This is a genomic window from Leucobacter sp. wl10 (assembly GCF_003569785.1).
In the GTDB taxonomy this organism is placed as follows: Bacteria; Actinomycetota; Actinomycetes; order Actinomycetales; family Microbacteriaceae; genus Leucobacter.
In genome coordinates, this window is record NZ_KZ984000.1 from 1 (window position 1) to 88,304 (window position 88,304).

Consider the following 88,304-nt stretch of genomic DNA (forward strand, 5'->3'; position numbering starts at 1 on the left):
TCCGCCTCGCGCAGGAGGGCGCCGACATCATCGCGCTCGACGCCTGCGAGCAGCAGCCCAACGTGCCGACCGAGCCGGCCACCGAGGCCGATCTTGCGGAGACCGTCTCGCAGGTGGAGGCGCTCGACCGCAGGATCGTCGCCCGCAAGGCCGACGTGCGCAACCAGGAGCAGATCGACGCGGTGGTGGCCGAGGGGGTGGCCCAGTTCGGCCGCCTCGACGTCGTCTCGGCGAACGCGGGGATCGCGATGTACCCGAATCTCGCGCACGAGATGAGCGACGAGGAGTTCGTCGACATGCAGCAGGTCAACCTCGTCGGCGTCTGGCGCACCGCGAAGGCCGCGATCCCGCACATGATCGCGGCCGGGAACGGCGGCTGCATCGTGCTGACGAGCTCGGAGGCCGGGCTGAAGCCATACGCGAACGCCGCCTCGTACGTCTCGGCGAAGCACGGCGTCGTGGGGCTCATGCGCACCCTCGCGGTGGAGCTGGCGCCGCACATGATCCGGGTCAACAGCATCCACCCCACTCAGGTGAACACCCCGATGATCATGAACGAGATCACGATGAAGCTCTTCCGTCCGGATATCGAGCACCCGACGGTGGAGGACTTCGCGGTCGCGTCGCAGGCGACCAACCTGCTGCCGATCCCGTGGGTCGAGGCGGTCGACATCTCGAACGCCCTGCTGTTCCTCGCCTCGGAGGAGGCGCGCTACATCACCGGTGTTCCGCTTCCCGTCGACGCCGGCTGCTTCCTCAAGTAGCCGTCGTCGACCGGGATGAGCATCGATGTTCGGAGGGATGACTGCGACTGGAAGGTTGGAAGGCAAGGTCGCCTTCATCACGGGCGCCGCGCGCCGCCGGTTCGAACCGCTCGACGACGAAGCTTCGACAGGACGAAAGGAATCTCACCATGGGAATGCTCGCAGGCAAAACAGCACTCATCACCGGCGGTGCGCGCGGTCAGGGCCGAGCGCACGCCGTCACGTGCGCTCGTGAGGGCGCAGACGTCGTCATCATCGACACGCTGGAGCAGATCGGGACGGTGTCGTATCCGATGGCGCAGCAGGCCGATATCGACGAGACGGTGCGGCAGGTCGAAGCGCTCGACCGCCGCATCGTCGCGGTCGACGGGGACGTGCGCAAGCAGGCGGATCTGGACAGGGCCGTCGAGGCCGGGCTCGCCGAGTTCGACCGCGTCGACATCCTGATCGCGAACGCGGGCATCTTCTCGCTCTCGCCCGCGCACGAGCTCACCGAGGAGGCCTGGGACGACATGATCGGGGTCAACCTCACCGGCGTCTGGAAATCGGCGAAGGCGGTTCTGCCGCACATGATGGAGAACGGCGGCGGGTCGATCGTCATCACCTCATCGATCAACGGCATCGAGCCCGGAGAGAACTACGCGCACTACTGCTCGGCGAAGTTCGGCGTCGTGGGGCTGATGAAGACGCTCGCGCTCGAATACGCGAAGCACGGTATCCGCGTGAACTCCGTGCACCCGGGCGCGATCCTGACGCCCATGACGAACTGGCAGGGGGCCTGGGACATGATGTCTGGCAAGCCGGAGGGAGAGGGCACCGAGGCCGACCTGCTCGAGGCCGGGTACTCCTTCCACGCGTTGAAGGGCGTCGGGTTCATGGAGCCGCAGCGGATCGCCGACGCCGCGCTCTGGTTGAACTCCGATCTGGCAGCGAGGGTGACGGGCATCATGGTGCCCGTGGATGCCGGCCACCTGCTGCAGCCCGGCTACAACCCGGCGCCGGTCAGGGACTAGGGCGGCCGAGACGGCAGTCCGGAGAGGAAGCAGGCGACGTTGCTGACCGAACCCCAGAAGCACACCGGTGCCGAGAACCTCGGCGAGAGCAGGAGCCGGATCGCCGCGCGCGTCATCGGCCGCGAGCGCGAGCTCGAACTCGCGCTCGCGGCGGTGGCGGCGGGCAGGGACATCCTGCTCGAGGGTCCTCCCGGCACGAGCAAGACCACCATCCTGAAGGCCATCACCGAGGAGTGGGGGATCCCGCTCTTTCTCGTCGAGGGCAATGCCGACCTGACGCCCGCCAAGCTCGTCGGCCACCACAACCCGGCCCGCGTGCTGCGCGAGGACTACTCGTCCGAGAACTTCGTGCCGGGACCGCTCGTCGAGGCCATGCAGGAGGGCGGCTTCCTCTACATCGAGGAGCTCAACCGGGCCCCCGAGGACACGATGAACACGCTGCTCATGGCGATGGGCGACCGGGCCGTCTCCGTGCCGCGAGTGGGGCGGGTCGAGGCGGGGCCCACGTTCCGCGTGGTCGCGTCGATGAACCCCTTCGACAACGTGGGCACGGCGCGCCTCTCGCAGAGCGTGCACGATCGGCTGAACCGAGTGGTGATCGGCTACCAGGGTACTGACGAGGAGGAGCGGATCGTGCGGCTTCGCGCGGGGCTCGGGGCATCCGGGGCGGCGGGAGCCGACGACCCGCTCGGCGAGCGCATCGTGGGCGACGCCGTGGCCGTCACCCGCGGCACCCGCACCCATCCGGACGTGCGCCAGGGATCGAGCGTGCGCGGCGCGATCGACACGGCGATGATCGCGGCCCAGCTGGCCGCTCTGCGGGGCCTCACGGATCCAGTGGCCGAGGGCTACCCCGAGCTCTTCCACGATGCGATGACGGTCGGGCTCTCGGGACGCATCCACGTGGACGAGGCCGCGGAGACCACGCCGGAGCGCGTACTGCGCGAGATCTGGGAGGACCGGTTCGTTCTCGAGCCGCACGCGGCGGCGCCCGGATGAAGAGCCGTCGAGGCCGAGTCGCCGATCACGCGTGAGCGGCGGGATCGCGACGGCTCGCGCGGAAAGCCGCTGCGGCGCAAGCCCAAACGGCTCGACGACGCACCGGCGCTGCACGACGCGCGGTCGAAGCCCGGCAGGAGCGGGCGGGTGCTGCACGGCGGCGGATCCCGCGACCGCCCGGCCCCGCCGCTGCCGGGTGTCGTCGCGCCCGGCGAGACCGACGAGCCGGCCGCACTCGTCGGCGAGCCCGGGCAGGAGGCCGCTGGAGACCCGCGGGTGCGCGCGATGGCGCGGCAGATCGCCTCGCGGCTCTCGGTGCGCAGGCCTCGGCGCGACGCCTCGGCGCTGAGAGGCCTCGGCAGGCTCGAGACCGTGCCCTACCGGGGCGCCTCCGACGAGGTGGATCTCGACGCGACCATCGAGGTGCTGGCCGAGCTCCCCGTGCCCGAGGACGAGGACATCCTCGTGCGCGAGCGGTTGCGCACGAAGCGCTCGGTGGTGCTGCTCGTCGATGTCTCGGGCTCGATGAAGGGCGAGCGGATCGCGACCGCCGCGGCGACCGTGGGAGCCCTGGCGGGCGAACTCGCGCACGACGCGCTCGCCGTGATCGCGTTCTGGTCGGACGCGGCCCTGCTGCTCGAGCTGGGCGACCCGGTGAGGCCGGAGGACCTGCTCGATCGGATCCTTCGGATCCCGGCGCGCGGACTCACTAACGTCGCCTTCCCGCTCGAGGTCGCGGGCCGGCAGCTCGCGCGCGTCCCCGCGCGCGAGGCCAGGGCGATCCTGCTCTCCGACTGCGTGCACAACGCGGGGCCGGATCCCCGCCCCTTCGCCGCGAAGCTGCCGCGACTCGACGTGCTGCTCGATGCGAGCGGGGAGAAGGACATCGATCTCGGCCGGGAGCTGGCCTCTCGCGGCCGCGGCACGTGTCACGTGATCCGCTCGCACCGGGACGCGGCGCCGGCGCTCAGCGAGATCTTCGCCCGTTGAGCGGAGCCGTCACGCGGCGTCACGCGACTGCGGGGAATAGGCGATCGCCGGAGAATGTTGGGTGACAGCGCAACCGTCCATCGACGAGGAAGGGGCAGCACCCGCCATGACCCGCACGACCTTCTCACGCATCCGCATCGGCGACTCCGATATCGAGATCGCGCCGCTCTCGCTCGGCGGCAACGTGTTCGGCTGGACGGCGGATCGAGACGCCTCCCTCGAGGTGCTCGACGCCTTCCTGGAAGGCGGCGGAGATGCCGTCGACACCGCCGACGGCTACGCGCACTGGGCGCCGGGCAACGCGGGCGGCGAGTCTGAGACGATCATCGGCGAGTGGCTGGCGGCGCGCGGCAACCGCGACGACGTGGTCATCGCCACGAAGGTGTCCACGCACCCCGAGTTCAAGGGGCTCGCCCCGCAGAACATCCGGGCGGCCTCCGAGGCCTCCCTGCGCCGCCTGCAGACGGATCGCATCGACCTCTACTACGCGCACTACGACGACCCGCAGACCCCGCTCGCCGAGACCGTCGCGACGTTCTCCTCCCTCGTGGACGAGGGCAAGGTGCGCGCCATCGGCCTCTCGAACTACACGGCGGACCGCATCGACGAGTGGTTCCGGATCGCGCGCGAGGGCGGCTACCACCTGCCCGTGGCGCTCCAGCCCCACTACAGTCTCGTGGAGCGCGACTTCGAGACGAACGGGCTGCGCGGCGTCGCGGAGCGCGAGGGGCTCGCGGTGTTTCCCTACTACTCGCTCGCGAGCGGGTTCCTCGCGGGCAAGTACCGCGATGCGGGCGCCGCTTCGGCGCAGGGGGCGAGTCCCCGGGCCGAGGGCGCTGCGCGGTACCTCGACGAGCGGGGCCGGGCCGTGCTGGCCGCGCTCGACGAGGTGGCCGCCGCCCACGGTGCGCCGCTCGCGACCGTGTCGCTCGCGTGGCTGCGCGCGCAGCCGACGGTGGCTGGCCCGATCGCGAGCGCGCGCAACACGGAGCAGCTGCGGGCGCTGCTCGCGTCGCTGGAGCTCGAGCTCGCTCCTGAGGAGGTCGCGAGCCTGAGCGCCGCGTCGGCGGCGTAGAGGATCCGGATTCGGTCGCCGCTCTGGAGGCGGTCCGAGACCGCCTTCGACGCTGCCCTCTCCAGATAGCGGCCCGGCTACTCCGGGAACACTCTGCGGCTGATGGCCTGCACGTCGCGGTCGAGGTGTGCGATCTGCGTGCGCAGCGACTCGAACTGCGCAGCGGTCTCCGTCTGCACCGAGTCGAACCGCGCTGCCGTCTCTGTGCGCGCCGAGTCCAACCGCGTCGCGGTCTCCGTCCGCATCGAGTCGAACCGTGCCGCCGTCTCCGTCCGCATCGAGGCGAACTCGGCTCTCATCTCATCGCGCAGCGAGTCGATCCGGGATGTCAGGGCCCGCCACATGGCCTGTGTGGTGAAGGTGATCATGCCGGCGAGGGCGGCGGCGAACACGCCGATGAGCGTCCACACCTGAGGCTCGGTCATCTCGATCACGGCTCCATTCTGCTCGATGTGCCACGAGTCTGCCAGCCGCGTCGAGTCGGTGGGGCTGAGAATGCGCAAATGGGAGTAACTCGTCGGGATCCGGCCCAGAAGAGCGGGCTGTGAGCGAAACGAGCCGCCCGCCCGCGCTGCACCGGCCCGCTCAGCCGCGAAGGGGGAGGCGCGCCAGCGCGCAGGCGTGCGCCGCGGCCTCGGCGAGCAGCCGCGGGGTCTGCGCCCGTAGTTCGTCGAGGCTCGCGGGCCCCGGCGCCACCGAGAGGGCGGCCGTGATCCCGGCGCTTCGGCACTCGGCAGCCGAGAGTGCGACGGATCCCGCGATCACCACGACCGGCACTCGCGGAGAGGCCTCCTCGACCACCCGCGAGACCACCTTCCCGCTGAGCGACTGCGCGTCGAGCCGCCCCTCGCCCGTGATCACGAGATCGGCGTCCGCGAGCGCGTCGCCGAGCCCGGCGGCCTCGGCGACGAGCGTGGCGCCCGGCACCAGCTCGGCCTCGAAGAGCGCCACCGGACCGATCGCGAGCCCGCCGGCGGCCCCCGTGCCGGGGCGCCGCGCGAGCGACGCGGGGTCGACGCCGAGTTGCGCCGCGAGCAGGCCGCTCAGCCGCTCGAGACCCGCGTCGATGGCGCGGATGTCGGCGGGCGCCGCGCCCTTCTGCGGGCCGAAGACGGCCGCCGCCCCATTCGGGCCCGTGAGCGGGTGCTCCACGTCGCAGGCGATGCGCCACCGCGCGGCTCGCGCGGCCGGCAGCAGGCCGGAGAGGTCCAGGCTCGCGAGTCCGCCGAGGCCGCGCGCGCCGGCCGCGATCGGGCTCCCCTCGGCGTCGAGCAGCCGGGCGCCGAGCGCTCGCAGCATGCCCGCGCCGCCGTCGTTGGTCGCCGACCCTCCGACGCAGAGCAGGATCTCCTCGGCCCCCGCCTCGAGGGCGGCCCGCAGCAGCGTCCCGACGCCCGCCGTGTCGGCGTCGAGCGGCCGCAGCCGGCGGTCGGAGACGTGCGGGAGGCCGTTGGCCTCGGCCGCCTCGACGATGGCGGTGCGCCCGTCCGGGCTGATCCCGATGCGCCCCGAGCGATCGCGGCCGAGCGCATCCCCGGTGCGAACGCCGAGGATCCTGCCGCCCCACGCGGCCGCCAGCGCGTCGAGGGTGCCCTCGCCCCCGTCGGCCAGGGGGACCTCGATCACGCGGGCCCCGTCGCCGAGCGCCGCCCGCGCCCCCTCGGCGAGCGCCGCGGCCGCCTGCGGGGAGGTGCAGCTCCCCTTGAGCGAGTCGGGGGCGATGACGACGACGGGCGGGGGTGAGCTCATGCGCCCAGCATAGGCCGCGCCCGGGGCCGCGCACCGCGGTGTCGCCGGCAACGAGACGGTGCACGGCGAAGCGCCGTCATCGGGCCGAATCCGCGCCGCTCGTCGGACGAGATCGCCTGCCTGAAAAGCGGAGGACACCCGGAGGACACCTCCGATCCACCTTGCAGTGCTATGAACAACGTATGAGTATCCCGGCTTCTCCCCCGATCGGCGGAACGCGCGCCCTGCTGCAGTCGCACGCCCCCTCCCTGGTGCCCAGCGAGCGACGGGTGGCGCAGGTCTGCATCGACGAGCCGGACCGCGTGGTCGACATGTCGGTGGCCGACCTCGCGCGCCGCGCCGGGGTCTCGCCCGCCACCGTCGTGCGAGCCTGCAAACGGATGGGCTTCGCCGGGTTTCAGCGTCTGCGCGAGCTGCTGATCCGGGATCAGGCCGCCCCCGCGGCCGCGGGCGCCGCCGGCGCCGCGCCGGAGCATCCCGTGGAGCGCATCTTCGAGCGGGCCGTCGCGGGAATCAACGGTGCGCTCGGGGCGCTCGACTTCGACGCGTTCGACGCGGCGGCCCTCGGCATCAGGGACTGCTCGCGCTTGCTCGTGGTCGGCAACGGCGCCTCGCTCGCGGCGGCGCAGTCGGTCGCCCTGCGCTTCCTCACCAGCGGCAAGGTGTGCGAGAGTCCGGTCGATATCGTCACGCAGCACATAGCCGCCAAGCTGCTGCGGCCGGGAGACGTCTGCCTTGCGGTGAGCGACAGCGGCATGAACCACTTCACGCTCCGCTCGGCGCGACTCGCCGCGGAGAGCGGGGCGATGGTGATCGCCATCACCAGCTACGGGAGGTCCGAGCTCGCGGAGATCGCCGATTACGCGCTGGTCGCCGGCGCCGGCTTCCACAGCTGGAACGACAACACCGTTACGGGCAACATCGTGCAGATGCTGCTGCTCTCCGCCCTCCACGCGGCCGCGCTCGGCACCGCGCCCGCCGCCATCGCGGCGCGCGCCGAGGTGTTCGACGAGGTGCGCACCATGATGCGACAGGGCGCGTAGGCGGGCGAGGGCGCCCTCCGATTCGCGTCGTTCACCCTCCGCCCCGGAAGTTCCCGAGTTCGGCGACCGACGTTCGCGAGCCCGTTCCGCGCTGTTCACCCGCCGCGCCCAGTCTGGAATCAATCGTTTCCTGAGGACCGAGATTCAGGAAACCCGATTCCCTGGAGGCGTCCGGTGGCCAGACTCGTACTCGACCAGATCACCCGTGAGTTCGGCGACTTCGTCGCGACCGATCGCATCTCGCTCGACATCGAGGACGGCGAGTTCCTCGTGCTGCTCGGCCCATCGGGCTGCGGCAAGACCACGCTGCTGCGCATGATCGCGGGGCTGCTCGAACCCACGAGCGGCAGCATCCGGATCGATGGCGAGGACATCACGGCGCTCCCCGCCCGCAAGCGCGACCTCGCGATGGTGTTCCAGAGCTACGCGCTCTACCCGCACCTCTCCGTCGCGAAGAACCTCGCCTTCCCGCTCAGGGTGCGGGGGATGCCGAGGACCGAGATCGCGGAGCGGGTGCGGGCCGCGGCCGAGGCCGTCGAGATCCACCACCTCCTCGATCGCAAGCCCAAGGAGCTCTCCGGCGGCCAGCGCCAGCGCGTGGCCGTGGCGCGAGCACTCGTGCGCGAGCCGAAGGCGTTCCTCATGGACGAGCCGCTCTCGAACCTCGACGCCAAGCTGCGCACCGCGACCCGTCGCGAACTCGCGGCGCTCCATCGCAAGCTCGGCGCCACCTTCGTCTACGTCACCCACGATCAGATCGAGGCGATGACCATGGCCACGAGGATCGCGCTGCTCAACCGCGGGCGCATCGAGCAGTACGGCACGCCCGAGGATCTCTACGACGCCCCCGGCTCCGTGTTCGCGGCCGGTTTCATCGGCTCGCCCGCCATGAACCTGCTGGATGCCACCCTCACCACGACCGACGGGAAGATCTCGGTCTTCGCCCCGGGCGTCGAGGCGGTGCTGTGGGAGGGCGCGACTCCGGAGCGCGACGTCGTGCTCGGGGTGCGGCCGGAGCACCTCGCCGTCTACGCCGGCGGCGCTCCCGAGGCGGTGCCGACCGCCGGCGTCGCGCTGCGCGGCACGGTCGATCTCGTCGAGAACCTCGGCCGGGAACAGCTGGTGCACTGCATCGTCGGCGAGGAGCGCGTGACCGTCTCCTGCGGCCGCGAAGAAGACTGGCGCCCCGACCAGCTCGTCGTGCTGGCCGCGCCCGTGTCGCACGTGCATCTCTTCGACCGCGGCAGCGGCCGCCGCCTCGAGTGGCGGCCCGATCCGGCCGCGCAGAGCGTCGCGGACGCCGCGCTCGCCGCCGACGCCGCCCAGGTGGGCCTCTGACCGCTCCCGACCGACCGGCTCAATCACCTCGATCACCCTTCCGAAAGGATCCCACCGCCATGCGACTCAGACGTTTCCTCGCCACGGGCGCGATGGCCGCCGTCGCCGCCATGACCCTCGCGTCCTGCTCCTCCGGGGCTGCCCCTGCCGACTCGGCGGCATCCGTCGTACCCGAGCTGGCCGACGATCAGCAGGTCGAGATCGTCTTCGAGAGCTACAACCTCACGCAGCCCGGCCCCTGGACGGACACCGTGAACCAGCTGCTCGAGGAGTTCGGCCAGAAATACCCCAACATCAAGGTGACCGCTCAGCCGCCGCAGGGCGGTTCCGTCGACGATGTCGTCAGCAGCGTGCAGACGCAGCTGCTCGCGGGCAGCCCTCCGGACGTCGTGCAGCTCGGCTTCAACTCGCTCGATTTCGCAGCGACTCAGCTGGGGGCGAAAGCGATGAACGACATCGTCGGCGACGAGGCGGTCCAGAAGCAGTTCGGCGGCGAGAACCCCTACCATCCGCGTGCCAAGGTGCTCGGCGACTGGGAGGGCAAGACCTACGGCATGCCCTACGTCTTCTCGACCCCCATGCTCTTCATGAACAAGACCGTGCTGGCCGAGGCAGGCGTCCCGGCCGACGCGGATCTCTCGACCTGGGACAAGGTCCAGGAGGCGGGCGCGAAGGTGACCGCGATGACCGGCAAGCCCTCGGTCGATGTCGCCTGCTTCACCCCGAGCGGCGAGTGGTGCCTCCAGGCGCTGACGCTCTCGAACGGCGGCGACGTGCTGTCCGAGGATCGCAAGACGATCGAGTTCGGGAAGCCCGAAGCCGTCGGAGCGGTCGAGCGCTTCTCCCGGATGTACGAGGCCGGCGTGCTCCGGAACGCCGATGCGGCAGCTCAGAACGAGGGGCTCGCGAAGGGCGACGTCGCGTTCCTGCTGCAGAGCGCGGCGGTGCAGGGTTCGCTGCTGCAGGCTTCTCAGGCCGGAGGGTGGGAGCTCGGGGCCGCCGGCCTGCCGGCGATCGACGGCGAGAGCGAATCGGTCCCCGTGAACTCGGGTTCGGCGCTCTTCATCCTCAGCGATGATCAGGCGAAGCAGCGCGCGGCGTGGGAGCTGGTCTCCTTCCTCACCAGCGATCGCGCCTTCGAGCTCATCACGAGCCAGATCGGCTACCTGCCGCTGCGAACCTCGTTGACGAAGGAGGGCGGAGCCCTCTACGACTGGGCCGCGCAGAACAGCCGGCTGGTCGGTCCCAACCTCGCCCAACTCGACCGCCTCGAACCGTGGCGATCGTTCCCCGGCAACAGCTATTCCCAGATCAGCGAGCTCTACACCGGCGCGGCGGAGGAGGTCGTGTTCTACGGCAAGCCGGCGGACAAGACGATGGGCGACGCGGCCAAGCGCTCGCAAGAACTGATCGGCGGGTGAGGAGGACGAGCATGATCTCCGCCACCGAGCCCCGCTTCGGCGCTCCTATCACGATCGAGGGCACCTACAACTTCCGCAGCACGGGGGGCTACCCCGCGCGCGGCGGAGTGACGAGGGCGACCGGACTGTTCCGCTCGGACGCTCTGCACGGGCTGAGCCCGTTGGGCATCGAGCAGTTCGCCGCCCAGGGCGTCGTGCGGATCATCGACCTGCGCGACGGGGAGGAGCTCCGGCAGGCGCCGAGTGCGCTCGACCCCGCCGTCGAGACCGTGCACGTTCCGATCCTCGAGGGAGCCGCCATTCCGTCGGATCGACCGGCGCCCCGGCTGCGCGACGTGTATCGCAGCATCGCGACCGACCGGGTCGGCGCCCTCGTGGGCGCGGTGCGGCTGATCGCGGACGCCCCCGACGGCGGGGTGCTCGTGCACTGCACGGCGGGCAAGGACCGCACGGGCATGGTCGTTGCCGTCGCGCTCACCGCGGTCGGCGTGTCGCGCGAGCACGTCCTCGCCGACTACGCGGCCAGCGCCGAGAACCTCGCGGGGGAGTGGGTCGATCGAATGATCGCCGAGGCGACGGCGCGGTTCGCCGGCCCGATCGACGACACGCTGCGCGAGCTCATCGCCTCGAGCCCCTCCGACGCCCTCGCAGACGCCCTCGAGCTGATCGACCGACGCTACGGGGGCGCCGAGCAGATGCTGATCGCGGGCGGCTTCGACGACGACGCGCTGAGCCGCCTGCAGCGAAGGCTCGTCGCCTGACGGCCGCTTCCGACGAGGCGCGGTCGGCGTCCCGGCAGCGCTCGACAGCAGGCCCGCACTCAGACCCGACATCCGAATTCGACGAGTCCCCTCAGAAGAAAAGGAATCCCAATGTTCGCCGGCACCCAGCACCCCGATCTCGAGCACTTCATCCTGCACATCAGCGACACCCACTTCGTCGGCGGCGCCGACCTGCTGCACGGTAAGGTCGACAGCGACGCCAACCTCAAACGCCTGTTCCGCGACTTCGCCGAGACGAAGGCCCGCCCCGAGGCGATCGTGTTCACCGGCGACCTCGCCGACACGGGCGACGCCGACGCCTACCGGCGTCTGCGAGCGCTGGTCGAGCCCGCCGCGGAGGCGATCGGGGCCCGGGTCATCTGGGTCATGGGCAATCACGACATCCGCACCCCGTTCCGCAGGCACCTGCTCGACTCCGACGCGGGCGAGCAGAGCGTCGATCTGGTCCACGAGATCAACGGTCTGCGGATCATCGCCCTCGACTCGACGGTTCCCGGCCATCACCACGGCGTCATCACAGGGGCTCAGCTCTCCTGGCTCGGCGACGTGCTCGCGACCCCCGCGCCGCACGGCACGCTGATCGCTCTGCACCACCCGCCGGTGCCGGGGTCGGGACTGTTCGACCTGAACGACCAGGAGGCTCTCGCCGGGGTGCTCCGCGACACCGACGTGCGTGCGATCCTCGGCGGACACCTGCATTTCAACACCTTCGGCACGTTCGGAGACACCGGCATCCCGGTGTCGGTCGCCTCGGCCACCTGCTACTCGCTCGACAACGCCGCACCCGCGGGCATCATGCGAGGTCGCGATGGCGCGCAGGGGTTCAACCTCGTGCACGTCTTCGGAGATCGCGTCATGCACTCCGCGGTGCCGATCGGCGAGTTCTCGTCGGTGTACGAGGTCACGGAGGAGCAGATGCGCCTGCTCGCCACCGATCTGGCCGCGACCGGTGCTCCGGAGCCGCCCGCGCTCCCGGAGCCCGCAGCGATCTCGCCGTCTGCGCAGGGCTCCCGATTGCGACTCGGATCGTGACGGGCAGATCCGAGACCTTCCTCGGCGTCCACCAGCCGGCACCCTGAAGAAACGGATCGAAGCTTGTTCACCGAGGTACCCCCGCAGCCGACCGACCTCCGGCCTCCCGTCGCCGGGGGCGCACCCGAGGGGTCGGCTTCGCACGCCCCGCCCGCCTCTGCGCCCGGCGGCGGAAGGCGCAAACGCGGTCTCCAGCTCTCACCCTATCTGTATGTCCTGCCCGCGCTCGCGCTGCTGATCACCTGGACGTACGCGCCGCTCGCGCGCACCTTCGAGCTCTCCTTCTCTGATTGGAACCTGATCCCGACCCAGCCGAAGACCCCGGTGGGTCTCGGGAACTACGCGTCTGTGCTCTCGCTTCCCGAACTGCGTCAGGCGCTCTGGAACACGCTGCTCTACACCGGTGCGTTCCTGGTCATCTCGGTCGCGCTTCCGGTGGTCTTCGCGCTGCTGTCGCGGCGGGTCTCGGGCAGGGCCAAGACGGTCTTCCAGGCGCTGATCTTCGTCCCGTTCCTCGTGACCCCGGTGGCCACGGGCGCCATCTGGCGCTGGTTGTTCGCCCCCGAGGGCGGCGCCATCCCCGCGGTTGCGAGGACGCTCTTCGGCATCGAGATGGACAACGTGTTCCGCGATCCGTCCGCCTCGATGATCGCGGTGATCGTGATCGTCGGATGGCAGATGCTCGGATTCGGGGTGCTCGTCATCGCGGCGGGCCTGTCGGGAATCAGCCCGGACTACGCGCACGCCGCATCCACCGACGGCGCGTCCGGGAGGCAGATCACCTGGCGCGTCACCCTTCCGCTGCTCTCCCCCTCCATCGTGTTTCTCGCGCTCATGACCATCCTGCTCTCGGCTCAGTGGACCTTCCCGGTCATCGACCTCGTCACGCAGGGCGGCCCGAGCGGCTCATCGACGAACATCTACTACCTGCTCTACGAGTTCGCGTTCCGCAACTTCGACGCGGGCATCGCGGCCGCGGCCGGCGTGCTCTTCTTCATCGCGTTCGGACTGATCGCCTTCGTCTTCGTCGAATTGTCAGAACGACTGAGCTTCCACGACAACTAAGGAAACCGGAACATGGCTTTCACGCTCGTCGCCCCGCAGTATCCGGAGGTCGCCGCGCCGGCGTCGGACGCAGCCCTCGACGCCGGCGCCGCGCTGGCGAGGTCGCGCATCCGGCGCCGCCTCGGAATGATCCCGGCGTTCACGATCCTCACCGTGCTCGCGGTGACCTCCATCTTCCCCATCTACTGGATGTTCGTCACCGCCTTCCGGCCGGCGGACCGGGTGCTCTCGAACAATCCTCTCCCCGGCCCCTTCAGCCTCGAGAACTTCCGGTACGTGTGGGAGACGCTGCCGTTCGGCAGCATGCTTCTCAACACCTTCGGCATGGCGCTCGGGATCGCGGCCGGCCAGCTGCTCGTCGCGATTCTCGCGGCGTACGGCTTCTCGCGCTGGTCGTTCCGGGGCCAGAAGATCCTGTTCCTGCTGTTCGTCGGCTCCTGGCTCGTGCCCTTCCAGGTGACGATGATCCCGAACTATCTGCTCATCGCCCAACTCGGGCTGCTCAACACCGTGCTCGGCGTCGTGGTGCCGCAGTTGGCCGGAGCCTTCGCCGTGATGCTGCTCAAGCAGCACCTGGACTCGTTCCCGCGCGAGCTGCTCGACGCCGCCGACATGGACGGCCGCAACTCCTGGCGCACGCTGTGGGAGGTGGTCGTTCCGAATCTGAGGCCTGCTCTCGCCGCACTCGGCATCATGCTGTTCATCAGCGCCTGGAACGAGTACCTGTGGCCCTCGCTCATCATGCAGCAGGGCGGCCAGATCCTGCAGGTGGGGATCCGCGGCTTTCTGGGAGCGGAGGGCAACAACTGGGGGGCCGTCATGGCCGCCAGCGCGATCGCATGTCTGCCGATCTTCCTGGTCTACCTGTTCCTGCAGCGCTACGTGGTCGACGCATTCGTGCGCTCGGGCCTCAAGTAGGGCCCGCCGGGCGTGCGAGGGGGCCCTTTCGCGGGAGAGCGGCCCCCTCGCGCGGTCAGGCTGCGGGCGCCTCCACGCCCATTGCGGCGAGCGCGCTCAGCAGCGGATCGATCTGCAGCAGGTCGTTCTCGACGAGGTCGACGGGAGCGCGGAAGAAGGGCCGCACCGCACCGTCGTCGATGACGTACTCGACGACGCCCAGCTGCACGAGGCCGGGGCCGGTCAGATCGGCCCCGGCCGAGGAGCGGGCGAGGAACGCGGTCGAGGGCGCGGAGACGACGGGGGCGCCCTCGCGCTCGATCAGCGCGTAGTGGTGCAGGTGCCCGCTCCCGTATCCTCTGAGGTCGAGCCTCGCGAGGAGTTCCTCGAGTCGGGGCAGCGCCTCGGCCCCGACCGACACCGCCGGTCGCTGCAGCTCGGGGCGCGGGGCTCGCACGGGTTTGTGCGTGAAGAGCAGCGCAGGTCGATCCCCGACCATCTCGGGCAGCCGCTCGATCCAGGCCCACTGCTCGTCCTCCTCGGGCAGGCCCGACTCGAAGATCTCGCTGTTGAGGCCGATGACCGCCCAGTCGCCAACGATCTCGACGAAGCGGTCGTCGCCGAAATGCGCGCGGAACGCGGCCAGGCGATCGCTGCTCACGGGGCGGTTGCCGGTGAAGCGGGTACCGACTTCGCCGACGTCGTGGTTGCCCGGCAGCACGCGCAGCGGCGCCTCGATGCCCGCGAGGAGTCGCTTCGCGGCGACGCGATCGCGGTCCTCGTCGGGATCGAGGATCGCGACATCGCCGGAGTGCACGACGAAGTCGGGCGCGAGCTCGTTGATGAAGCTCACGGCACGCGCGGCGTTCTCGTTGGTGACACCTCCGCGATGAGAGATGTGGGTGTCTGAGATCTGGATGATCTTCACGGTCCGGACGTCCTTTCTCGATGTGCAGGAAATCCTGTTCCCTGTTTCGTTCAGGCTAGGAAAACCGGGTTGCGCGAGCGCGACTGCTCGGAGAAGCTCCGATGAACAGTGCCGGCCCGCAGCCTCTCGACGTTTCCCGGTCACGCCGAACGTAGAATGGTTTCGTGAGCGACAAACTGCTGCATCTGGTGCGCCACGGCGAGGTGCACAACCCCGGCCGCGTGCTGTACGGCCGCCTGCCGGGGTTCCGCCTCTCCGAGCTCGGCCACCGCATGGCCGAGGCGGCGGCGCTCGAACTCGCGGGCAGCGACCGCGTCGTCTCCAGGCTCCTCGCCTCGCCGCTCGAGCGCACGCAGCAGTCCGCCCGGCCCATCGCGAGCGCACTCGGCCTCGAGACGGGGATCGAGGATCGCGTCATCGAGCCCACCAACGCCTTCGAGGGCGAGGTCGGCTCGGGGCCCGACGCGGTCTTCAAGAGGCCGCGCTACTGGTATCGGTACTGGAACCCGTTCCGTCCCAGCTGGGGCGAGCCGTACCGGCAGATCGCGGCGCGGATGCGCGAGGCGATGGATGAGGCGTGGGAGTCGACCCGCGACGGCGACATCGTCATGGTGTCGCACCAGGCCCCCATCTGGATCGCCCATCTGGACGTCGCGGGCAGGCCGCTGTTCCACAACCCGGCCGCCCGCCGCTGTGAGCTCTCGAGCATCACCAGCTTCGAGAAGCGAGGGGAGCGGTGGTTCGAGGTCGACTACCGCACCCCGTCGGCCGGTCTGATCGGCGACGCCGTGGACGTGGGCGCCGTGTGATGCACCGTCGCGTCGGTGCTGCGCCTTCGCGGGCCGGGTGCCGCGGTCGGCGGCGCGGTTCCGACCCCGACCGCAGGAGGCGTCAGAAGCGCCAGACGGCGGTCTGGAAGCCGGCCGGGGGCGCGGGGGTCCAGTTCTCGACCTTGGTCACGAGGCCGGAGCCGGCGGGGCTGTTCGACTGGATGATGGAGAAGGTGCCGTCGGTGTTCGCCTCGGTGATGAGCACGGTGTGCACGCCGGTGACCCACGAGGTGGGCGACTCGATGTACTCGTACTGGATGATGTCGCCGGGCTCGGCCGCCGAGAGCGCGACGCGCGTCGCGTCGGCGTAGTTCGAGACGGGATCGCCGCCGCCGGTCCAGTCGCCGCCGCCGGCGACGACCCAGCGCTGCGCCGACACGAGGCATTCGCCGGGCTGGCTCCAGCCGGTCGGGCGGCTCGTGCCGACCTCGCTCTCGGCGAGCTTGATGGCCGCCTCCACATCGAAGCCGTGAGGCACGTCGCCGGCCTCGTCGGCCGCGAGCACGGACTCGATGGGTGCGCCGGCCGACGCATCCTCCGTGTCGAGGGTCTGCGAGATCGTGGCCGCGGGCTGAGCGGTCGCGAAGGAGAAGTCCTCGACGGGTGCGGTTGCCACGGCGGGTGCCGCGCCGAGGGCGAAGGTGACGGATGAGACCAGGCCGACCGCAAGCGCCTTGGCAGATACTCTCACGCGAAATTCTCCGGGTCGTCCAGCAAGAGGCGCCGGACTTCGGCCCGGGCGCCTCACTCAGTATGCGTTACGGTTCCGTTACTTTCAAGTGGCGGGGTGAAATCTGCGTGCACGGGCGATGAACCCCGGCCGCGACAAGGACCGCCGCCGGCGGCGGTGCCCCGGTTCGGATCCCCCGTCAGAACCCGCTAGACTGGACCGCGCTGGCTCTCGGGCCGGTGGGGAGGATTCGCCTAGCGGCCTATGGCGCACGCCTGGAACGCGTGTTGGGTTCACGCCCTCGGGGGTTCAAATCCCCCATCCTCCGCGTTTGGGCCCGTGGCCTGCAACATCGCAGGTCACGGGCTCGTCTTTCTCTCGCGGATCAGGGCTCTCGCGAGTTCGCCCCCTCGTCCTGCCGCGCTCCAGCGTCTGTCCCGCCCGCGTCCAGGGGTCGCGCTGCGGCGCCGTTCCGCCTCCGCGCAGGAAGCGTGCACGCCGCGACCCCCGCGATGACGGCGGGCACAGCGAGCAGCGCGATGGAGGCGCTTTGCGCCTGACGGACGTTTGCGCACGCCTGCCCCCTGGCGATGTCGTTGCCCGCGAGCAGCGGCTCGGTGAGGTCGGGTTGCGGGCCGCCGCCGAGCGGCGCATCGCGATCATTCGAGGCGTCGCCCGCGAGCATCCCTGCGAGGGGCGCGCAGCTCAGCTGCACGCTCGTGGTGCCGTAGCGTCCGCCGGGATACCGATCACTTGGCGCGTCGAGTTGCTCGACGATCGTCACCCGGGCTGTGCCGCCGAGGATGAACAGGAGCAGTGTCCCGCAGAAGAGGCCGACTGCGACGCATGCCAGTGCCACTTTGAGGGCCATGGAGTCAAGGTAACACACCGGAGTCAGGCCGGGTGAGTGCTTGGGGGCGGGACCGGCTGCCGTGAGGGATGCCCGTCGGCGGTGACGGTGATCGGGCGGGAGCGGTGGGGGTTCCTCGCGCGCGCCGTCCTGTGGCACAATCTAAATTGTTGATCTGAATTTAACGGCTGGAGTGGTGGTGAGCGCATGGCGCCGAACCGGGTGAATGAGACGCGCAAGCGGCAGCAGCGGGGCGTCGACACGCAGATCGCCCTGCTGGAGGCGGCCGGTCGGGTGTTCTCGCGCATGGAGTACGACAAGGCGAAGCTGAAGGACATCTCCGATGACGCGGGGATCAGTCTGGGCTCGCTCTACTTCCACTTCGGCAACAAGGACGACGTCGCGGCCGCGGTGCNCTCCGATGACGCGGGGATCAGTCTGGGCTCGCTCTACTTCCACTTCGGCAACAAGGACGACATCGCGGCCGCGGTGCTCGATACGCAGCAGGAGCGGATGACCGAGGTGCTCTCGGAGGTCCTGGAGACCGAGGCAACGGCGCTCGATCGCCTGCTGGATCTGCTGGACGGCGTGGCTGGGCTGATCGCCTCGGACACGCTGGTGCAGGCGGGTATCCGGCTCGTGGGATCGCTGCCCGATGAGCTCAAGGATCGCGGCTACGGGTACTACGACGAGTGGCAGCGCGTCACCGCGACCCTGATCCGCGAGGGCGCGGGGGACGGTTCGGTGACCTCGCCGTCCAGCGCCGACGAGTTGGCGGAGATCGTCAACGAGGTGTTCGTGGGCGCGCAGGTGCTGTCCGGGATGATGGACGGCTGGCAGTCGCTGCCCGCGCGCATCGAACGCGCCCGTCCCCGGCTCGAGGCGATCCTCGCCCCCTGAGCCGAGCGCGGTCGCCGCTCCCCGCGGGGGCGCTATGCGGCGGGCGCGGCGATGCGCACCGAAGCCAGCTGCTCGGCCCGTGTGGGCGCCGCGTGCACCGTGATGAGCTCGTCGACGTCGGCGAAGCGGGCGAAGGCCTCCAGCTCGTCGTGTACGCGGTCTCGCCCGCCGATCGCGGTGTACCGCAGCATGCCGCGGATCTCCAGACCTGCCGGACTGTCGAGCAGAGCGGAGGCCTCGTCGACCGTGAGATCCCGCTCCCGCCCGCGCGAGAGGAACCGTCGCACTCGATCGACCTCGGTGCGCGCGAACATCTCCTCCGCTGCGGCGTCGCTCTCGGCGGCGACCACATTCACTCCGGCGCTGACGTGAGGCTCGGGGTGCGCCTCGCTCGGCACGTAGCCGGCCCGGTAGTGCTGCACGGCGGCCGCGAGCTGCTGCGGGGCGAAGTGCGAGGCGAACGAGTAGGGCAGCCCGAGCTGGGCCGCGAGGCTTGCGCCGAAGAGGCTGGACCCGAGGATGGTGAGCGGCACCCGCGTGCCGCGACCGGGGTACGCGTTGACGGCGCTGCGGGGCAGCTCGTCCGAGAGATAGCGCTGCAGCTCGAGCACGTCGCTCGGAAAGCTCTCGGCGGCCTGGTGCGTGCGCCTCAGTGCCCGGAACGTTGCGCCGTCGGTGCCGGGCGCCCGTCCGAGGCCGAGGTCGATGCGGCCCGGGTGCAGTTCGGCGAGCGTGCCGAACTGCTCGGCGATCACGAGCGGGGAGTGATTCGGCAGCATCACTCCGCCGGCTCCGAGTCGGATGCTCGAGGTGCTGGCGGCGATGTGGGCGATCAGCACCGCCGTCGCGCTCGACGCGATGGACGACATGTTGTGGTGCTCGGCGTACCAGACGCGGCGATACCCGGTGCGCTCCGCGAGCCGGGCCACCTCGACCGAGTGGTCGAACGCGTCGGCGATGCTGCCGTCGGCCTCCACTGCGGCGAGATCGAGGATCGAGAGCGGTGTGGTCGGGGCCATACCGATGCCAACGCGCACACCCGCGGCGATATTCCTCCGCCGCTACGCCACGTCCCGCCGCCAGCGCAGCGCCCAGCCCGCCGCCACCGCGACGACCGCATAGGCGATCAGCACCAGCAGGCCGCCCCAGATCCCGAGCGCCCCGCTGTCCTCGGCAGCCGAGGGGTCGAGCGATGACATGCCGGTCATCACGCTCGCCCCGACGAAGGCGTCGGTCGCCGCGCCCGGCAGAAACTTGGCGACCTGCGCGCTCCACTCCCAGAACTGGGCCCCGGTGCGCAGCACGGGTTCGAGGAACTGCGTGAACACGAGCGCCAGCACGATGGCGAAGGCCTGGTTGCGCACGAGAACACCGACCCCGAACCCGATGATCGCCCACAGTCCGATCGCGGCGAGCACCCGCAGCACGAGCAGCCAGGTCTCGCCCGAACCGAGCATCGGGTCGCCGTCGGTCGCGGCCAGCACCGCTCCGCCCGCCCCCACCGCTCCGGCCAGCCCGGCGACTCCGAGCACGACCCCGAAACCGAGCAGCACGATCGTCTTGCTCAGCAGCACGACTCCGCGGCGGGGTTCGAGGGTGAAGGTGAGCCCGAGCGTGCGGTGGCGCAGCTCGCCCGTGGCCATGAGCGCGCCGAGCAGCAACGGGATCACGTAGCCGAAGGTGGAGACGGACGCGTAGATCATATTCGCGACGTCCTGCGCCGGCAGCGCGGCCCCGCCCATCTGGTCGCTCATCGCGCCGAAGATGAAGGCGAACATCGCGGCCATCATCGCGGAGTATCCGCTGAGCACGATCGCGAGGATCCACCAGAGCTTCGTCGAACGCACCTTGCGAGACTCGGCCGAGAGGCTGCGGGCCAGGCGGCTCATGGGCACCCCCTTCCGCGGGCGTCGACGATTCCGGTCCCGCGTCCTCCACCAGCGCCAGGAAGCTCTGCTCGAGCTCGCTCTCCTCGACGCTCAGGTGCGAGAGCGGGATCGCCGCCTCGAGCGCCACCAGCCCGATCGCCGACGGATCCAGGCCCGTCACTCGCATCGTGTCGCCCCGCGTGCCGTGCACCTGGCCTCCCACGGCCTGCAGCGCGTGCGCGAGCGAGGGCTGGTCGGCGGCCGAGACGAGCACCGTGCGCTCGCCCGTGCCCCGCTGCAGTTCGGCCAGCGTGCCCGCGAACGCGAGCTCGCCGCGGCGGATCACCACGACGTCGTCGACCGTCTGCTGCACCTCGCCGAGCACGTGCGACGACAGCAGCACGGTCTTGCCCTCGCTCGCGAGATGCTTGAGCAGCAGGCGGATCCAGCGGATGCCCTCGGGGTCGAGGCCGTTGATCGGCTCGTCGAGCAGAATCACGCCGGGGTCGCCGAGCAGAGCCGCGGCCAGCGCGAGCCGCTGCCGCATGCCGAGCGAGTAGCCGCCGGTCTTGCGGTCGGCGGCGTCGGCGAGGCCCACGAGGTCGAGCTTCTCGTCGACGGCGCCCCGGGGCACGCCGATGGCGCGGCGCACGATGTCGAGGTGCGCGCGGCCGGTGTGGGCGGGGTGGAAGTCGGCCGAGAGCGAGGCGCCGACGGAGAGGGCGGGGCGCTCGAGCGCCGCGTAGGGCTCGCCGCCGATCGTGGCCCTGCCCGCGTCGGGGCGCACGAGGCCGAGCACCATGGAGAGCGTGGTGGTCTTGCCCGAGCCGTTCGGGCCGAGAAAGCCCGTGACCCGGCCGGGCTCGGCGGTGAAGCTCAGCGAGTCGACGGCCTGCACGCGGCCGAAGCGCTTGGAGAGGCCCGCGACCTCGACCGGTGTCGCCTGCTGCGCCATGTGCCCCCCTCGCCGGCCGACTCGTCCCGATAACTCTATCCTAGATAGAACTATTGGCGCGCGGGGGCGGGCGGCGCGGGCGAGTCAGTTCGTGAAGATGCCGGACACCTCGGGAAGGCTGCCCACCAGGTGCGCTTTGAGCAGGCGTTGCGCCGCCGGGAGGTCGAAGGTCTCTATCGCATTCGCGATCTCGAGGTGATGCTCGATCGCGGTGCAGCGCCTGGGCGGCACGGCCTGGAACATCGCGATGCCGATGCGCAGCTGGCGGTCGTGGAGCCTGTTGTAGAGCTGCGCGAACTCCGTGTTGCCCGTCGCCTTGATGAGCGTCCAGTGGAACTCCTTGTCGACCGTGACCATGTCGACGATGCGCTCCGGGTCGTCGTCGTAGATGCTGCGCTGCTCGTCGACCAGCTGGTGCAGCCGCTCCGCCACCGGCACCCGGTGCGTGCATACCCAGTCGACGCCGTATCCCTCGAGTACGACGCGGGTGACGGCCTGCTCCTGGATGGCCCGGAGCGTGATGGCGGGGACCATTGCGCCGCGCTGCGGGATGAGGTCGAGCAGCTGCTCGGATTGCAGGCGGAGGAACGCCTCGCGCACGGGTGTGCGCGACACGTCCGCTGCGAGCGCCACCTCCGTCTCGGTGACGATCGTCTGCGGTGGCAGCTGCAGGGTGACGATGAGGTTCTTCAGATACAGATAGGCGTGCTCCGTCGCCTTGAGGCCGGGCACGCGCGGCCCCGGTGGCAGCTGGACGTTGGTGGCCCAGCTGCCGAACCGGGATCGGGCGACATCCGGAAGAGACTGCATAGACTGATTGTACGGGCAGGATTCTCAGGCGCTCGGCGCCACCGTGAACCGTCGATTGGCCAGGCTGGGGTTCGCCTTGCGCACGGTTTCCAGTCGCTCCTTGCGGATCCGGGCGGTGGCGATGCCGCCCGCCGATTCTCCGGCGGAGGCGACGATCACGCCCATGGGGTCGACGATCATGCTCTGGCCCGTGCAACTCGGCCCGGTCTGCCCGCAGGCGGCGAAGTAGACCGTGTTCTCGATGGCGCGCGCTCGCGCGAGCATCTCCCAGTGCAGCTCCTTCATGGGGCCGACGGCCCAGGCGGCGGGCAGCACGATCACGTCTGCCCCGTGGTCGACGAGCCAGCGGCCCATCTCGGGGAAGCGCAGGTCGTAGCACGTCGCCGCACCGATCCTGAGACCCTTCAGCTCGAACACCAGCGGCGAGGTGATGTCGGCCGGCCGCACGGTGTCGGACTCGCGGTGGCCGAACGCGTCGTAGAGGTGCACCTTGCGGTACACCCCGGCGAGTTCGCCCTGCGCGTCGATGTGGACGAGAGTGTTGAAGCTCCGTTCGTCGTCGCTCGTCTCGGTGAACCCCGAGACGACGTCGGCCTCCGCCTGCTGCGCGGCCTCGCGCAACGCCGTGACGAATGGGCCGTCGAGCGTCTCCGAGTAGTTCTCCTCTGGCCGCTCCCTCGTGGGGTCCGAGTACATCGCGTTCTCGGGAAGCACGACGAGATCGGCGTCGGCGCCCGCACGGGCGATGAGCTCGAGCGCGGTGCTGCGATTGAGCTCGACGTTGCGCGTGGCGCCGAACTGGGCGAGGGAGAGGATCAACTCGCTCATCGCGCCTCCTCCGCCATCTCGAAGAAGCGAGCGGCGCCGCTCCACTCCGAGAGCCTCTCTCCGGCGGTGATCTCGGTCTTCTTGGCAGGCTCCGCGGCCTCCTTCGCGCGGAGGTCGGCGACGATCTCGTCGATCTCGTCCTCGGCGACGACGGCGATGCCGTCGGAGTCCGCGAAGACCGCGTCGCCGGGGGTGACGACGACGCCGCCGACGGTGACGGGCACGTTGATGGCGCCCTCGATGCCCAGGATGCGGGTGGTGCGAGCGGAGACGCCGCGGGAGTAGACGGGCAGCCCGAGCTCGAGCACCTCGTCGAAGTCGTTCATGGCGCCCGCGAGGATCACCCCCTCCGCGCCTCGCGTCTTCGCGGTGAAGGCGACCATGCCTCCGAAGCTGGAACGCTCGTCGCCGGACTGCTCGACCACCAGCACGTCGCCGGGACGCAGGTGGTCGGCGGCGACGTGCAGCGCCGTGGAGTCCATGTGGGGAAGGCGCACGGTGATGGCTGTGCCGGCGAATCTGAGCGGCCGCATGTTCGGCGTGAGGCCGCGTACGAATCCATAGTCGCGGAGATGCCCCAGGGTGGACGTCTGAACGGTGAGGAGCGACCTGCGCCGCTCCTCACCGATCTGCCGGGGCATGGACTGAAAAACGAACATCGATGTTCCTCTCTGTGAGGGCGGATCCGGCAGCCCGGATCCGTCGGGGCGCCGCGGCGGGCGCGACGTGCGGGTAAACGGACCAGGTTTGCCGCACGGGTGTTGCGTACATGTTGCATACACGCGCCATGCACAGTAGCAGAGATGAGCCGGAGGGGGAAGCCGCCTGCGCGAAAAAACTCGGCGCCGAGGTTTCTCCGGCTGTTCGGATGGCACTTGCGCGATCGTCTTCGTCCACGTAGGTTCGATCTCGACCAGGTTTGTCGACACGGGCGATCCGACGCGGACGAAGCCGTCTGCTACTTCAAAGGAGAAGCCCATGTCACACAGGAAGACCGTTTTCGGCGCCGGCATAGCCGCCGCCCTGCTCGCCATGACCGCCTGCAGCGGCGGGAGCGGCGGAGACGGGGGAGGCGGGGGAGCCGGGCCCGTCGAGGTCAATGTGCTCGGTTACGCGGCGCTGTTCGAGGATCAGTACACGGCAGCCGTCATCGACAAGTTCAACGCCTCTCAGAACGACGTCGTGGTGAACTTCGTGCCTTCGCAGAACAGCGCCGAGATGCTCGGCAAGCTGCGCAGCGAGGCCTCGGCGCCCACGGTCGACGTCGTCATCATGGACGCATCCGTCGCCTACACGGGCAACCAGGAGGGCCTCTTCGACAAGATCGACGAGCAGGCGGTGCCGAATCTCGCGAATGTCGTCGGACTCGGGCAGAACGCCGACGGATACGGCCCGGCGGTCACCTTCGACAACCTCGTCGTGCTCTACAACGCCGACCGCGTGAAGAATCCGCCCAGAGGCATCGCCGACCTGTGGGACGCGCCCGAGAACTCGGTGTCCATCCCCGCCCCGCCCGATATCCAGGGCATCACGCTCACCGCGCTCACCGCGAACAACCTCGGCATCGACTACAAGGACGACGTCGGGCCGGCCATCGAGGAGATCTCGAAGCTCGCACCGCTCGTCAACACGTGGGAACCGGTGCCGGACGTGTACCAGCCCGTGATCTCGGGCACCTCGCAGTACGGCATCGGCTGGAACGCGCGTGCGCAGTACTTCGCCGAAGAGTCCGGGGGCACCATGGCCGTCGTGCAACCGGACGACGGCATCGGTTTCCAGATCAACACCATCAATCTGGTCAAGGGCTCCGAGAAGGCAGAGGCCGCGCTCCAGTTCATCGACTACGCGCTCTCCAAGGAGGCTCAGGAGTCGTTCGCAAAGGCGCTCTACTACGCTCCAGTGGTCTCGAACGCCGAGCTGTCGCAGGAGCTGACGGACCGAGTGGCCAGCCCCGCTGATCCCAACATCGTCGACATCGACTGGACCTGGCTGGCCGACCGTCGCGACGCATGGACCGAGATGTGGCGCCGGGACGTCATCGGGGGTTGATGATGGAACGGTCCGACACCGCTTACCTGTCCATCCGCGGCCTGCGGAAGATCTACCCCAAGACATCCGCCCCCGCGGTGAACGACGTCAACCTGGACGTGCCGCAGGGCGACCTGGTCGCGCTGCTCGGCCCCTCCGGCTGCGGGAAGACGACCACGCTGCGCATGGTTGCGGGTCTGCTCGAGCCCTCGGCGGGACAGATCATCGTGAACGGGAGAGACGTGGTGTCGAGGCCCGTCAACAAGCGGGGCATGGGGATGGTGTTCCAGTCCTACGCCCTCTTCCCGCACATGACGGTCGAAGAGAACATCGCCTTCGGGCTCCAGATGCAACGGGCCTCGCGCCCGGAGATCGCGAGGCGCACCGCCGAGGCGCTCGAGATGGTGCAGCTGGGCCACCTCAAGGGTCGGCGGCCGGCCGAGCTCTCGGGCGGGCAGCAGCAACGCGTGGCCCTCGCGCGGGCGCTCGTGATCCACCCCACCCTGCTGCTCCTCGATGAGCCCCTGTCGAACCTCGACGCCAAGCTGCGCGAGGCGATGCGGCGGGAGATCCGGGGCATTCAGCAGCAGTCCGCCACCACCACCCTGTTCGTCACGCACGATCAGGACGAGGCGCTCGACATGGCCGACCGCATCGCGATCCTCAACAACGGTGTGATCGAGCAGTACGGCACGCCGGCGGTCATCTACGAGAACCCGGCCACGAGGTTCGTGGCGAACTTCGTGGGCAAGGCCAATTTCCTCCCGGTCGACGAGGTCTCGCTGGGATCGCGGGGTGAGTACGCGGTGCGCTCCGAGGTCTTCGGGCGGCTCACGGTGGCCGGCACGCCCGGGAGCGCGGGAACGGGTGCGCTCGTGGTGCGACCCCATCGGGTCACCGTCGCCGATGTGAACAGCGAGCACGCGGGCAGCCTTCCCACCGCGCGCGGCAGAGTGATCGGCTCGAGCTACACGGGCGACGTGCGCGGCTACGATCTCCGGCTCGAGAACGGGCAGAGCATGCGGGCGGATCAGCTCAGCACTGTCGGGGCCGGGCTCGCGATCGGCGACGAGGTGCTGGTCTCCTTCGAGCCCGGCGACGCCTACCTCGTCTCGGAAGGGTGAGGTGATCCGTCATGACCGTTGCGCACACCAACACCGAGACGATCAGCACCCGGGCGAGCCGGGGAGGTTCCCAGAAGCGCAAGAACCTCTCCGTGCTCGGCCTCGTGGCGCCCGGCGTCATCGGGCTATTCGTCAGCTTCCTGCTGCCGCTCGCCGTGATGATCCGCATGTCCCTCAACACGAACGGCGAGGGGGGCCGGCTCATACAGACGCTCAGCGCGGGGGCCTATGCGGATGCGCTCGCCGATCCCTTCTACTGGAAGGTGATCGGCAACACGCTCCTGCTCGGCCTCGTCTGCGGCGTCGCCGCCGTGGCACTGTCCTACCCCATCGCGCTCTTCCTCACCCGCACCACCTCACGGTGGAAGGGCGTGCTCATGGCGCTGGCGATCGCTCCGCTTCTGACGTCGGCCGTGGCCCGCACCTTCGGGTGGATGTCGCTCCTCGGCGACCAGGGCGTCGTCAACGCGGCGCTCATGAACTCCGGGCTGATCAGCGCGCCGCTTCGGTTGAGCAACAATATGCTCGGCGTGGCGATCGCTCTGGTGGAGATCCTGATGCCCTACGCGATCCTCGCGATGATCTCCGGCTTCGGGCGCATCAGCATCTCGCTCGAGGAGGCGGCGGGCTCGCTCGGAGCGTCGAAGCTGCAGGTGTTCGCTCGGGTGACACTGCCGCTGTCGCTGCCGGGGGTGTTCACGGGCTTCCTGCTGGTCTTCGTGCTCGCGGTGAGTTCGTTCGTCACGCCGAAGCTCCTGGGCGGCGGGCGCGTGTTCATCCTCGCAACCGAGGTCTACAACGAGGCCACGCAGACCCTCAACTGGCCGCTCGCCTCGGCGCTCTCCGTCATCCTGCTCGTCGTGTTCGGTGCGCTCGTCGCGGTGTACCAGCGCCTGATCAAGCGGTTCGAGGAGTGATCGCTCATGGGTAGAATTCTGAACCGGATCGTCGTCACGGTCGTGTACCTCTTCCTGTTGGCGCCGATCATCGCGGTGGTCCTCATCTCCTTCAACCGGACGAACAGTCTGGCGATCGAGATCGGCTCTCCATCGCTGCAGTGGTACGAGAGCATTCTGGGCAACGCGCAGTTGCTCGCCGGCGCTCGCGTCAGCCTCATCACCGCCGTCGTGACCGCGCTCATCGTGCTGCTGCTCGGCGTGCCGGTGGCGCTCGCCATCGCTCGCTACGATTTCCGCGGCAAAGCTGCTCTCTCGGCGTTCTTCCTCTCCCCGCTGCTCGTGCCGGGCGTGGTCCTCGGTCTCGGGCTGCTGCTGGTGCTCCAGCCGGTCGGCCTCATCGGCACCTATCCGGGCATCGTGCTCGCGCACTTCGGGGTGACCGTGCCCTACGTGATCCGCACCACGCTGTCCAGCCTCGTGACGAGCGACATGCGCTGCGAGGAGGCGGCTCGAGTGCACGGGGCGAACGCCCTCACCACGTTCCGGCGGGTGACCCTGCCGATCATCTCGCCCGGTATCCTCGCGGGCGGGGTGATGGCGTTCATCATCTCCTTCGACGAGGCGGTCATCTCGCTCTTCGTCGCGGGGTCGGGGCGCACGACGCTGCCGGTGGAGATGTTCCGCTACCTGCAGTACCGATCCGACCCCGGCCTAGCGGCGCTGTCGGTGATCCTCATCGCCATCTCGGTACTCATCGTGGTGGTCATCGAGCGGGCGGTCGGGCTGCGCAGGGTGGTGAACTCTTAACGGCCGGAGCCGCTGCGGTGGCTGAGGGGCCGCGATCCTCTCCCCGGGATCGCGGCTCCTTCGCGTCACGAGTATTCGACCGGCGTGCGATAAGCCCCGCATCTCGAATATCACGCCCGCTTATAGTCAGTGCGGCACACTGTGGCCAAAGTTATGCTCGGGATCAGCCGGATCGTCTACCCCCGACGGTTCCAGCTCGACGGTCTCGGTGCGACTGTTGCAGCTCCGATCTCATCGGCGGCGGTCCCGCGTCATGACCCGCGAACGCGCATCAAAGGAAGAACGAACATATGGGACATTTCAGAACACACCGACTCGGCGAGCTCAGCTGGACGGAGGCGCGAGACGCCGCAGCGCAGAGCCCCATCGTGCTGATCCCGTCCGGGGCGATCGAACAGCACGGTGCCCACCTGCCGCTCAACGAGGACGCGATCACGGCCGAGTGGGTTGCCGAGTACATCGCCGAGCACCTCGAGACGCCCGTGCTGGTGGCGCCGACGCTCAGTTACGGGCACTCGCCGATCTTCGCCGGCTTCGCCGGCACGCTGAACCTCTCGTTCGAGACGCTGCAAGCGGTGCTCTTCGAAGTGATGGACAGTCTCGTGCAGCACGGCTTCCGGCGCATCGTCATCGTGAACAACAACGGCGGGAACCAGGCCCCCGCGGAGCACGCCGCGGATCGCCTCCGCAGGAAGCACGGCGTGCTGGTGGGCAGCGTGTACCCGTGGGGTATCGGGTACCGGGTCATGCGTGATCTCTATGATGATCCGGCCATAGCGTACGGCCACGGTTCCGAGCCCGAGCACAGTGCCATGCTCGCGATGTTCCCCGAACTCGTGCAGTCGCAGTTCGTCGCCGATGGCGGGCTGGTGCCCTTCGAAGGGTGGACGCCGACGAATTACTCGGAAGGGGCGATTCCCGGTACTGCCGAGTCGGGCACGCTCTACTGGGACTTCTCGGACGTCAGCCCGTCTGGGGTCACCGGTGACCCGCGTCTCGGCTCGGCCGAGATCGGCGCCGACTGGATCAAGCGCGTCGCGCACGACGTCTGCCTCGGCTTCGTCCGGGAGTTCGAGCGCAACACGGTCGGCGCCGATTGGGCGAAGGCGTGAGCGCGGTGCCTGCCGGGCTGCAGATCAGTGTCGGCCAGTTCCCGGCGGTCGAGGACAAGTCGGCGAACCTCGTCGCGGTCAGAACACTCGCGGAGCGAGCCGCGGCCGCGGGATCGCGCGTGCTTCTCCTCCCCGAGATGGCGATGTACCACCGGGTCGCCGCCACGGCCGCGGAAGGGGTCGCGGCGGCCGAGGACCACTCGGGGCCGTTCGCCACCGAGATCCTGCGGCTGTCGCGGGAGTACGGTCTCTTCATCGCTGCGGGCATGTCGAAGCGGCTGCCGGGTGAGCCGAACCCCGGGCGCGCGCTCAACGTGCTGCTGCTCGTCGACGGCGGCGAGATCGTCGCCGAGTACGAGAAAATCCACCTCTACGACGCCTTCGCCGTGAAAGAGTCCGACTCCATCACCCCGGGCGACGCACTACCGCCGGTGCTCGAGATCGACGGGGTGCGGGTCGGCTTCGCGATCTGCTACGATCTGCGCTTCCCCGAACTCTTCCGCCTGCTCGTCGACCAAGGTGCCGAGGTGCTGGCGATCAGCGCGGCGTGGGCGCGGGGCATCGTCAAGGAGGACCACTGGCTCACCCTGCTGCGCGCTCGCGCCATCGAGAACACCGCGTACGTCTTCGCCTCCGACGAGGTGAGCGTGAAATCGGTGGGGCGCAGTGCGATATTCGACCCGCTCGGGCTCCAGCTCGGCGACGCCGGCGAGCAGGACCTGGCGCTCGTCACCGCGATGGTGAGCTTGGAGCGCCTCTCGGCGGTGCGCGCGATGCTCCCGTCGCTCGCGAACCGCCGGGTTGCGGTTGAGGCCCGCGTGCACCCGTTACCGCCCGCGGCCCGATCCCTCCGCTGACCTGGCCCCCGATTCAGGGCAACACGTGTGAAACCGGTGGCGATTTGTATCGACAGCGCACTAAAATCACCGCATTTTTATGCTCTGATCTGCGATTCTCAGTAGTATAAGTTCAGCGTTACTCTCGCTACCGAATTCTTACTTGCAGCCTATGTTGGCTGCTCCTAAGTTGGGCAGTGAACACCTCACCTGTTCACCCAGCACCCTCGACCGGCATGCCGGCAGAGCTCTCAGCGTCGAGACTCCTCACGATGCAGAGACCATCGGCCGCGCCGCGGGGTGGGTTCCACCCAACGAAGGGAATACCCGATGTCCTTGTCACGCCCGCAGCGCTTGAAGTCCTGGCTTTCGGTGCTCTCACTCGTCGTCGTCGCGTCACTCGCGCTCACCGGCTGCAGCGGATCCTCACCCGCCGACTCCGGCAGCGGTGGCTCTGCGAAGCAAGTACTCACCTTCGGCCTCTCGGCCGACCCTGCGCAGCCCATCACCGGCGCCTCCCAGGGCACCGCAGTTAACCAGCTCCTCACCATGGTGCACCGCGGCCTCACCAGCTTCGACGCCAGCGGCCAGGCCGTGCCTGCGCTCGCCAAGTCGATCGAGACTCCCGACGACACCACCTACGTCTTCACGCTCTACGACGGCCTCACCTTCAGCGACGGCAGCGAACTGAATGCGGACAACGTCAAAAACACGCTCGAGTACTACCGAGACCCGGCGAACGGCTCGCAGCTCGCAGCGTTCCTCGCCGACATCGAATCGATCGAGAGCGACGGAGCCTCGCAGGTCACCGTGAAGCTGTCGCAGCCGAACAACGCGTTCCTCCAGTACCTCGCGCTGCCGTACGCCGGCATCGTGCCGGATGCTTCGCTCAACCCTGATACTGCGAACTGGGTCGGTGCCGGCCCCTGGAAGATGACGAACCTCGACCAGGGCATCGGCCTCACCATGAAGAAGAACGAGAACTACTACGATGCCGAGAACATCGCACTCGACCAGATCGACGTGAAGTTCTACGCCGACGGAGAGGCTCGCACCAACGCGCTGCTCTCGGGCGACGTCGACCTCATCGACTACGTCACCTGGGAGAACTTCGACCGCGTCGCCAACGCCGGTTTCACCGTCGACCAGGTCAACGGCCCGTTCCAGTATGTGCAGTTCAACGTCGAGGACGGGCCCTTCGCCGACCCAAAGGTGCGCCAGGCTGTCGCCTACGCGCTCAACCGCGACAACTCGGTGCTCGCCGCGTTCCAGAGCAATGGTAAACCGCTGAACGGTCTCGCGATCCCCGAGAGCGACCCCGCCTACAACGAGAACCTCGCGAACCTCTGGAGCTACGATCCCGAGAAGGCGAAGTCGCTGCTCGCCGAAGCCGGCTACGCCGACGGTTTCTCCGCGAGGCTCCTCTCGACGTCGCAGTACACCTTCTTGCAGGACAACGCGCTGTCGGTGCAGGAGGACCTCAAGGCCATCGGCATCGACGTCACACTCGACGCACCCGACTGGTCGACCCGCGTCTCGCAGGGCAACGAGGGAGACTACGACATCGCGGTCTCCGGCGACAGCGGCGCGGTCGCGGATCCGTCGTACCTCCTCAACTGGGTGACCGACGACCGCACGTACAACGTGAGCTGGGGCTACAAGAACGATGAGATCGCCGACCTCATCGGCCAGGGCCTGCAGGCTACCGACGACACGGCGAAGCAGGGCATCTACCAGCAGATCGGCAAGCTCTGGGCGGAGGATGTGCCGTTCGCCTCGCTCAACACCCGCGCCCAGGCCTACGGCTACAGCGACAGCGTCAAGGGCTTCTCGAACCTGCCCGGCACGCTCACGTTCTACAGCGGATACATGCTGGCGAACACCTCGATGCAGTAGCCACTCGGAACAGGAAGACATCGCATCGTGCTGGTATTCATTGCGAAGCGCCTGGCGATGGGCGTGGGTCTCGTGCTCCTCGTACTCACGCTCATCTTCTCCGCGCTGCATTTCGTGCCGGGCGACCCGGCAGTGCTGCTTCTCAGCGTCGGCGAGGGGGGTGCCCCCACGCCCGAAGCCGTCGACCGGGTGCGCGAACAGCTCGGCCTCAACCAGCCGCTGATCGTGCAGTATCTCAATTTCCTCGGCGGGGTATTCACCGGGGACCTCGGCAACTCGTTCAAGACCTCCCAGCCGGTGCTCGAGGCGATAGGGGCGCGCCTGCCCCGCACGCTCCTCCTCGTGGGCTTCGCAACGCTCCTCTCGGTGATCTTCGGCATCCCCCTCGGTGCCTTGGGAGCCCGCAAGGGCGGTTGGGTCGACACCTTGCTGACCGCGCTCAGCTCCATCGGCGTCGCCCTCCCGGTGTTCGTCTTCGGCGCCGTGCTGATCCTGCTGTTCTCGATCACGCTGAAGTGGTTCCCCGCCGGCGGCTACGTTGACTTCGGCAGGGACCCGCTCGGCGCCATCTGGTCGCTGACGCTCCCCGCGGTATCGCTCGCGGTAGGCTTCTCCGCTCAGATCGCGCGTATGACACGGTCGGCGGTGCTCGAAGTGCAGGGCGAGGACTGGGTGCGCACCGCGAAGTCGATCGGCCTCGCCCCGTTCAGGGTGTTCCGCAAGCACGTGCTGCGCAACTCCCTGACCCCGGTGGTGACGGTGATCGGTATCGGCTTCGGCACGCTGCTCGGTTCGACCGTCCTCGTCGAGCGAGTCTTCAACTACCCCGGCATGTCGAGCCTGCTCGTCGACGGCGTGACCAACCGCGACTACCCGGTCGTACAGGGCATCGTTATCGTCATCGCGCTCATGTTCATCCTGATCAACATCGTGGTCGATGTGATCTACGGCATCCTCGATCCCAGGGTGAGGCGATCATGAAACTCAGTCCTCGGGTGCGCCAGGCCGTCACCCCCCTGCGCGCCATCATGGCCATCTACATCGTCGCCATGCTCGTCATGATGTTCCTCGCGCCGGTGCTGGCACCGTACGACCCGATCGCGCAGAACGTCGCGCTGCGGCTGAAGCCGCCGCTCTCGGAGGGTCACCTGCTCGGCACCGACGAGCTCGGTCGCGACATCCTGTCGCGCATCATGTACGGTGCGCAGATCGAACTCTTCATCGCTCTGGGTGCCACGCTCCTCGCGACGGTGCTCGGCACCCTGCTCGGCCTTTTCGGCGCTTACTTCAACGGCGTCGCTGAGTTCGTCACGATGCGCCTCGTCGTCGACGTGGTGCTCGCCTTCCCGCCGATCATCCTCGCGCTCCTCGCGGTGACGCTCTACGGACCGGGATCCGTCACACTGATCATCGCGATCGGCGTACTGTTCGCGCCGATCTTCGCGCGCATCACCTACGGACAAGTACTGTCGGTCAAGCGCGAGGAGTATGTGGACGCGGCGAAGACCTTCGGAGCCCCGACGATCCTCATCATGTTCCGCACGGTGCTGCCGAACGTCTCGGCCCCCATCATCGTGCAGTTCTCGCTCACGATGGCAGCGGCGATCCTCCTCGAATCAGGCCTGAGCTATCTCGGCCTCGGCGTCGTACCGCCCGCGCCCTCCTGGGGCTCCATGGTCGCGCAGGGCCAGCGGTACCTGACCTCGAACCCGCACGCGCTGCTCGTACCGGGCATCGTCGTCGTGCTCACCATCCTCGCGTTCGGCATCCTCGGCGACGCCCTCCGCGATCTCCTCGATCCGAAAGCGAAGAAGCGATCATGAGTAGTCCACTCCTCAGGATTGACCGTCTCTCCGTCGAGTTCCAGACGCCCGACGGCTGGCGGACCGTGACACACGAGGTCTCCTTCGAGCTCGAAAAGAGCAAGACCCTCGCGCTCGTCGGGGAATCGGGATCGGGCAAGTCGGTAACGGCCATGTCGATCCTCGACCTGCTCCCTCCGAATACGCGACGCACCGGCTCCATCTGGTTCGACGGCGTCGACGTGATGACGCTCACGGACAAGGCGCTGCGGAAGCTGCGCGGATCGCGCATCGCGACGATCTTCCAGGAACCGATGACGGCGATGAACCCTGTGTACACCATCGGTGAGCAGCTCATCGCGGCGCTGACGAGCCATCGGGAGCTCAGCAGGGACGCGGCGCGAGCTCGCGCGATCCAGCTGCTGTGTGACGTGCACATGCCGAACCCGGCGCAGAAAGTCGACGACTACCCGCACCAGCTGTCGGGCGGTCAGCGGCAGCGCGCGATGATCGCGATGGCGATCTCGAGCGAGCCCGAGCTGCTCATCGCCGACGAGCCGACGACGGCGCTCGATGTGACCGTGCAGGCTGAGATCCTCGATCTCATCGCCGAGTTGCAGGAGCGCCTCGGCATGGGCGTGCTCATCATCACGCACGACATGGGAGTTGTTGCCGACGTCGCCGATGACGTGGTCGTGATGAAGGAGGGTGCGGTCGTCGAGGCGGCGCCGTCGAGCGACCTGTTCGCCTCCCCGCAGGAGCCGTACACGCAGCAGCTGCTCGCGGCCGTTCCGCACCTCGGCAAGGCGAAGGACTTCTTGGACTCCTCGAACGACAAGCTGCACATCGACGGGGTGACGGCGCTGACGGCGCTGCCCCAGGTGGTGCTCGAGCTCGACCAGGCGGTCATTCGCTACCCGGGGCGCTGGCGGCGCCCGGGCTTCCAGGCGGTCAACGGCATCGATCTGCAGGTCGCCAAGGGCGAGATCGTCGGGCTCGTGGGTGAGTCAGGCTCGGGCAAATCGACGATCGGCAAGGCGGCGATCGGCCTCCTTCCCGTCTCCGGGGGCACGCTCGAGGTCGAGGGCCAGCGGATCGCGGGCTCGGGCGGCAAAGCGATGAAGCAGCTGCGCAAGCATGTCACGATGGTGTTTCAGGATCCGGCCTCGTCCCTCAATCCCCGGCGCACCATTGGACAGGCGATCTCCGACCCGCTGCTCTGGCAGGGCCTTGTGCGCGACGGGCGGAAGCGAAGGGCGAGAGCGCAGGAGCTGCTCGAGCAGGTGCAGCTCAACCCCGAGTGGGTCGACCGGTACCCGCACGAGCTTTCGGGCGGACAGCGGCAGCGCATCGGCGTCGCGCGTGCCATCGCCACGAACCCGGTGCTCATGATCGCCGACGAGCCGACCTCGGCCCTCGACGTGTCGGTGCAGGCCCAGGTGCTCGACCTCTTCCTCGGTCTGCAGCGCGAACTCGGCTTCTCGTGCCTGTTCATCAGCCACGACCTGTCCGTCGTGGAGACGCTGTCAAATCGCGTGGTGGTGCTGCGGCACGGCGATGTGGTCGAGCACGGCCCGACCGAGCAAGTGTTGCATCATCCACAGGATGACTACACCAAGCGGTTGATCGCAGCGGCTCCCGTGCCCGATCCCCGGGTGCAGCGCGAACGGCGCGCGATCCGTCTGGCAGCGAAGCAGGCCTGATCATGGAGACCCGACGCCTGGAGGCCTTCGTCGCGCTGGTCGACGCGGGTGGATTTCGGCAGGCCGCGGAGGAGCTCTTCATCACGCAGCCCGCGCTCTCGCAGCAGATCGCGCGGCTGGAGAAGGACGTGGGGCTCCAACTGATCGATCGCACCACGCGGCCGATCACGACGACGGAGGCGGGACGCGAGTTCTACTTCCGATGCCGCAGCGTGCTCGACGCGATGCGGGAGATTTCGCAACTACTCGAAGACGCCAAGGAGGCGCAGTTCGGCCGCGTGCGCATCGGCGTGGTGCCGGCGATGCTTTTCGCGTCGCCGGCCCGCGCGATCCGCTCCTTCCAATCGCGTTTCCCCGAAGCCGAGGTGAGCGTGCGGAGCATCGCGACCAGCAGGCTCATCGAGGAACTCGAGCAGGGCAGCGTCGACGTCGCCGTGCTGCTCACCCGCCCCGACCTGAAAGAGGTGTCGGTCGTCGATCTCTTCAGCGAGGACTACATGGTCTGCCTGCCGAGCGGCCACCCGCTCGAGGCATTCGAGGAGGTGAGCTTTGCTCAATTGCGCGAGGAGCGCCTCATCCAGGGGCTGCGCGCCGCGAACCCGATGGGCTTCGACTCGGTCGTCTCCGCGTGTATGAACGCCGGATTCTCGCCGAACAGCGTGAGCGCCTTCGGCTCGTACCTCGACCACGCGGGGCTCGTCTCCGCGGGTATGGGCGTCTCGTTCGCGCCGGAGTCGTTCGCGCATCTGCAGCCGAACGGCGTCGTCTACCGCAAGCTCGTGAAGCCGCGCGCGAGCATGACGGCCACGGTCTCGTGGTATCCGCGCCGCCTCGACTCCGTCGGCCGCGCCTTCGTCGACCACTGCATCGCCGAGTGCACGACGGGCGGGTAACGAGCACCCGGCCACGTGATCCTGCCCCACCCACACCGCTCTGCATGCTCGCGAACCCCGCGGAGCAGGGCCGAGCCAAGCCGAAAACGGCACGCGAATGCCACGAGACCCCTCAACCCTCACGAGACCACCCCGGAAGGACCCCCATGAAACTCTCCATCTGCCAGATCGTCTCGACGGAAGACGTTGCGGCGAACCTCGCCGAGATCGGCCGCGTCGCCGAGATCGCGGCGGCCGACGGCGCCGACCTCGCGGTGTTCCCCGAGTTCGCGATGATCGGCGTCACCGCGCTCACCCCGGAGGTGCTCGTTCAGGCACAGCCGCTCGACGGACCGTTCGTGACCGGGCTCGCACAGATCGCCGAGCGCGTCGGCATCGTGATCGTCGCCGGCGTTCTCGAGGAGATTCCGGGCGAGGCCCGCGCGTACAACTCGCTTGTCGTGCTGACTCCTGAGAGCGGGCTCGTCGCGGTATATCACAAGGCTCACCTGTACGACGCCTTCGGCTTCAAGGAGTCCGATAGCATCCGCCCCGGCTCGCTCGACGGCGCGATCACCTTCGACGTCGCCGGGGTGAAGGTCGGCGTGCTCACCTGCTACGACCTGCGCTTCCCCGAGGCCGCGCGGCAGCACGCCGACGTCGGCGTCGACGTGCTCGTCTATCCGGCCGCGTGGGTGCCCGGTCCGCGCAAGGAAGACCACTGGCAGACGCTCGCCCGCGCCCGCGCGATCGAGAACACGTTCTACGTCGCCGCGGTCACGCAGGGCCCGTCACTCGGCACCGGCGGCAGCCTCATCGTCGACCCCATGGGCATCGTGCTCGGAGAGATCGGCGAGCGCAGCGGGGTCACCACGGCCGCGATCCTCCCCGGGCGCATCTCCGAGGTGCGTCAGACCAACCCGTCCCTCGCCAATCGCCGGTTCACCATCGCCGCCTGATCTCCCGCGCGCTGACCGGCGCGCATCGACCTCGTCCAGAAAGGAACCCACACATATGTCCGGACAACTCAAGCAGGGCGCCTGGCTCTCCGACTCGAGCGTCGCGATCGGCGAGATCGTCGCGAGCCTCGGCTACGACTTCGTCGTCCTCGACATCGAGCACGGAGCCTTCGACCTGTCGATCCTCGAGCGCTTCGTCCCCGTGCTCAAGGGACTCGGCCTCGAGGTGCTCTCGAAAGTGCTCGTGCCCGAGCGGGGCGCGATCCAGCAGGCCCTCGACTTCGGGTCCGACGGCGTCATCATCCCCCACATCGAGGGGCTCGAGCATGCGAAGAAGGTCACCGACTTCGCGAAGTTCCCACCGCTCGGCACCCGCAGCCTCGCGGGCGGGCGTACGATGAACTACGGCGGCTACGACGACGACTGGGTGGCGGCGCAGGATCGCGACATCAAGGTATTCCCGATGGTGGAGGACCCGGGGGCCCTGCGCGACATTGAAGCGATCGCCGCCCTGCCGACCGTTGATGGCATCTTCATCGGTCCCGGCGACCTTTCGCTCATGCGCGGCCGTGGTGTCTACCGCCAGACCGAGGCCGACTTCGACGACTTCCGCAAGGTCATCGCCGCGGTGCGGGCGAACAACAAACCGTGGGTGCTGCCCGCGTGGACCACGGTCGAGAAGGAGTTCGCCGTCGCCGAGCGCGCCGACTACGTGCTGCTCACGATGCAGCACGCCGCGATCGTCGAGGGCTACGGCAGCGCGCGCACGCTGATGGACGGGCTGGTCGCGGCAGCGAAATAGCGGTTGTTCTTTGCCGACAGGCGGGCGCTCAGCCGGTGCCCGCCCGCTCGGTTTCAGCGCGGCCGCCGGTCGCGCCTCACGGTATTGTTGAACGGAGGATCCGCATGACCGCTGCACCCGCACCCCGCCCAGGCATCCGCCGGTACTCGCCGGACGGCATCGCCCCGCCCGTCGGCGCCTACTCGCACCTCGCTGCGGTGTCGGGCCCGGCCGAGTGGGTGTTCATCTCGGGGCAGGTGGGGGCGGACCGCGACGGCGTCGTCCCCGACGACGTCGCCGCGCAGACGCGCAACGCCCTCCGCAACATCGAGGCGCTCATCACCGCGGCGGGCGGCACGCCGCAGTCGATCGTACGGTGCATGACCTTCCTCGTCGGCGCCGAGCACATGCCCGAGTACGCGGCGGCCCGCAACGCGATCTTCGCGGAATGGTTCCCCGCGGGCGACCTCCCGGGCCACTCGCTCGCGATCGTCGCCGGTCTCGCGCGGCCCCAGCTGCTGGTCGAGATCGAGGGCTGGATCGCGCTGCCGGCTCGGGGCTAAGCGTCCCGGCCGCCTAGTGACCGCCGCCGGTGTACGGGCCGAGCTCCGCGAGCGCCCTCATGCGCTCGGGGAGCGCGAAGCGCGGATCCGCCGTGGTCCCCTCGCCCGCGACCAACTGCGCCGCCCACTCGCCCAGCTGCGGCGAGAACTTGAAGCCGTGGCCGGAGAGACCCGCGATCGTGACGACGCGGCCGCTCGCGCTGCGGTCGACCACCGGCAGGCGGTCGGGCGTGTACGCGCAGTGGTGCACGCTCTGGCGCACGGGCTCCGGGTTGACGCCCTCGAAGAGCTCGGCGGCGCGCTGGCCGATCTTGATGAGCTCCTCGCGGGTGTGCGAGGCCGGCACGTCGGCCGGGTCGCGGTACACCGGCCACTCGGGGTTCGTGCAGGCCTTGAACGCGTAGCCGTCGAAGCTGGGGGCGCCGAAGAAGTGCACGGATCCGACGTCGCGCAGGAACGCGGGGAACCTCTCGGGCGCGAACGCCGCGGGGTCGCGGGGCATGAACCAGGTGAGGCCGAGCACCTGCAGGCGCAGCAGGTCGTTCAGCTCGGGGGAGAGCCTGGTCGACCAGGATCCCGAGGCCACCACAGCGGTGTCGGCCAGCCAGGCGCCCTGCGTCGTGCGCACGACGACGCCGTTCGGGCGCTCCTCGATGTCGAGCACCGGCGTGTTGAAGAAGAGCCTCGCGCCGTTCGCCTCGGCGAGGTCGAGCGCGCTCATCACGGCGACCTCGGGGCGCAGACCGCCGCCGTGCTCGTCGAGCAGGGCCACGTCGCCGTCGTTGATCCGGTGCTGCGGGTACTCCTTGCGCAGTTCCTCGGTGCTGAGCAGGCGGTGGGGGATGCCGAACTCGCGCACCGTGCCGATGGCGGTCTCGAGATCCGGGAAGCCCTCGGGCGCGATGCTCAGACAGCCGACCTCGGCGTAGATGTCGCGACCCGACTCCCGCTCCAGCTGGCGCCACAGATCGCGCGAGCGCTGGATCATGCGCACGTAGGTGCCGCCCTCGTGCACCGCAGTGCGGAACACGCGCGATTCGCCGGCGTACGATCCGTGCGAGTGCACGCGACCGTACTGCTCGATGCCGACCACGTCGAGGCCCTCGCGCCTGCTCAGCTGCCACAGGGCCATCGACCCCACGGTTCCGGCGCCGATGACGACGACGTCGGTCTTCTGCAGGTCCATTCGATCCTCTTCTCTCGTCTTCCCGCGGTCTCGATGGTGCGGGATCAGGCCAGGGCCGGCTCGTCCCAGAGCTTGAGCCTCGTGCCGATACCGTCGCTCACGGCGTTGCGGTACACCTTCGTCGCCCAGGCGACGTCCTCGACGGGCATGCCGCCGACCGAGTAGACGAAGATCTCGTCATCGTTCTGCCGGCCTGGGGCGAGGCCCTGGATGATCTCGCCGACGTCCTCGAACTGCTCGGGCCGCATGCGTCCGTCGTGCACGCGATCGACGAGGTGCATGCCCCAGATGCCCACGGTCTCGTGCGCGGGGGCGGGGATCTCCTCGGCCCACGCCTGGTAGATCTTGCGGGCGTCGGCGACGTGGCGGGAGCGCAGCACGAGGCTCTCCTCGACGGCGAGGTGCGCCGAGCAGCAGATGAAGGCGCCGGGCTTCACCCACTCGTCGGCCACGTAGGGGTAGTGCTCGGAGCCGGAGGGGCTCGGCACGGCGATGCTGACGATGTCGGCGCCGCGCACCGCCGCCTCCATGTCGGAGACCTGCGCGATCGTGGTGAGCTGGGGGAACCGCTCCTTCGCCCAGGCGATGAACGCGTCGATGCCGGCCTGGCCGCGCCCGGAGACCTTGACCGTGTCGATGCCGGGGCGCACGGCCATGAACGACTCGAGCGAGGTGCGGTTCATGGGTCCCGGGCCGACGATGCCGACGACCCTCGCGTCCTCGCGGGCGAGGTAGCGGGCCCCGACTCCCGGGATGGCTCCGGTGCGGTAGGCGCTGAGCAGGTTGGCGCTCATGATGGCGAGGGGCGCGCCGGTGTCCTTGTCGCTGAGGGTGAACATGAGGATCGAGCGGGGCAGGCCGCGCCGCTTGTTCTCCACGTTGGATCCGTACCACTTGCAGCCGGCCATCTGGTAGTCGCCGCCGAGGTAGGCGGGCATGGCCATGAAGCGGCGATCCGGGCCGTCGACGGGCATGCCGGGGAAGGTCTCCTCCGCGGGGAAGAAGATCTGCGCGCCGTGCGAGTTGTTCTCGCTGCCGGCCATGCGGTAGTCGCCCTTCGAGAAGAGCGCGAGCATGTCGCTCATCGTGTTGACGCAGTCGGCCATGTCGGTGACGCCGGCGCGGATCATGTCGGGCTCGTTGAGGTAGAGGAATTCGATCGTGGTGTCCGGCACGGCGGTGTCCCTTCGTCCTTGCCCCGAGCGGTTCCGCTCTGCAGAGGGGTCGAGTCTTGTTCGCTCGGTAGCGCAAGCCTAAAACTATCCATATGGATAGTCAAGGGGGGTTCAGAATCGGGCGGCGTTCCGCCTCCGCACCCTCGAGCGTACGCCTCCTGTGCGAGTACGCGCCCTGCGAACGGTTTCCGGTGCACACCCGCGCCGACGACGTGCGCTCGCGCGACGAACCACGGACGAAGGACGCCGATCGGGATCGGTTACCCGGCGGGCGGGCGGTGCCTAGCGCGCCGCGGCCTCGATGAGCGCGCGGATGCGCCTCAGCGCCGGCGCGACGTCCTCGGGCAGCACGAGCTGCTTGAACACGATCCCGTCGAGGGCGAACCAGATCAGCTCGGCCAGCTCGGCGTCGTCGACGCCGAGTCGGCGCAGCTGGCGCCCGATCGCCTCGCGATAGGCGCGGTAGTGCTGTTCGGCGAGCGGTTGAAGTTCGGGGCGCCGGCGCGACTCGAGCAGCAGCTCGTACTGGAACGACTGGAGGCCCGCCTCGCGAACGGCGAGCGACTCGATGCCCGCCGCGAACTCGGCGGCCGTGAGCGCGCTGCTGAGCATGTTCGAGCCCTGCAGGCTCTCGTCGATCGCGAACTCCATGGCCTCCGCGATGAGCTGATCCCGCGACCCGAAGTGGTGGCGCACCAGCCCGTGCGAGACGCCGGCTTCAGAGGCGACGGCGCGGTAGGTGAGCGCGCGCAGGCCGCCGGCGGCCACGACGACGATGGTGGCGCGCAGCAGCGCCGTGCGGCTGGAGACGTGGTTCATGCCTTCGAGCGTAGCGAGTGCCGCCCGCCCGCACCGCCGTGTCCGATTTCCGCGTGCGCGGGAGGCCCGCGCACGGAACAATGGATCCGTGACCGGCCAGATCCCGACCCTCGACTTCGACGCGTGCTATCGCGCGGCGTCGGGCCGCGACGCCCGATGGGACGGCCGGGTGTATCTGGGGGTGACGAGCACGGGCATCTACTGCCGCCCGTCCTGCCCGGCGCGCAAGCCCCGGCCGGAGAACTGCCGCTTCTTCCCGAGCGCGGCGGCCTGCGTCGCGGCGGGGTTCCGGGCCTGCAAGCGCTGCCGCCCCGACGCGCTGCCCGGCACGCGCGACTGGGACGTGCGCGGCGACCTCGTCGCCCGTGCCGTGCGCCGCATCAGGGACGGCGCCGTCGACGCGGTCGGCGTGGCGGGGCTCGCGGCCGAGCTCGCGGTGAGCGAGCGCCACCTGCGCCGCATGATGATCGAGGAGATCGGGGCAGGCCCGCTGCAGCTCGCCCGCACGCGCCGGGCGCACGCGGCGCGTGCGCTGATCGAGCAGACGGACCTGCCGCTCATCGACGTCGCCTTCGCGGCGGGCTTCGGGAGCGTGCGGCAGTTCGGCGACACGATGCGCGAGGAGTTCGGGATCGCGCCCTCGAGCGTGCCGCGCCGACGCGCAGGCGCGGCGGCACCCGATTCGGATGCCGGCGGCCCGGCCTCGGACGAGCGGCCGGCACTCGCGCTGCGCCTGCGCACCCGGGCGCCGTTCGACGCGGCGGCGATCCGGACCCACCTCGAGGCGCACGCCGTGGCCGGGCGCGATGTCGTCGAGACCGGCGGCGCGACCGCGCACGCCGTCGACGTGCCCGGCGGCACGGCGGTCGCTCGTCTCGACTGGCCCGAGGTGCCGTCGGTCGCGGCCCAGCTGCGCGGCGGTGCCTCGACGCTGGGGATTCCGCTCACGCTGACGCTGCCGCGGCTCTCGGACGCGATGCCCGCTATTCAGGTCGTGCGCCGCCTGCTCGACCTCGACGCCGACCCCGTGCAGGTCGGCGACGCTCTCGCGGTCGATCCGCTGCTCGCCGGGCTGCTCTCCCGCAGGCCCGGTCTGCGGCTCCCGGCCGCCCGGCAACCGGGGGAGTTCGCGCTCGGCACCGTGCTCGGGCAGCAGGTCTCGATCGCCGCCGCGCGCACCCTGCAGGCTCGGCTCGCGGCGGCGTTCGCCTCACCAGCCGCTCCCGCCGTGCCCGGATTCCTGGCCGCGCCGGATCCCGGGCTCGTCGCGGCGTGCGGCGCCGATGAGCTGCGGGAACGGCTCGGCCTCACGCGCGCACGCGCCGAGACGCTGCGGTCGCTCGCGGCGGCGCTCGACTCCGGGCTCGACCTCGGCCCCGGAGCGGAGCGGGCCCGCGCGCGAGCCGAGCTGCTCGCGATGCGGGGGATCGGCCCCTGGAGCACCGAGATCATCGCGCTGCGAGCGCTCGGCGATCCCGACGCGTACCCCGCCGGCGACCTGATCCTGCGCCGCGCCCTCGGGGCGGGCACCGCCCGGGAGGCCGAGCGCCTCGCCGAGACCTGGCGGCCCTTCCGCGGCTACGCCGCCCAGCACCTGTGGGCCGACTTCCTCGAGGCGGTCGCGCCCGGCCCCGCCCGACGAAAGGAACCGACATGACCCGCCAACCGCTCTCGCACACCGTCGTCGACATCGTCGACCGCCCGTTCCGCGCGATCTGGACACCGGAGGACGGGGCGATCCGGGCAGCGGGGTTCGCAACCGACGCGGACCCCGAGGGGTCGTCACTCATGGATCGCCTCGTCAGACTCGACGCCTCGCTCTCGGCACGGGGACTCGCGGCCTCCCCCAGCGACGACGGGCCAATCCCGGACGCGCTGCGCGCCTACGCCCGAGGGGACCTCGCGTCGATCGATGCGCTCCCGGTGGCGCAGCCGGAGACGTCGTTTCGGGGAGCGGTGTGGCGCGCGCTGCGCGGGGTCCCAGCGGGCCGCGCCGTGACGTACACGGAGCTCGCGTCTCTCGCCGGCCGCCCGGCCGCGGTGCGGGCCGCCGCTTCGGGCTGCGCCAACAACCTCGTGGCGCTCGTCGTGCCCTGCCACCGCATCGTGCGCACCGACGGAGGGCTCGGCGGCTACCTCTTCGGCGTCGACATCAAGGAGCGCCTCCTGCGCCACGAGGGCGCGATCCTCTAGAGGGAAGAGCTGCCTCTCGCCGCGCCGGGCGGGCCGCGGAGGCGAGTCGAGCAGCGAGGGCGGGCGTCTGCTCGACGGCGAGCACGTGGCCGGCACTCCCGTGGGGGAGGGGGCAGCACGCTCGAACTTCATATGAAGAATGCGAGTTCGCCGGTGTGCCCGAGGAGCCGCGACGTGATCGCGGGCAGATGACCGAGGCTCGAGGACCCGCTCGCCGTGTCGCCGGCAGCGGCTGCGGACGACCGGGGGCCGGTGCGCACCGGTGCATCCTCCGGTGTCGCCCCGCGCGGCGAGGTCACGCGGGGCCGCGGAAGGGCTTGAACCGATGGGTGTTTCTGTACAGAGGGACCGACGGGAATCGAACCCGCGTTCTCAGCTTGGGAAGCTGATGTCTTGCCATTAGACGACGATCCCAGGGCGACAGCGCCGCACCAACTATAGCAGGGCTGCGCGACCGCGATTCGCTCCCGGCCCGGCGACCGGCTACTGGCAGACGGCCAGCTTGCCGAGGGCGGCGACCTGCTCGTCGGCGCTCCACGGCAGCTGGGGTCCGGCCCCGGCGTCGGCCGAGACCGAGGCGAGCTGGAGGGCGAGCGCCTTCACGAAACCGGCACCGGCCGAGGAATTGTTCAGCGCCACCACCACGGAATATCCGGATTGAGGATCGTGGTAGGCGGCGGTGAGCGTGCCGGTGATCGCCCCGCTGCGCCCGTAGAGCGGCCCCACCTTCTCCACGCCGAAGCTCCACTGCGGGTCGGTCGCCGGGTCCACCTCCTCCGTGGGCTTGCCCGCCTCGTCGCGCGCCGGGTTCTTCGTGGGGAAGGAGTCGGTCACGATCGACGCCGCGTCACCGCCGAAGGTGCCGCCGAGGTAGCTCTCATAGAACCTCTTGAGGTCGGTCACGGTGGTGACCGTCGCCCCCGCCCCGGCGAGCATCGACGCGGACACCTCGGGAACCTCGACCGGCCCGGCCTCGCACACGGCCGCGCCCCCCTGCGACGGATAGCTGAGACCGGTGAGGGTCGATCCGGAGACCGTGGTGCTCGAGAGGGCCGGGTAGTAGCTCGAGCTCATACCGGCCTTGTCGAACACGTACTGCTTGAGCAGATCCGGCACTTCCCGGCCGGTCTTGACCCTCAGCACGCGCGCCAGCAGCACGGCGTTCGTGTCGGATTGGTTCATGTTGAGGCCCGGCCACTCGAGGGGCGAGTCGGCGAGCCCCTGCGCGACGAGCTCCTGCTCGGGCCAGAAGCGGGTCGGGTTGTTCGCGAAGAGGTCGGTGTACTCCTGCTTGAAGTCAGCGAGGCCGGATCGCATGTCGCATAGCTGGCGATAGGTGATCCCCTCGATGCCCGACTGCCTGGTCAGATCCTTCGAGATCTGCCGATCGAGATCGACCTGCCTGGCGTCGACCAGTTCGAGAAGCAGCGCGCACATGACGGGCTGCGTGGCCTGCGAGCCGCGGATCCTGGTCCCGCCGTCGACCTGCTTGCCGCCGTAGCCGCGCACGTAGGCCTGCTCGCCCGACCAGACGCCCACGACGGCCTCGGTGGAGCCGCTCAGCTTCATCGCATTCGCGACGGCGTCGTCGATGCCGGAGCCGAGGGACTTGTCCACGGTGTTGACGTCGCCCTGGGAGGAGAGGAGATCGCCGCCGGTGCACGCCGTCAGTCCGAGCGCCGCGGTCGCGAGCAGAGCGGTTGCGACGATGCGAGTGCGATGTGCAAGCCTCGGGAACAAACTCGACCGCCAATCTGATCGACGTCAATGATGGGACACAGAACACCGCAGAGTCTACTGTGCGCGGCTGGGAGGCACGGTTCGGGGCGCGAAGTGAGGCTGCCCTTACTAGACTGGAGCGGTGACGACCTTTACAGACGACGTGATCGCAGGCGTGACCGGACACATGAATGCTGACCATGCGGCGGATAATCTCCTGATCGCACGCGCGTTCGGGTGTCCCGGCGCAACGGAGAGCCGCATGGTGGGCGCGACCGGCGAGGCGGGGGTGTGGCTGGTCGTCGACGCCGCGGGTGAGCGCGAGCTCTCCGTCGCCTGGCCCGGAGGGGCCATCACGGAGCGCTCCGAGATCCGTCGCGAGGTCGTCGCGCTGTACCGGGCGGCCTGCGAGAAGCTCGGGGTTCCGGCGCGCGAGGAGCACGCACCGGAAGCCGGATCCCGCGCCCATCGCGGGGCGCGGTCCGATCACGGACGCCACGCCGCCGACCCGGTCGCCGAGGCCGCCGAAGAGAGGCCGTTCTCCGTCGTGGTGCGCGAGAGCTCGTGGTCGGATCACTCCGACAGCGAGGGATCCTCCTTCATGGAGGACATCATGCGGGGTCGCGGCACCCTGCAGGACTACGCCGATCTCGTCGCCCAGCACTACTACGTGTACGAGGCGCTCGAGGAGGCAGCCGCGAGATTCGTCGGCGACCCGGCGTTCGCCCCGTTCCACCGGGACGCACTCGCGCGCATGCCCGCCCTCGAGGCCGACCTGGCGCAGCTTCTCGGAGACGGCTGGCGCGATCGCATCGCGGCCGTCCCCGCGACCGAGGCGTATGCGGCGCGCATCCGCGAGGTCGCGGAGGAGGGGTGGCTCGCGGGCCTCGTCGCTCACCACTACACCCGGTACCTCGGAGACCTGTCGGGCGGGCAGATGATCGCGAGGAGGGTGGCGAAGCAGCACGGGCTCGATCGCGACGGCGTCGCGTTCTACGACTTCTCGGACCTGGGCTCGCTCACCGACTTCAAGAACGAGTACCGCGCCGCCCTCGATCTTCTCGGGGCGAGCCTCGACGACGCCGAGAAGGCCCGCATGCTCGAGGAGGTGCGCGCGGCCTACGGCTTCAACACGGCCGTCTTCGCGGATCTCGGACGGGCCGAGGCCGCCGCATAGCCGGGCCTGGCCGGGATCGGGCCTGCGGCGCCTTGCCGCCAGGTTTTCCGGAGGGAAGGGGCGCGAGAGCGGAGTTCCGGGGGTGAATCCGCGAGAACGCACCCGAAACTCTCCTTTCGCGGGGACCGACGGCCGCTCGTCAGATCAGCCGGTCGTCGGGCTGCCCGCTGCCGCGCTCATCGATGAAGCGCACCACATTGGGGTCGACGATCACGTCGCGGGGCTGCAGCGGGCGCTGCAGGTAGAGCCCGTCGAGTGAGCGCACTCGGCTGAGCGCGACGTAGGTCTGCCCGGCGCTGAAGGCGCGCGGTCCCAGGTCGACCACGGCGGCGTCGTAGGTGTGGCCCTGCGACTTGTGCACGGTCACGGCCCAGGCGAGGCGCAGCGGGAACTGCTCGAACTCGGCCACGACCTCCTTCTCGAGCTTCTTCGTCTCGGCGTCGTAGCGGTAGCGGTAGCGCTCCCACACGGTCGGCTCGACCTCGAAGTCCTCGCGATCCACCTCCACCCACACGGTGCCCTCGACGCGCGACACCGTGCCGATCGTGCCGTTGACCCAGCGCCCGTCCGAGTCGTTGCGCAGAAACATCACCTGGGCGCCCGGCTTCAGCTCGAGCACCTCGTCGGCGGGGTAGGAGTTCTCGCGGAACTCGCCGTTGATCTCGGCGACCGCGCGCAGCGAGGATCCGCGGATCTCGGCGAGTCGCTGCGCGTTGATGCGGTTGACGGTCGCGTTGGTGGTGGCGAGGGTGATCACGTCGCGGGGCGCGGGGCGGGCGCCGGCGGCGTTCAACTCCTGCGCCTGATCCTCGGTGACGACCCCGTGTCGAACCGCGCCCAGGATCTGCTTGAAGCGGTCGTCGCGCTGGCGGTGCACCTCGCTCAGTTCGATCACCGACATGGGGGTCGTGGCCCACACCTTCGCGTCGAAGAACCACAGCGAGCGATAGGTGTCGGCGAAGTAGGCGCGCTCGTGAGGATCGCGCGGCGGCACCGGCGGCAGCTGGAAGGGGTCGCCGAACATGATGATCTGAGCGCCGCCGAAGGGGTCGTGCCGCTTGCCGCGGGCCTGCCGCAGCGAGCGGTCGACGGCGTCCATGAGGTCGGCCGACACCATGGAGATCTCGTCGATGACGAGGGTGTCGATCGAGGCGAGCATCTTCTTCAACTCGGCGGGCTGGTCGAGCTCGTGGTCGGCGATGATGCCGGTGGGCAGGCGCAGCAGCGAGTGGATCGTCTGCCCGCCGACGTTGAGGGCCGCGACGCCGGTGGGGGCGCAGACCGCGATGATCTTGCTGGTGCTCCAGGCGAGGTGGTTCAGGATCGTCGACTTGCCCGTGCCCGCCCGGCCGGTGACGAAGACGTGTTCGCGGGTGTGCTCGATGCGCTCGTAGACGGCGAGCTGCTCGGCGGAGAGGTCGGGGCGTGGCACCACCCCAGGTTACCCCGCGGTGGTGCGGGCTGCGGCCCCGCGATCAGGCGCCCGGGAGCAGCACCTGGGTCGTCGCCCCGCCGGTCGCCACGATGTAGCCCGACTCGACCCTGACGGCGTCTGACGGCACCGGCCAGTCGAACACCTTCGCGCCTGCGGCGTCGACGATCACGAGCCCGTCCTCGTCGTTCCGGAACAGCAGCAGCGATCCGTCGGCGCTCACGGCCTGCAGCATGATGATGCTGTCCGGAAGCTTTTCGATCCGCCCGGCCTGCGTGTAGTCCCGCTGCCGCTCGTCCTGGAACAGTGCCGGCACGCCGTCGGCGCTCACGCCGACCACCCTGCCCGCCTTGACGTGATCCGAGATCGGGAAGGTGACGCCGTCCTCGGGCGAGGGGGCGAAGCGGTACTGGGATTCGCCGACGGTCCGATCGACCTCCTTGCCGCGCAGGTCGAAGAACGCGTACTCCGGATCGGACTCGTTCACCTTCACGACGAAGCCGTCGCTCGCCCAGGTCAACCACCCCGCCTCGGGCGCCGATTGCCCGAGCACCTCCTCGCCGGTGCGGCCGTCGATGATCGACATGCGGCCCTCGGGCCTGTTCTCCACGCCGATGTACCCGTCGGCGAGCACGGTCGTATCGCTTCCGGCCCCCAGCCGGGCCGTCCAGCGCACGCCTCCGTCGTCGACCGCGACGAGCCCGTTGTCGTCGAGCGCGAGGATCAGCAGGCCGTCCACCTCGGTCAGCGGTGTCGGCCGCGAGACGGTGCGGTCGAGCGGCAGGTCGCGGTCGAGCGGCAGGTCGCGGTCGACCGCACCGCTCGCGACGTCGATGAGCCGCCACGCCTCGGAGCCATCGCCTTCAACGCCCACCACCGCTGATCCGTCGAGCACCGCCCCGGTGGAGCACCGCGCGTCGTCGAGCTCCCAGACGACGAAGCCGTCGGGAAGCCGGCGAGCCAGGACCCGGCTCGCCAGTCCGGGCCCCTGCTGCCGCTCGACCACGACGTCGCCGGCGATGCCGCAGACCTCGTTCGACGTCGCATACGTCGATGCGACCCCCGATGCGTAGCCGGCGTCGAACCAGCGGCCTGGATCGCCGGTGGGACGCAGCTGAGCCGCGCCCGCATCGGGGACGTCCCCACCGGTGTCCGCGGCGGTGCAGCCCGTGGACGCCGCGACCGCGATGATCGCGGCCGCGGCGAGGAGCGGTCCCACGCGTCTCACACCGGGGCCTGCTTCGATGACCGGCGCACCGGGATGAGCAGGAGGAGTCCGACGAGGAGCACCAGGACGATGCCCAGGACACCGGAGAGCGTGGTGCCGCCGATCCTCACCGCGACGGTGAACGCGGCGGGGGCGAGGAAGGAGACCGCGCGGCCCGTCGTGGCGTAGAGGCCGAAGATCTCTCCCTCGCGCCCCGGCGGGATGAGCCTGGCCAGGTAGCTGCGGCTCGCCGCCTGCACGGGGCCGACGAAGGCGGCTCCGGCGAGGCCGAAGGCCCAGAACACCCAGGGGCCGAGCGGCGCGAGGGCGAACACGAGGAGCATGCAGATGACGATCGATGCGAGGGAGGCGAGTATGACGCCCTTCGCGCTGAAGCGGTCCTCGACCATCCCGCCCAGTATCGTCGCGGTTCCCGAGATCACGTTGGCCGCGATCGCGAAGAGGATCACGGTCTGCGGCTCGAATCCGAAGGATCGCGCGGCGATGATGCCCGCGAAGGTGAAGACGCCGGAGAGGCCGTCGCGGAAGACCGCGCTCGCGATGAGGAAGAAGAGGGTCTGCTTCGAGTCGCGCCACAGGCCGGCGACGCTGCGGAACAGCTCGCGGTAGCCGGAGGCGAGGCCGTGGACCGGGCTCGAGTCGTCGGCGGGCACCCCCGGCACGGCGATGAAGACGGGGATCGCGAAGACCGCGAACCAGAACGCGCAGAGCACCATGGCGATGCGCACGTTCCAGCCCTCGTCGCTCGTCGCTCCGAACCAGCCGGTGTCGGGCAGGATGAAGCCGACGAGCACGAGCGTGAGCAGCACGATGCCGCCGATGTAGCCCATGCCCCAGCCGAAGCCGGAGACTCGGCCGAGCGTGCGCGGCGTCGCGAGCTGGGTGATCATGGAGTTGTAGCTGACGCTCGCGAACTCGAAGGCGACGTTGCCGATCGCGAGCAGCACGAGACCCAGGATCAGGTATTGCTCGCCGGGGGCGACGAGTACGAGCAGGACCATGCTGGCGATAACTACCGCGGTGTTGATCCCGAGCCACTGCTTGCGGCGACCGCCCGCGTCGGTGAGCCGGCCGAGCACGGGCGCCAGCAGCGCGATGGCGACGCCCGCGATGGTGAGCGCCGTGCCCAGCTTGGCCGAGACGTCGGCCTCCTCGCCGAACGCGCCGGAGGTGAGGTAGACGGTGAACACGAACGTGGTCACGACCGCCTGGAAGGAGGCGGATCCCCAGTCCCAGAGCGCCCAGGCGAGGATCGTGCGTCTTCGGGCGGGGGCGGGTGCTGCGGGCGGCGCGGAGCCCGCAGCCGTGTTCTCGCTCATAGTGCTCACCCTAATGGATGCGAGTCGTGCTGGGGAGTGCGGGGCGACGGCGTTACCCGCGGGAAGCTGAGAGTTGAGTGCGATTGACTCAACTTTTGGTTCGGAGCTTGACGCGCGCCCCCGCGGCGATAAACTTGAGTGCATCAGGCTCAAGGTCGCTCGAGGCAATCGCGGCGGCCCGCGGCGACCAGACCCGGGCGCGCAGCGCCCCGATCCCGAATCATCGAAGGAGAACACATGTCACGCGCAGTAGGCATCGACCTCGGCACCACCAACTCGGTCGTCGCCGTGCTCGAGGGCGGCGAGCCCGCCGTCATCGCGAACGCCGAGGGGTTCCGCACGACCCCGTCGATCGTCGCGTTCACCAAGGACGGCGAGGTGCTCGTCGGCGAGACCGCGAAGCGCCAGGCGGTGACCAACGTCGACCGCACCATCGCCTCGGTCAAGCGTCACATGGGCACCGGCTGGAAGAGCGACGAGATCGACGGCAAGCGCTACACCGCGCAGGAGATCAGCGCCCGCACCCTCATGAAGCTGAAGCGCGATGCCGAGACCTACCTGGGCGACAAGGTGACCGACGCGGTCATCACCGTGCCCGCCTACTTCAACGATGCCGAGCGCCAGGCCACCAAGGAGGCCGGCGAGATCGCGGGCCTCAACGTGCTCCGCATCATCAACGAGCCCACCGCTGCGGCGCTCGCCTACGGCCTCGACAAGGGCAAGGAGGACGAGCTCATCCTCGTCTTCGACCTCGGCGGCGGCACCTTCGACGTGTCCCTGCTCGAGGTGGGCAAGGACGACGACTTCTCGACCATCCAGGTGCGCGCGACCGCGGGCGACAACCGCCTCGGCGGCGACGACTGGGATCAGCGCGTCGTGAACTGGCTCATCACCCAGTTCAAGAACTCGACCGGCGTTGACGTCGCGAACGACAAGATCGCGCTGCAGCGCCTCAAGGAGGCCGCGGAGCAGGCGAAGAAGGAGCTCTCGAACTCGATGAGCACCCAGATCCAGCTGCCCTACCTCTCGCTCACCGAGAACGGCCCGGCCAACCTCGATGAGACGCTCACCCGTGCCAAGTTCGAGGAGCTCACCAAGGATCTGCTCGAGCGCACCCGCAAGCCGTTCCAGGACGTCATCTCCGAGGCGGGCATCAAGGTCTCCGACATCGCCCACGTCGTGCTGGTCGGCGGTTCGACGCGCATGCCCGCCGTCACCGGTCTCGTGAAGCAGCTCACCGGCGGCAAGGAGCCCAACAAGGGCGTCAACCCCGATGAGGTCGTGGCCGTGGGTGCCGCGCTGCAGGCCGGCGTGCTGAAGGGCGAGCGCAAGGACGTGCTGCTGATCGACGTCACCCCGCTGTCGCTGGGCATCGAGACCAAGGGCGGCATCATGACGAAGCTCATCGAGCGCAACACCGCGATCCCGACCAAGCGCAGCGAGACCTTCACGACGGCCGAGGACAACCAGCCGTCGGTGGCCATCCAGGTGTTCCAGGGCGAGCGCGAGTTCACCCGGGATAACAAGAACCTGGGCACCTTCGAGCTGACCGGCATCGCCCCCGCGCCGCGCGGGGTGCCTCAGATCGAGGTCACCTTCGACATCGACGCCAACGGCATCGTGCAGGTCTCGGCCAAGGACAAGGGCACCGGCAAGGAGCAGACCATCACCATCTCCGGCGGTTCGACGCTCTCGAAGGAGGACATCGAACGCATGGTGCGCGAGGCCGAGGAGCACGCGGCCGAGGACAAGAAACGCCGCGAGAGCGCCGAGCAGCGCAACAACGCGGAGCAGCTCGCCTACTCGGTGGAGAAGCTCATCTCGGAGAACGGGGACAAGCTGCCCGAGGACGTCAAGACCGAGGTGCAGGGCGACCTCGATGCGCTCAAGCAGGCGCTCGCCGGTGACGACGACGAGGCCGTGAAGTCGGCGGCCGACAAGCTCGGACAGAGCCAGACCAAGCTCGGCGAGGCGATCTACGCCGCGGCCCAGGCCGAGGCGCCCGCGGCCGACGCCGCCGGCGAGCAGTCGGACGACGACGACGTGGTGGATGCCGAGGTCGTCGAGGACGACGAGGAGAAGAAGTAGCGATGGCGGGCGAGGAGCAGCGTACGCCGGGCGAGGATCCGGATCGCAACGAGGTTCCTGCGGATCGGGCGGATCGGTCGGAGGAGGCGCAGGGCGTCTCCCCGACCGAGCCGCCCGGCTCGCCGGCCGAGCAGGGGGACGAGTTGACGGTCGAGGACATCCTGGGCGCCGAGCAGAGCGCCGACGCCGCCTCGCAGGAGGCGTCGGGTGAGGGCGCCGGGGAGCCGGGATCGGGCGAGGAGAACCCGTACCTCGAGGATCTGCGCCGCCTCACCGCGGAGTACGCGAACTACCGCAAGCGCACCGAGGCGAACGCCGAGCTCGAGAAGCAGCGCGCCGTCGCGGCGGCCGTGACGCCGCTGCTCGGGGTGCTCGACGACCTCGAACGCGCCGAGCAGCACGGGGATCTCGTCGAGGGGTCGGCGTTCGCGACGATCGCGCAGAAGATCCGCGGCACGATGGAGCGATTCGGCCTGGAAAGCTTCGGCGAGAAGGGCGATCCCTTCGACCCGCAGCTGCACGAGGCCATCGCGCGAGTGCCGGTGCCCGGCACCGAGCAGCACACGGTGCTTGACGTGATCGAGCGGGGGTACCGCATCGGCGATGTCGAACTGCGCCCCGCCAAGGTAGCGGTGGCGGTGGGGGCCGATGGCTAGTCAGGATTGGCTCGAGAAGGACTTCTACCAGATCCTCGGCGTCTCGAAAGACGCGAGCGATGCCGAGCTGAAGAAGACCTACCGCAGGCTCGCCCGCAAGTACCACCCCGACTCCAAGCCGGGCGACACCGTCGCCGAGGCGAAGTTCAAGGAGATCAGCGAGGCGTACTCCGTGCTCTCCGACAAGGAGCAGCGCGCGGAGTACGACCAGATCCGCGCGATGGGCGCGGGCGGGGCTCGCTTCACCGCCGGCGGCGGGGGAGCGCAGGGCTTCGAGGACGTCTTCGGCGGCATGTTCGGCGGCGGCCGGGGCGGGCCCCACTTCAGCTACCAGCAGACCGGCGGTCAGGGCTTCGAGGACATCTTCGGCGGCATGTTCGGCGGGGCTTCGCGCGGGCCGCAGCCGGGACGCGACATCAACGCGTCGACCACGCTCGACTTCGAGACGGCCGTGCGCGGCGACACCGTGACCCTGCAGGCGCCGAACGGGCCGGTGAAGGTGAAGATCCCGGCCGGAGTCTCCGACGGTCAGAAGATCAAGGTGCGCGGCAAGGGCGAGCCGAGCCCGAACGGAGGCCCCGCGGGCGACATCATCCTGACGGTGAACGTGCGCAAGCACCCGGTGTTCGAGCGCGACGGCCAGAATCTGCGCCTCAGGCTGCCGGTCACCTTCTCCGAGGCCGCGCTGGGCGGAACGGTGGAGGTGCCGACGCTCGGCGGGTCGCCCGTCAGGCTGAGAGTGCAGCCCGGCACCCCGAGCGGTCGCGTGCTGCGGGTCAAGGGCCGCGGGGTGAAGAGCTCCAAGGGCACGGGCGACCTGCTGGCCGAGGTGCAGGTGGTCGTCCCGTCGCACCTCTCGGACTCGGCGCGCGAGGCGCTCGAGGCGTTCCGCGCGGTCGAACCTCAGGAGAACCCGCGCGAGGATCTCCTGGCGAGGGCCAGGGGCTGACGCAGGAGCCGCATCATGCCAGCGCCTCAGATGGATCGTTTCACGCCCGTCTTCGCGATCGCTGCGGCGGCGGAGCTCGCGGAGATGCACCCGCAGACGCTGCGGCAGTACGACCGCATCGGGCTCGTCTCGCCGCAGCGCACGCGCGGCAACACGAGGCGGTACTCGCTGCATGATGTGGCTCAGCTGCGCGAGGTGGCCCGGCTCTCGGCCGAGGGGCTGAGCCTCGAGGGGATCCGCCGGGTGCTGCAGCTCGAGGATCGCGTGCGCGAGCTCGAGAGCCGGGTGCGCGAGCTCGAGCGCTCGCTCGCTCAGGAGCAGCTGCAGCGGCCGGAGCGCCGCGTTTTCGCGGCCGGATCGACGGCGGGCGAGGTGGTGACGCTGCGGCGCGGCACGCGCGTGCGGCGCAGCGCCGAGGTCGTCGTGTGGAAGCCCTGAGCGGTCGCGGCGCCGGCGTCGAGGAGATGAGCGATCCCGCGGGCATCGATCTCTCCGGGCTGTTCGCGAAGCTTTCGCGGGAGCCCGACTTCGACGCCCCAGAGCTGCGGGCGCACGACGCGGCCGACGAGCTGATCCTCGCCGCCGCCACCACCGCCGACGGCGACGCGGGCGGCCTGGGCGACGGAGAACTCGCCGTGATCGGCGACCGGCACGGTGCGCTCACGCTCGGTGCGGCATCGGTGCTCGGCGCGCGCGGAATCCGCACCCACCAGGATCCGCTGCTCGGCGAGCGGGCGCTCGCCCGCAACGCGGAGCGCCTCGGTCTGGCCGGCGCCTACTCCTCTCGCCCGCTCGGCGCTTCGCTGCTGGAGGGCGCGCGGCTCGTGCTGCTGCAGCTGCCGCGCGGCCTCGACGCGCTCGACGAGATCGCCTGGTCGATCGCGCGGTGGGCGGCTCCCGACGCTCGGGTCTACGCCGGCGGGCGGGTCAAGCACATGACTCGCGCCCAGAACGACGTGCTCGGCAGGTACTTCGGCGAGGTCGTCGCGGGCCTCGGGCGGCGCAAGGCGCGAGTGCTCCTCGCGCGCGACCCGCGCGCTGCTCGGGATCTCGGTCCGGCCCCGTTCCCGCGCTGGGGATCCGATCCCTCGCTCCCGTTCCGCGTGGCCGCCCATGGCGCGACCTTCGGGGGCGCGGCCCTCGACCGCGGCACCCGCCTGCTGCTCGAGGGCCTCGGCGACGCGGCTCCCGCGGCGCAACGCATCGTGGACCTGGGCTGCGGCAACGGCGTGCTCGCCGTGTCCGCGGCGCTGGCCCGGGCCGAGGCGCGCGTCGTCGCGACGGACCAGTCGGAGGCCGCCGTTTCCGCGACCCGGCTCACCGCGGAGGCCGCCGGGGTCGCAGGCCGGGTCGAGACGCACCGCGCCGACGCGCTCGAGGCGGTGCCCGACGGCTGGGCCGAGCTGATCCTGCTCAACCCGCCGTTCCACACAGGCTCGACCGTGCACGCCGGGGTGGCGCACCGCCTCATCCGAGCCTGCCGCCGCGCGCTCGCCCCCGGTGGCGAGCTGCGCCTCGTCTTCAACTCGCACCTGCGCTACCGCTCGCTGGTGGAGCGGGAGATCGGCCCCGTCCGCCAGGTTGCCCGCGACCGCACCTTCACGGTGCTGTCGGCGGAGCGGAGCGAGCGCCCGGCCGGAGCCGCGGCAGCCGGGCGCTGCCACCCCTGAGCACTGATTCACCCCGGAGCACCCGGATCCGCGACGATCGAGGTGCTCCGGGGTGAATCAGTGCAGTTGCACGCGTGGTCGCAGAGCTCTGCGCCGCTCGAGCCGCTGAATGCGAGAGAGGTCGAGCGGCCTCGCGCTCACCCCTCGCGGCGCTGCGCGCCCTGTTCGGCGCGGGCGCGGATGAGATCACGGGCCGAGAGCTGGTGCAGGCGCCGCCCGTAGTCGTCGGAGGTCAGGCCGCTGATGAAGCTGCCGGGGTCGACCTCGAGCGCGGTTGCGAGACGGATCAGGGTCTCGGCGGTGGGGCTCGACGCCCCGCGCTCGATCTTGCCGATGCTCGTCCAGCTGATCTCCGACAGTTCTCCCAGATCCTCGAGCGAGATGCCGAGCCGCTGCCGCACGGCGCGCACGCGTTGGCCGATCTTGAGTGCGGCGGCGGAGTGGATCTTGGGCACCGCACTAGCGTGCTCGCCTCGGAGGAGAAGCGCCAGAGAGCGTACGCACTGGTCATTTTCTCCCAGTGCGTCAGGGCTTCGCCTCAGTGCTGCGGGTCGTCCTTCTCGGCGACCGGGAGGTCATCCGGACGCTCGGTCTCCTCGGATCGCTTCTCCGCGGCGATCGCGTCGTCCTCGGCGATGTCGTCGGCGGTGCGGTCGCGATTCCTCCACTCGTAGATGCTCTCCGAGGCCACGTCGCGCGGCTTCGAGAGCAGGAGCAGCGACAACGAGATGCTGATCAGCGCCGCGAGGGCGGCGGCGACGAACGCCGAGAGCATGGGCGAGAATCGCAGCGAGAGTCCGAGCAGGTAGACCAGCGCGAACGGCACCGCGAAGAAGAGCAGGCGCAGCACGGTGTAGACGATCCAGGCGGAGCGGGGGTTCTTCACCCACCAGAGTCTACCGGCGGCTCCTGGAACGATCCTGCCCGTGCGAGCGGACGGGCAGACGGCCGCTGTGCGAACAGGGGGTGAACAGGCTTGACCGGTACCATGGATGCATGGTGCGATTCGTGATGATCGGAGTCGTCATCGCCGTAGCGTTCACGCTGTACGCGCTGGTGGATGCGGCGATGACGGACGCGTCACGCGCACGTGGGGTGAGCAAGCCCGTCTGGGTGGTGCTCGTGGTGGTGCTGCCGGTGATCGGCGGCGTGCTGTGGTTCATGATCGGCAAGGGCGCGAAGGCCGCGGACGCGCCTCCCCGGGCTCCGGACGACGACCCGCGGTTCACCGGGACGCGGCTGTCGGGCGAGGATCTCGACGCGCACATGCGCGACCTCGAGGAGCGGCTGCGCGAGCTCGACAACGAGACGTTCCCCGGGGAGAGCGACGGGGACCGGCCGGCGGCCGGCGAACCGCGCGCACCGGGGCCGCAGGATCCGTCTCCCCCTCGCGACGGGGGCGAGGATGCGCCCGAGAACGGAGACGGGCATCCCAACGGCAGCGACACGCGCCCCGACGGCGACGCGGCGCAGAAGTGAGCGGGCGCCCGGCGCCCGCTCCATCCTCGATGTTCGCGGTCGAGCTTCTCGCCGAGCTGATCCGCCGCGGGGTGCGGCACGCGGTGGTGTGCTCGGGATCGCGCTCGCAGGCGCTCGCGCTCGCCGCGGCCGCCGCGGAGCGAGCCGGGGCGATCCGTCTGCACGTGCGGCTCGACGAGCGGTCGGCCGCGTTCTTCGCGCTGGGGATCGCGCGGGAGACGGGTGTTCCGGCCCCCGTCATCGTGACGAGCGGCACCGCCGTGGCGAATCTGGCACCGGCTGCGCTCGAAGCGCACGAGGGGCGCGTGCCGCTGCTGCTGCTCACAGCCGACCGCCCGACTGAGCTGCGCGGCATCCGCAGCAATCAGACCACTCGCCAGGTCGGGCTGTTCGAGGCCGTATCCCGGCTTTCGCTCGACGTTCCGGCGCCCGAGTCCGGGCCGGACGGGGAGCTGATCCGGGGCGAGGACCGGGATCCGAGCGCGATCGCCGCTGCTGCCCTCGCTGCGTCCACGGGCCTCCTCGGGGAGCGGCCTCCGGGACCGGTGCACCTCAACCTCGCGTTCCGAGAGCCGCTCTCGGGCACGGCCGGTTTCGACGGGATGATCGCGGGCGGATTCGAGGCCGCTGGGGCCGAAGCCGAGCGGCTGGGCGAATCCGGCGCGCGGGCCCCGATCGGCACGCCGATCGGGGCGAGTCCGCGAGGATTCCATGCTCGTCTCGGCTTCGGCGACGACGAGACCTATATCCACCGCGGCGACGCCCTCGCGGTGGTGGTCGCGGGCGAGGGCGCCGGCCCGGAGGCCGAGGCGTTCGCGCACGCCGCCGGGATCCCGCTGCTCGCCGAGGCGGTGAGCGGTTCCCGCTACGGCCGCGAGGCCGTCGTCGCCTACGCGACCCTGATCGACGACCCGGCGATCGGCGGCCTCGTCGAGCGGGCGATCGTCTTCGGGCACCCCACGCTGACACGGCAGGTGCCGGCGCTGCTGCGGCGCGACGACGTCGAGGCGGTCGTGGTCGATCCGTACGCCGACGCCGAGCACTACGATCCGAGCGGGAGCGCTCGCGTCGTGCGCGCCGCGCGCGTGGCCGAGGATCACGACCCGCGCGCGCTGCGGCGCTGGCTCGGCGCGTGGGTGGTCGCCGACCGGGAGCTGCAGCGGGAGCGCAGCACGGTGCACGAACCGGATCTCGAGGCAGCCCTCGCCACGGGGTACAAGGAGCGCAGCGCCTACGCCCGCGCCGAGGTGGCGGCGATGCGCGAGCCGATCACGCGCGCGCTGCTGGTCGAGAGCGTGTGGCGCGCCACCTGGCCGCACGACCGGCTCGTGCTCGCCGCGTCGCGCCTGGTGCGGGTGCTCGACGGGCTGGCCCCGGCGCGCAGGCTCGAGGCGCGGTCGAACCGCGGGCTCGCGGGCATCGACGGCACGGTCGCGACCGCGCTCGGCGTCGCGGCGGCGAGCCAGGCCGCGGACGAGCCGACGCGGGCCGCCGGCACGACCCGCGCGCTCGTCGGCGACCTCGCGCTGCTGCACGACGCGGGATCGCTGCTGCTTCCGGAGGGCGAGGGCCGCCCCCGCATCCAGCTCTTCGTGGGCAACGACGGCGGCGGCACGATCTTCGACGGCCTCGAGGTCGCGGGCTCGGCGGATCCGGCGGCCCTCGAACGCGTCATGTACACGCCGCAGCGCGTCGAGATCGCGGCGCTCGCCCGCGCCTATGGATGGACGCACCGCCGCGTCGCCGCGCGGGGCGAGCTCGAGAACCTGCTCACGGAGCCCGTGACGGGACCGGAGATCGTCGAGGTGCCGCTCGCGCGGTGACCGCCCGCCCCGCTGATCGATCTTCGTGCGCCGTCTTCGCCCGTGATCCGTGTGCGCCTTTCGGGGCCCCACCGTCGAGCGAGCCACCGAAAGGCGCACATCGATCCGGGAGCGGGCGAGGCGGGACCAGCCGATCCGCGAGCCGGCGCGCCGGGAGACGCCGCGGGCCTCGAGCCGGCTCGGGCCGTACAGTGGGAAGCACCCGAGCGGAGGAGACGGCGTGGCGCAAGAGTTCTGGACGGACGACGTGACGAAGCTGCTGCGCGCGGGCCCCGACTTCCTGCTGCGAGACGTGGATCCCGGGGCGAAACCGGGCACCGACGGTGAGAAGCGCGAGGGGGTCGCCGAGTTCGCGCGCGCCGCGCAGGAGCTGCGCGGGCTCCAGGAGAAGCTCTTCGCGCAGAGCCGGCTCGGCGCGAGGGACCGCCTGCTCGTGGTGCTGCAGGCCATGGACGCCGCGGGCAAGGGCGGGATCGTCAACCACGTGTTCGCTCAACTGGAGCCGTACGGTCTCGCCCTCACCGCTTTCAAACCGCCCACGGAGGAGGAGCGCGCCCACGACTTCCTGTGGCGCGTCGAGCCGCGGGTGCCGGGCCCCGGCCTCATCGGCCTCTTCGATCGCTCCCACTACGAGGACGTGCTGATCCAGCGGGTCCGCGGTCTCGCCCCGCCGGAGGAGATCGAGCGCCGCTACGGCGCGATCGTCGACTTCGAGCGCCGCATCTCCGACGACGGCGTGCGCATCGTGAAGATCATGCTGCACATCTCGCCCGAGGAGCAGGCCGAGCGCCTGCTCGCTCGACTCGACGATCCCGAGAAGTACTGGAAGTACAATCCCGGCGACGTCGGCGAGCGGCTGTACTGGGCCGCCTACATGGGGGCGTTCCAGACGGCCATCGAGCGCACGGCGGCCGAGCACGCGCCGTGGTACGTCGTTCCCGCCAACGCCAAGTGGTACGCGCGGGTCGCGGTGCAGCGCATCGTCATCGCGGAGCTGAAGCGCATGCGCCCCGAGTGGCCGGATCCCGATTTCGACGTCGCGGAGGAGCGCGCCAAGGTCGAACGCTCGCTCGGCCTGCGCTGGCCGGAGTGACGGCCCCGAGGGTCGCGCCGCATCTCGGACGTGGCCGGGGTGCGGCGGATCCGGGCCATCGCCGCGTCGGGGACGACGGCTGCGCGGGAGCCGATCGCGCACTTGTCGAGACGCGCGGCGAGCTGCGAGACTGGAACGGTGACTGAGAACCAGGCCTTTCCAGAGCACGTCTTCGATGCGCTGGGCGTCGAGCCGTCCGTGCAGTCCGAGCCGATCGGCGGCGCGATCCGCGTGGTCGAGAAGCGGCCGGCCGACGGCCCGATCACGGTGATGACGTCCGGAGCGTCGCGGCTGCCGACCGACTCCGGTGAGCGCGTCGAACTGGCCGTCGAGGTGCTGGAGGGCCAGCAGGGCGCGGCACGGATCGCGCTGGAGATCGTCTGCGATGACATGGCGTCGAACCGGCGGGTGCCCCCGGTGGGGACGCCGTGGCGCAACGGCGAGCCGTTCCTCAGCGGCACCCGGATCTCGGCGATCATGGTGACGCCGTCGCGCTGGGGCCCGTCCTTCGACGAGGTGCGATCTGTCGACGGGGAACTGCTCGGGCATGTGCGGACCCTTCGTCTGCTCACGGACGCGGAGGCGGCTTTCGCGTCGGCGAACGGCTGGGAGACGCTCGTCGAGGAGGCCGGATCCGTCGATGCGCTGCTGGATGTCACCCGGGACGACGCCGTCGCCGGCGGGGGCGCGGCGGGGAACGCGCCGGTCTTCCTGTCGAAGCTGCACGCCGAGCACCCGCCGCGCTGGGTGACCTTCACGGGCACGGATCTGCAGTCGGTCACCGGTCTGGAATCCGATGAGTACATGGACGACGCCGCCAATCACGAGGTGTGGTCGGTCGAGACGTTCGTCGCCCGTTTCCCGTGGGTCGCGGGTTTCGTGCGAGAGGCCCGGCCGGGGCAGACGGCGCTGTTCACCGACGCGTCCGGAACCTACGAGCTGGAGGACGACTGACCCGGGTCGCCGCGCGACTGCGAGGAGCCCAGGGTTCCCGCTCCCTCCGACGGCCGGAGCCGGAACCCGCCGCGGCTACTCCGCGAAGGCCTCGGTGATGGGGCGCAGCTTCGAGACGGTCTCGCCGAGTTCGTGCTCGGGATCCGAATCGGCCATGATCCCGCCGCCCGCGCTCGCCACCACGGAGCGCTCCCCGGTTTCGGGATCGGCCGCACCGACCTGCGCGCAGCGCAGCGCGATGACCCACTCGCCGTCGCCCGCGGCGTCGATCCAGCCCACGGCGCCCGCGTAGCGCCCGCGGTCGAAGGGCTCGAGCTCGGCGATGGCGTCGACGGCCGCCGCGGTGGGCGTGCCGGCGACCGCGGCCGTGGGATGCAGTGCCCCGACCAGCTCGAGGGAGGAGCTGCGCTCGCCCAGGCACGCGCCGAGGTCGGTGGCGAGGTGCCAGACGTTGGGCAGCCGCAGCGTGAAGGGTTCCTCGCTGGTGCGCAGCTCGCGCACGTGCGGGGAGAGCGCGGTGACGACGCTCTGCACGGCGAAGGCGTGCTCGTGCTGCTCCTTGGCGCTGGTCAGCAGCTCGTCGCGGGCCTGCGCGTCCCGGCCGGCGCTCTCGGGGTGGCGGCCGCGGGTGCCGGCGAGCACGCGGGCCGAGACCGCGCCGCCGGTCGAGCGGATGAGGGTCTCCGGGCTCGCCCCCAGCATGCCGTCGACCGCGAAGGTCCAGCAGTCGAGGTACCGCTCCGCGAGCCGTCGCAGGGGGACGCGCAGGTCGTCGTCGGCGGCGATCCCGCCCGACACCTGGCGCGCGAGCACGATCTTCTCCGCGTCGCCCTGCGAGATGCGGTGCATCGCCTGGCGCACGCCGCTGAGATAGGCGTCGACGGCGGCGGAGTCGGGCGCCGTCCGATCCACGGGTTCGCCGGCCCGGGATCCCGCGCGCGGCGCGGCGAACGCGGTGCCCGCCCATGAGCCGGGCGGCTGCGGAGCGGGGAGCTCGAGGGCGTCGGGGGACGGCGGCGGGTCGTCGGATGAGAGGACCGCGACCTCGGTGATCCACCACCGGTCGCGGTGCCGCGCGACGAGCGTGCGCGGCACGACGAGCACGCTCTCAGCCGCGCTGCGGTTCGCGAAGGTGAAGGACCCGAGCGCCACGAGGCCCGTGCCGGGCATGCGCACGGGGTCGTCGATCTCGGCGGCCGCCGCGATCTCGCGCCAGCGCTCGGCCGCCTCCGCGAAGCGCGCCGGACCGCTGAACGTCAGCCGCAGCGCCTCGCCCACACCCACGCAGGCGCGATCCCCCCGATACCAGAGCAGCGGGTGCCGTGGGTCGGCGAGCGAAAGGAGGTCGGGAGTCGCCGCAAGGGTTCGCGTGATCGCGCGCAGCCTGGGCACATCGCGATCGCTCGTCACCCTGCCAATCTACCCGTTCGGACTGAGCGCGCTGCGGGGAGGCGCCTCAGGCAGCGACGGAGCGGGACGGGATACGATGGCAGGGTGACCCGACCCGACACCGCGACCAAGCGCGCAGCAGACGTCTCCGCCATGTTCGACCAGGTCTCTCCTCGCTACGACCTGATCAACGACGTGCTCACCGCGGGCAACGACCGCCTGTGGCGCATCGCCACCACGCGCGCCGTCATGCCGCGCAGCGGAATGCGCATCCTCGATCTCGCCGCGGGTACGGGCACCTCGTCGGCCGCGCTCGCCGCGCACGGTGCGCAGGTGGTCGCCGCGGACTTCTCCGAGGGCATGCTCGAGGAGGGGCGCAGGCGCCACGCGGGCAACGACCTCGTCGAGTTCGTGCGTGCGGATGCGACCGCCCTTCCGTTCGAGGACGACGGCTTCGATGCGGCCACCATCTCGTACGGGCTGCGCAACATCGACGACCCCCGGAGGGCGCTCGCCGAGATGCGGCGCGTCGTGAAGCCGGGCGGGCTCGTGGTGATCGCCGAATTCTCGACGCCGCCGTCGGCGCTGGTGCGCGGGCCCTACGCGTTCTACGGCCGGCACGTGCTGCCCCGCATCGCGGGACTCATCAACCGCGAGGCCGCCGGCGCCTACCGCTACCTCACCGAGTCGATCGAGGCCTGGCCGGCCCAGGAGGAGCTCGCGGCGTGGCTGCGCGAGGCGGGCTTGGAGTGCGTCGCCTACCGCAACCTCACCTTCGGCATCGTGGCGCTGCACCGCGGCTTCGTGCCGCGCGAGCCGAAGCCCGCGGCGAAGAAGCCCGCCTCCGCGAAGAAGCCCGCCGCGGCGAAGCCGAGCGCTGGAGGACCTCGGTGAGCCGTCGGAGCGCCGAGGACACGGCGACGCAGGCGCTGCCCATGCGCCTGTTCCGCGGCGCGCAGGATCGCCGCCAGGCGAAGGAGCTGCAGGATCAGCTCGAACTGATCGAGTCCGGGCTCATGGAGCACCTCCGCTTCGCCTCGCCGGTCGCCGACGCGCCCGCCCGCTACCTGATGGACGCCGGCGGCAAGCGGATCCGGCCCATGCTGACGCTGCTCACGAGCGAGTTGGGCGACGGCCCGAACGAGCTGGTGCGCCGCGCAGCGCAGGCGGTCGAGATGACCCACCTCGCCTCGCTCTACCACGACGACGTGATGGACGACGCGAAGCTGCGCCGAGGCGTGCCCGCCGCTCAGACGGTGTGGTCGAACTCGGTCGCGATCCTGGCCGGCGACCTGCTCTTCGCGCGCGCCTCGTCGCTCGTCTCGGGCATGGGCGAGGAGGCGATCCTGCTGCAGGCCCGCACCTTCGAGCGTCTCTGCCTGGGCCAGCTGCACGAGACCGTCGGTCCGCAGGAGGGCGATGAGCCGATCGCGCACTACGTCCAGGTGCTCGCCGACAAGACGGGCGCGCTGATCGCCGCCGCTGCGCGCATGGGCGCGATGTTCGGGCGCGCCCCGTCCGAGTACGCGGATCCGGTGATGGAGTACGGCGAGCGCATCGGCGTCGCATTCCAGCTGATCGACGACGTGATCGACCTCTCTCCCAAGAAGGAGCAGACGGGCAAGCGGGCCGGCACCGACCTGCGTGCGGGCGTCGCCACGCTGCCGTATCTGCTGCTGCAGCGGCGGGCGGGTGCGAGCGCCTCGGACGCGGGGCTGCTGGCGCGCATCGACGCCGGTGCCGCGGCGATCGCCGACGGGGCGGATCCCGGCCTCCTCGACCCCGAGGTCGAGGCGCTGCGGGCGCACGAGGTGACCCGGGAGACCGAGACCACGGCCAAGCGCTGGGCCGAGGAGGCGAAGCAGTCGCTCGAACCGCTGCCCAAGTCGTCGGTGAAGCGCGCGCTCGAGCGCATGGCCGACTCCATCGTGAACCGGGAAGGATAGGAATGCGCAGCATGCGACTGGCGATCGTCGGAGCGGGCCCGGCGGGGATCTACGCGGCGGATCTGCTGCTGAAGGCCGAGCGCGACTTCGAGGTCGAGATCGATCTGTTCGAGCAGCTGCCGGCCCCGTACGGCCTGGTGCGCTACGGCGTCTCGCCGGATCACCCCCGCATCAAGGGCATCATCACAGCGCTGCGCGAGGTGCTCGACAGCGGCTCCATCCGCTACTTCGGCAACGTGCGCTACGGCCAGGACATCACGCTCGCCGACCTCAAGCGGCACTACCACGCGGTGATCTTCGCCACGGGCGCGATTCGCGACGCGTCCCTCGAGATCACCGGTATCGGTGCGGAGGGCTCCTACGGCGCGGCCGACTTCGTGAGCTGGTTCGACGGTCACCCCGACGTGCCCCGCACCTGGCCCCTCGAGGCGCGCGAGGTCGGGGTGATCGGCAACGGCAACGTGGCCCTCGACATCTCGCGCATGCTCATCAAGCACGCCGACGACCTGCTGCCTACCGAGATCCCGCGCAACGTCTACGAGGGGCTCAAGGCCAACCCCATCGAGGAGCTGCACCTCTTCGGCCGCCGCGGCCCGAAGTACGTGAAGTTCACGCCGCTCGAGCTGCGCGAACTGGGCGAGGTGCGCGATGTCGACATGGTGCTCGACGAGCGCGACTTCGACGTCGAAGACGCGTACGCCGACGAGGTGCTCGCCAAGAACAAGCAGATCACCGTCATCACCCGCATCATGGACAAGTGGCGCTCGGAACAGGTGGAGCGGGACGCTGGGCGCCTCGAGCCCTCCTCGCGCCGCCTGCGCCTGCACTTCTGGTCGAAGCCGGTCGAGGTGGTCGTCGAGCGCGGCCGCGTGGCGGGCCTCAAGGTCGAGCGCACAGCGCCAGACGGCGAGGGCGGCGTGGTCGACACGGGCGAGTTCGAGGTGATCCCGATGCAGTCGCTCTACCGCGCCGTCGGCTACTTCGGATCGCCGCTCGACGAGATCCCGTTCGACGACTCGAAGGGCGTGATCCCGAACATCCAGGGCCGCGTGCGCGATCTCGAGGGAGAGCGGATCCCGGGCGTGTACGCGACCGGCTGGATCAAGCGCGGGCCGGTCGGCCTCATCGGCCACACCAAGTCCGACGCAATGGAGACGCTCGAGTGCCTGCTCGAGGACCGCGAGACCTGGTGGCGCCCCGAGCGCCCGGAGGCCGAGGCGATCCCGGCGCTGCTGCACGAGCGCGAGGTGCCCTACACCACGATCGAGGGCTGGCGCCGCCTCGACGAGCACGAGCTCGCCCTGGGCGAGGGGGAGGGCCGCACCCGCATCAAGGTGGTGCCCCGCGACGAGATGACCCGGGTCTCCCGGGGCGAGTAGGGGCGGGCCCGGGCGCCCTTCCGCGACCGTCGCTCGGGTCAGGATCGAGACTCGGACCGAACCCGAGGTTCTGCGCCGGGCGACGATCCCGATCCGAGGGATGTGCGCCGCTCTCCGCTGCGCAGCTGCAGCCAGGCGACGAGCAGGCTGTCGGCATCGAGCAGCGAGACGCCGTAGTGCTCCTCCGCGCGCCTCAGGCGGTACCGCACGGTGTTCTCATGGACGCCGAGCCGGCGCGCGGTGCGCGCCACGTTGCCGAAGCAACCGCACCAGGCGGCCAGCGTCTCGGCCACGGCGACATCCTCGTGCGCCATCCGGGCGAGGGCGGGCGAACGCAGCACGGGCTCGTCGGCGAAGAGTGCGGCCGCCCGTTCGAACACGAGCGCTGGGCGGAGCGCCTCGACGGTGAACAATCGGTCCGCCCCTGCGGCCCGCCCGGTGTCGGCGCTCGTGATGTCGAAGAGGCGCTCGGAGAGCGCCCGCAGCGGTGCGACGTCGACCGGATGACGGGCGACGCCCGGCAGCGCCACGCGCACGCCCGGCCCGACGAGCCGGTCGACGACCGGCAGCAGCGGCTCGACGAGCTCGGTCGCCGACCGCGCGGTTTGCTGCTCGACGAGCGCATAGACAAGCCCGCTGCGCACCGCGGTGACGGTCTCGGGGCGGTGCAGCGCGAGGTGGCGGTGCACCGTCGACCGCAGTTGCGCCAGCACTGGAGACCGGCCGTCGTGCTCGAACGCGAACGCGAGGAGCGCGGCTCCGCGCTCCTCCGAGAGGCCGAGCTCGGCGAACTCCGAACCGACGATGTCGTGCCCGTCGAGCATCGTGCGCAAACGATCCTCGCGCGGCTGCTGCGTGGCCCGCCGCACGCGCAGGTCGTCGAGCATGGACGAGGCCGCGAGTGCTGCTGCGGCGCGCATCCGCGCGTCCTGCTCCGGCGTGAGCGGCCCGGTGCCCGAGGCGTCGATGGCCCAGATGCTGCCCAGCGGGAGCGTGCCCGCGTGGATCGCGAACGCCACGCGGGGCTCCTCGTCGTCGAGGCGGGGGTATTTGACGGGGGTCCTCGAGCGCAGCACGGTGCGGTACTGGTCGTCGTTGAAGGGAGAGTCCGGAACGCGCCGCGTGAGGATGCCCTGCGTGCGGAGCCGATCGATCACCTGGCCGGGCACGGAGGAGTAGGCGATGATCCTGCGCCCCAGGTCCTCGATCGCGACCGATCCACCGAAGAACTCCGCGAGTTCGTTGGCGAGCGCGAAGAGCGGCTCGGCGCCGCGGTCGCGGTGCGTGTCCTCGCTGTGGCGCTGCTCGCCGAGCAGCTGCGCGAGCATCGCGTCGAAGAGGTGCCAGCTCACCCGCTCGCCCACGCGGAGGAACGGGGTTCCGGTGTCCGCGGAGAGCGCGGCGAGGCGCTCGGCATCGCGTTCGCGGCACTTCACGGCGATCCCCGCGTAGTCGAGGGCCGCCGCCCGCTCGGCGAGCCGCGCGAGTCCGGCGTCCGGAGCGTGCACCGCGGAGGGCGCGAGCAGAAGAGTGCCCGGCTGCTCAGGGAGCTCCTCGAGCGCCTCGTGGAACTCCGTTGCCCGGACGACGGTCGAGGAGGGCGGTCCGAGCCGGGTCGCCGTCTGCGGGCCGAGCTCTTCGAGCAGTTCGTCGAGTGGCAGGCCGATGTCATCCAAACTTGGAGAAAACACTCGATCCATCTCTCAAAGATATACGAGAACCACAAGGCACGCGCGCTCGAAGGCGCATATGGTGGTGACGCACCGATTGAGGATGGAGGACCGCTTTGGCTCACGATCAGACGTTCGGACAACCCGCTCCGGAGGGCACCAGGCTCGGCGAGATGTGGGACTTCCTGCCCGAGGAGTCATCCCGCGTGAAGGGCCCGACCGGCGGCGAGCTCGCCATCGGCGGCGTCGGCGTCAGCGCCCTCGCCGAGCGGTACGGCACCCCGCTGCACGTCATGGACGAGGCGGGGCTGCGGCGGCAGATCCGCCGCTTCGTCGAGGGGCTGCGCGAGCGCTGGCCGAACTCCGAGGTGCTGTTCGCCTCCAAGTCGCTGCCCGCGGTCGGCATGTACCGCGTCGCGCAGGAGGAGGGGCTCTCGGTCGACATCGCGGGCGGCGGAGAGCTCAGGCTCGCGCTCGCCGCGGGGGTCGATCCCGACCGCCTGCACTTCCACGGCAACGCGAAGACCGACGCCGAGCTGCGCATGGCCCTCGACGCCGGGATCGGCACCATCATCGTCGACAACGAGGACGAGCTCGACCGCCTCGAGCGCATGCTCGAGCGGCCCCAGAGGCTGCTGCTGCGCGTCATCCCCGGCGTCGAGGCCGAGACGCACGCGTCGCAGGCCACGGGCGGCGAGAGGTCGAAGTTCGGGCTGCCCGTCGAGCAGGCGAAGCGCGCGATCGAGCGCATGCGGGCCCACCCGCTCATGGAGTTCGAGGGCGTGCACCTGCACATCGGCTCCCAGATCCTGAACACGCACCAGTTCGCGCAGGCGGTCGAGAACATCTCGTCCGTCGGCACCTTCCCGGTCTACGACGTGGGCGGCGGGCTGGGCGTTCAGTACACCTACGCCGAGGCGGCCCCGTCGGTGGAGGAGTACCTCGACGCGATCGTCGCCGCGGCCCGCGCGCACCTGCCCGCCGACGCCAAGCTCGTGATCGAGCCCGGTCGATCGGTCGTGGCGCGGGCCGGCGTGACCCTCTACCGGGTGGTCTCTGTGAAGCGCACGGGCGACGTCTTCGTGGCGGTCGACGGCGGCCTCGCCGATCAGATGGACATCGCGCTCACCGACCAGCGCTACGAGGCGCTGCTCGCCGACCGCATCGACGAGCCCTGGACCGAGAGCGTGCAGCTGGTCGGGCGGCAGTGCGAGTCGGGCGACCTGTTCATCGACGGCGCCCCGATGCCCGAGGCGCGGGTCGGCGACCTCGTCGTCATGCCGGCGACGGGGGCCTACGCCTACACGCTCTCGAACAACTACAACGGGGCGCTCAAGCCCGCGATCGTGTTCGTGAGGGACGGCGAGGCACGGCTCGTGACCCGGCGCGAGACCTACGACGACCTGCTCGCGACGCACCTCCCGGCGATCGAGGCCGCCGGCTGATCCGGCCTCACCGCCCCCGCCACATCCTCCAACGACGAAGGAGCACCATGAAGAAGACACCGCTCACTCTGCTGGCGTCCGCCGCCGCACTCGCCCTCTTGCTCACCGGATGCTCGGGCGGGAGCGGCGAGACCGGCTCGGGCGGCGAGACCGGCGGGGCGAACCTGCCGACCGGGGACGAGGTGGGCACCGCCGTCGACCCCGAGCTCACCAAGCTGCTGCCCGGGGACATCGTGGAGAAGGGCCGGATCGACATCGCGGTCGACATCCCCTATCCCCCAATGGCGATGTACGACGACGCCAACCGCGAGATCGGCTTCGACCCCGAGCTCGGGCGTCTGCTCGGCCAGAAGCTCGGCATCGACGTATCGCTCAACAAGCAGGCATTCGACTCGGTCATCCCGTCGCTGCAGGCCGGCAAGAACGACATCATCATGAGCGGCATGAACGATACGCCCGAGCGGCAGGCGACCCTGAGCTTCGTCAACTACACCTACGGTGGCTTCGCTATCGCGGTCAAGAAGGGCAACGAGGCCGGCGTCGAGTCGCAGCGTGATCTCTGCGGCCTGACAGTGTCGGTGCAGAAGGCCACCGTGCAGGGCGACTTGCTGCGCGCGATGGACTGCGGCGTGAACGTGATGGAGCTTCCATCGGATCTCGACGCCCAGACCGCGCTGCGGGCCGGCAAGAGCCAGGCCTACGTCGCCGATGCCGTCGTCACCGAGTACGTGGTCGCCACGACCGAGGACGGCAACGCCTTCGAGATCGTGCGCGATCCGGAGAATCCCGCCGGCTTCGAGCCCGTCTACAGCGGCATCGGGATACTCAAGGAGGAGACGGAGCTCATCGAGGCGATCCGGGCCGCGCTCCAGGCGCTCATCGACGAGGGCAGCTACCAGGCCGTGCTCGAGCGCAACAGCATCGGCGCCTACGCGGTCGAATCGGCCGAGGTGAACCAGGGGACGTCGGCCTCGTGAGCGGCGCAGGAAGCGGGGCGGCGCTCGTGAGTGCCCCCGCGTCGTCCGCGGACGACGATGTCGAGGCGATCCCGCTCCGACGCCCTTGGCGCTACATCAGCGCCGCGGTGGTGCTCGCCTTCGTCGTGTGGTTCGTGGTCGCCGTCGCCACCAACCCGAACCTCGACTTCGGCGCGGTGGGCGAGTTCCTCTTCGACGCGCGCATCCTCGAGGGCGTGTGGCTCACGATCCTCATCACCGTCATCTCGATGGTGGTGTCGACGCTGCTCGCTGTCGTCATCGCGGCGATGCGGCTCTCCCCGAATCCCGTGCTCATGAGCGTGGCCTGGTTCTACGTGTGGGCCTTCCGGGGCACCCCGGTTCTCGTGCAGATCGTGCTCTGGGGGTACCTCGGGCTGCTGTTCGACCAGATCCGGCTTGGTATCCCCCTCACCGACGTGGTGTTCTGGTCGATCGACACCAATACGCTCGTCACCCCCTTCATCGCGGGCTTGCTCGCGCTCACTCTCAACCAGGCCGCATACTCCTCGGAGATCGTGCGCGCCGGCATGATCTCGGTCGACGAGGGCCAGCGCGAGGCCGCCTACTCGCTGGGCATGTCGCCGCTCTACACCTTCCGGCGGGTGCTGCTGCCGCAAGCGATGCGGGTGATCATCCCGCCGATGGGCAACGAGCTCATCTCGATGCTGAAGAACACGTCGCTGCTCTCGGTGATCGCCGTGATGGAGCTGTACACGCAGGCGCAGGTGATCTCGTCCTCCAACCTCAAGCAGGTCGAGCTGCTCATCGTGGTGAGCCTCTGGTACCTCTTCATGACGAGCGTGCTGTCGGTGCCGCAGTATTACCTCGAGCGCCGCTTCGGCCGGGGCAGTTCGCGCAATCTGCCGCCCACGCCGTTCAAGCGGCTGCGCACAGCGCTCGAACTGCGCAGACCGGGCCAGCAGCCCGCACCGCCGACCAACGCCGTGGAGGTGATAGGAGTATGACCGCGACCGAGACCGCGGTGGCGGTGCCGCCGCAGAGCGAGGCGCTCGTCCAGATCCGCCGGGTACGCAAGAGCTTCGGCGCCCACCAGGTGCTGCGTGACATCTCGCTCGAGGTGCCCGCCGGATCCGTGACCGTGCTGCTCGGCCCCTCCGGCTCGGGCAAGTCGACGCTGCTGCGCTGCGTCAACCATCTCGAGACCATCGACGGCGGTCGCATCATCGTCGACGGCGAGCTCATCGGGTACCGGCAGGCCGGCCAGAAGACGCACGAGATGACGCCGCGGCAGATCGCGCGGCAGCGGCAGGACATCGGCATGGTGTTCCAGCGCTTCAACCTGTTCCCGCACATGACGGCGCTCGAGAACATCATGGAGGCCCCCGTGGGGGTCGCGCGGCGCGGCCGGGCGGCGGCGCGGGCGCGGGCGCTCGAGTTGCTCGATCGCGTCGGGCTCGCCGACTTCGCCAAGCACTACCCGGCGCAGCTGTCGGGCGGCCAGCAGCAGCGCGTCGCCATCGCGCGCGCACTCGCGATGGACCCCAAGCTGATGCTCTTCGACGAGCCCACGTCGGCGCTCGATCCCGAGCTCGTCGGCGACGTGCTCGACGTGATGCGCGAGCTCGCCCGTGACGGCATGACGATGATCGTGGTCACGCACGAGATCGGCTTCGCCCGGGGCGTCGCGGACCAGGTCGTCTTCATGGACGGCGGCGTGGTGGTCGAAGCGGGTCCGCCCGCGGATGTGCTCGACGCTCCGCAGCGCCAGCGCACGCGCAACTTTCTCGACAGCGTGCAGTAGCGGGATCCCGCTCGCCGGCGGCGGCGCCCCGGGACTCACCCGAGCGCTTCGACGAGCGCGGTGAGCGTCTCGGTGGCGCCGCCCTCGATGCGCAGGCGAACTGAGCCGCGGGCGTCGACCGCGGTGGGCCCGCGGTTGATCACCGCGAGCGGGATGCCGATCCGCTCCGCGCGGTGCACGAGCCGCATGCCCGTGTTGACGGCGAGCGAGGTACCGGTGAGCAGCAGCGCGCTCGCCTCGCGCACGAGCGACTCGCCGGCCTCGAAGACCGCTGGAGGCACCGTCTCGCCGAAGTAGACGACGTCGGGCCGGAGGATGCCCCCGCAGACGGGGCAGGCCGGCACGGTCACGCCGCCGGTCGAGCGCACCCGCGCGTCGCCGTCCGGCGCGATCTCCGCGTTAGCGTTGCGCGCCGCGAACCCGGGGTTGAGGTCGTCGAAGCGGTCGAGCACCTCCTCGCGACTCCAGCGGTGGCCGCAGGTGACGCAGCGGATCACGCTCCCGTTGCCGTGCAGCTCGACGACGGTGCGGGATCCGCTCCGCCGGTGGAGGTCGTCGACGTTCTGCGTAATCACGCCCTCGATGCGGGAGGCCTCCTCCAGCGCGGCGAGGGCCCGGTGGCCCGCATTCGGCGCCACTCCCGTCGAGCGCAGGAAGCCGATCCTCGCGCCCGCCCAGAAGCGTCGGCGGTAGGCCTCGTCGTGCATGAACTGCGAGATGTTCATGGGCGTGCGCGGCGGGGTGCCCGCGCCGCGGTAGTCGGGGATGCCGGAGTCGGTGCTGATCCCCGCTCCCGTGAGCACCGCGACGGGTCCGTTCCCGAAGAGGACGGCGAGCGCCTCGATCCGATCCGCCTGCACTGCTTCCATGGTCTCCACGGTACTCCCGCGCGCCGGTCCCAGCGCAGCCCGGGCAGGCGCGGGCCCAGCGCCGCCGCCGGTAGGATCGACATCATGACCGACGCTCGAACCGCCCTCATCGACCTCATCACGAGCGAGGCCGTCTTCCACGGCGACTTCACCCTGACCAGCGGCAAGAAGGCGACGTACTACATCGACCTGCGCAAGCTGAGCCTCGACCACCGCGCCGCTCCGCTCATCGGGCAGGTGATGCTCGACCTCATCGACGACCTCGACGGCGTGGTCGCGGTCGGCGGGCTCACCATGGGGGCAGACCCGATCGCCTCGGCGATCATGCACCAGGGCGTAGCGCGCGACAGGGTCTACGACTCGTTCGTGGTGCGCAAGGAGCCGAAGGACCACGGCCGCGGCCGCCAGGTCGAGGGGCCCGATCTCGAGGGCAAGCGCGTCGTCGTGGTCGAGGACACGTCGACCACGGGCGGCTCGCCGCTCAAGGCGATCGAGGCGCTCAAGAAGGTGGGCGCCGAGATCGCGGCGGTGGCCGTGGTGGTGGACCGTCAGGCGCCGGCGAAGGAGCGCATCGAGGCCGAGGGCTACGAGTACCGCTACGCCATCGGCCTCGACGACCTCGGGCTGCAGCCGCAGTAGGTGCTCACACGCTCAACCGCGCAGCTGGAGGCGAGGCGCGGCGGGTACCGTCTTCTCGATCAGCAGGCCGAGCGAGTACTCGACGTGCTCCCGGGCCAGCTTGCCCGCCAGCTCGACGTCTCCCGACGCGATGGCCTTGCCGAGCGCGGCGTGCTGGGCTGCGGAGCGTTCGAGATCGGCGGAGCTGTAGAGCATCGCGACCTGAGCGTCGAAGTGCACGAGCATGTGCTGATTCAGGGCGCTCTCGAGCCGCCGGTTGTGCGCGCTGCGCAGGATCTGCGCGTGGAACTGCTCGTTGATCGTGGCGCGGGTCCGCGGGTCGGTCTGATCCTGCTCACCGAGTTCGAGGATGACTCGTCGCTCCTCCGGGGTCGCCTCGACGGCTGCGAGCCGGGCCCCGTAGCTCTCCAGAGCCGCGCGGACCTGATAGATCTCCACCAGTTCCTCCGGGGTGTGATCCTTCACCACCCAGCGTCGTCGCCTCGACTCGATGAGACCCTCGGCGTTCAGTCGCTGCATGCTGTCCCGCACCGGGGTGCGCGAGACTCCGAGGCGCGTGGCTATCTCATCCTCGATCAGGGCGTTCCCCGCCTTGAGGATGCCGTGGGTGATCTCGTAGCGGAGGATGCGATGCACCTCGTCGGCTCTCGTGCCCCCGCTACGGTCTGAATCCTCCATGTGCAAGAACGTCTCCTCCCTCGTCAGTTGAGACGAATAGCAGCACCCTATGCGCTGCGTACACGATTCACCGAACTCGTCCTAGTCCGAGATCAGTAGATCGGGCGCGTGCTATCCCCGTCGATGGCCTTCACCCACGCCGGTACCGGAGGCGTGTGCTCGATCATATGCGGGACGATGACGTCCACGTAAGTCGGTGCCGGATCCGCCGCGAACTCCCTCACCACCCGCTCGAGCTCGGCGAGGGAGTGGACTCTGACGCCTCGCATCCCCGAGGCCTCCGCGATGGGAACGGGATCGATGGTGCCGGGATCCACCCCGAAGTACCGTCCCTCGTAGTAGAGGTGCTGGAGCATCTTGATCCAGCCGAAACTGTGGTTGGTGAACTGGATGAACAGCACCGGCAGTTCGAAGCGGGCGGCGGTCTCGAGCTCTCCGCAGGACATCGCGAAGCTGCCGTCGGCGGTGACCGACACGATGGGCGAGCCCGGCACGGAGAAGGCGAGGCCGATCGCCGCCGGGATCGCGTAGCCCATGGGTCCGTGCCCGCGCGGAATGATGACCCGACGGCCCGGCGCTGCGACGGGCCAGTAGTTCGCCACGTTCGGAGTCGGGGTGCCGGGATCCGCCACGATCGGAGTGCCCTCGGGGAGCAGCGATGCGACGAGTTCGACGACGTCGGAGGGGATGAGCTCTCCGTCTCGGACGCCCGCGCCTCCGGGAGGGGTGCGGGGGTCGAAGCGATCCTCGCGGGCGGCCTCGACTCGTGCAAGCCGGATTCGGTTCTGCTCCGCTCCGATGGGTTTCAGCGCCCGGTCGATGCCCTCGAGCGCTCGCTTCGCGTCGCCGACGATCTGCAGCGCGTCGGGATAGTTCGCGGCTGCCCGCGCGGGGTCGACGTCGATCCTGATGATCCTGCACGCACCCCGGGCGGGGGTGGTGAATCCGTTCGTGTCGGTGGCGTTGGCTCGGGTTCCGACGAGCAGTGCGACATCGGCCTCGCCGAGCACCTCGTTCGCACCCGGCTGGCCGCCGTTGTTGCCGACGAGTCCGAGGCTCAGCGGGTGTCCGTCCTCGATCGCGCCGCGCCCGTGGATGGTCGTCGCGATGCCGGCGCCGATCTTGCCTGCTACGGAGGCGAGCGCGGCGTAGGCCTCGGATGAGTGCACGCCCGAACCGGCTATGACGGCGGGGCGGGTCGCGCCCTGGAGCAGCTCGACGGCTTCGGCGATGCGGAGGGGGTCCGGAGCGATGGGGCTCCGGGGATCGGGGGTGCGCGCTGCGAACTGCTCGACGTGCTCATCGAGCACGTCCTCCGGCACGATGATCGCGACCGGCCCCGGATGGCCCGAGACCGCCTCGTGGAAGGCATCGGCGACGATCCTGGGGACGTCGTCGGCGTCTTCGACGACGTAGCTCTTCTTCGTGACCGCTGAGAACAGCTTCACCTGGTCGATCTCGGTCAGGGCCCCGGTGCCGCGGCTCGCGCGGTGGATGTCGGAGGTGATGAGCACCAGAGGCACGCCTGACGCGAACGCCTCGCCCATGCCGCCGACGGCGTAGGTCGTACCGCCACCCGAGGACACCTCGACGACGCCGGGGCGCCCGGTGACGCGCCCGTACGCATCGGCCATCGCCACCGCGTGGCGCTCATCGCGGGCGAGCACGTGGCGCAGGCGGTCCGTGCGCCAGTAGAGCGCATCGTAGAAGGCCACGCCGGTGTCGCCCGGCACGCCGAAGACGGTGCCGACTCCGGCTGCGATGAGCGATTCGGCGAGTGCGTCGGCTCCGGTGCGGACGGCGGTCCGTGGGGCGTCGGGAAGCGGGGCGTCTGTCATGTCGAGTCCTTGTCTGTGGGTGCGGGGAGGTTAGAAGCGGATGCCCTCGTGCAGGGAGACCTGCTCGGCGAAACGCTCGGGGCGCAGCGGCCCGAGGTCGGTGTCGCTGCGCCCCTCGAGCAGCAGTTCCGAGAGGATGCGGCCGATCGCGGGTGCCTGCATGAAGCCGTGCCCGGAGAAACCGGTCGCCACCCACACGCCCGCGACCCCGGTCGGACCGACGATCGCGTGGTCGTCCGGCGTCATCTCGCGGAGACCGGCCCAGCCCCGCGAAGGGGCGATGCCCGCGTACTTCGGGAAACGGCGGGCTATCGCGCTGAGCAGGGAGGGGATGCGCTCCGGGTCGAGGGCGGGCCGCTGCGACTCGGGCACCTCGCGATCGTTCCCGCCGATGAGCACTCGCCTGCTGCTCTTCGGGTGCACGTAGGCCCCGGTGCCGAGATCGACCGTGAGCGGAGTGCCGAGATCGACGTCCTCGGAGAGGATCTCGAAGGCCTGGCGCGAACGCGGCGAGACCGGAATGTCGAGGCCGAGCATGCGGCCGAGTCCGCGACTCCAGACCCCTGCGGCGATGATGACGGTGTCCGCATCGAACGACCCCGCCGAGGTCGAGACCCCGACCACCCGGCCGCTCGGGCTTCTGCGGAAGTCGAGGACGCGCACGCCCTCGTGGATCTGCACCCGGCTCCTTCGGAGCGCCGCTTCCCACGCGGCCACCGCCTCCTGGGTGATGGCCGAGCCGTCCTGAGGGGAGTAGCTGCCCCCGAGGACGCCGTCGAGCTCGACGTCCGGCGCCACGTCCGCGATGCGATCGGGGGCGATGATCTCGCACTCGACGCCGAGCGTGCGCTGGAGCGCCGCGGACTTCTCGAGCGAGGCGAGCCGTTCTTCGGAGTCGGCGAGGAAGAGATAGCCGTGCTGACGGAACTCGAAGGGCATTCCCGTGCGTTCTCCGAGCGTGAGGAACTCGGGGATCGAATCCCGCACGAGACGCACATTGATCTCCGAGGTGAACTGCTGCCGGATCCCTCCGGTGCCCGCGGACGAGGTGCCCGATCCGATCTCCGCCTGCTCGAGCACCGCGACCTCTTCGTGGCCGGCATCGAGCAGGTGATGCGCGATCGAGAGACCGATCGCGCCGCCGCCGACGATGAGGATGCGGCCGCCTGCTGGGGATGGGGTCTCGGTCACCGTGCCTCCGAAAAGTAGTTGACGCATGCGTTTTCGTATGCGAATCTATACACAGATTGACACACAAACCGGATGGAAGCAACAGCCGCCATCTCGAGTCGGGTGCCGAAGAAGCGATGAGGCTCACCCAGATCGGAGACCAGATGTACCCAGTGGATGTGGGGCAGGAGGGTCGGGACGACTTCGTCGTCGCCTGCGTCGGAGACACCTGCATCGACGTGAGCCTCGCAGTCGGCCTCGCCGCCATCGGCGGCAACGCGCTGAACGTCGCGGCGAATCTCGAGCTGGCGGGCGTGCGCACCTCTTTCGTCGGGCGAGTGGGGGATGACGAGGACGGGCGACGGATCCTCGACTCGATGCGGGCACGTGGATCGGCCACGGACCTCGCGATCATCACCGCGGATCGCACCTGCCGGGCCTATCTCGAGACCGATGAGACCGGCCACACCTGGGTGTCGGAGGTCGAGGGCGTCGGGACTCCGGTCGTACTGCCGGACTCCACCCTCGACGCGCTCACCGGCTTCGCGCACGTCTTCGCGAAGGGGCTCGTCGACTGCTCCTCCGCCATCGCGAGGCTTCGCGACGCCGGGGTCCGGACGAGTTACGACTACTCCTTCTTCGACGACGACCTCGGCGAGTACGCAGCAGACCTCACCTTCTACTCGGCGGGCGAGGGCAACGCGGATCGCGGTCGCCGCTTCGCCGCGCGCGCGATCGAGCGCGGGGCGCGCATCGCGATCGCGACCCTCGGTGCGGACGGCTGCATCGCCCTCACCAGCGAGGGCGATGAGTACCGGATCGCACCCGAGCCGGTGCGGGTCGTCGACTCCATCGGCGCTGGAGACGCGTTCACCGCCGGATTCATCGCCGCCGCTGCACGGGGAGCGACGCTCGAGGAGTCCTTGCACGCGGCCGCGGCGCGAGGTGCGGAGGCCTGCCTGCTCCCACTGGCCTTCGAGCAGGAGACATGGCCGGTGGACGTCGGAGACCGCCCGCTCGGCATCAAGACCAAGACCAAGACGAACTGACCGATTCCGATCAAAGGAGAGACGATTGGCTGTATTGGAAGCCCGCGGCATACGCAAGTCGTACGGGTCGGTGAACGCGATCCGGCACGCCGATTTCGAGTTGCGCGAAGGAGAGGTGCACGCGCTCATCGGCGACAACGGTGCCGGCAAGTCCACTCTCATTAAGATCCTGTCCGGCACGGTGGTGCCCGACGCCGGCACGCTCATGCTCGGCGATGAACCGGTCGTGCTCGGAACCCCGCAACGCGCGCGGGAGTACGGGATCGAGACGGTGTACCAGGACCTCGCGCTCGCCGACACGCTCAGCGCCGCGAAGAACATCTGCCTCGGTCGCGAGGTCATGCGCGGGGGGCTGCTCGGCAAGCTCCTCCGCATGTACGACGACCGGGCGATGCGCCGCATCGCCGTGCAGAACCTCGAGGAACTCGGCGTCCGCCTGCCGTCACCCGACGCCGCTGTCGGCGGATTCTCCGGCGGGCAGCGCCAGGCCGTCGCCATCGCCCGTGCCGCCGTGTGGGGCAGCCGCCTCCTTATCATGGACGAGCCGACCGCAGCGCTCGGAGTCGTGCAGACCAACGCCGTGCTGGATCTCATCCACCGGACGAAAGAGCAGAAGAACCTTCCCGTGATCCTCATCTCGCACAACATGCGCGACGTGATGCGCATCGCGGATCGGGTCACGGTGCTCTATCTCGGCCGCACGGTGCTCACGATCGACGTGAAGGACGCGACGAGCGACCTGCTTGTCGACGCGATGACCGGCAAGCTCAATCCGCTCGGAAAGGACATCCAGTGACCACGAACGTCGTCATCGTTCCGCTTTCGCGCGGTGAGCGCCTCAAGCAGACGCTCACTCAGAACGCCCAGCTCCGCACCGCGGGCATCCTGCTCATCCTCGTGATCGCCTTCGCGCTCACGACGCCGTCGGGCAGCTTCCTGAGCTGGGGCAACTTCTCGGACATGGCCCTGAACACGACGGTGATCATGCTCCTCGCGATGGGCCAGATGTTCATCGTCATCGGCGGTGGTCTCGACCTCTCGATCGGCTCGGTGGTGATCTTCTGCTCCGTCGTCGCGGCGAACAGCTTCCGCTTCTTCGCCGGGTCCGAAGATGAGGGGTATCCCACCCTGCTCTTCGCCGTGATCATCACGATCCCGATCACCATCGCCGTCGGCGCTCTCTGGGGAACGCTCAACGGCTGGCTCATCGCCTACTTCAAGATCCCCTCCTTCATCGTCACGCTCGGCACCCTGACGGTCATCCTCGGTCTCGCGCAGGTGTGGACCGGCGGCACCAACCAGACCGGTGTGCCGCGCGCCATCCAGGCGGGCTTCGCGGGGACGAAGGCGTTCGGGATACTGCCGTGGCCGGTGGTCGTCACCGCCCTCGTCGTCGCGATCTTCTGGTTCATCCTCGCGAACACCCGCTACGGGCTTCGCACCTACGCGTTCGGCTCGAACGCCGAGTCCCTGCGGCGCGCGGGTGTGAACACGAAGCGCCACGAGATGTCGCTGTACATCCTCATGGGCGCCCTCGGCGGCACCGCCGCGCTGCTCGATGTGGCCCGTTTCGGAACGGTCTCGCTCACCTCTCACACGACGGCCAATCTGCAGTCGATCGCCGCCGTGATCATCGGAGGCACGAGCCTCTACGGCGGAGCGGGCAAGATGCTCGGAACCATCATCGGCGCGTTCATCCCGGCCGTGCTGAAGAACGGCTTCATCATCCTCGGAGTCAGTCCGTTCTGGCAGAACGTGGCGGTGGGCGGCGTGCTCATCCTCGCCGTGTACCTGGATCGCCTGACCCAGATCCAGCGCGGAAGGAACCGCGCGGCGGGCATCATCGGCTCCGTCAAGCGCCTGCGGAGGGGCCAGTCCGAAGATCCCCCTGCCCGAGACGACGGCGGGGACGGCGACGCCGGTTCCTCACCCCCGACCGCGGCCCGCGGTTCTGGCAACCTCCCGGGCGGATTCGGGTGAAGTCCTCGCCCCGCCCGTCTCCGACCACCGATCCATCAACCCGACAATCGATTCCCATCCAATCAATGAAGCTATGGAGTGAATGATGAATAAGAAGCACCTTCGCGGCGCGTCCCTTCTCGGGATCGCGGCCCTCGTCGCCGGTCTCGCCGGTTGCAGCGGAAGCGACACCGGCAGCGGTGACGACTCCGGTGGCGACGCCAAGGGCGAGTTCCGCATCGCCCTCGTCACCGGGCTCGTCTCGCAGCCCTTCTACGTCGACATGCAGCGCGGCGCGGAGGCCGAGGCCAAGAAGCTGGGCGTCGAACTCCAGTACGAGGGGGCCTCCCAGTGGGATCCCTCCGTGCAGATCCCCGTTTTCGACTCGGTGCGCGCCACCAAGCCCGACTTCCTCCTCGCCGTGCCCGTGAACGATGAGGCTCTGCTCGGCCCGCTCCAGCAGTTCACCGACGAGGGCATCCCCGTCGCGACGGTGGACACGGACCTCGCCGACAAGTCCGGCCGCCTGGTCAACATCAGCTCGGACAACTACGCGGGCGGAGAGCTCGCGGCCGAGGCCGCGGCCGAGGCGATCGGCGAGAAGGGCAAGGTCGGCCTGCTCTGCTACAACCCCGGCATCACCGTGAACGATCAGCGCCGTGAGGGCTTCGAGAAGAAGCTCGCCGAGTACCCCGACGTCGAGTACGTGGGCAACCAGCTGATGAACACCTCCTCCGAGACCGATCAGGCGCTTCCGCCCTTCCTGCGCTCGAACCCCGACCTCGACGCGCTCGTCACGTGCGACGGCAACAGCGGATCCCGCTCGGTCGCGATCCTCGGCGAGGCGAACTCGGATGTGAAGCTCGTCAGCTTCGACGTCGACGCAGACCTCATGACCGCGTTGAAGGCCGACGCCATCTCGGCGCTCATCGCGCAGTCGTCCGAGGAGATGGGGGCGCTCTCGGTGCGCTGGGCATTCGAGTACCTCTCGGGTGATAAGCCCTCGCAGGACGATGTGACCCTGCCCTTCGTGAAGGCGACGAAGGACAACCTCTCCGATCCCGACGTGCAGAAAGCAGTCGGCTCGTATGACAAGTAACAGCGGCGGTGCCCGCATCGGCATAGTCGGTGCGGGCACCATCACACAGAACGTCCACATCCCGGCCATCCAGCGCCTGCCCGGGGAGGTCGAACTCGTCGCGATAGCCGACATGGAGCGCTCGGTGCTCGACCAGGTGGCGACCGCCAACCGCATCCCCGACACCTACACCGACTATCGCGAGATGTTCGCCCGGCCCGATATCGACGCGGTGATGCTGATGGTCGGCGACCCGCTCCACGTGCCGCTCGCGATCGAGGCGATCGAGGCGGGGAAGGACGTGTTCGTGGAGAAGCCGATGGGCACCACGGTGGAGGAGTGCCTGCGCCTCCGCGACGCGGTGCGGGCCTCCGATCGCTTCGTGCAGATCGGCAATATGCGCCGCTACGACGCCGGCGTTGCCTTCGCCCGACACGCGGTCGCGGAGCTCATCGGCGAGGTCCAGTCCTTCGACGCCTGGGCGCGCTGCGCGTCCTCGGACTTCTCGAACTCCGCGGGCGCCTACCTTCCGACCATTCGTCCCGCCGGTTACGCGCGGCCGGACTGGAAGCTCGACAGGCCGAAGTACGCGCTCGACGCGCACTCGTCCCACCTGTTCGATCACATCCGGTACGTCGTTGGGGCGCCGCAGACGCTGTCGGCGATCCGCGGCCAGCGCGGTGAGAACTACTCCTGGCAGGGGCTCATGGATCTCGGAGACGGCGGGGTCGGTCGTTTCGAGCTCACCTACGAGACCGCGGCGCCGTGGTCGGAGGGACTCATGGTCTACGGCACCCGCGGCACCGTCACCCTCGAGATGTCGCCGGTCGCCGAGCACCGCCCGAGTCGAGTGGAGGTCTTCGACACGGAGTCGAACAGGTTCATCACACCGTATCTCATAGGGGAGGCGAGCATGTATCTCAATCAGATGCGCGGTTTCGGTCGCGCCGTGCGCCGGGAGGAGCCGCCGCGTTCGACCGTCGACGACGGGCTCGCGGTGGTGATGGACATCGCCGCGACTCGACAGGCGGTCGACACCGGCGCGTCGGTGCGGATCGAGGATCTGGAGGTGCGCTCGTGAGCATCGGCATCTTCAGCCGGACCTTCGCGGTGGCGGATCCGGACGACGCCTTCGCCGCGGCGAAGGCCGCCGGATACGACGGCGTCCACCTGAACCTCGCCACGATCGACACCGGTCTCTCCCCAGCGGGCTTCGATGATCGGATCGCCGATCTCGTGCGCCGTCTCTCGGGGAAGTGGGATCTGGAGCTCTACGGAATCTCCGCGAGCTACAACATCGCGCACCCCGACCCGGCAGACCGGCGTCGCGCCGTCGACGATGTGCTGCGCACCATCGAGGCGGCGCCGTCGATGGGGATCGACTTCGTCTCGCTGTCCACCGGCAGCCGATCGGTCGAGAGCACCTGGCGATACCACCCCGACAACGCGACCGATGAGGCCTGGGCGGATGCCAGGAGCTCGCTCGAGCAACTCGCGGCTTCAGCCGAGCGCGTCGGCGTCCGTCTCGGCGTCGAACCCGAGCCCGCGAATGTCGTCGCGGATGCCCGACTCGGTCTGCAGATGCTCGACGAGGTCGGCAGCGACGCGGTTCGCATCATCCTCGATCCGGCGAATCTCCTCTTCGCAGGGGACGGCCTGAATCGGCAGTCGGAGGTGCTCGAGGAGGCGTACGAACTGCTCGGCGACCGCACCGATGTCGTGCACGCCAAGGAGATCGGCGACGGCGAGGAGATCGCCGCCGGCGACGGTCCGATCGACTTCGGCATCGTCTTCGCGCTCACGGCGGCGCTGGGTCGCGACGTGCCCGTGATCGCCCACAACCTCTCGGCCGACGACGCTGCGCGCACGGCCGAGTTCATCCAGGAAGGAATGGTCAAAGCTCATGACTCATGAGGCACCCCTGCTCACCGAGGGCATCGACATGCGGCTCGACGGGGAACGGCTCGTCTTCGGCGACGACGTCCACATCACCCGGTCCGGTCAGCGCAAGGTCTCGGCGATGTCCCACATGTTCGATGCCGCGGACGAGAGCGACGACTCGATCCTCTACGACACCTTCGTGGACGTCTGGGAGGAGCGGGACCACGACGCCTTCGGCGGCGGCAAGCTCGGATACTCCCTCACGTCGATCCGCGCGCTCCCCGTGGGGGAGGAGTCGCCGAAGACGCACGGGCACGTGCACACCCCGAAACCCGACGGCTTCCCGCCGGCCGAAGCCTACGAAGTGCTCAACGGATCGGGTGTGTTCATCATGCAGGACATGCACGACGGGCCGGAGACGACCTTCGCCGTCGCGGTGCACGCGAACGTGGGGGACGTCGTCGTGATCCCCGGCGCGCTCTATCACTGCAGCGTGAACGCAGGAACGGAGCGCTTCGTCTTCTCCGACCTCTGCCGGCGGGGCATGAGCGACTACTACCAGCACGTGCACGACGCGGGAGGCTTCTCCTACAAGCGCCGCGCAGACGGCGACTTCGTCGCCAACTCGAACTACGCCTCGCTCCCCGAACTCGAGCACGTCACGGCCGAGGAATGGAGCGGGCGCAGGATCCCCCCGCTCTACCGGACGCTGCGCGACGACCCGGCGTCCCTGGAGTGGCTCCGGGATCGCGAGGCCTTCGTGCGGGAGTTCCCCCGCCTCGCCGACTTCGCCTACCCCGTCGGCCTGGCCCGGCTGTAGGGAGAACGATGCCGCACTGGGAACGCCTCCGCATCGACAGCCACGCGCTCGCGGGAAACCTCCTCGGGGACTCCCCTGAACGCGAGGTCGCCGTCTACCTGCCGCCGAACGTCGAGCAGCGGCCTCCTCGATCGCTCGTCCTGCTGCTCCACGGCTACGCGCAGCGGGCCGACACCTGGACCTGGCCCACCTACCTGCGCTCGGGGCGCACCCGCGCGTCGTTCGGCGAACTGCTCGACGGCCTTGCCGCAGCGGGCGAGGATCTCCCGATCGTCGCCGTGCCCGACGGGTGGACGAGCTACGGCGGCAGCCAGTGGATCGACTCGCCGGTGCACGGCGACTTCCAGCGCTACCTCTCGGAGGAGGTCGTGCCCGCGCTGCTCGAGCGCTTCCCGTCGCTGGAGGCCGACCGCCTGGGCGTGATCGGCTACTCATCGGGCGGCCTCGGCGCCTGGGAGTTCCTGCACCGCAACAGCGGTCGGGTGGCTGCCGCGGCACTGCTGTGCGCGTCGGGCAACTTCGAGCTCACCTCGCGGGGCACGGTGCGCAACTACCTCCTGTCGACGGGGCGCTCGGGTCCGACCGGACCGGTGGAGGGCGACGAGTCGAGCTGGCTCGCCCACGCGCTCGGAGCCGCCTACTCGCCGAACCCCGAGGCCCCGTTCTACGTTGACCTGCCGTTCGACACCCGCACGGGTGTGCTCCGCGAGGAGATCTGGCAGCGATGGCTCTCCTTCGACCCCGTCGTGAACGTCGGCGACCGTGTCGCCTCGCTCGAGCGGCTCGAGTATCTGCTCCTCGACGCCGGGGACCGAGACGGCACCGGTGCGCAGTTCGCGCACCGCGCCCTCTCGAAGAGACTCGCCGAACTCGGCATCGCGCACGAGGCGCGGGAGTTCGAGGGCTTCCACTCGGATCAGGGCATCCAGCGGGCGGCACTCGCCGTCCGCGATCTCACCAGCGCACTCGGCGAGGAGGCCGGCTCATGACGAACGTGCTCCACGGGGGACGCCACTTCTACGGATTCGACATCGGCGTGCTCGTACTCGACAACTCCAACCCCCGCCCCCTGGGGGATATCGGCAACGCGCAGACCTGGGACTTCCCGATCCTCTACGAGGTCGTCGAGTCCGCGAGCGCGCAGCACGTCGTGGAAGAGGGTGCTGCGGGCCTGCTCCCGGCATTCATCGAGGGCGCCCGCAAGCTCGAGCGTCTCGGCGTGAAGGCGATCCTCACGAGCTGCGGATTCCTCGCGGTGTTCCAGCGCGAGCTGGCGGCCGCGGTGGGGGTGCCGGTGGCGACGTCGAGCCTGCTGCAGCTCCCGCTCGCGCTGCAGGCCGTGAGCCCCGAGCGCAAGATCTGCGTGCTCACCATCAACGGGGAGAAGCTCACGCGCGAGTACTTCGAGAGCGTCGGCGTGCGGGAGGAGGACATGGACCGGATCACGGTGGTCGGGCTGGAGCACTCGGAGATGCTCTACTCGGCGCTCATCCTGCGCTCCGGAGTGCTCGACGTCGACGTGGCGCGCGCCGACATGGTCGCCGCCGCGCGCGGCGCGGTCGATGCGGACGACTCGATCGGAGCCTTCGTCATGGAGTGCACGAACATGCCGCCCTACACCGAAGCCGTGCGCGCGGCGACCGGGCTGCCGGTGTGGGACGTGGTGACGCTCGGCAACACGCTGTATCGGGCCGTGAGCGGCTGATCACGCGGTGGCCCGCTGGCGGTCCGCCCCCGCCGAGTCGCTGTCCTGCGCCCGAATCCCTATCGAAATCACGCGATTCCGATAGGGATTCGGCGTTTGGGCAGCGATTCGGCGTCGGCGCGGGTAGCGGCCGGCGCGAGGCGGGGTAGGGAACCGGCCCGGCGCGGCCCGGCGCGGCCCGGCCCAGCGAGGCGAGGGAACCCGGCATCCCGCGCTTGACACGGATCGCAATGCTTTGCTTAACTATCCGTTATGCATGACACCATTCGCACCCAGTCCGCCTTCGAGGTGAACTTTGGGCAGACCGGCATGATGATGGCCGGTCGAGGTGACATGTGCTGTCGAATGTGCATGTGAGCGAATTCCGGATCTCGTTCCATCCGTCGCGAACCGAACGACCTCTGCGGCTCCACTTCTGCGATCCGCGCGAGTCTCAGGGCTGATCACCAGCCCGCTCGCACACCTCCGCGCATCAGCGCAACGCATCCGCATCGCGGCCCGATCTGAACGGCCGCCCGGCTGCGAGCACCGCACGACAGCATCTCGAAGGACATCATCATCATGAGCACCATCACCCAGACCCTCCGCTCCGCCCGCCCCGACCTCGCAGCCCAGCTGCCGCCCCAGGCGGTCCCCGAACGAAACGTGCCCGAGGGCACCGAGGTGCGCGGCTTCGCCCTCTACGTCGGCCTCGCCGACGACAAGATCGCCGAGGGCGATCCCAAGCTGGGAGCCATCGTCACCCGCATCAAGCAGCTCGTCGCCGAGCTCGCGCCCGCTGCCGAGACGTACGCTGCGGTGGCGCTCGCCCCCGAGGGCACCGGCGGCCGCGATGTCGACGTCGTGCGCCTCGCGCTCGGCGATCCCGCCGCGCACGCCCGCCAGAAGCAGCACGAGGCCGCCGCCGAGGACCGCGCGGCGAGCGGCGTGATCCTCGACCTCTCGCGCAAGCGGGTGCTGCTCGACAACGTGCCTGCCGCGCTCACCTTCCGCGAGTTCGAGCTGCTGCAGTACCTCGTGCTGCGCGAGGGCCGCACCATCAGCCGCGAAGAGCTCATCTCCGGCCTGTGGGCCGATGCTCCCGCCGAGGAGGTGCCGAGTGAGCGCACCATCGACGTGCATATCCGCCGCCTGCGCGTGAAGCTCGCGCAGTACCAGGATATCGTGCGCACGGTGCGGGGCACCGGCTACCGCTTCGACCGTCACGCCGACGTGTCGATCCTGCACACCTCCGGCCCGAGCCCGGACGCGTTCTGATCGGCTGTTCCGCGGCGGGGCCGCTCCGAGCTGTGCCGGGCTTTGCTTCTTTCGCGCGCCTGCAAGCTGCGGTAACGTCGTAGCAGAAGGCAGTTTCAAGGATGGAGACCGACATGACCACGTTGCCCCCTGAGGGTCAGGACGGCCAGGAGACCGGCGGACAGCCCACCAGTGATGCTCCGCCGTCGGCGCCGACGCCGCCGACGGCTCCCTCGCAGCCCGGCGCGGCTTCGCAGCAGCCCCAGTACCAGACGCCTCCGCCTCCGCAGCAGCCCCAGTACCAGGCGCCGCCTCCGGGCGGCTACCAGCAGCCGCCGGCCGGATATGCCCAGCCCGCGGTGAATCCGGTCAGCAACCTGCAGCTGAACTACTGGCTATCGGTGTTCTTCAGCTGGATCCCTGCGCTCATCTTCTTCCTCGTCGACAAGGAGAAGGGCGATCAGCGGCTGCGAGCGCTGCACGCGGCGAACCTGAACTTCTCGCTGCTGCGCATCGGCGCCATCATCGCGGGATACATCGTGTTCTTCATCTTCGTGTTCATCCCCTACATCGGTGCGCTGATCGGCTGGCTCGTCCTGATGGCGGTGTGGATCGTGCCGTTCATCTTCCACATCATGGCGGCGACGAAGGTTTCCCAGGCCTATCAGAGCGGGCAGACCGATCCGTTCATCTTCAACATCCCGCTCGTCAAGTAGGCGCGTCGGCGGTCGAACGGCCCGGGCTTCGGCCCGGGCCGTTTCGTCTAGGCCTCGTGCTGCGCACCGCGCCCGCGCCGGGCTGCTCCCGCGCGCTGTTCTCTGCGCTCGCGGCGCGCCGCGCGCCACAGGTTCCACCGCTCCCAGAACCGGGCCAGCACGCGCCGCAACCAGGCCAGCAGGCGCCTGGCCCAGTGGTACTCCGTGCCGAGGATCGTGAGGCCGATGAACACGATGAGCCAGCCCGGCCCCGGCAGGGGAACGAGGATCAGCCCGACGACCACGACGAGCACGCCCAGCACGGTGACCGCAACCTTGTAGGCCGTGTTGAGCCATGGGCGGCGGCGGATCGCCCGGCGCCAGCCGTCCACGATGCGCCCGAACCGCAGGCTGAGTCGATGGGCGCGCTCCGCGTCGTCGGCATACGGGTCGGTCATGCACTCGAGAATACGACGGGCTGCTGGCATTCGGCCGGGTGCGGCGTCGGAGGGGTTCTCGGAGCAGCGCCGTTGTCGAGCAGCAGGGTCGTGCTGGGCAGCCCGGGGCAGGCTCGCCTGGGGCAGAGCCGCTCCGCGAACGAGGAAGCCCCCGGCCGAACCGGGGGCTTCCTTCGTGACTCTCCGTAGCTGAGGCGGGGCTCGATCCCGCGACCTCACGATTATGAGTCGTGCGCTCTAACCAGCTGAGCTACTCAGCCATGCGGCCCGAAGAGCCCAGAGAGTCAGAGCCCCGAGCCAGGATTGAACTGGCGACCCCTTCCTTACCATGGAAGTGCTCTACCACTGAGCTATCGGGGCGCGGCCACCCTGCGGTGACAACCGTTAGAGAATAGCACTTTTTGCGGGGCCATGCGAAATCCGAGCGTACCGGACACGTCCCTCTCTGGGCCTAGGCTAGTGGTGTGTCCCGTAAATAGATACTTATTTGC

The 88,304-nt window shown here is 69.8% G+C and carries 85 protein-coding genes, 4 tRNA genes and 1 pseudogene; 60 read left to right on the plus strand and 30 right to left on the minus strand.

Features of this window, described 5'->3' with window-relative positions:
* From D1J51_RS12415 to D1J51_RS12435, 5 genes are all read left to right on the plus strand, one after another.
* The coding region (locus D1J51_RS12415; protein ID WP_162903814.1) for a mycofactocin-coupled SDR family oxidoreductase at positions 1-764 on the plus strand (764 nt) is incomplete at its 5' end.
* Positions 765-913: 149 nt separating this feature from the next.
* Positions 914-1,777 (plus strand): mycofactocin-coupled SDR family oxidoreductase, encoded by an 864-nt coding sequence (locus D1J51_RS12420; RefSeq protein ID WP_119075667.1) that lies wholly within the window; start codon positions 914-916, stop codon positions 1,775-1,777.
* A 39-nt stretch (positions 1,778-1,816) separates the two neighbouring features.
* Positions 1,817-2,776, plus strand: coding sequence for an AAA family ATPase (locus tag D1J51_RS12425; RefSeq protein WP_119075669.1), 960 nt, complete (start codon positions 1,817-1,819; stop codon positions 2,774-2,776).
* 147 nt (positions 2,777-2,923) lie between these two features.
* Positions 2,924-3,766, plus strand: coding sequence for a vWA domain-containing protein (locus tag D1J51_RS12430; protein WP_205547885.1), 843 nt, complete (start codon positions 2,924-2,926; stop codon positions 3,764-3,766).
* Between the two features lie 106 nt (positions 3,767-3,872).
* Positions 3,873-4,841, plus strand: coding sequence for an aldo/keto reductase (locus tag D1J51_RS12435; RefSeq protein ID WP_119075673.1), 969 nt, complete (start codon positions 3,873-3,875; stop codon positions 4,839-4,841).
* 77 nt (positions 4,842-4,918) lie between these two features.
* Here D1J51_RS12435 and D1J51_RS12440 read toward each other — a convergent pair whose 3' ends face one another.
* Both D1J51_RS12440 and D1J51_RS12445 read right to left on the minus strand, forming a co-directional pair.
* Complete coding sequence (locus D1J51_RS12440; RefSeq protein WP_119075787.1) at positions 4,919-5,266, minus strand: hypothetical protein; 348 nt, start codon at positions 5,264-5,266, stop codon at positions 4,919-4,921.
* Between the two features lie 160 nt (positions 5,267-5,426).
* Entirely contained in the window at positions 5,427-6,590 is a 1,164-nt protein-coding gene (locus D1J51_RS12445; protein ID WP_119075675.1) for a glycerate kinase, read from the minus strand.
* A gap of 182 nt (positions 6,591-6,772) precedes the next feature.
* Here D1J51_RS12445 and D1J51_RS12450 point away from each other — a divergent pair, with 182 nt between their 5' ends.
* From D1J51_RS12450 to D1J51_RS12480, 7 genes are all read left to right on the plus strand, one after another.
* Positions 6,773-7,633: a MurR/RpiR family transcriptional regulator gene (locus D1J51_RS12450; protein WP_119075677.1), complete on the plus strand. Its 861-nt coding sequence runs from the start codon at positions 6,773-6,775 to the stop codon at positions 7,631-7,633.
* Between the two features lie 174 nt (positions 7,634-7,807).
* A complete protein-coding gene (locus D1J51_RS12455; RefSeq protein ID WP_119075679.1) occupies positions 7,808-8,971 on the plus strand; it encodes an ABC transporter ATP-binding protein in 1,164 nt (387 codons plus the stop codon).
* Positions 8,972-9,030: 59 nt separating this feature from the next.
* A complete protein-coding gene (locus D1J51_RS12460) occupies positions 9,031-10,392 on the plus strand; it encodes an extracellular solute-binding protein (protein ID WP_205547886.1) in 1,362 nt (453 codons plus the stop codon).
* A gap of 11 nt (positions 10,393-10,403) precedes the next feature.
* Positions 10,404-11,153 carry a tyrosine-protein phosphatase gene (locus D1J51_RS12465; protein WP_119075681.1) on the plus strand — a complete coding sequence of 250 codons (750 nt, stop codon included), beginning with the start codon at positions 10,404-10,406 and terminating at the stop codon, positions 11,151-11,153.
* A 111-nt stretch (positions 11,154-11,264) separates the two neighbouring features.
* Positions 11,265-12,206: a metallophosphoesterase gene (locus D1J51_RS12470; RefSeq protein ID WP_119075683.1), complete on the plus strand. Its 942-nt coding sequence runs from the start codon at positions 11,265-11,267 to the stop codon at positions 12,204-12,206.
* 63 nt (positions 12,207-12,269) lie between these two features.
* On the plus strand, positions 12,270-13,271 hold the full coding sequence (locus D1J51_RS12475) for a carbohydrate ABC transporter permease (RefSeq protein WP_119075685.1): 1,002 nt from the start codon (positions 12,270-12,272) through the stop codon (positions 13,269-13,271).
* 12 nt (positions 13,272-13,283) lie between these two features.
* Positions 13,284-14,189: a carbohydrate ABC transporter permease gene (locus D1J51_RS12480; protein ID WP_205547887.1), complete on the plus strand. Its 906-nt coding sequence runs from the start codon at positions 13,284-13,286 to the stop codon at positions 14,187-14,189.
* Positions 14,190-14,244: 55 nt separating this feature from the next.
* On the opposite strand, the gene D1J51_RS12485 is transcribed toward D1J51_RS12480, so the two are convergent.
* Positions 14,245-15,096: a metallophosphoesterase family protein gene (locus D1J51_RS12485; RefSeq protein ID WP_162903815.1), complete on the minus strand. Its 852-nt coding sequence runs from the start codon at positions 15,094-15,096 to the stop codon at positions 14,245-14,247.
* Between the two features lie 164 nt (positions 15,097-15,260).
* Here D1J51_RS12485 and D1J51_RS12490 point away from each other — a divergent pair, with 164 nt between their 5' ends.
* Positions 15,261-15,905, plus strand: coding sequence for a histidine phosphatase family protein (locus tag D1J51_RS12490; RefSeq protein ID WP_119075689.1), 645 nt, complete (start codon positions 15,261-15,263; stop codon positions 15,903-15,905).
* A gap of 82 nt (positions 15,906-15,987) precedes the next feature.
* Here D1J51_RS12490 and D1J51_RS12495 read toward each other — a convergent pair whose 3' ends face one another.
* Positions 15,988-16,617, minus strand: a complete 630-nt coding sequence (locus D1J51_RS12495) for a lipase (protein WP_119075691.1) — start codon at positions 16,615-16,617, stop codon at positions 15,988-15,990.
* Between the two features lie 222 nt (positions 16,618-16,839).
* Here D1J51_RS12495 and D1J51_RS12500 point away from each other — a divergent pair.
* Positions 16,840-16,924, plus strand: a tRNA-Ser gene (locus D1J51_RS12500).
* 57 nt (positions 16,925-16,981) lie between these two features.
* Here D1J51_RS12500 and D1J51_RS12505 read toward each other — a convergent pair.
* Positions 16,982-17,467: a hypothetical protein gene (locus D1J51_RS12505; RefSeq protein WP_119075693.1), complete on the minus strand. Its 486-nt coding sequence runs from the start codon at positions 17,465-17,467 to the stop codon at positions 16,982-16,984.
* Between the two features lie 186 nt (positions 17,468-17,653).
* On the opposite strand from D1J51_RS12505, the gene D1J51_RS18655 reads away from it, so the two are divergent.
* On the plus strand, positions 17,654-17,861 hold a 208-nt coding region (locus tag D1J51_RS18655; RefSeq protein ID WP_371414089.1), incomplete at its 3' end, for a helix-turn-helix domain-containing protein.
* A 517-nt stretch (positions 17,862-18,378) separates the two neighbouring features.
* Here D1J51_RS18655 and D1J51_RS12515 read toward each other — a convergent pair.
* From D1J51_RS12515 to D1J51_RS12540, 6 genes and pseudogenes are all read right to left on the minus strand, one after another.
* Positions 18,379-19,365, minus strand: a complete 987-nt coding sequence (locus D1J51_RS12515) for an LLM class flavin-dependent oxidoreductase (protein ID WP_119075696.1) — start codon at positions 19,363-19,365, stop codon at positions 18,379-18,381.
* A gap of 42 nt (positions 19,366-19,407) precedes the next feature.
* On the minus strand, positions 19,408-20,235 hold the full coding sequence (locus tag D1J51_RS12520) for an ABC transporter permease (RefSeq protein WP_162903816.1): 828 nt from the start codon (positions 20,233-20,235) through the stop codon (positions 19,408-19,410).
* Between the two features lie 424 nt (positions 20,236-20,659).
* Positions 20,660-21,169 (minus strand): annotated as a pseudogene (locus D1J51_RS18425) (ATP-binding cassette domain-containing protein); the annotation flags it as partial.
* A gap of 84 nt (positions 21,170-21,253) precedes the next feature.
* A complete protein-coding gene (locus tag D1J51_RS12530; protein ID WP_119075699.1) occupies positions 21,254-21,979 on the minus strand; it encodes a GntR family transcriptional regulator in 726 nt (241 codons plus the stop codon).
* 24 nt (positions 21,980-22,003) lie between these two features.
* Complete coding sequence (locus D1J51_RS12535) at positions 22,004-22,807, minus strand: carbon-nitrogen hydrolase family protein (RefSeq protein ID WP_119075701.1); 804 nt, start codon at positions 22,805-22,807, stop codon at positions 22,004-22,006.
* Entirely contained in the window at positions 22,804-23,466 is a 663-nt protein-coding gene (locus tag D1J51_RS12540; protein ID WP_119075703.1) for an RraA family protein, read from the minus strand. The genes D1J51_RS12535 and D1J51_RS12540 overlap by 4 nt, the downstream gene beginning before the upstream one ends.
* A 319-nt stretch (positions 23,467-23,785) precedes the next feature.
* On the opposite strand from D1J51_RS12540, the gene D1J51_RS12545 reads away from it, so the two are divergent.
* The 14 genes from D1J51_RS12545 to D1J51_RS12610 all read left to right on the plus strand — a co-directional run bounded on the left by D1J51_RS12545 (position 23,786) and on the right by D1J51_RS12610 (position 38,189).
* Complete coding sequence (locus D1J51_RS12545) at positions 23,786-24,856, plus strand: extracellular solute-binding protein (RefSeq protein ID WP_119075704.1); 1,071 nt, start codon at positions 23,786-23,788, stop codon at positions 24,854-24,856.
* On the plus strand, positions 24,856-25,959 hold the full coding sequence (locus tag D1J51_RS12550) for an ABC transporter ATP-binding protein (protein ID WP_119075706.1): 1,104 nt from the start codon (positions 24,856-24,858) through the stop codon (positions 25,957-25,959). The genes D1J51_RS12545 and D1J51_RS12550 overlap by 1 nt, the downstream gene beginning before the upstream one ends.
* Positions 25,960-25,970: 11 nt before the next feature.
* Positions 25,971-26,876, plus strand: coding sequence for an ABC transporter permease (locus D1J51_RS12555; RefSeq protein ID WP_119075708.1), 906 nt, complete (start codon positions 25,971-25,973; stop codon positions 26,874-26,876).
* Positions 26,877-26,882: 6 nt separating this feature from the next.
* Complete coding sequence (locus tag D1J51_RS12560) at positions 26,883-27,665, plus strand: ABC transporter permease (RefSeq protein WP_119075709.1); 783 nt, start codon at positions 26,883-26,885, stop codon at positions 27,663-27,665.
* A gap of 290 nt (positions 27,666-27,955) precedes the next feature.
* Positions 27,956-28,777: a creatininase family protein gene (locus D1J51_RS12565; RefSeq protein ID WP_205547888.1), complete on the plus strand. Its 822-nt coding sequence runs from the start codon at positions 27,956-27,958 to the stop codon at positions 28,775-28,777.
* Positions 28,774-29,634, plus strand: a complete 861-nt coding sequence (locus D1J51_RS12570) for a carbon-nitrogen hydrolase family protein (protein ID WP_240423222.1) — start codon at positions 28,774-28,776, stop codon at positions 29,632-29,634. Before D1J51_RS12565 ends, D1J51_RS12570 begins: the two co-directional genes overlap by 4 nt.
* 309 nt (positions 29,635-29,943) lie before the next feature.
* The gene (locus D1J51_RS12575; protein WP_119075711.1) at positions 29,944-31,509 is read left to right on the plus strand and encodes an ABC transporter substrate-binding protein; all 1,566 of its coding nucleotides are present in this window, start codon (positions 29,944-29,946) and stop codon (positions 31,507-31,509) included.
* A 27-nt stretch (positions 31,510-31,536) separates the two neighbouring features.
* Entirely contained in the window at positions 31,537-32,490 is a 954-nt protein-coding gene (locus tag D1J51_RS12580; RefSeq protein ID WP_205547889.1) for an ABC transporter permease, read from the plus strand.
* On the plus strand, positions 32,487-33,332 hold the full coding sequence (locus D1J51_RS12585) for an ABC transporter permease (RefSeq protein WP_119075713.1): 846 nt from the start codon (positions 32,487-32,489) through the stop codon (positions 33,330-33,332). The genes D1J51_RS12580 and D1J51_RS12585 overlap by 4 nt, the downstream gene beginning before the upstream one ends.
* Positions 33,329-35,014: an ABC transporter ATP-binding protein gene (locus tag D1J51_RS12590; RefSeq protein WP_119075715.1), complete on the plus strand. Its 1,686-nt coding sequence runs from the start codon at positions 33,329-33,331 to the stop codon at positions 35,012-35,014. Before D1J51_RS12585 ends, D1J51_RS12590 begins: the two co-directional genes overlap by 4 nt.
* Before the next feature lie 2 nt (positions 35,015-35,016).
* Complete coding sequence (locus tag D1J51_RS12595; protein WP_119075717.1) at positions 35,017-35,907, plus strand: LysR family transcriptional regulator; 891 nt, start codon at positions 35,017-35,019, stop codon at positions 35,905-35,907.
* A 146-nt stretch (positions 35,908-36,053) separates the two neighbouring features.
* The gene (locus D1J51_RS12600; RefSeq protein WP_119075719.1) at positions 36,054-36,845 is read left to right on the plus strand and encodes a carbon-nitrogen hydrolase family protein; all 792 of its coding nucleotides are present in this window, start codon (positions 36,054-36,056) and stop codon (positions 36,843-36,845) included.
* A gap of 55 nt (positions 36,846-36,900) precedes the next feature.
* A complete protein-coding gene (locus D1J51_RS12605; RefSeq protein WP_119075721.1) occupies positions 36,901-37,647 on the plus strand; it encodes an HpcH/HpaI aldolase family protein in 747 nt (248 codons plus the stop codon).
* A 104-nt stretch (positions 37,648-37,751) separates the two neighbouring features.
* On the plus strand, positions 37,752-38,189 hold the full coding sequence (locus D1J51_RS12610; protein WP_119075723.1) for a RidA family protein: 438 nt from the start codon (positions 37,752-37,754) through the stop codon (positions 38,187-38,189).
* Between the two features lie 13 nt (positions 38,190-38,202).
* Here the strand turns inward: D1J51_RS12610 and solA are convergent, their stop codons facing one another.
* The 3 genes from solA to D1J51_RS12625 all read right to left on the minus strand — a co-directional run bounded on the left by solA (position 38,203) and on the right by D1J51_RS12625 (position 41,369).
* Positions 38,203-39,375: an N-methyl-L-tryptophan oxidase gene (solA, locus tag D1J51_RS12615; protein ID WP_119075725.1), complete on the minus strand. Its 1,173-nt coding sequence runs from the start codon at positions 39,373-39,375 to the stop codon at positions 38,203-38,205.
* Positions 39,376-39,419: 44 nt separating this feature from the next.
* Positions 39,420-40,550: a tyramine oxidase subunit B gene (locus D1J51_RS12620; protein ID WP_119075726.1), complete on the minus strand. Its 1,131-nt coding sequence runs from the start codon at positions 40,548-40,550 to the stop codon at positions 39,420-39,422.
* A gap of 282 nt (positions 40,551-40,832) precedes the next feature.
* Positions 40,833-41,369 (minus strand): TetR/AcrR family transcriptional regulator, encoded by a 537-nt coding sequence (locus tag D1J51_RS12625; protein ID WP_119075728.1) that lies wholly within the window; start codon positions 41,367-41,369, stop codon positions 40,833-40,835.
* A gap of 88 nt (positions 41,370-41,457) precedes the next feature.
* On the opposite strand from D1J51_RS12625, the gene D1J51_RS12630 reads away from it, so the two are divergent.
* The gene (locus D1J51_RS12630; RefSeq protein ID WP_205547890.1) at positions 41,458-43,026 is read left to right on the plus strand and encodes a DNA-3-methyladenine glycosylase 2 family protein; all 1,569 of its coding nucleotides are present in this window, start codon (positions 41,458-41,460) and stop codon (positions 43,024-43,026) included.
* Positions 43,023-43,562: a methylated-DNA--[protein]-cysteine S-methyltransferase gene (locus D1J51_RS12635; protein WP_119075730.1), complete on the plus strand. Its 540-nt coding sequence runs from the start codon at positions 43,023-43,025 to the stop codon at positions 43,560-43,562. Before D1J51_RS12630 ends, D1J51_RS12635 begins: the two co-directional genes overlap by 4 nt.
* 343 nt (positions 43,563-43,905) lie before the next feature.
* Here D1J51_RS12635 and D1J51_RS12640 read toward each other — a convergent pair.
* Positions 43,906-43,976: transfer RNA gene (locus tag D1J51_RS12640), tRNA-Gly, on the minus strand.
* A 69-nt stretch (positions 43,977-44,045) separates the two neighbouring features.
* On the minus strand, positions 44,046-45,302 hold the full coding sequence (locus tag D1J51_RS12645) for a serine hydrolase domain-containing protein (RefSeq protein ID WP_119075732.1): 1,257 nt from the start codon (positions 45,300-45,302) through the stop codon (positions 44,046-44,048).
* Positions 45,303-45,456: 154 nt separating this feature from the next.
* On the opposite strand from D1J51_RS12645, the gene D1J51_RS18660 reads away from it, so the two are divergent.
* Positions 45,457-46,458, plus strand: a complete 1,002-nt coding sequence (locus tag D1J51_RS18660; RefSeq protein WP_371414090.1) for a biliverdin-producing heme oxygenase — start codon at positions 45,457-45,459, stop codon at positions 46,456-46,458.
* Between the two features lie 139 nt (positions 46,459-46,597).
* Here the strand turns inward: D1J51_RS18660 and D1J51_RS12655 are convergent, their stop codons facing one another.
* The 3 genes from D1J51_RS12655 to D1J51_RS12665 are packed head-to-tail and all read right to left on the minus strand — an operon-like array spanning position 46,598 to position 50,437.
* On the minus strand, positions 46,598-47,890 hold the full coding sequence (locus D1J51_RS12655) for an ATP-dependent DNA helicase (protein ID WP_119075798.1): 1,293 nt from the start codon (positions 47,888-47,890) through the stop codon (positions 46,598-46,600).
* Between the two features lie 43 nt (positions 47,891-47,933).
* Complete coding sequence (locus D1J51_RS12660) at positions 47,934-49,118, minus strand: hypothetical protein (protein WP_162903817.1); 1,185 nt, start codon at positions 49,116-49,118, stop codon at positions 47,934-47,936.
* A complete protein-coding gene (locus D1J51_RS12665; protein WP_119075736.1) occupies positions 49,115-50,437 on the minus strand; it encodes an MFS transporter in 1,323 nt (440 codons plus the stop codon). Before D1J51_RS12665 ends, D1J51_RS12660 begins: the two co-directional genes overlap by 4 nt.
* A gap of 237 nt (positions 50,438-50,674) precedes the next feature.
* Between D1J51_RS12665 and dnaK the strand changes: the two genes are divergently transcribed.
* Genes dnaK through D1J51_RS12690 form a run of 5 tightly spaced genes read left to right on the plus strand, consistent with a single transcriptional unit; the run spans position 50,675 to position 55,800 of the window.
* The gene (gene dnaK, locus D1J51_RS12670) at positions 50,675-52,525 is read left to right on the plus strand and encodes a molecular chaperone DnaK (protein ID WP_119075738.1); all 1,851 of its coding nucleotides are present in this window, start codon (positions 50,675-50,677) and stop codon (positions 52,523-52,525) included.
* A 2-nt stretch (positions 52,526-52,527) separates the two neighbouring features.
* On the plus strand, positions 52,528-53,181 hold the full coding sequence (locus D1J51_RS12675) for a nucleotide exchange factor GrpE (RefSeq protein WP_119075740.1): 654 nt from the start codon (positions 52,528-52,530) through the stop codon (positions 53,179-53,181).
* Positions 53,174-54,130, plus strand: a complete 957-nt coding sequence (locus D1J51_RS12680; protein WP_119075741.1) for a DnaJ C-terminal domain-containing protein — start codon at positions 53,174-53,176, stop codon at positions 54,128-54,130. Before D1J51_RS12675 ends, D1J51_RS12680 begins: the two co-directional genes overlap by 8 nt.
* Positions 54,131-54,145: 15 nt before the next feature.
* The gene (locus D1J51_RS12685; RefSeq protein ID WP_240423224.1) at positions 54,146-54,568 is read left to right on the plus strand and encodes a heat shock protein transcriptional repressor HspR; all 423 of its coding nucleotides are present in this window, start codon (positions 54,146-54,148) and stop codon (positions 54,566-54,568) included.
* Between the two features lie 26 nt (positions 54,569-54,594).
* Positions 54,595-55,800 carry a class I SAM-dependent methyltransferase gene (locus tag D1J51_RS12690; RefSeq protein WP_119075800.1) on the plus strand — a complete coding sequence of 402 codons (1,206 nt, stop codon included), beginning with the start codon at positions 54,595-54,597 and terminating at the stop codon, positions 55,798-55,800.
* A gap of 137 nt (positions 55,801-55,937) precedes the next feature.
* Here the strand turns inward: D1J51_RS12690 and D1J51_RS12695 are convergent, their stop codons facing one another.
* Both D1J51_RS12695 and D1J51_RS12700 read right to left on the minus strand, forming a co-directional pair.
* Positions 55,938-56,255, minus strand: coding sequence for a helix-turn-helix domain-containing protein (locus tag D1J51_RS12695; protein WP_119075745.1), 318 nt, complete (start codon positions 56,253-56,255; stop codon positions 55,938-55,940).
* Positions 56,256-56,338: 83 nt separating this feature from the next.
* Positions 56,339-56,686, minus strand: a complete 348-nt coding sequence (locus tag D1J51_RS12700) for a DUF4229 domain-containing protein (RefSeq protein WP_162903818.1) — start codon at positions 56,684-56,686, stop codon at positions 56,339-56,341.
* Between the two features lie 110 nt (positions 56,687-56,796).
* On the opposite strand from D1J51_RS12700, the gene D1J51_RS12705 reads away from it, so the two are divergent.
* From D1J51_RS12705 to D1J51_RS12720, 4 genes are all read left to right on the plus strand, one after another.
* Positions 56,797-57,279, plus strand: coding sequence for a PLDc N-terminal domain-containing protein (locus D1J51_RS12705; protein WP_119075748.1), 483 nt, complete (start codon positions 56,797-56,799; stop codon positions 57,277-57,279).
* Positions 57,280-57,308: 29 nt separating this feature from the next.
* Positions 57,309-59,102 carry a 2-succinyl-5-enolpyruvyl-6-hydroxy-3-cyclohexene-1-carboxylic-acid synthase gene (gene menD, locus D1J51_RS12710; RefSeq protein WP_119075750.1) on the plus strand — a complete coding sequence of 598 codons (1,794 nt, stop codon included), beginning with the start codon at positions 57,309-57,311 and terminating at the stop codon, positions 59,100-59,102.
* 220 nt (positions 59,103-59,322) lie between these two features.
* Positions 59,323-60,195 carry a PPK2 family polyphosphate kinase gene (locus D1J51_RS12715; RefSeq protein WP_119075751.1) on the plus strand — a complete coding sequence of 291 codons (873 nt, stop codon included), beginning with the start codon at positions 59,323-59,325 and terminating at the stop codon, positions 60,193-60,195.
* A gap of 138 nt (positions 60,196-60,333) precedes the next feature.
* Complete coding sequence (locus D1J51_RS12720) at positions 60,334-61,149, plus strand: suppressor of fused domain protein (protein WP_119075753.1); 816 nt, start codon at positions 60,334-60,336, stop codon at positions 61,147-61,149.
* 75 nt (positions 61,150-61,224) lie between these two features.
* Here D1J51_RS12720 and D1J51_RS12725 read toward each other — a convergent pair whose 3' ends face one another.
* The gene (locus D1J51_RS12725) at positions 61,225-62,559 is read right to left on the minus strand and encodes an isochorismate synthase (RefSeq protein WP_119075755.1); all 1,335 of its coding nucleotides are present in this window, start codon (positions 62,557-62,559) and stop codon (positions 61,225-61,227) included.
* An 84-nt stretch (positions 62,560-62,643) separates the two neighbouring features.
* Here D1J51_RS12725 and D1J51_RS12730 point away from each other — a divergent pair, with 84 nt between their 5' ends.
* Genes D1J51_RS12730 through D1J51_RS12740 form a run of 3 tightly spaced genes read left to right on the plus strand, consistent with a single transcriptional unit; the run spans position 62,644 to position 65,863 of the window.
* The gene (locus tag D1J51_RS12730; RefSeq protein WP_240423226.1) at positions 62,644-63,432 is read left to right on the plus strand and encodes a class I SAM-dependent methyltransferase; all 789 of its coding nucleotides are present in this window, start codon (positions 62,644-62,646) and stop codon (positions 63,430-63,432) included.
* A gap of 41 nt (positions 63,433-63,473) precedes the next feature.
* The gene (locus tag D1J51_RS12735; protein WP_119075803.1) at positions 63,474-64,484 is read left to right on the plus strand and encodes a polyprenyl synthetase family protein; all 1,011 of its coding nucleotides are present in this window, start codon (positions 63,474-63,476) and stop codon (positions 64,482-64,484) included.
* 2 nt (positions 64,485-64,486) lie between these two features.
* Entirely contained in the window at positions 64,487-65,863 is a 1,377-nt protein-coding gene (locus tag D1J51_RS12740; RefSeq protein WP_119075756.1) for a ferredoxin--NADP reductase domain-containing protein, read from the plus strand.
* A gap of 38 nt (positions 65,864-65,901) precedes the next feature.
* On the opposite strand, the gene D1J51_RS12745 is transcribed toward D1J51_RS12740, so the two are convergent.
* Complete coding sequence (locus D1J51_RS12745) at positions 65,902-67,539, minus strand: PucR family transcriptional regulator (protein WP_240423228.1); 1,638 nt, start codon at positions 67,537-67,539, stop codon at positions 65,902-65,904.
* A 167-nt stretch (positions 67,540-67,706) separates the two neighbouring features.
* Here D1J51_RS12745 and lysA point away from each other — a divergent pair, with 167 nt between their 5' ends.
* Genes lysA through D1J51_RS12765 form a run of 4 tightly spaced genes read left to right on the plus strand, consistent with a single transcriptional unit; the run spans position 67,707 to position 71,738 of the window.
* Positions 67,707-68,978, plus strand: coding sequence for a diaminopimelate decarboxylase (lysA, locus tag D1J51_RS12750; protein ID WP_119075805.1), 1,272 nt, complete (start codon positions 67,707-67,709; stop codon positions 68,976-68,978).
* A 47-nt stretch (positions 68,979-69,025) separates the two neighbouring features.
* Positions 69,026-69,955 carry a transporter substrate-binding domain-containing protein gene (locus tag D1J51_RS12755; protein ID WP_119075759.1) on the plus strand — a complete coding sequence of 310 codons (930 nt, stop codon included), beginning with the start codon at positions 69,026-69,028 and terminating at the stop codon, positions 69,953-69,955.
* A gap of 26 nt (positions 69,956-69,981) precedes the next feature.
* Positions 69,982-70,941, plus strand: coding sequence for an amino acid ABC transporter permease (locus tag D1J51_RS12760; protein WP_162903819.1), 960 nt, complete (start codon positions 69,982-69,984; stop codon positions 70,939-70,941).
* The gene (locus tag D1J51_RS12765; protein WP_119075762.1) at positions 70,938-71,738 is read left to right on the plus strand and encodes an amino acid ABC transporter ATP-binding protein; all 801 of its coding nucleotides are present in this window, start codon (positions 70,938-70,940) and stop codon (positions 71,736-71,738) included. Before D1J51_RS12760 ends, D1J51_RS12765 begins: the two co-directional genes overlap by 4 nt.
* A gap of 35 nt (positions 71,739-71,773) precedes the next feature.
* Here the strand turns inward: D1J51_RS12765 and D1J51_RS12770 are convergent, their stop codons facing one another.
* Complete coding sequence (locus tag D1J51_RS12770) at positions 71,774-72,607, minus strand: Sir2 family NAD-dependent protein deacetylase (RefSeq protein WP_119075764.1); 834 nt, start codon at positions 72,605-72,607, stop codon at positions 71,774-71,776.
* An 84-nt stretch (positions 72,608-72,691) separates the two neighbouring features.
* Between D1J51_RS12770 and pyrE the strand changes: the two genes are divergently transcribed.
* Positions 72,692-73,246, plus strand: coding sequence for an orotate phosphoribosyltransferase (gene pyrE, locus D1J51_RS12775; protein ID WP_119075766.1), 555 nt, complete (start codon positions 72,692-72,694; stop codon positions 73,244-73,246).
* 12 nt (positions 73,247-73,258) lie between these two features.
* Here pyrE and D1J51_RS12780 read toward each other — a convergent pair whose 3' ends face one another.
* The 3 genes from D1J51_RS12780 to D1J51_RS12790 all read right to left on the minus strand — a co-directional run bounded on the left by D1J51_RS12780 (position 73,259) and on the right by D1J51_RS12790 (position 76,953).
* Positions 73,259-73,924, minus strand: a complete 666-nt coding sequence (locus tag D1J51_RS12780; protein WP_119075767.1) for a GntR family transcriptional regulator — start codon at positions 73,922-73,924, stop codon at positions 73,259-73,261.
* Between the two features lie 92 nt (positions 73,925-74,016).
* Entirely contained in the window at positions 74,017-75,762 is a 1,746-nt protein-coding gene (locus tag D1J51_RS12785) for a thiamine pyrophosphate-binding protein (RefSeq protein WP_119075769.1), read from the minus strand.
* Between the two features lie 30 nt (positions 75,763-75,792).
* A complete protein-coding gene (locus tag D1J51_RS12790) occupies positions 75,793-76,953 on the minus strand; it encodes an NAD(P)/FAD-dependent oxidoreductase (RefSeq protein WP_162903820.1) in 1,161 nt (386 codons plus the stop codon).
* Between the two features lie 116 nt (positions 76,954-77,069).
* On the opposite strand from D1J51_RS12790, the gene D1J51_RS12795 reads away from it, so the two are divergent.
* The 11 genes from D1J51_RS12795 (at position 77,070) to D1J51_RS12845 (ending at position 87,376) form a co-directional block, all read left to right on the plus strand.
* Positions 77,070-77,981: a PfkB family carbohydrate kinase gene (locus tag D1J51_RS12795; protein WP_162903821.1), complete on the plus strand. Its 912-nt coding sequence runs from the start codon at positions 77,070-77,072 to the stop codon at positions 77,979-77,981.
* Positions 77,982-78,006: 25 nt separating this feature from the next.
* Complete coding sequence (locus D1J51_RS12800) at positions 78,007-78,777, plus strand: ATP-binding cassette domain-containing protein (protein ID WP_119075772.1); 771 nt, start codon at positions 78,007-78,009, stop codon at positions 78,775-78,777.
* Complete coding sequence (locus tag D1J51_RS12805; protein WP_119075774.1) at positions 78,774-79,961, plus strand: ABC transporter permease; 1,188 nt, start codon at positions 78,774-78,776, stop codon at positions 79,959-79,961. Before D1J51_RS12800 ends, D1J51_RS12805 begins: the two co-directional genes overlap by 4 nt.
* An 85-nt stretch (positions 79,962-80,046) precedes the next feature.
* Positions 80,047-81,039, plus strand: coding sequence for a substrate-binding domain-containing protein (locus D1J51_RS12810; RefSeq protein ID WP_162903822.1), 993 nt, complete (start codon positions 80,047-80,049; stop codon positions 81,037-81,039).
* The gene (locus tag D1J51_RS12815; RefSeq protein ID WP_119075777.1) at positions 81,029-82,099 is read left to right on the plus strand and encodes a Gfo/Idh/MocA family protein; all 1,071 of its coding nucleotides are present in this window, start codon (positions 81,029-81,031) and stop codon (positions 82,097-82,099) included. The genes D1J51_RS12810 and D1J51_RS12815 overlap by 11 nt, the downstream gene beginning before the upstream one ends.
* Positions 82,096-82,932, plus strand: a complete 837-nt coding sequence (locus D1J51_RS12820) for a sugar phosphate isomerase/epimerase family protein (RefSeq protein ID WP_162903823.1) — start codon at positions 82,096-82,098, stop codon at positions 82,930-82,932. The genes D1J51_RS12815 and D1J51_RS12820 overlap by 4 nt, the downstream gene beginning before the upstream one ends.
* On the plus strand, positions 82,922-83,719 hold the full coding sequence (locus tag D1J51_RS12825) for a glucose-6-phosphate isomerase family protein (RefSeq protein ID WP_119075779.1): 798 nt from the start codon (positions 82,922-82,924) through the stop codon (positions 83,717-83,719). Before D1J51_RS12820 ends, D1J51_RS12825 begins: the two co-directional genes overlap by 11 nt.
* Before the next feature lie 8 nt (positions 83,720-83,727).
* Entirely contained in the window at positions 83,728-84,708 is a 981-nt protein-coding gene (locus D1J51_RS12830) for an alpha/beta hydrolase (RefSeq protein WP_162903824.1), read from the plus strand.
* Positions 84,705-85,424: an aspartate/glutamate racemase family protein gene (locus D1J51_RS12835; protein WP_119075782.1), complete on the plus strand. Its 720-nt coding sequence runs from the start codon at positions 84,705-84,707 to the stop codon at positions 85,422-85,424. Before D1J51_RS12830 ends, D1J51_RS12835 begins: the two co-directional genes overlap by 4 nt.
* Before the next feature lie 561 nt (positions 85,425-85,985).
* Positions 85,986-86,681: a winged helix-turn-helix domain-containing protein gene (locus D1J51_RS12840; protein ID WP_119075784.1), complete on the plus strand. Its 696-nt coding sequence runs from the start codon at positions 85,986-85,988 to the stop codon at positions 86,679-86,681.
* A gap of 113 nt (positions 86,682-86,794) precedes the next feature.
* Positions 86,795-87,376, plus strand: coding sequence for a DUF4870 domain-containing protein (locus D1J51_RS12845; protein ID WP_119075785.1), 582 nt, complete (start codon positions 86,795-86,797; stop codon positions 87,374-87,376).
* 47 nt (positions 87,377-87,423) lie between these two features.
* Here the strand turns inward: D1J51_RS12845 and D1J51_RS12850 are convergent, their stop codons facing one another.
* The 3 genes from D1J51_RS12850 to D1J51_RS12860 form a co-directional block, all read right to left on the minus strand.
* The gene (locus D1J51_RS12850) at positions 87,424-87,813 is read right to left on the minus strand and encodes a TIGR02611 family protein (protein ID WP_240423232.1); all 390 of its coding nucleotides are present in this window, start codon (positions 87,811-87,813) and stop codon (positions 87,424-87,426) included.
* Positions 87,814-87,999: 186 nt separating this feature from the next.
* Positions 88,000-88,073: transfer RNA gene (locus tag D1J51_RS12855), tRNA-Met, on the minus strand.
* Between the two features lie 28 nt (positions 88,074-88,101).
* A tRNA-Thr gene (locus D1J51_RS12860) sits at positions 88,102-88,173 on the minus strand.
* Between the last annotated feature and the right edge of the window lie 131 nt (positions 88,174-88,304).

Coding starts and splice junctions, on each gene's coding strand:
- D1J51_RS12765 (WP_119075762.1), top strand. CDS start 70,938: ATGACCGCGACCGAGACCGCGGTGGCGGTGCCGCCGCAGAGCGAGGCG.
- lysA (WP_119075805.1), top strand. CDS start 67,707: ATGTGGGACTTCCTGCCCGAGGAGTCATCCCGCGTGAAGGGCCCGACC.
- D1J51_RS12680 (WP_119075741.1), top strand. CDS start 53,174: ATGGCTAGTCAGGATTGGCTCGAGAAGGACTTCTACCAGATCCTCGGC.
- D1J51_RS12515 (WP_119075696.1), bottom strand. CDS start 19,365: ATGGCCCCGACCACACCGCTCTCGATCCTCGATCTCGCCGCAGTGGAG.
- D1J51_RS12420 (WP_119075667.1), top strand. CDS start 914: ATGGGAATGCTCGCAGGCAAAACAGCACTCATCACCGGCGGTGCGCGC.
- D1J51_RS12450 (WP_119075677.1), top strand. CDS start 6,773: ATGAGTATCCCGGCTTCTCCCCCGATCGGCGGAACGCGCGCCCTGCTG.
- D1J51_RS12590 (WP_119075715.1), top strand. CDS start 33,329: ATGAGTAGTCCACTCCTCAGGATTGACCGTCTCTCCGTCGAGTTCCAG.
- D1J51_RS12605 (WP_119075721.1), top strand. CDS start 36,901: ATGTCCGGACAACTCAAGCAGGGCGCCTGGCTCTCCGACTCGAGCGTC.
- D1J51_RS12755 (WP_119075759.1), top strand. CDS start 69,026: ATGAAGAAGACACCGCTCACTCTGCTGGCGTCCGCCGCCGCACTCGCC.
- D1J51_RS12540 (WP_119075703.1), bottom strand. CDS start 23,466: ATGTTCGTTTTTCAGTCCATGCCCCGGCAGATCGGTGAGGAGCGGCGC.
- D1J51_RS12770 (WP_119075764.1), bottom strand. CDS start 72,607: ATGGAAGCAGTGCAGGCGGATCGGATCGAGGCGCTCGCCGTCCTCTTC.
- D1J51_RS12740 (WP_119075756.1), top strand. CDS start 64,487: ATGCGCAGCATGCGACTGGCGATCGTCGGAGCGGGCCCGGCGGGGATC.
- D1J51_RS12705 (WP_119075748.1), top strand. CDS start 56,797: ATGGTGCGATTCGTGATGATCGGAGTCGTCATCGCCGTAGCGTTCACG.
- D1J51_RS12550 (WP_119075706.1), top strand. CDS start 24,856: ATGATGGAACGGTCCGACACCGCTTACCTGTCCATCCGCGGCCTGCGG.
- D1J51_RS12825 (WP_119075779.1), top strand. CDS start 82,922: ATGACTCATGAGGCACCCCTGCTCACCGAGGGCATCGACATGCGGCTC.
- D1J51_RS12565 (WP_205547888.1), top strand. CDS start 27,956: ATGGGACATTTCAGAACACACCGACTCGGCGAGCTCAGCTGGACGGAG.
- D1J51_RS12505 (WP_119075693.1), bottom strand. CDS start 17,467: ATGGCCCTCAAAGTGGCACTGGCATGCGTCGCAGTCGGCCTCTTCTGC.
- D1J51_RS12815 (WP_119075777.1), top strand. CDS start 81,029: ATGACAAGTAACAGCGGCGGTGCCCGCATCGGCATAGTCGGTGCGGGC.
- D1J51_RS12780 (WP_119075767.1), bottom strand. CDS start 73,924: ATGGAGGATTCAGACCGTAGCGGGGGCACGAGAGCCGACGAGGTGCAT.
- dnaK (WP_119075738.1), top strand. CDS start 50,675: ATGTCACGCGCAGTAGGCATCGACCTCGGCACCACCAACTCGGTCGTC.
- D1J51_RS12810 (WP_162903822.1), top strand. CDS start 80,047: ATGAATAAGAAGCACCTTCGCGGCGCGTCCCTTCTCGGGATCGCGGCC.
- pyrE (WP_119075766.1), top strand. CDS start 72,692: ATGACCGACGCTCGAACCGCCCTCATCGACCTCATCACGAGCGAGGCC.
- D1J51_RS12675 (WP_119075740.1), top strand. CDS start 52,528: ATGGCGGGCGAGGAGCAGCGTACGCCGGGCGAGGATCCGGATCGCAAC.
- D1J51_RS12480 (WP_205547887.1), top strand. CDS start 13,284: ATGGCTTTCACGCTCGTCGCCCCGCAGTATCCGGAGGTCGCCGCGCCG.
- D1J51_RS12840 (WP_119075784.1), top strand. CDS start 85,986: ATGAGCACCATCACCCAGACCCTCCGCTCCGCCCGCCCCGACCTCGCA.
- D1J51_RS12795 (WP_162903821.1), top strand. CDS start 77,070: ATGAGGCTCACCCAGATCGGAGACCAGATGTACCCAGTGGATGTGGGG.
- D1J51_RS12735 (WP_119075803.1), top strand. CDS start 63,474: ATGCGCCTGTTCCGCGGCGCGCAGGATCGCCGCCAGGCGAAGGAGCTG.
- D1J51_RS12625 (WP_119075728.1), bottom strand. CDS start 41,369: ATGAACCACGTCTCCAGCCGCACGGCGCTGCTGCGCGCCACCATCGTC.
- D1J51_RS12845 (WP_119075785.1), top strand. CDS start 86,795: ATGACCACGTTGCCCCCTGAGGGTCAGGACGGCCAGGAGACCGGCGGA.
- menD (WP_119075750.1), top strand. CDS start 57,309: ATGTTCGCGGTCGAGCTTCTCGCCGAGCTGATCCGCCGCGGGGTGCGG.
- D1J51_RS12595 (WP_119075717.1), top strand. CDS start 35,017: ATGGAGACCCGACGCCTGGAGGCCTTCGTCGCGCTGGTCGACGCGGGT.
- D1J51_RS12610 (WP_119075723.1), top strand. CDS start 37,752: ATGACCGCTGCACCCGCACCCCGCCCAGGCATCCGCCGGTACTCGCCG.
- D1J51_RS12445 (WP_119075675.1), bottom strand. CDS start 6,590: ATGAGCTCACCCCCGCCCGTCGTCGTCATCGCCCCCGACTCGCTCAAG.
- D1J51_RS12830 (WP_162903824.1), top strand. CDS start 83,728: ATGCCGCACTGGGAACGCCTCCGCATCGACAGCCACGCGCTCGCGGGA.
- D1J51_RS12535 (WP_119075701.1), bottom strand. CDS start 22,807: ATGAGCGAGTTGATCCTCTCCCTCGCCCAGTTCGGCGCCACGCGCAAC.
- D1J51_RS12555 (WP_119075708.1), top strand. CDS start 25,971: ATGACCGTTGCGCACACCAACACCGAGACGATCAGCACCCGGGCGAGC.
- D1J51_RS12685 (WP_240423224.1), top strand. CDS start 54,146: ATGCCAGCGCCTCAGATGGATCGTTTCACGCCCGTCTTCGCGATCGCT.
- D1J51_RS12545 (WP_119075704.1), top strand. CDS start 23,786: ATGTCACACAGGAAGACCGTTTTCGGCGCCGGCATAGCCGCCGCCCTG.
- D1J51_RS12635 (WP_119075730.1), top strand. CDS start 43,023: ATGACCCGCCAACCGCTCTCGCACACCGTCGTCGACATCGTCGACCGC.
- D1J51_RS12440 (WP_119075787.1), bottom strand. CDS start 5,266: ATGACCGAGCCTCAGGTGTGGACGCTCATCGGCGTGTTCGCCGCCGCC.
- solA (WP_119075725.1), bottom strand. CDS start 39,375: ATGGACCTGCAGAAGACCGACGTCGTCGTCATCGGCGCCGGAACCGTG.
- D1J51_RS12585 (WP_119075713.1), top strand. CDS start 32,487: ATGAAACTCAGTCCTCGGGTGCGCCAGGCCGTCACCCCCCTGCGCGCC.
- D1J51_RS12560 (WP_119075709.1), top strand. CDS start 26,883: ATGGGTAGAATTCTGAACCGGATCGTCGTCACGGTCGTGTACCTCTTC.
- D1J51_RS12520 (WP_162903816.1), bottom strand. CDS start 20,235: ATGAGCCGCCTGGCCCGCAGCCTCTCGGCCGAGTCTCGCAAGGTGCGT.
- D1J51_RS12785 (WP_119075769.1), bottom strand. CDS start 75,762: ATGACAGACGCCCCGCTTCCCGACGCCCCACGGACCGCCGTCCGCACC.
- D1J51_RS12435 (WP_119075673.1), top strand. CDS start 3,873: ATGACCCGCACGACCTTCTCACGCATCCGCATCGGCGACTCCGATATC.
- D1J51_RS12835 (WP_119075782.1), top strand. CDS start 84,705: ATGACGAACGTGCTCCACGGGGGACGCCACTTCTACGGATTCGACATC.
- D1J51_RS12530 (WP_119075699.1), bottom strand. CDS start 21,979: ATGCAGTCTCTTCCGGATGTCGCCCGATCCCGGTTCGGCAGCTGGGCC.
- D1J51_RS12690 (WP_119075800.1), top strand. CDS start 54,595: ATGAGCGATCCCGCGGGCATCGATCTCTCCGGGCTGTTCGCGAAGCTT.
- D1J51_RS12600 (WP_119075719.1), top strand. CDS start 36,054: ATGAAACTCTCCATCTGCCAGATCGTCTCGACGGAAGACGTTGCGGCG.
- D1J51_RS12470 (WP_119075683.1), top strand. CDS start 11,265: ATGTTCGCCGGCACCCAGCACCCCGATCTCGAGCACTTCATCCTGCAC.
- D1J51_RS12460 (WP_205547886.1), top strand. CDS start 9,031: ATGCGACTCAGACGTTTCCTCGCCACGGGCGCGATGGCCGCCGTCGCC.
- D1J51_RS12465 (WP_119075681.1), top strand. CDS start 10,404: ATGATCTCCGCCACCGAGCCCCGCTTCGGCGCTCCTATCACGATCGAG.
- D1J51_RS12850 (WP_240423232.1), bottom strand. CDS start 87,813: ATGACCGACCCGTATGCCGACGACGCGGAGCGCGCCCATCGACTCAGC.
- D1J51_RS12575 (WP_119075711.1), top strand. CDS start 29,944: ATGTCCTTGTCACGCCCGCAGCGCTTGAAGTCCTGGCTTTCGGTGCTC.
- D1J51_RS12665 (WP_119075736.1), bottom strand. CDS start 50,437: ATGAGCGAGAACACGGCTGCGGGCTCCGCGCCGCCCGCAGCACCCGCC.